We start from the raw sequence: 113,513 nt of genomic DNA, 5'->3' as shown, positions 1-113,513 counted from the left end.
CACCCGTCCGTCGGCGCACCGTCCCGGGCCGCCCGTCGCAGGTCCGGCCCCCGGCGGCCGGCCCCCGGCGGCGCCGATCCGGTGCGTCGGGGAACTCGTGCGTACTCGACGGACGGCGGCCCGCCCCGCCCGTCCGCCCGGCACTCCCGGCGCCCCGGGCCGGGCCCGCCGGTGCCGCGGCCGGTGGGGGAAACCCCGGCCGCCGGGGCCGGGAAATCGGGTGGCCGGGGATTTCCGGAATTGCGCTCGATCCATTCCTCTCACCCTGGGTCACCTTAAGTGAGCCTAAAGTCATGCACAGGGCACTTCCCCGCCGGTGGTTGACGTGGTCGGGCCAAGGAAGGCAACGGATTGACAACGAGCAGGGTGCGAAACCGCACCCGCATTGACGCCCCAAATTGGTCTAGGCCAAGATCCGGAAATCTGGTCTGTACCACCGCGCAGACCTCCCCGCCCCCATCCGGAGGATTGCGTGAAGCGTCAGGTACTGGCCACGCTCAGCACCGCCGCCCTGCTGGCCACCGCCGCGGGCTGCTCGTCCGGCAGCCCGTCGTCTTCGGCGTCGAACGCCGACACGAAAAACATGACCGGCACCGTGACCGTGTGGCTGATGAACGACGCCCAGAAGAGCTGGCCCGAGCTGGTCCAGCAGGTCAACGACGAGTTCGCCCAGAAGTACCCGAAGGTCCAGATCAAGCTCAGCTACCACGACTGGCAGACCAAGGTCTCCGAACTGGACGCCGCGATCGCCGCCGGCCAGGCCCCGGACGTGGTCGAGCTGGGCAACACCGAGACGCTGAAGTACATCGTCAACGGCTCGCTGCTGGCCGTGGACCGCGCCGGCTTCGACAACGCGGACAACTGGATCAAGGGCCTCTCCGACACCTGCACCTACAAGGACACGCTCTACTGCGTGCCCTACTACGCGGGCGCCCGGGTCGGCGTCTACAACTCGAAGATGTTCCTGGACGCCACCGGCTCCGCCGACCTGCCGCAGAACGAGGACGACCTGACCGCCGCCCTCGACAAGGTGCAGAGCAAGTTCAAGGGCACGACCGGCTACTCCTCGCTGTACCTGCCCGGCCCCTACTGGTACGCCGCGATGTCCTACGTCATGGCGTACGGCGGCTCGATCGCCAAGTTCGACCAGACCGGCAACTGGCACGGCACCCTGCACGACGCCAAGTCCCAGCAGGGCCTGCAGCACTTCGTCGACCTGGTGAAGAAGTACAACAAGAGCGGCGACTACAAGGTCAACGAGGCCGAGCAGGCCAACGTGCTCGGCCACGAGAAGGCCGGCCTGATCTACGCCAACGGCTGGGAGCTGAGCACCGCGATCGCGCCGATCACCGGCACCCCGGCGCTCAAGGACTCGCTGCGGCTCGCCGCGATGCCCGGCCCGGGCGGGAAGCCGCTGCCGTCCTTCATCGGCGGCTCCGACCTAGCGGTCACCGCCAAGTCGCAGAGCGCGAAGATCGCCACCGACTGGGTGCGGATGTTCACCAGCACCAAGTCCGAGCAGGTGCTGGCCGACAAGGACACCCTGCCGAACAACCTGGTCCAGCTGGCCCCGCTGAAGAACAAGCCGGCCACCGCCGCGGCCGCCAACGCCGTCCAGGACGCCTGGTTCACCCCGCTCGCCCCCGGCTGGGGCGCGGTCGAGAAGCAGAACATCCTGGTCAACATGCTGAACGCGGTCTTCGCGGGCAAGAGCGTCGACGAGGCCACCAAGGAGGCCGACGCGCAGATCGACCAGCTGATCAACAACCCGGGCTGACCGGCGCGCGACCGGGACGCCGGCCCGCCGGCCGGCGTCCCGGTCCTTGAGACCGGGCCCCGACGCACCGTCACGGAGTGTGCTGCGGGGCCCGGTCGCACGTAGGATCGGCACAGAACAGTTCCATGCAGCGAGGGTGCGGACTCGCCGCCGTTCAGAGGTCCCCGTCGGGCGTCCCGCCCCACGGGGTAGAACCATCTCTCCACGGAGGCACACCCCGATGTCCGACCCGCAGACTGTTTCCGTACCCGGCAGGATCATGTCGGCGGAGATGGCCGAGCAGCCGGCCGTCCTGCAGCGCATCCTCGACGAGGGTGCGCCCGCGATCCGTGAGATCGCCGCGCAGATCGCCGCCCGCAACCCGCGCTTCGTCCTGCTCACCGCCCGCGGCACCTCCGACAACGCCGCGCTGTACGCCAAGTACCTGATCGAGGTGCTGCTCGGCAAGCCGGCCGGCCTCACCTCGATGTCCACCACCACCGCGTACGGCGCCAAGCCGGACCTCGCCGACTGCCTGGTCATCACCGTCAGCCAGTCCGGCGGCTCGCCCGACCTGGTGGCCTCCACCAAGGCGGCCCGCGAGGCCGGCGCGATCACCCTGGCGGTCACCAACAACGCCGCCTCGCCGCTCGCCGAGGTCTCCGAGTTCCACATCGACGTGCTGGCCGGGCCGGAGAAGGCGCTGCCCGCCACCAAGACCTACACCGCCGAGCTGCTGGCGCTGTACCTGTTCGTCGAGGGCCTGCGGGGCGGCGACGGCTCCGCCGCGAAGGTGCTGCCCGAGCTGGCGGCGGGCATCCTGGCCCGGCAGGGCGAGGTCAAGGACCTGGCCGAGCGCTACCGCTTCGCCCAGCGCCTGGTCATCACCTCGCGCGGCTACGGCTACCCGACCGCCCGCGAGGCGGCGCTGAAGCTGATGGAGACCACCTACATCCCGGCCTCCCCGTTCTCCGGCGCCGACCTGCTGCACGGCCCGCTGGCCATGGTCGACAACGTCTCGCCGGTCATCGCGATCGTCCCGGACGGCAAGGGCGGCGAGGCCCTGCAGCCCGTCCTGGACCGCCTGCGCGGCCGCGGCGCCGACCTGGTCGTGATCGGCCAGCAGGCGCAGGTGGAGGCCGCCAGCGCGGGCTTCGCGCTGCCGGCCGGCGTGCCCGAGGAGGTCCAGCCGATCCTGGAGATCCTGCCGCTGCAGCTGCTGGCCTACGAGGTCACCATCGCCCGCGGCCAGGACCCGGACGCCCCGCGCGCCCTCGCCAAGGTCACCGAGACGCACTGACGGCGCAACGCCGACGGCCGCCCCGCGAGATCCTCGCGGGGCGGCCGTCGTGCTGTTGCGGGGCGTCCGGCCCGGGGCCGGAAAACACTACGGGCCACGGCGCCGACACAGGACCCTCAACCCGTGCGGCACCGTAGCCCGGAGCTGTATGCCGGAGGCGGGGACCGTCCGAGAGTTGTGCGGGACCCTCGAACGACGCCTCCGACCGAGGAGGGGCCTCGCGCGGTCAGGGCAGTTGCGCGGAGGGCCTCTCCTTGGTGCATGTTCATTGTGGACTAGACCAATTGTGGTTGTCCAGAGGCGGCCCGCAATTGGTCTGGACAACGTGGGCCGAGGCGGACGGCGATACCCTCACCGTGTGCCCTCGCTGAACGAACTCGTCCGCCGCCACACCACCCTCACCGGTGCCGACGTGGAGTGGCTGCACCTCCTGGTCTCGGAGTGGCAGCTGCTCTCCGACCTGTCCTTCGCCGACCTGGTGCTGTGGATCCCCACCTGGGACGGCATCCGCTACGTCTCGGTGGCCCAGATGCGGCCCAACACCGGCCCCACCTCGTACCAGGACGACATGGTCGGCCACCTGGTGCCGCGCGGCCGCCGCCCGCTGCTGGACGCCGCCTACGACGAGGGGCGGATCGTCCGCGAGGGCGACCCGGAGTGGCGGGAGGAGGTGCCGGTGCGGGTGGAGTCCATCCCGGTGCGACGGGACGGCAAGGTGCTCGGCGTGATCGCCCGCAACACCAACCTGCTGACCGTCCGCACCCCCAGCCGGCTGGAGCTCACCTACCTGCAGAGCGCCTCCGACCTGGCCCAGATGATCGCGGCCGGCAGCTTCCCCTTCCCGGGCGCCGAACAGGCCGACATGGACGCCGCGCCCCGGGTCGGCGACGGCCTGATCCGGCTCGACGTGGAGGGCGTGGTGACGTACGCCAGCCCCAACGCGCTCTCCGCCTACCACCGGCTCGGGCTGACCACCGACCTGGTGGGCAGTCACCTCGGCCAGAGCACCGCCGAACTGGTGCCGCCTAGCCGCGGCGCGGTGCACGAGGCGCTGGTGAAGATGGCCAGCGGCTGGGCGCCCCGGCAGACCGAGATCGAGGCCCAGGGCGGCGTGGTGACCCTGCGGACCATCCCGCTCAAGCCCAAGGGCACCCCCACCGGCTCCCTGGTGCTCTGCCGGGACGTCACCGAACTGCGGCGCCGCGACCGCGAGTTGATGACCAAGGACGCCACCATCCGGGAGATCCACCACCGGGTGAAGAACAACCTGCAGACCGTCGCCGCGCTGCTGCGGCTGCAGTCCCGCCGGATGGACTCGCCGGCCGGCCGGGCCGCCCTGGACGAGGCCGTCCGCCGGGTCGGCTCGATCGCCATCGTGCACGAGACGCTCTCCCAGGCCCTGGACGAGTCGGTGGCGTTCGACGAGATCGCCGACCGGGTGCTGGCCATGGTGATGGAACTCTCCCAGGACGGCCGGGTGGTGGCCCGCCGCAGCGGCTCCTTCGGCATCCTGTCCGCCGAGGTCGCCACCCCGCTGGCGATGATCCTCACCGAACTCACCCAGAACGCCCTGGAGCACGCCTTCGGGCCCAGCGCCTCCGGCAGCATGGAGGTCAGCGCGCTGCGCGGCCGCGCCCCGGCCGGCGGCAAGGGCTGGTCGGACACCTGGAACAACGGCGTGAAGGCCGAGGAGTACCTGCTGATCACCGTGCAGGACGACGGCCGCGGCATGCCCGAGGGCTTCGACCCGCAGCAGGCCGGAAACCTCGGCCTGCAGATCGTCCGCACCCTGGCCACCGGCGAACTCGGCGGCAGCTTCGACATGGTGGCCGCGCCCGAGGGCGGCACCAAGGTGGTGCTGGAGATCCCCGTCCGCTGACGGGGCCGCCCCGGCAGGGCCGCGGAGACAGAAACGAGGCCCTGCCGACCGGGGGGGTGGGTCGGCAGGGCCTCTCGACCCGGTCCGGCCGTCGGGGGGAGTCGGCCGGAACGGGGGCTTCTGGTGTGGCGCGACGCCCGCCTCCGTGCATTGCACACGGTGAGCGCCACAGGCCAACGATATTGCTCTGCGTGAACAGTATCAAGTGCCCGGACGGCTCGCGTCGTCGGCCCCGCGGATCGAGCGGGGCCCGTTCGGGAAGGCTCGGCCGGCCAGTCGCGGCCGAACCCTTGATCGTGGGTTGATCCGTACTACTGCTGACGGTGCGTCAGCGGGTGTGTCAGGCGGTGCGGGCGCGGTTGCGGGCAGCGCGGCGCTTCATCGCGCGACGCTCGTCCTCGCTCATGCCGCCCCAGACGCCGGCGTCCTGGCCGGTCTCCAGCGCCCACTGCAGGCACTGCTCCATCACGGGACAACGGCGGCACACGGCCTTGGCTTCCTCGATCTGCAGCAGAGCAGGGCCGGTGTTCCCGATCGGGAAGAACAGCTCCGGGTCCTCTTCGCGGCAGACAGCGCGGTGGCGCCAGTCCATGGTCGTCCAACTCCTCCGGTCGACGGGCTGCGGCCCGCGACTCACTCGAATGGCTTGTGAATGTGAACGCTTTCACGAATCCCGCAACAGCAAAAGGGACCTAAGGCCCATCGGGCCCGGGCGGTCTGTGCTGAGGGGGGTTCGGCGATTCGAGGGGCTCTCCCGCGGTGTCCCGCTGCGGTGTGTCCCGATCGCCATGTAGAGGTTCGCAAACCTCGAAGCCGGATACAACCCCCTTCGGCAAGAAATTTTTGATTCTTCGGTGTCGCCTACCTCACAGGCGGTACTTCTATGGGGTGAAGGGGTTCGAACGTTCGAGTGCAAGGCAAGCCCCCCCTTCTGGTCACACAATCACACGCAGTGCCCGCCGTACGCCTGTGAAACTGACGCGACTCCTGTCTCCAAGGTGGTCCCCGTCGACCTGAAACGGGGCCGGTTCCTCTGAAACCAAGGTGAAGTGCCGAACGTCGTGATAGGAGACGAGGTGCTTGCCGGACGGGCCGGGCGGGCGTTCGCCCCCCTCCGCGGCGGGCAGCGGACGGAGGATCTGACGGACCGTTCGAGCGGTCCGGAACGCGGTCATTCGAGTGATGCCGAAGATGTCCAGATCGGTTTCGAAGGACGCCGACGGCGAGGGGAAGACCGGACGGGAACCCAGGAACGTCCACGGTGAAGTGTTCGACACTATGGCCATCACCATGCCCGGCACCGGGTCCTCGCCATTGATCTCCAGGGAGATCGGCCCCGAACGGCGGTGTTCACGCTCGGTGATGTAGTGCCGGAGCGCCTCCACCAGGTAGAGCGCGTGGGTGGATTTGCGCCCCGCCCGGCGCTGGTGCTCCACCCGGCCCACCACGCCCGCGTCGAAACCCAGGCCCGCGGTGAAGGTGAACCAGCGGTCCGGCAGCCCGTCGGTCAGCGCCTTGCCCAGGCCGATCGCCCGCTCCCGACGGCCCGCCAGCGCGTCCAGCAGCGCGCCGGTCGCCTCCACCGGGTCGTTCGGCAGGCCCAGCGCGCGGGCGAACACGTTGGTCGAACCGCCCGGCACCACCGCCAGCCGCGGCACCCGCTCGCCCGGCCCGTGCGTCAGCAGGCCGTTCACCACCTCGTTGACCGTGCCGTCGCCCCCCAGCGCCACCACCAGGTCCACCGAGCCGTCCTCGGCCGCCTGCCGGGCCAGGTCCCGGGCGTGGCCGCGGTACTGGGTCTGCGCGACGTCCAGTTTCAGGTCGCTGCGCAGGGCGTGGATCAGCACGTCCCGGGTCCGGCCACTGGTGGTGGTCGCCTTCGGGTTCACGACCAGGAGAGCGCGCATGGTGATCAGCCTACGACCCGCCCGACATAAGCCCACCGCTACCCTGGCCCGGTGACCGCTGAATCCGCCCCCGCCCCCGCCCCCGCCGCCCGGCCCGTTCCGCTGCTCGTCGGTGCGGCGACCACCGCGCTGGAGGGCGCGGCCATGGCCGGCTGGGGCGTCTACAACCTGCTGTCCGGCTTCACCGGCGCGGACGCCGACTTCGGCCGCGCCGAGCTGGGCGGCGCCGTCCTGCTGCTGATGGGCCTGCTGCCGCTGCTGGCCGCCCGCGCGCTGCTGCGCGGGCAGCGCTGGGGCCGCAGCCCCGCAGTGCTCACCAACTCCATCTGCCTGCCCGTCGCCTACTACATGTGGCAGCCCGGCGGCGCGGCGATGACCGCGGCCGGCGTCGCCGTCGCGGTGATCGGCCTGGCCGGCATCGTCACGCTGCTCAACCCGAAGGTCACCACCGTGCTCTACGGCGCCCCCGACGAGCAGTAGCCGCCCGCCGGCACGCCGCAGGGCCCGTCCCCGGGCGGGGGCGGGCCCTGCGGCGTCGTGCGGTGCCCTACGGCGTCGTGCGCGGGGGCTACTCCTCGACCAGCAGCTTCTCGCGCAGCTGCGCCAGGGTGCGGGCCAGCAGCCGGGAGACGTGCATCTGGGAGATGCCCACCTCGGCCGCGATCTGCGACTGGGTCATGTTCCGGAAGAACCGCAGCACCAGGATCTTCTGCTCCCGGGGCGGGAGTTGGGCCAGCAGCGGCTTCAGCGACTCCCGGTACTCGACGCCCTCCAGCGCCTCGTCGGTGGCGCCCAGGGTGTCCGCCACGGCCGGCGACTCGTCGTCGCTGTCCGGCACGTCCAGCGAGAGCGTGGAGTACGCGTTGGCGGACTCCAGGCCCTCCAGCACGTCCTCCTCCGAGATGCCCAGGTGCTCGGCCAGCTCGTGCACCGTCGGCGACCGGCCGTGCCGCTGGGAGAGTTCGCTGGTCGCCGTGGTCAGCGACAGCCGCAGCTCCTGCAGCCGGCGCGGCACCCGCACCGCCCAGCCCTTGTCCCGGAAGTGCCGCTTGATCTCGCCGACGATGGTCGGCGTCGCGTACGTGGAGAACTCCACCCCGCGCTCGTGGTCGAACCGGTCCACCGACTTGATCAGGCCGATGGTGGCGACCTGGGTCAGGTCGTCCAGCGGCTCGCCGCGGTTGCGGAAGCGGCGGGCCAGGTGCTCCACCAGCGGGATGTGCATCCGGACCAGCTGGTTGCGGATCTCCACCCGCTCCGGCGACCCCTCCGGCAGCTGGGACAGCCGCACGAACAGCGCCCGGGCCGCCTCGCGGTCCGGGGCGCCGCTGCGGTGCCCCTGCGCCGGGACGGTCGAGCGCACGGCCTCGGCGGCGGCCGCCGGGCCGCCGCCCTCCGCGGGCTCGGCCGCGGGCGCCGTCTCGGGCCGCTCGGGCTTCGGGTCGGTCGGCTGGCTCATCCGGTGGGAGTCCTTCGGGAAGGCTTCGTCAGGGGCGGCGGTGCGGGCGGCGCTCGCCTGGGGCGGTACGACGGCAACTGTGCGGTCCAGATCACTCACGGCGATCACCCGTTCCGTTCCGAGAACACGTCACTGGCTACGGCTGGCCCGGCGACCCGCCGCGCTTCTTGTTCAGGCTGATCGAGACCGTGTTGTCCGACCCGACCGCGGAGTCCACCTCGCCGGCCAGCGCGGAGAGCACCGTCCAGGCGAAGGTGTCCCGCTCCGGGGCCCGGCCGTCGGTGGTCGGGGCGGAGACGGTCACCCGCAGCGCGTCGTCCACCAGCCGGAACTCGCAGCTCAGGATCGAGCCGGGAACGGCCTGTTGGAGCAGGATCGCGCAGGCCTCGTCCACCGCGATGCGGAGGTCCTCGATCTCGTCCAGGGTGAAGTCGAGTCGTGCCGCGAGACCGGCCGTCGCCGTTCGCAGCACCGAGAGATAGGCGCCCGCCGCGGGCAGCCGGACCTCAACGAAGTCCTTCACTCCGGGCTCGCCGTCGATCTGGGACACCCTCACCTCCTGGGTGACGCACGGTGCTTGCGGCCGGGGGAAGCTGCCAACACCACTGGCTCGGTTCAACTGCCTTGTGCCCCGAGACGTTACCGCGCCCGGGGGTGGTCTGTCGTGATCTCGCCGCACCGTCACGGGAACGAGGGATCACCGTTCGAAGGGGGACGCGCTCAGCGCGGCCGGGAGCCGAGCTCGGCGAGCGCGCCGTCGGTCAGCCGGAAGACCGTCCACTCGTCCATCGGCACCGCGCCGAGCGACTTGTAGAAGCCGATCGAGGGCTCGTTCCAGTCCAGCACCGACCACTCCAGGCGCTGGTAGCCGCGCTCCACGCAGATCCGGGCCAGCTCGGTCAGCAGCGCCCTGCCGTGGCCGCCGCCGCGCTTCTCCGGGCGGACGTACAGGTCTTCCAGGTAGATGCCGTGGGTGCCGCGCCAGGTCGAGAAGTTGCGGAACCAGAGCGCGAAGCCGACCGGCTCGCCCGAGCCCTCCTCCTCGGCGATCAGGCCGAACACCGCCGGGTGCTCACCGAACAGCGCGTCGTGCAGCTGCTCCCGGGTGGCCTTCGCCTCGGGCAGTGCCCGCTCGTACTCGGCGAGTTCGCGGATCATGGTGTGGACGAAGGGGACGTCGGCGGGAGTCGCGGTGCGGATCATACGGTCGAGCGTACTCATCTCACCCCTTCATCCGGAATGGGCTTTATGCCCGGGGCAGCACCGCCGGAAACGGTCTCCGGGCGGTGCTGCCGGTGGGGGTGGGGGAGGGGCGGGCGCTCAGGCGGACTGCCGGGCGCGCAGCGCGTTCAGCAGGGCGGCGCCGCGCTCGGCGTCGTCGACGCTGACCGCGAAGTCGTGGCCGGTGGCGCCGATCCGGACCACCAGGCACGGGCCGGAGCGCAGCATCACGGTGGTGCCCAGGCCGTTCAGCCGGTAGCCCCAGCCGCCGGCCCGGGCCGCGCTCCGCTGCTCGACCCGGGCCGGGCCCAGCTCGTCCGGCGTCCAGCGGCGGGTCGGCAGGCCGAGCGGGCCCAGCGCCACTTCGAGGCCGGCCGCGGAGACCCGCACCCGCACCGAGGAGCAGGCCCCCACGGCCAGGCCGGCCAGCGCGAGCACCGCGCCCAGCGTCCAGCCCGGCTGCGGCGCGACCAGGCCGGTCGCGGCGCCCGGCAGCACCACCGCGGCGAGCAGGCCGCAGAGCACCGCCAGCGCCCGCATCCAGGGGTTGACCGCCCGGGAGAACCACACCAGGCGCTCGCCGTCGGGCAGTTCCAGCACCGGGCCGGCCGGCGCCTCGGGCACCGCCCGGCGGGCCAGGCCGCGGCGGCCCAGCAGCCCCGCGGCCAGGCCGGTCAGCAGGGCGGCCGCCAGAGTGCCGAGGAACCAGCCGAGCGGGAGCCGGGCCCCGTGCCAGTCGGCGCGGTCGAGGTTGGCCCGCACCGCGGCGGCCTGCAGGCCGAGGAACAGCACGCCGCCCGCCAGCAGGCCGGCCGTGGTCCAGGCCCGCAGCAGCGGGTCGGTGCGGCGCAGCGCCAGCAGGCCCGTGGCGCCCAGCACCGCCCAGATCAGCGCCGGGACCAGGCAGGCCGCCCAGAACGGCATCGAGCCGTTCGCGGTGCTGCCGCTCCAGTGGGTGGCCACCGGGTCCGGCAGCCGGTCGCCGGCGCCCAGCGGGAGGACGGCGGTCAGCACCGCGCTGCCCGCCACCCAGGCGGTCGGCCACCACGGGCCGCTCCGCCGCTCGCGCTCCTGCTCGTTCACGGTATCCCCCTGATGATCTCGATGAGTTCGGCCCTGCTGTACCCGCTCCGGGCGGCCTCCGCGACCAGCGCGCGGGCCTGCTCCAGCAGCCCGGAGCGCTGCTCGGCGCCGCCGGCGACCGTCACGCCCCGGCCCCGCCGGAACTCCAGCAGGCCGTCGTCGCGCAGGTCGCGCAGGCCGCGCAGCACGGTGTTGACGTTGACGTCGAGCGCCTGCGCGAGGTCGCGCGCGGAGGGCAGCCGGTCGCCCGGGCGGCACTCGCCCTCGGCGACGGCGCGGCGGACGGCGGCGGCGACCTGCTCGTGCAGCGGCCGGGTGTCCTTGGTGTCCAGTCTCAGCAACATGGTGCTAATGAAACTAGCACCATTGTGTTCTCGGGTGAAGGGCGGGGGAGCGGGCCCGGGGGCGGGTCGAGAACGGGTCGAGAACGGGTCGGGCGCGGGCCGGGGAGGGGGCGGACGGGGCCGGAAACGCCGAACACCCGGCTGCCGGGCCCCGGGAGGGGCGGTGGCAGCCGGGTGTCCGGCGAGGGCTGACGCGGGGTCAGGCCTTCTTGGTCTCCCAGAAGATCGCGTCGATCTCGGCGATCAGGTCCAGCAGGGCCTGGCCGGTGGCCGGGTCGGTCGACGCCTTGGCGGCCGAGGCGGCCTTGCCGGCCCGGTTGAACAGGTCGTGCAGGCCCGGGTAGGCCTCGAAGTGCGGGGCCTTGAAGTAGTCGGTGTGCAGCACCGAGAGGTGGTGCTTGACCAGCTCGGCGCGCTCCTCCTTGATGACGATGGCGCGAGCCCGGAACTCGGCGTCCTCGTTGGCCTGGTACTTCTCCTGAGTGGCCTTCACCGACTCGGCCTCGATGCGGGCCTGGGCCGGGTCGTACACGCCGCAGGGCAGGTCGCAGTGGGCGTGGGCGGTGACTCGCGGAGCAAACAGACGAGAGAACATGGGGGTCCTTCCTTAGATCGTCTTCCCGCGCCCGACATTACCCTCACGGCAGGCCGAAATCGCGGCCGCCCCGGGGGCCTAGGGCAAAAGAAGGAGTCCGAATCGTGCGATATGGGGCACCGCTCGGCGTCGTCGACATCGCCGGCCCGTCGATGCGCCGACTGCTCTCCGACGGCGACCGGGTGCTGGTGCGCTACGGCGCGCCGCTGCGGCCCGGGGCGATCGCGCTGTTCCGGCACCCGCTGCAGCAGGACCTGCTGGTGGTCAAGCGGGCGGCGGAGCGGCGGCCGGGCGGCTGGTGGATGCTCTCGGACAACCCGCTGGTGCGCACCGACAGCCGCGAGTACGGGCCGGTGCCGGACGGATTGGTGCTCGGCCGAGTGCTGCTGCGGCTGGCCCCGCGGCCGGCCTGGCTGGCGCCGGGGCGGCGGCTGGAACGGGCGCTGCGCGGGCGTCCGCCGCGCGGGCGGGTGCCGTGGCTGGCGGAGCGGCTGGGCGTCAGCACCGCGTTCGAGGACCGGTTGTGACGGGGGCTCAGCCGGGCACGGACAGCGCGCGCTGGGCCTCCTGGCGCTTGCGGGCCCGGTAGGCGGCCACGTTGGCGCGGGTGGCGCAGCGGTCGGAGCAGTAGCGGCGGGAGCGGTTGGTGGAGGTGTCCAGGTAGGCGTTGCGGCAGGGGGCGGCCTGGCAGATGCCGAGCCGGTCGACGCCGAGGCCGGTGAGGTGGATGGCCAGGCCCATGCAGGAGACGGCGGCGTAGTTGGCGGCCGCGGTGGGCGCGTTGTCGGCCAGGTGCAGGTGCCAGTTGGGGCGGCCGGTGTCGTCCAGGTCGTCGTGGCCGGAGACCAGCGGGCTGACCGGGTACTCCACCATCAGGCTGTTGAGCAGGTCGACGGCCCGGACGTCCTCGCCCGCGGCGGCGGCCTCGAACACCCCGCGGAGCCTGGTCCGGACGGCGCGCAGCCGGGGCAGGTCGGTCTCGTCGGCCAGCGCGGAGGCCCGGGACGGCTCGCCGAACAGGTCCCGGACGGCGTCCACCGTGGTGAGGGTGTCGGTGCCGCGGTCGGGTTCCTCGCTGTTGACCAGCCGGACGGCGAAGTCGGCGTACGAGGCGAGCTCCACGGGAGGTCCTTCCGGGGCAGGTGTAATGGGTCGAGCCACTCCAGGGTATTACGTCCGGGTGGGGCCCGGCTCGTGCGATCGACCGGGGACGCGGCGAGGTCCCGCTCCGGGACCTCGGAGCGGGACCTCGCCGCGCGTCTCAGAGCACCCTGGACAGGAACGCCTTCGTGCGGTCGTGCTGCGGGTTCGTGAGCACGTCGCGGGGGTGGCCGGACTCCACGACCACGCCGCCGTCCATGAAGACCAGGGCGTCACCGACCTCGCGGGCGAACGCCATCTCGTGCGTGACCACGATCATGGTCATCCCGTCCCGGGCGAGCTGCCGCATGACGTCCAGCACGTCGCCCACCAGCTCCGGGTCGAGCGCGGAGGTCGGCTCGTCGAAGAGCATGAGCTTGGGCTCCATCGCGAGGGCGCGGGCGATGGCGACGCGCTGCTGCTGGCCGCCCGAGAGCTGCGCGGGGTAGTTGTCGGCCTTGTCGGCCAGTCCGACCCGGGCCAGCAGTTCGCGGGCCTTCTCCTTCGCCGCCGCCTTCCCCGTCCCCTTGACCTGGACGGGGGCCTCGATGATGTTCTCCACCACCGTCATGTGCGGGAAGAGGTTGAAGCGCTGGAAGACCATGCCGATGTCGCGGCGCTGGAGCGCGACCTCGCTGTCCTTCAGCTCGTGGAGCCGGCCGCCCTTCTCGCGGTACCCGACCAGGTTGCCGTCGACCGACAGCCGGCCGGCGTTGATCTTCTCCAGGTGGTTGATGCACCGGAGGAACGTCGACTTGCCGGAGCCGGACGGCCCGACGAGGCAGAACACCTCACCGGCGCGGACCTCCAGGTCGATGCCCTTGAGGACCTCGAGCGGGCCGTAGGACTTGCGGACCCCTTCGGCCTTGACCAGGACCTGGCCGGAGGCGGGCTTCTGGAAATCGGTCATCGCGCACGCCCCAGGGAGAGCAGGTTCGCCTTGATCTTCTGCAGGGGGGTGGGTGGCAACGTACGGGTGGCGCCCTTCGCGTAGTAGCGCTCCAGGTAGTACTGGCCGACGCTGAAGATCGTGGTGAGCACCAGGTACCAGAAGCAGGTGACGAAGAGCAGTTCCATGACCGCGAGGTTGTTGGTGTAGACGTCCTTGGCCTTGGTCATGAGCTCGCCGTAGGTCACCACGTACGCGAGCGACGAGGTCTTCAGCATGTTGATGAACTCGTTGCCCGTGGGGGGGACGATGACGCGCATGGCCTGGGGGAGGACGATGCGCCGCATGGTCTTGGCCCTGGAGAGGCCGAGCGCGTGCGCGGCTTCGGCCTGGCCCTCGTCCACGGACTGGATTCCCGCCCGGACGATCTCGGCCATGTACGCGCCCTCGTTGATGCCGAGGCCGAGGAGCGCGGCGACGAAGGGCGTGACGAGGGTGTTCGTCGAGACGCCGAGCACGGTGGGGAAGACCAGCGCGAGGTTCCACCAGATCAACAGCTGGACCAGGACCGGGGTGCCGCGGAAGAGCCAGATGTACCCCCAGGCCACCGACGAGGTGACGGGGTTCTGTGACAGCCGCATCACTGCGGCGATCACGCCGAGGAGCAGGCCCAGGGCCATCGCGCAGACACTGATCAGCAGGGTGTGCCAGGCCCCCGAGACCGATGCCGAGGTGAAGAGGTTGTCGCCGGTGATGGACCACTGGATGTCGGCCCCGGCGAACGCCGCGATCAGCGCGGCCAGGAGGAGGAGCACGGCGACGGCCGATACCCACCGGCCGTAGTGGCGCACCGGGATCGCCTTGATCGTGTGCTCGGCGGGGACCTCGCCGGCACCGGTGTGGACGGATGTCATGGGAAAGAGCCTCTCGGGCGGACGGCGGTTTGCGGGGGCCCGCCGGGTGGACACCGTCGTGTGCCCACCCGGGTGCGGGTCAGGAACCGCCGTTGACGGTCACGGAACTGACCGCACCGAGCTTCACGTTGTACTTGTCGAGGATCTTGGCGTACTCGCCGTTGGCGATGAGGGCTTCCACGCCGGCCTTGACGGCGTCGCGGAGCTGGGTGTTGTCCTTGGCCACGCCGATTCCGTAGAGGCCCGGGTCGATCTGCTCGCCGACGACCTCGAAGTCCTTGCCGCCGCCGGACGTCTGCGCGTTGTAGGCGGCCACCGGGTAGTCGTTGAGGTCGGCGACGGCGGCACCGGACTTCAGCTTGAGCAGGGCCTCGCCGTCGTGCTCGTACCCCTGGATGGTGATCGCGCCCTTGCCCGCCGCGGTGCACTTGTCGGACTGGGTCTTCGCGGCCTCCTCGTTGACGGTCGCCTTCTGCAGGGCGACCGTCTGACCGCACAGGTCGTCGAGCGAGTGGATGCCCTTCGGGTTGCCCTTCTGGGTCAGGATCGAGGTGCCGGCCCGGAAGTAGTCGACGAACTCGACGCCCTTGCCCTGGCGGTCCTTGTTGTCCGTCATCGCGGACATGATCAGGTCGATCCGCTTGGTGCCGAGGGAGGTGATCAGGGTGTCGAACCCGGCGTCCTGGATCTGGAACTTGACCCCCAGCTGCTTGCCGAGCGCGTCCGCCAGGTCGGGGTCGATGCCGACGGTCTTCTCGCCCTGCTTGTACTCCACGGGGGCGTAGGCGACCTCGGAGCCGACCTTGATGACGCCGGCCTTCTGGATCTCGGCGGGGAGCTTGCCGTAGAGCGGTGCCGAGGTGTCGGCGCCGCCGGCGGAGCCGCCTCCGCCGCTTCCGCACGCGGTGAGGAGCAGGGAGCCGGCCGCGAGGACGGCGGCTGCGGTGATCGGCCGGAGACGCGGGTTACGGGCAGCGGGCATGGGGGATCTCCTCCTGGGGGAATCGGACGGGGCGCCGCGCCGCCGGGGGGTGCCGAGCGGTACAGCAGTTCGGTGCTCGCCACCCTCCGCCGAGGTGACAGGTGGATCCGATGTGGGGGGAATCCTGCCACTGTGGGTGGGAAATCGGACCCCCTCCCAGATCAAAATCGGATAACAGGACAGATGACCGTCCGGTATGCGGAGCTTTTCCCCGGCCATGCCACCCGGTGCATGCCCATGCACCGGGTGACACTCCGCCCCCGTTCCGGCCGGCCCCGGCCCGTCCGTCCGGCTAGAAGCTGCCGTTCACCACGGCGCTCTGCACCGCCCCGTCGGCCAGGCCCCACTTGGCCAGCACCTTGTCGTACACCCCGTCCCGGATCAGCCGGTTCAGCGCCTTCGCCACGGCGTCCCGCAGCGCGGTGTCCTCCTTGGCGAACGCGATCCCGTACGGCGCCACCTGCAACTGCTCGCCGGCCAGCTGGAACTGCGCCCCGGCCCGGCCGTTCTTGACCGCGTGCGCCGCGACCGGGGAGTCGTTCAGGTCGGCCGCCGCCCGGCCCTGGGCCACCAGCGCCAGCGCCTGGTCGTCGGTGTCGGTCTCGGTCACCGTCAGCTTCTTGCCGGCCTTCTGGCAGGCCCCGACCTGGCGCTCCATCAGCACCGACTGGACGGTGCCGCGCTGCAGCGCGACCGTCCGCCCGCACAGGTCGTCCAGGGTGGAGACCTTCTGCGGGTTGCCCTTGGCCACCACGATCGAGGTGCCGGTGACGAAGTAGTCCACGAAGTCCAGGCCCTCGTTGATCTTGCGGGCCTGGTCGTCGGTGCCGTCCCGGCGCTGCGGGTTGTCGGTCATCCCGGACATCAGCAGGTCGTACTCGTGCGCCTGCAGCCCCAGCCGCAGCCGGTCGAACGGCGCGTCGACGAACTGCACCTGCACGCCCAGCGCGTCGCCCAGCGCGTGGGCCAGGTCGACGTCCAGCCCGTCCGGCTTGCCGCCCTCGCCCTTGAATCCGATCGGAGCGTAGGTCAGGTCCGAGCCGATCCGCAGCACCCCCGCGGACCGTACCTGCGCGGGCAGTTGGGCGTGCAGGTCGGTGTCCGGGGCGCTGCCGCCGGACGGGGTGCCGGAGCCGCAGCCCGCCAGCAGCAGGGAGCCGGCCACCGCGGCGGCGGCGAGGACGGCGGGGCGGGGAACGGCGCCGGATCTGGCGGGGGGAGTGTCCGTCGACATCTGGGTCCTCCTGTGGGAGAGGTGGGGCGGGCCCCCGCCGCTGCGCGCCGGTGGGCGCGGCCGGGTGCGACGGGGCAGGACGCGGCCCGACAGGCGCGGGAACGTCCGGACAACGGTGGTCGAACACCGGATACTGCCATCCCGACCTGATGGACCGGGTAGCGGGTGTGTCAGAATCTGGTATCGGGTGACCCCCGACGCAGAACTCAGACCGCCGGTTCGCCACAGGGCCGGGGTGCCCAGGAACGGAAGCCGTCACCGGCTCCGTATCCGAAGGCGCCAGCTCCCCTCCGTGTCTGCGTTCGCTCCTGCGAGTGCCCTGCGGACCCCTCGCTTCGGGGGCCACGCGGACAAGAAGGACCCGGCACAGGTGCGGTGCCGGATCCGGACGAAACAGCGCAGAACACCTATACCCTCACCCGAGGGCGCCGCTGACGGCAGCGCCCGACCCGGACCCGAGTTCGCCTCAAGCGGCGGACTCGGACTCACGCGTTCCCGCGTGGCCGGGCCGATAGTCCGTCGGACGCGCGCCTTCGCTGATATGACGAAGAGGTCATTGTGGCAGCGGAGATCATCACCGACACCCAGAGCACCGACGACCCGGTGGACGCCGTCTTCGCGCTCCACCGCGGCGGCAAGATGGAGATCCGGGCGACCGTCCCGGTGCGCGACGCCGAGGACCTGTCGCTCGCCTACACCCCGGGCGTGGCCCGGGTCTGCACCGCCATCGCCGAACAGCCCGAACTGGTCGACGACTACACCTGGAAGTCCAACACCGTCGCCGTCGTCACCGACGGCACCGCGGTGCTCGGCCTCGGCGACATCGGCCCGCGGGCCTCGCTGCCCGTGATGGAGGGCAAGGCCATCCTGTTCAAGCAGTTCGGCGGCGTCGACGCGGTGCCGATCGCGCTGGACTGCACCGGCGTCGACGAGATCGTCGAGACCGTCGTCCGGCTCGCCCCGTCCTTCGGCGGCGTCAACCTGGAGGACATCTCCGCCCCGCGCTGCTTCGAGATCGAGAAGCAGCTCCAGGAGCGGCTCGACATCCCGGTCTTCCACGACGACCAGCACGGCACCGCGATCGTCACCACCGCCGCCCTGTGGAACGCGGCCGAGGTGACCGGCCGCCGGATCGGCGACCTGCGCGCGGTCATCTCCGGCGCGGGCGCGGCCGGCATCGCCATCGCCAAGATGCTGCTGGCCGCGGGCATCGGCGACGTCGCGGTCTGCGACCGCCGGGGCGTGGTCCACCAGGGCCGCGAGGACCTCACCGACGCCAAGGCCGAGATCGCGGCGCTCACCAACCGGACCGGCCGCAAGGGCACCCTGGCCGACGCGCTGGCGGGCGCGGACGTGTTCATCGGGGTCTCCGGCGGCACCGTCCCGGAGGAGGTCGTCGCCACCATGGCGCCGGGCTGCTTCATCTTCGCCATGGCCAACCCCACCCCGGAGATCCACCCCGAGGTGGCCCACCGGTACGCGGCGGTCGTCGCCACCGGGCGCTCCGACTTCCCGAACCAGATCAACAACGTGCTGGCCTTCCCGGGCATCTTCGCCGGGGCGCTCTCGGTCCGGGCCGGCCGGATCTCCGAGGGCATGAAGCTCGCCGCGGCGAAGGCCCTGGCGGGCGTCGTCGCCGACGAGCTGACGCCGCAGAAGGTCATCCCGTCGCCCTTCGACGAGCGGGTCGCCCCGGCGGTCACCCGCGCGGTCGCGGAGGCGGCGAAGGCGGAGGGCATCGCGCGGGTCTGACGCGCAGCCGCGGTGCCGCGGGGTCCGCCCGGGGACGGGACACCGTCCGGGGCGGACCCCGCCGTCCGTCCTCCCCCGGCGCGGGGCGCGGTGCCCGCGCACGGAACACCGGTGCGGGAAAAGCAATATGGGGACGTTCACAGTGCGTCGCGGTTAACGGGCCGGGCCCCGCGGGGCTATGGTCCGGGCATGTTCGCTGCCTACGCCGCCCGTATCAGTCCCGACGACCCGTTGAGCGCACTGGAGCTGGGCGAGCTGCCCGAACCGGAGGCGCGGCCGGGCTGGAGCGTGGTGACGGTGAAGGCCGCCACGCTCAACCACCACGACCTGTGGTCGCTGCGCGGGGTGGGCCTGCCCGCCGAGCGGCTGCCGATGGTGCTCGGCTGCGACGCGGCGGGCGTGGACCAGGACGGCAACGAGGTGGTGATCCACTCGGTGATCGGCCAGAGCGGCCACGGCGTCGGCTCGCACGAGCCGCGCTCGATCCTGACCGAGCGCTACCAGGGCACCTTCGCCCAGCGCGTCGCGGTGCCGACCTGGAACCTGCTGCCCAAGCCGAAGGAGCTGAGCTTCGAGCAGGCCGCCTGCCTGCCCACCGCCTGGCTGACCGCGTACCGGATGCTGTTCACCAACGCCGGGGTGAAGCCCGGCGACACCGTGCTGGTGCAGGGCGCCGGCGGCGGGGTGTCGACCGCGCTGGTGGTGCTGGCCAAGGCGGCCGGGCTGCGGGTGTGGGTCACCGGGCGGGACGAGGCGAAGCGGGCCCGGGCGGTGGAGCTCGGCGCGGACGCCGCGTTCGAGAGCGGGGCCCGGCTGCCCGAGCGGGTGGACGCGGTGCTGGAGACGGTCGGCGCGGCGACCTGGTCGCACTCGGTGAAGTCGCTGCGCCCGGGCGGCACGATCGTGATCTCGGGGGCCACCAGCGGGCCGAACCCGAAGGCCGCCGAGCTGAACCGGATCTTCTTCCTGGAGCTGAAGGTGGTCGGCTCGACGATGGGCTCCAAGGAGGAGCTGGCCGGCCTGCTGGCGCTGTGCGCCAACGCCGGGGTGCGGCCGGTGATCGACTCGGTGCTGCCGCTGGCGGAGGCCCGGGAGGCGTTCGCCCGGCTGGAGCGCGGGGACGTGTTCGGCAAGCTGGTGCTCACCCCCTGACGGCCCCCGCCGCCCCCGGCGGGCCCGCGCAGCGGGCGGAGCGCCCCCGACCCGTCCTCGGGGGCGCTCCGGGTCTCTGACGCGCCGTCAGCGCCCGTACAGGGCGCGGGCGGCGGCGGCCAGCGCCTGCTGGGCGCGGGCCAGCCGGGCGGCGTCGACGCCGCGGTCGCGGGCGGTGTCCCGGACGTGGTCGCGGAACCGGTCGAGCAGCCGCTCGAGCTCGCGGGCCGGGTCGCCGTCCGGGTCGGTGCGGGCCCAGTCCGGCAGGTCGGCGGCCTCGGGCGCCGGGGCGTCCTTGTCGAGGTCGATCCGGACGGCCGGCTCCTCGGGCCCGCCCCAGCGCGCGGCGTCCGCCAACGAGCCCAGGCCGCGGGTGAGTTCGGCCAGGCCCTCGGCCAGGCCGGCCGACCAGTCGCCGCCCGCGGCGTGCGCCCTGACCTGCTCCTCGACCCGGCGCTTGAGCCGCAGCGCCTCCTGCTGGGCGGCGGTGCGGGCGGCCTTGGACTGCTCGCGCAGCTTCCTGGCCTCCGCCTCGGCGGCCTTGGTCTGCTGCCGGGCGGCCTTCTCCTGCTCCTTGGCGCGCCGGGCCTGCTCCTTGGTCTCGGCCTTGAGCCGGGCGAACTCCTCCTTGGCCCGCTGCCAGGACTCCTGGTCGCGCCAGGGCGTCCCGGCCGAGGACGCGGCGGGGTCGGCGGCGGCCTGGTTCCACAGCTCGGCGCGCAGGTCCTTGGCGTTGTCCCGGACGTCCTGCCGGATGGCCCCGGCGAGCTGGCCGACCGAGTCGTGGATCTCGGCCTCCAGGTCGGTCAACTCGGCGGCCCGGGAGGCGAGTTCGCTCCGCCCGGCGTCGGTCAGCCGGTAGACCTTGCGGCCGCCCTCGGTGGTGTGGCTGACCAGGCCCTCGGCCTCCAGCTTGGCCAGCCGGGGGTAGACGGTGCCCGCGGAGGGCGCGTACAGGCCGTGGAAGCGCTCCTCCAGCAGCCGGATCACCTCGTAGCCGTGCCGGGGGCTCTCGTCGAGCAGCTTCAGCAGGTAGAGGCGCAGCCGCCCGTGGCCGAACACCGGTGTCATCAGGACTCCTTGGTCAGGTCGAGCGGGGAGGTCGACAGCTCCTTGGGCGGGCGGTCCTCCTCGGCCTCGGGGCGGCGCTGGACGGTGACCGCGCCGGTCACGGTGGTCACCGCGAGGCGGCCGCGGCCGGTGCCGAGCTGGCCGGAGAGCTTCTTGGAGCCCCAGCCGCCGCCGACGCTGAGCTCGGCGAAGGCGCTGGAGAGCGTCCCGCTGGTGGTGCCGGCCTCGACCTTGGCGTCGGCGAGGGCGGGCAGCCGGACGCCGACCGGGCCGGAGACGGTGTTGACGCCGATGTCGGTGGGGGTGGCGGCGTCCAGGTCCAGGGTGACGGCGCCGGACACCGAGTGGGCGCGGATCCTGGTCGCCGAACCGGCCACCAGGGTGACGGCGCCGGACACCGTGTTGACCTTCAGCTCGCCGGACAGGCCCTCGGCGTCCACGTCCCCCGAGACGGTGTTGGCGCTGACCAGGCCGGTCAGCCCGGCCAGCGTGGTGGCGCCGCTGGCCCCGTGCACGCCGACCTCGCCGGCGATGCCGGAGACGGTGGCGTCGGCGGAGACGGTGCCGACCCGGACCACGGCGGCGGCCGGCACCGCGACCGTCAGGTCGGCGCTGCGCTTGCGGCGCAGCCCGGAGAAGAAGGACTTCACCGTCTGCACGGACTTCACGGCCTCGCCGAACTCGCCCCAGCTGAGGTCCTTGTAGGTGACCGTGAGCACGCCGTCCTCCAGGGTGACCTGGAGCGGCTCGCCCTCCAGCCTGGCCACCTCCAGTCGGGCGGGCCCCTCGGTGGGGACCACGTTCACGGCGCCGTCGACGACCCGGACGTGCAGGGTGTGCACGCTCTCGTCGAAGGCGATCTGCTCGGTGCTGTCTACCGTCCACTGGGTCATTTCCGGCTCCCCGTCCGCCCATACGCGATGTATCGCGTTCTTCTGCTATTCACGATATATCGCGTGGCCGGGAAGTCAAGGAGACCCGACCCCGATCCCGACCCGGAGCGCACCCCGACCCGGCCCCGACCCGCCCTCCGGGGCGACCCCGGGAACGCGGACGGCCCGGGAGGCGGAACCGCCTCCCGGGCCGTGCTGCTGACGGTGCGTCAGCCGGTCACTCGTCGTCCTCGTCGTCCAGCCGGGCCAGCCAGGTGGCCAGCCGCTCCACCGGCACCTCGAAGTCCGGGTTCAGGTCCACGAACTCCCGCAGGCGCTCGGCCAGCCACTCGAAAGTGACCTCCTCCTCGCCACGCCGGCTCTCCAACTCCTCGATGCCGCGGTCGGTGAAGTACACGGTGGTTCGCTCCGGGGGTGGGTGGTTCCAGGTCCGTCGCACCCCAGGATAGTGGCGCCGCGATCAGCCGTTGTACCGGTAGTAGCTGAGCGAGAGCGACACCGCGCCGTCGTTGCCGACGTTGGTGATCTTCATGATCGCCACGCCCCAGCTCTGCCGGTTGCGCACGCAGATCAGCCGGCCCGGCGGCAGGTCGCCGTACGGGAACGAGGCGCTCGGGTTCTTGTCGATGGCGTCCGAGCACTCCTGCGGGCTGAGCGAGTCCGACTTGCTGAGGTAGCGGTCGAAGTCGTCCGGCACGTACAGCTTGTCGTAGCTGGGCCGCACCAGGGTGTCGCTGACCGAGGTCGGCACCACCTTGCCGTTGAGCAGGTCGAAGCCGTAGTCGTTGCTGGGCGCGGACAGCGCGCGGTCGGTGTAGACCGCGGTGAACCCGGCCGGCGCCCCGCTCTGGTGGGCCGACGCGGAGGCCGAGGTCTTCGCGCCGGCGGACGCGGACGCCGACGCCGACGGCGGGGCCGACACCCGGTCCTGGCTGCCGCCGTCGCCGCCCACCCCGCCGCCCGCCGGACTCGGGCCCACCGTGACGGTCCGGGTGGCGACCGGACGGTCGTCCTTCTTGTCGTTCTTGCCGAGCTGCTTCATCAGCACCAGCCCGCCCGTGGTGCCCGCCAGCAGCGTCACCAGCGCGACCACCAGCAGGGTCTTCCAGGACACCCCGCGGCGGCGCTCCTCCCGCCCGGCGGCCGGAGCGGGGGCGGGCGCCGGGACGGGCCCGGTGGCGAACGGACCGGGTCCGGTGGCGAACGGGACGGCCGGGCCGGGCGGCGGGGTGTGCTGCTCGGTCAGCCGCACCGTCGGATCGGCCGGCGCCACCGGGCCGGTGGCCGCCTCCGAGACGGGCACGGGCGGCCCGAACACCCCGGCCGGCGGCAGCGGGACGTGCGCCTGCGCGGGCGGCCGGGCCGGCGGGGCGAACGGCAGGGGGGAGTGGCCGGCAGGGTCGGCGGCGCGGCCGGCAGCGGCGTCGGCGGGGTCCTCGGCAGGTCGGAGCGCCGGGTGATCTCGGTGTTCACCTGCCCCGGCAGCCAGTCCTCGCCGAACCGCAGCTGCCCGCCCACCACCGGGTGCTCCCGGGCCGCCTCGATGATCTCGGCGGGCGTCGGCCGGTCCTCCGGGTCCTTGGCCAGGCAGCGCCCGATCAGCTCGCGCAGCGGCGCCGGCACCGTGCCCAGCTCCGGCTCCTCGTGCACCACCCGGTACAGCACCGCGGTGTCCGGCCCGTCGCCGAACGGCGGCGCGCCGCCCGCCACGTACGCGGCCAGCGCGCCCAGCGCGAACACGTCGGTGGCCGCGGTGACCGGCCGGCCCTGGGCCTGCTCCGGCGACATGAAGGCGGGCGAGCCGATCCGGTAGCCGGTGCCGGTCAGCGCCGTCGCGTCGGCGGCCCGCGCGATGCCGAAGTCGATCACCCGCGGCCCGTCCGCGGCCACCAGCACGTTGGCCGGCTTGAGGTCCCGGTGCACCACCCGCACGCTGTGGATCGCCTGCAGCGCCTCCGCGATCCCGCCCACCAGCAGCAGCACCGTGCGCACCGGCAGCGCCCCGTGCTCGCGCACCACCTGCTGCAGTGACGGCCCGGGCACGTACGAGGTGACCAGCCACGGCGCGCCCGACTCCAGGCCGCCGGAGTCGATCACCTGCGCCGTGTACAGCCCGTGGATGCGCTGGGCGCTGCTCACCTCCTGCGCGAAGCGGCGGCGGAACTCCCCGTCCTCGGCGAACTCCGGCCGCACCACCTTGAGCGCCACCGGCCGGCCGCCCGGCGTGTACGACAGGTAGACCCGGCCCATGCCGCCGGCGCCGAGGCGGGCGAACAGCCGGTACCCGCCGACCTCCCGCGGGTCGTCCGGCAGCAGCGGCTGGAAGACCGGTGGGAGTGGGACGGCGTTCTGCGGAGTGTCGGCTGCCATGCGGCGGTTCCCCCTTGGACGACGGTGCCGGAAGACGGCCGTCCGGGCGGCTCCACCGGACGGCGCCCCATAACCTACCGATCCGTCAGAACCCGTGCAGCCCGCGGCGGTCCGCAGCGCATCACGGTCCGGAAACGGAACCGCCCCCGCCCCCGGAGAACCGGGGACGGGGGCGGTCGGTGCGGTGCCGCGCCTCAGCGGGTCAGAGCGAGAACACCTCTTCGACCAGCGCCTGCTGCTCGGCCGCGTGCCGCTTGGCGGAGCCGACCGCGGGGGCCGAGGAGGCCGTGCGGGCGACCCGGCGCAGCCGGGCGTTGCCACCGGAGCGGCCGATCACGACCTGCAGGTGGTCGACCAGGTTCATGGCGATGAACGGCCAGGCACCCTGGTTGGCCGGCTCCTCCTGCGCCCAGACGAACTGCACGTCGTCGCCGTAGCGGCTGAGCTCCTCCTGGAGCTCGGCCACCGGCAGCGGGTACAGGCGCTCGACGCGGACGATCGCGGTGTCGGTGGTGCCGCGCGCGGTCCGGGCCGCCTCCAGGTCGTAGTAGAACTTGCCGGAGGTGATCACCACCTTGCGGACCTGCGCCGGGTCGACCGTGCTGTCCCCGATCACCGGGCGGAAGCCGCCGCTGAGGAACTCGGAGGCGGCGGACGCCGCGGCCTTCAGGCGCAGCATCGACTTCGGGGTGAAGACGATGAGCGGCTTGTGGTGCGGGTTGTGCGCCTGCCAGCGCAGCAGGTGGAAGTAGTTCGACGGCAGGGTCGGCATGGCGACCGTCATGTTGTCCTGCGCGCACAGCGCCAGGAAGCGCTCCGGGCGGGCGGACGAGTGGTCCGGGCCCTGGCCCTCCATGCCGTGCGGCAGCAGCAGGGTGACGCCGGAGTGCTGGCCCCACTTCTGCTCGGCGGACGCGATGTACTCGTCGACCATGGTCTGCGCGCCGTTGACGAAGTCGCCGAACTGGGCCTCCCACATGACCAGCGCGTTCGGGCGGGTCAGCGAGTAGCCGTACTCGAAGCCCATCGCCGCATACTCGCTGAGCAGCGAGTCGTAGACGGTGAACCGGGCCTGGTCCTCGGTCAGGTACATCAGCGGGGTGTAGTCCTCGCCGGTGTTCCGGTCGATCAGCACCGCGTGGCGCTGGCCGAAGGTGCCGCGGCGGGAGTCCTGGCCGGCCAGCCGGACCGGGTGGCCCTCCATCAGCAGCGAGCCGATGGCGAGCGCCTCGCCGGTGGCCCAGTCGATGGTGTTGTCCTCGACCGAGGCGGCGCGGCGCTGCAGCTGCGGCAGCAGGCGCGGGTGCACGGTCAGCCAGTCCGGCAGGTTGACCTGCGAGGCGGCGATCCGCTTGACCATCTCGGCGGAGATGCCGGTCTGGATCGACACCGGGAAGTCCGCGACCGGGCGGCCGGTCTCGGCCGGAGCCGGGGCGGCGGTGGCCTCGCGGACCTCGGAGAACACCTTCTCCAGCTGGCCCTGGAAGTCCTGCAGCGCCTGCTCGGCCTCTTCCATGGTGATGTCGCCGCGACCGATCAGCGCCTCGGTGTAGAGCTTGCGCACCGAGCGCTTCTTGTCGATCAGGTCGTACATCAGCGGCTGGGTGAACGACGGGTTGTCGGCCTCGTTGTGACCGCGGCGGCGGTAGCAGATGAGGTCGATCACGACGTCCTTGTGGAACTGCTGGCGGAACTCGAAGGCCAGTCGCGCGACGCGGACCACGGCCTCCGGGTCGTCGCCGTTCACGTGGAAGATCGGCGCCTCGATCATCCGGGCCACGTCGGTGCAGTACATCGAGGAGCGCGAGGAGGCCGGGGCGGCGGTGAAGCCGACCTGGTTGTTGACCACGATGTGCACGGTGCCGCCGGTGCGGTAGCCGCGCAGCTGCGACATGTTCAGGGTCTCCGCGACCACGCCCTGGCCCGCGAAGGCCGCGTCGCCGTGGATCTGGATCGGGAGCACCGGGAAGGTGGTGCCGCCGAAGTCCAGGATGTCCTGCTTGGCGCGGGCGATGCCCTCGACGACCGGGTCGACGGTCTCCAGGTGCGAGGGGTTGGCGGCCAGCGACACCTTGATGGTCTCGCCGTCCAGGCCGGTGAAGGTGCCCTCGGAGCCCAGGTGGTACTTCACGTCGCCGGAGCCGTGCATCGACTTCGGGTCGAGGTTGCCCTCGAACTCGCCGAAGATCTTGCCGAACGGCTTGCCGACGATGTTCGCCAGCACGTTCAGCCGGCCGCGGTGCGCCATGCCGATGACGGCCTCGTCGAGGCGGTGCTCGGCGGCGGCGTCGATGGTGGCGTCCAGCAGCGGGATGAGCGACTCGCCGCCCTCCAGCGAGAACCGCTTCTGCCCGACGTACTTGGTCTGCAGGAAGGTCTCGAACGCCTCGGCCGAGTTCAGCCGGCGCAGGATGCGCAGCTGCTCCTCGCGCTCCGGCTTGGTGTACGGCTTCTCCAGGCGCTCCTGCAGCCACTTGCGCTGCGCCGGGTCCTGGATGTGCATGTACTCGATGCCGACGGTGCGGCAGTAGGTGTTGCGCAGCAGGCCGAGGATGTCGCGGAGCTTCATCATCTTCTGGCCGCCGAAGCCGCCGACCGCGAACTCGCGCTCCAGGTCCCACAGGGTGAGGCCGTGCGAGACGACGTCCAGGTCGGGGTGCTTGCGCTGCATGTACTCCAGCGGGTCGGTGTCGGCCATCAGGTGGCCGCGGACCCGGTAGGAGTGGATCAGCTCGATGACCCGGGCGGTCTTGTTGACCTCGTCGTCGTGGGTGGTCGCCACGTCGGTCGCCCAGCGCACCGGCTCGTACGGGATCCGCAGGGACTCGAACACCTCGTCGTAGAAGTTGTTCGCGCCCAGCAGCAGCTGGTGGATCGAGCGGAGGAACTCGCCCGAGGCCGCGCCCTGGATGACCCGGTGGTCGTAGGTCGAGGTCAGGGTCATGATCTTGGAGATGCCCAGGCGGGCCAGCGTCTCCTGGGAGGAGCCCTGGAACTCGGCCGGGTACTCCATCGCGCCGACGCCGACGATGGTGCCCTGGTTCTGCATCAGGCGCGGCACGGAGTGCACGGTGCCGATGCCGCCGGGGTTGGTCAGCGAGACCGTGACGCCGGTGAAGTCGTCCATGGTCAGCTTGTTGGCGCGGGCCCGGCGGACGATGTCCTCGTAGGCCTGCCAGAAGCCGAAGAAGTCGAGCGTCTCGGCCTTCTTGATGGCCGCGACGACCAGCTGGCGGTCGCCGTTCGGCTTGACCAGGTCGATGGCGAGGCCCAGGTTCACGTGCTCGGGCTTCACCAGGTAGGACTTGCCGTCCTCCACCTTGTAGCTGTAGTTCATCGCGGGGTTGGCCTTCACGGCCTGGACCAGCGCGTAGCCGATCAGGTGGGTGAAGGACACCTTGCCGCCGCGGGCGCGCTGCAGGTGGTTGTTGATGACGATGCGGTTGTCGATCAGCAGCTTCGCCGGGACGGCGCGCACCGAGGTGGCGGTCGGAACCTCCAGCGAGGCGTCCATGTTGGACGCCACGGCCTTGGCCGGGCCGCGCAGCTGGACCAGCTCGGGGCCCTCGGCGGCGGCCTTCGCGGGCGCGGCGGCGGCCGGGGCCGCCGCCTTCGGCGCGGGCGGCGCGGCGGGGGCGGCCGGGAGCGGCGCGGGAGCGGCCACCGGCTGCGCGGGCGCCGGCGCGACGGGCGCGGGGGCGGCGGGCGCGGCCGGAGCTGCGGCAACGGGAGCGGCAACGGGGGTCGGCTGGGCGCCGACCGGAGTTGCGGCCTGGGTCACTGGAGTCACCTCGGTACCGGGCTTGTAGTCGGCGAAAAAGTCCCACCAGGCACGGTCGACCGAGGCCGGGTCCTGGAGGTACTGCTGGTAGATCTCGTCGACGAGCCACTCATTGGGGCCGAAGCCAGTGGAGCTTGCCGAGCTGGGGGTTTTTTGGTGTGGCGACACGGGGCAACCGCCCTCTTCCGCTTCCTTTTGGGATGGTGGACAGCGGGGATTAAGGCTACGCCTCCGACGAGTGATCGCGCAGTCCCCGGTGGTCAGGCGTCACCCAGATCACACCGCCGAGCGGGTTTTTGGCCGGATCCCGGCGTTAGGGATGCCGGAAATCAGGGAAAAGGGCCCCTGATCGGTCGTGGTCATACTGGCAGAAAATCGGACGAAGCAGTGGTCTGGACCAGTTGGCGGCCCGGGGCGGGGACCGGCACCGAGCAGCCCGTCCCCGGTTTGTACCGATTCCGCCACAGTCTCAGACCGGCACCGGCGTCTCACCCGGCAGGGTGACCTCGATCCGGCAGCCCGCGGCCGCCTCCGCCACCCGGATCCGGCCGCCGTGCAGGTCCACCGCCCAGCGCGCGATCGCCAGCCCGAGACCCGTCCCGCCGTCGCTGCCCGGCCCCAGCGCGGTCGGCGAACCGCTCCGGCCGAACCGCTCGAAGACCCGCTCGCGGTCCGCCGCCGGGATGCCCGGACCCTGGTCCTCCACCTCCAGCAGCAGCCCGCCGCCCTCGGCCGCCCGGGCCCGCACCGTCACGGTGCCGCCGACCGGCGAGTGCTTGCAGGCGTTGTCCACCAGGTTGGCCACCACCTGGTGCAGCCGCTCCTCGTCCGCCACCGCGGACAGCCCGGCCGGCTCCACCTCCACCTCCAGTCGGACGTCCCCGCGCCGGGCGTACGCGCCGCCCGCCGTCGCCCCGTCCACCGTCACCCCGCGCAGCACCCCGTCCAGGAACGGGCGGACCGGGAACGGGCGGGAGTCCAGCGGGACCACGCCGTCGTCCAGCTTCGACAGGTCCAGCAGGTGGGTCACCAGCCGGCCCAGCCGCTCGGTCTGCTCCAGCGCGGTGCCCAGGTTCTTCGGGTCCGGCTTCACCACGCCGTCCACCACGTTCTCCAGCAGGCCGCGCAGCGCCGCGATCGGCGTGCGCAGCTCGTGCGAGACGTTGGCGATCAGCTCGCGGCGGTGCCGGTCGGCGGCCTCCAGGTCGCCCGCCATCCGGTTGAAGGTGTCGGCCAGCTCGCCGATCTCGTCCCGCGAGGACACCTCGACCCGGGCGCTGTAGTCGCCCTCCGCCATCGACCGCGCCGCCGCCGTCATGTCGCGCAGCGGCGCCGTCAGCCCGTTCGCCAGGAACTGCATGAACAGCAGCGAGGCGATCAGCGAGAAGATCATGATGATCCGGATCTGGGTCTCCGACCGGATCGCCACCACCACCATCCCGGTGGCCAGCACCACCGAGACGACCACCAGCACCGCCAGCTTGCCCTTGATCGAGCGGACCGGGTCGAACGGGCGGATGTCCGCCCACACCCGGTGCGCGGCGCGCGCCGCGAGCGAGGGCCGGGGCCGGGGGGAGCCGGCTCGGCTTCCCCGTTGCGTTGCTGCGGAAAGGTCATGGTGTCCCTGCGACTTGTCCTCGGTGAGGGGGCCGGACGCGCCGCGGACGGGCCCGCGGGCCCGGACCGGCGGCGTCCGGTCAGGACAGCGGGGCCTCCAGCGCGTACCCCACGCCGTGCACCGTGCGGATCCAGCTCGCGCCGATCTTCCGGCGCAGCGCCTTCACGTGGCTGTCCACCGTGCGGGTGCCGGACGCGTCGGTCCAGTCCCACACCTCGGCCAGCAGCTGCTCGCGGGTCAGCACCGCGCGCGGCTGCGCCGCCAGGCAGGCCAGCAGGTCGAACTCGGTCGGCGTCAGGTGCACGTCGCCGCTGCCCAGCCGGACCCGGCGCTGCACGTGGTCGATCTCCAGCTCGCCGAACCGCAGGGACCCCAGCGCGGGCGTCCGGGCCGCCTGCTGGGCCCGCTCCACCCGGCGCAGCAGCACGTTCACCCGGGCCGCCAGCTCGCGCATCGAGAACGGCTTGGTCATGTAGTCGTCCGCACCGACGCCCAGGCCCACCAGCAGGTCCGTCTCGTCGTCCCGCGCGGTCAGCATCAGCACCGGCACCGGGCGCTGCGCCTGGATCCGGCGGCACACCTCCAGGCCGTCGAAGCCCGGCAGCATGATGTCCAGCACCACCAGGTCCGGCTGCCAGGTGTGGAACCCGTCCACCGCGCCCGGCCCGTCGTGGGCCACCGCCACCTTGAAGCCCTCGGCCCCCAGCCGCGCCGCGATCGACTCCGCGATGGTGGGCTCGTCCTCCACGACGAGCACCCGTCGCTGGGTGCCCACCGGTCCACTGCTGATCGGCTCTTGCTGAATCTCTGTCACGGTCACGCCACCGCCCCCAGGGCTCGCGGGCCGGCCGTCCGGGGGGACGGCGGGCTTCCGCTCGTAGTCGTCTTGTTTCCGTCGCGCCGTTCCGGCGCTGAGTGCCCCCGCCCGCGGTCGGGGCAGGTTTGGCAGGTCCCCGCTCGGACGGGCACGGGCCGATACCTTACCCGCAGCACTTGCGAGCTGTAACGGTACGTGTGCGAGCGGCACGTGCCCGGGCAGAGGTCTTCACAGAAGTTCCTCAGACACCTCTCACCCGTCACCCGTATCGTGGGCACGACGAAGCGTCCGGGAGGCACCATGACCAGCGCGGAACTGCGCCGACGACTGATCCGGCCCGGACTCCGGGCCGTGCCCACGCCGCGGGCCAACCCGTTCGCCCTCGGTTACCTCGCCCTGCTGCTCGGCACCACCCTCTACGCGCGCTTCGGCGACCAGGACACCGTGCACCGGCTCCAGTCGCTCTCCTCCACCGACGCGCACAACCTGCTCGTCCACCCCGCGCTCTCCCTGGTCGGCAGCGGCCTGTGGGTCGCCGGACCGGTCTGGATGCCCTACTTCTGGGCCTTCGCCCTCACCGTCGCACCCTTGGAACGACGGATCGGCGGCCTTCGTGCCCTCGGCGTCTTCGGCGCCGGCCACATCGCCGCGACCCTGCTCTCGCAGGCCGTCGTGGTGGCCGCGGTGGCGGCCGGCGGAGCCGAGACCGGCCTGCTCGACGCGATGGACATCGGCGTCTCCTACGGCGTCCTCACCTCGCTCGGCGCACTCGCCGGACTGCTCGGCCCGACCGGACGGAAGGTCGCGCTCGGCGCCGGGCTCGCGCTGATCGGACACCAACTGCTGACTGACCCCGACCTGATCACCTCGGTCGGCCACCCCGCCGCGCTGGGGGTGGGCGTCGCGCTCTGGCCGCTCCTGCGCGGGCGCGGGCCCCGCGGCCCGCGGCGGACGCGACGGGCGCGGACGGTGCGACCGGTGCCGGTGTGGGGCGCGCAGGGCCGGCCGAAGGCGGCCCCGGCGGAGGGGTGACCGCGCACGTCGCACCGGCGCGCGCCTGCCGCCCCGCGCGGAGACCCCGCGCCCCCGACGGGGCGCGGGGTTCCTGCTGTGCCGGGGTGTGTTCACTGGGGGTGAACGCGGGGCGGGGAACAATCGGGGGGCGTCAGACCTTAGTCAGGTCAGCTCAACTTCACTGACTGGGGAGAGATCATGGCATCGATGTCCGCTCCGCTCACTCTGCCGGTGCTGCCGCTCGACGACGAGGTGGTGCTCCCTGGCATGGTGGTTCCGCTGGAGCTTTCGAATCCCGAGGTGCGGGCCGCCGTGGAGGCGGCGCGGGCCGGGAGCGGCGGGGGGAAGCCGCAGGTGCTGCTGGTGCCGCGGCTGGACGGGTCGTACGCGGCGGTGGGGGCGCTGGCGACGGTCGAGCAGGTGGGGCGGCTGGCGGACGGGGACCCGGCGGCGCTGGTGCGGGCGGTGCGACGGGTGCGGATCGGGGCCGGGACGACCGGGCCGGGGGCCGCGCTGTGGGTGGAGACCACGCCGTTCAAGGAGTCGGACCAGGGGCTGCCGGTGGCGGGGCGGGCGGCCGAGCTGGTCAAGGAGTACAAGGCGCTGTCCACGCAGTGGCTGCGCCGTCGCGGGGCCTGGCAGATCGTCGACCGGGTGGCCGCGATCGAGGACGTCGGCGAGCTGGCCGACAACATCGGGTACGCGCCGTTCGCGACCGCCGAGCAGAAGCTGAAGGTGCTGCTGGAGGCGGACCGCCCGGCCCGGCTGGAGTACGCGCTGAGCCTGCTGCGCGAGCACCTCGCGGAGGAGGAGGTCAACGACTCGATCCGCAAGGACGTCGAGGAGGGCGTGGCCAAGCAGCAGAAGGAGTTCCTGCTGCGGCGCCAGCTGGAGGCGGTGCGCAAGGAGCTGGCCGAGCTGAACGGCGAGGCCGACACCGAGGAGGAGGACTACCGGGCCCGGGTCGAGGCCGCCGCGCTGCCCGAGAAGGTGCGCGAGGCCGCCCTCAAGGAGGTCGACAAGCTGGAGCGGGCCAGCGACCAGTCGCCCGAGGGCTCGTGGATCCGCACCTGGCTGGACACCGTCCTCGAACTGCCGTGGAACGAGCGCTCCGAGGACGCGTACGACATCGCCGGGGCCCGCGCCGTGCTGGACGCGGACCACACCGGGCTGGCGGACGTGAAGGACCGGATCGTCGAGTACCTGGCGGTGCGCAAGCGCCGGGCCGACCAGGGCCTGGGCCAGATCGGCGGGCGCCGGGGAGGCGCGGTGCTGGCGCTGGTCGGGCCGCCCGGGGTGGGCAAGACCTCGCTGGGGGAGTCCGTCGCGAAGGCGATGGGCCGGTCGTTCGTCCGGGTCGCGCTCGGCGGCGTGCGGGACGAGGCGGAGATCCGCGGCCACCGGCGGACGTACGTGGGCTCGATCCCCGGCCGGATCGTCCGGGCGGTCAAGGAGGCCGGGACGATGAACCCGGTGGTGCTGCTGGACGAGATCGACAAGGTCGGCTCGGACTACCGGGGCGACCCGGCGGCGGCCCTGCTGGAGGTCCTCGACCCGGCGCAGAACCACACCTTCCGGGACCACTACCTGGAGGTCGAACTCGACCTCTCCGACGTGGTGTTCCTGGCCACGGCGAACGTGCTGGAGGCCATCCCGGAGCCGCTGCTGGACCGGATGGACCTGGTCCGGCTCGACGGCTACACCGAGGACGAGAAGGTCGCCATCGCCCGCGACCACCTGCTGCCGCGCCAGCTCGCCAAGGCGGGCCTGGGCGGGGACGAGCTGACGGTGGACGAGGCGGCGCTGCGCAAGCTGGCCGCCGAGTACACCCGGGAGGCGGGCGTCCGGAACCTGGAGCGGTCGATCGCGCGGATCCTGCGCAAGGTCGCCGCGCAGACCGAGCTGGGCGAGCGCGAGCTGCCCGCCGCGGTCGGCGCGGACGACCTGCGGGCCCTGCTGGGCCGGCCGCACCACGTGCCGGAGTCGGCGCAGGAGCCGGCCGAGCGGCGCACCGCGGTGCCGGGCGTGGCCACCGGGCTGGCGGTCACCGGGGCCGGCGGCGACGTCCTCTACATCGAGGCCTCGCTGGCGGACGCCGAGACCGGCTCGACCGGGCTGACCCTGACCGGCCAGCTGGGCGACGTGATGAAGGAGTCGGCGCACATCGCGCTCTCCTACCTGCGCTCGCGCGGCGCCGAGCTGGAGCTGCCGGTGACCGGGCTGCGCAAGCGGGGCATCCACCTGCACGTGCCGGCCGGCGCGGTGCCGAAGGACGGCCCGAGCGCGGGCATCACCATGACCGCGGCGCTGGCCTCGCTGCTGTCCGGCCGCAAGGTGCGCACCGACGTGGCGATGACCGGCGAGGTGTCGCTGACCGGGCGGGTGCTGCCGATCGGCGGCGTCAAGCAGAAGCTGCTGGCCGCGGACCGCTCCGGGGTCACCACGGTGATCATCCCCAAGCGCAACGAGGCGGACCTGGACGACGTCCCCGCCGAGGTGCTGGAGCGCCTGACGGTCCACCCGGTGTCGGACGTCCGCGAGGTGCTGCGGCTGGCCCTGGAGCCGGCCGAGGTGCTGGTGGCGGCGGCCTGACACCCGGAGCAGGGGCCCCGTGGACACGTTCCACGGGGCCCCTGCTGGTCTCCGTTCCGCGCCGATGGGACACTTCCCGCATGCCGTCCCCTACGCAGCGCGTGCTGGCCCTCGTGCCCGAGCGCATCCGCCCGGTCCTGGTGAAGCACCGCAAGCTGGTGAAGTTCCTCGTGGTCGGAGGAACCTGTTTCGTCCTGACCATGCTGATCAACTTCGGGCTGAAGACCACCGTGCTGGACAGCAAGCCGGTGCTGGCGCTCACCATCGCCACCGTGGTGACCACGGTGATCTCGTACGTGCTGAACCGGCAGTGGTCGTTCCGCGCGGCCGGGCGCAAGCGGGAGGCGGCCGGGTTCTTCGTGGTCAGCGCGCTGGCGGTGGGGGTGAACGACCTCCCGCTGGTGGCGTCCCGGTACCTGTTCGACTTCCGGACGCCGGACGTGAGCCACTTCACCCAGGAGCTCGCCGACTTCTTCAGCGGGATGATCATCGGCACCCTGCTGGCGATGGCGTTCCGGTTCTGGGCGATGAACCGCTTCGTGTTCACCGAGCTGTCCGAGCGGGCGGCCGGCGACCAGCAGCCGGGGCGGGCGCCCGAGCGGGTCTGACCCCGCCCGGGCCGGGTCGGTCCTCGGGCGGGCGGGGTCGGACCTCGGGCGGGCCGGGTCAGTCCTCGGGCGGGATGGGGCGGCCGAACTGCGGGCGGCGGACCACCGCGAGGAAGGTCACCGCGACGCCGAGCACCGCCCAGAGCGCCAGCACCAGGAACGGCACGGTGAGGTTGGTGGAGTCCAGGTAGGCGATCGAGCGGGCCGCGGAGGTGCCGGCCCCGTTCGGGATCCACTCGCCGATCGCCCGCCAGAAGGCGGGCAGCATCGGGGCCGGGTAGACCCCGCCCGCGCTGGGGTTGCCCAGCACGACGAAGAGCAGCACCGCGAGGCCGATGCCGACCACGTCGAACAGGCACTCCAGGGCCATCGTGACGGCGCCGACCGAGAAGACCACCAGCGCGCCCAGGCCGGTGAGTCCGGCGATCGAGCCGGGCAGCGCGTCCAGGACCGGGCCGATGATCAGCGCGCCGCCCAGGCCGGCCGCGACCGAGTAGAGCGCGAGCGTGCCGAGCCGCAGCACCGCCCGGCCGGTGTTGGCGGGGCGGGAGCCGGCGCTGATCCCGAGGATCGAGGCGACCAGGTAGCCGCCCACGCACCAGCCGATCACCAGGTAGAAGGCGGACAGGCCCTTGGCGTCGCCGGCGGCCAGCGGGACGGTGTCGTCCACCGCGACAGTGCGGCCCTGGGAGGCGGCCAGCTTGGTGACGACGGCCTCGGCGGCGGTGGAGGCGGCCGGGCCGCGGGCCTCGGCGACCAGCAGCCGGTCCTCGGTGCCGGCCGGGTCGACCACCCAGGCCGCGTAGATCTTCTGGTCCTTGATCCGGGCCTCGGCGGTGGCCGCGTCGGGTGCGGTGGAGGCGCGCACGGCGTCGTCCGGGACGGACTCCAGCGCGCCGACCAGCTTGGGCGCGACCTCGGGCGGGGCGACCACCGCGATGGACAGCTCGTGCGGCGTCGGGTGGTGCAGGGCGCCCACGTAGGAGGTGATGAAGCCGAGCTGCAGCAGCAGGACGGCGACGACCAGGAAGAACGCGCGCGGGGTGACCGCGTCCCGGAGTTCGCCGAGGAATCCCTTGGCCGGCTCTGCCGTGTGGGCCATGGTGGGGCGTCTCCTTGGGGTAGAGGGGGCGAGTGGTTCAAAAGAGGCAAAACGGATACTTCATATCATGAAACAGTTGCGTGTCGGGGGAGGCGCGAGCTGCGCGATACTGAGCGCCATGAGTGACCCCTCGGACCGGCGGAGCCCCGCCGAACTGGCGTTCCTCGCGGTCGAGCGCGAGGTGGCGACCCTGTTCCGGCGCAGCCGGGCGCGGGCCGCCGAGATCTCCCGGCTGGTGCACCCCGAGCTGGAGGCCGGGGCGTACGTGCTGCTCGGGTTCATCCGGGAGTCCGGGCGGGCCCGGGTGACCGACGTCGGGCTGCACTTCGGGGTGGGCAAGGCCACGGTGAGCCGGCAGATCCGGGCGATCGAGGAGCTGGGGCTGCTGCGGCGGGAGACCGACCCGCTGGACCGGCGGGCCTCGCTGGTGTCGCTGACCGAGGAGGGCGAGCGGCGGTTCGCGGCGGCCCGGGAGCGGCGGATGGACCGGTTCCGGGCCTCGCTGGCCGGGTGGGAGCCGACCGAGCTGGAGCAGTTCGCCCGGCTGCTGGAGCGGTTCAACGAGCTGACCGAGGGGGTCTGACCAGGGCTTCCGCCTCGACGGCAGCGGATCCCGAGCGCTCCTCGACCGGGCGTACCTTTACTTGGACTTGAAGAAAGTTGCCTCAGTCAACTATCCGCGTATAGTTGCTTGAGGCAACGAATTTTTAGTCGAAGGAAGCGCATGTCGACGACCCTCAAGGCACCACCGCAGGTCCAGATGTCCCACCGCCAAGTCCTCGAAGCCCTCTCGGGCCTGCTGCTCGGCCTGTTCGTGGCCGTGCTCTCCTCCACGGTCGTCTCCAACGCGCTCCCGCGGATCCTCACCGACCTGCACGGCGGCGAGTCCGCGTACACCTGGGTGGTCACCGCCGCCCTGCTGTCGATCACCGCCGCCACCCCGCTCTGGGGCAAGCTCTCCGACCTGGTCAGCAAGAAGCTGCTGGTCCAGATCGCCATGGTGATCTACGTGCTCTCCTCGGCGCTGGCCGGCCTGTCGCAGAGCATCGGCATGCTGATCTTCTGCCGGGTGCTCCAGGGCATCGGCGCCGGCGGCGTGATCGCGCTCGGCCAGATCTGCCTGGCCGCGATGGTCCCGCCGCGCGAACGCGGCCGCTACAGCGGCTACTTCGGCGCGGTCTTCGCGCTCGCCACCATCGGCGGCCCGCTGATCGGCGGCGTCATCGTGGACACCTCCTGGCTCGGCTGGCGCTGGTGCTTCTACGTCGGCGTCCCGTTCGCGCTCGTCGCCATCCTGGTCCTGCAGCGCACCCTCAAGCTCCCCGAGGCCGCCGCCCGCAAGCCGAAGATCGACTACCTGGGCGCGACGCTGATCACCGCCGCCGTCAGCCTGCTGATGATCTGGATCTCGCTGGCCGGCAAGAACTACGACTGGGTCTCCTGGCAGACCGCCGTCATGGTGCTCGGCGGCCTGGCGCTGGCCGGCCTGTTCGTCGCGGTCGAGAAGCGCGCCGCCGAACCGCTGATCCCGCTCGACCTGTTCCGCCACCGCACCGTCGCGCTCGCCGCGCTGGCCAGCGCCTTCGTCGGCGTCGGGATGTACGGCACCACCACCTTCCTGGGCCAGTACTTCCAGCTCGCCAAGGAGAAGTCGCCCACCCAGGCCGGCCTACTCACCCTGCCGATGATCCTCGGCCTGGCGGTCTCCTCCACCGTGGCCGGCAGGCTGATCACCAAGTACGGCAAGTGGAAGGGCTTCCTGGTCGCCGGCACCGTGCTGCTCGCCGCCGGCCTCGGCCTGATGGGCACCGCCCGGGCCGACACCGCGTACACCCTGCTCGCCCTCTACATGCTGCTGGCCGGCATCGGCCTCGGCCTGACCAGCCAGAACCTGGTGCTCGCGGTGCAGAACACGGTGCCGCGCAACGAGCTCGGCGCGGCCAGCTCGGTGGTCACCTTCTTCCGCACCATGGGCGGCGCGATGGGCGTCTCCGCGCTCGGCGCGCTGCTCGGCCACAAGGTGGCCAGCTACGCGGCGGAGAACTTCGCCAAGGCCGGGATCCCCGCCGCCGGGGCGGGCGGCGACGGCATCCCGGACCTCAAGAGGCTGCCCGCGCAGATCGTCCCGCTGATCACCGACGCGTACGGGCACGGCGTCGGCACGGTGTTCCTGATCGCCGCGCCGTTCGCGGTGGTCGGCTTCCTGCTGGTGCTGTTCATCCGCGAGGTGCCGCTGCGGACCTCCAACGAGGAGCGGCCAGCCGCCCCCGCCGGGGCCAAGCAGACGGAGCTGGTCGCCGACTGACCCCGACCGGTCCGCGGACCGCGACGACATGCGAGAAGGGCCCCCGCCGCACGGCGGGGCCCTTCGTCGTGCGCGGCGCGCTACTTGGCGGCGATCAGCGAGATGCCGTACAGCACCACGGCCGTGCAGGCCGCGAAGCAGACGCCCGCGGCGACCAGGGCCGGGACGCCCCTGCCGGTACCCGCCGCGACGGCGGCCTCCCGGCGGGACAGCGCGAGGTTGCCGAGCGCGAAGACGGCGACCACGGCGACGGTGACGAGCAGGCTGACGCCCGCGGTCTCGGCCAGTGCGGCCCACTTGATGTTCATGACGGGGGTTCCTCTCAGGCCGCGAGGGTGGCCGGGGCGGCGGCGGTGGGCAGTTCGAGGGTCGCGGGGGCCGCGTCCACCTCGTTGACGTTGTCCGCGTGCACCGGCTGGCGGCGCGAGACCAGCCACATCGAACCGGCACCCGCCACCAGCGCCAGGCCCACCAGCGCCACGCCCCAGTTGCCGCGGTCGGCGACCAGCGCGGCCACGCCGGAGACCACGGCGGCGGCCGGCAGGGTCAGGCCCCAGGTGTAGGCCATCCGGCGGACCATGCCCCAGCGCAGCTTGCCGGACGGGCCGCCCAGGCCCGCGCCCATGATGCCGCCGGAGCAGACCTGGGTGGTGGACAGGCCGTAGCCCATGTGCGAGGAGGTCAGGATCACCGTCGCGGCCGCGGTCTCCGAGGCGAAGCCCTGCGGCGGCCGGATGTCGGCCAGGCCGGAGCCCATCGAGCGGATGATCCGCCAGCCGCCCATGTAGGTGCCGAGCGCGATGGCCAGACCGGCGCTGACGATCACCCAGACCGGCGGGTTGTCGCCCTTGTGCAGGGCGCCGGTCGAGATCAGGGTCAGCGTGATGATGCCCATGGTCTTCTGCGCGTCGTTGGTGCCGTGCGCGAGCGAGATCAGCGAGGAGGAGAGGACCTGCCCCCGGCGGAAGCCCTTCTCGGTGCCCTCCTTCGGCGCGCCCCGGGTGATCAGGTAGGCCAGCTTGGTGGCGCCCCAGGAGGCCAGGCCCGCGATGATCGGGGAGGCGACCGCCGGGATCAGGATCTTGGAGAGCACGGTGGAGAAGTTCACGCCGTGCAGGCCGACCCCGACCACGGTGGCGCCGATCAGGCCGCCGTACAGGGCGTGCGAGGAGGACGAGGGCAGGCCCTTGAGCCAGGTCAGCAGGTTCCACAGGATCGCGCCGACCAGGGCGGCGAAGATGATCGAGGGCTGCAGTCCGGCCTTCTCGTTGACGAGGCCGCCCGAGATGGTGGTGGCGACCTTCACGGAGAGGAAGGCACCGGCGAAGTTCAGCACCGCCGCGATGGCGACGGCGACCTTGGGCTTGAGCGCGCCGGTGGCGATGGAGGTGGCCATCGCGTTGGCGGTGTCGTGGAAGCCGTTGGTGAAGTCGAAGGCGAGCGCCGTGATGATCACAACGGCCACCAGGAACGTGATGTGTTCCATACCCAAACAATCGTCGTAGTGGTCGGACTGACGTTGCTGTCCTCGGTGAAGGTAGGAAGCCTCGGTGAACGGGAGGTTAACTGGATGCGGAGTCGGGGTTCCGTCAGTGGCCCGGGAGTTGCCGGACTGTCGGATTCCCATGGAGGTCAGGGCCCTGCGGTGAGACCGTTCTCACATCCCGGACCGGATGAGAATTCACCCGGCGGTCCGGAAAGGGCCTGCCCCGAACCGCCCTCCACGTGGCAGGATCGGTCCGATCGCCGACGGACAACCAGGGGAGGGCCGGCCGATGGGGGCTGGGCAGCGGACCGAATCGACGGGACTGCGGCCTTGGGTGCGCGCCGCGCTGCGCTGCGGGGCGGTCCTCGCCGCCGCCGCGCTCACCCTGCCGTTCTTCAGTTCCGCGGCGTACGCGATACCCGAACCGGGCGGTGCGCCGAAGGTCTCCGCCGGGTCCGACCCGCTGGCCGACGCCAAGCGCACCCTCGGACCGCTGCTCGACCAGCTGCACGCCCTGTACCAGCAGGCCGAGACCGCCACCGAGCAGTACAACGGCACCGTCGCCAAGCTCGCCGAGCAGCAGACCACCGTCGAGGACCTGAAGAACCGGGCCACCCGGCAGCAGGAGGCCGTCGACGCCGGCAGCGACCTGGCCTCGCAGCTCGCCGCCGCGCAGTACCGCAACAACCAGGTCTCCGGGTACGCCGAGCTGCTGATGGCCGAGAACCCGTACGAGGCCGTGGTCATCGCCGAGCTGCTGAACTCCGCCGGGCGCTCGCAGAAGGACTTCCTGGACCGGCTCAAGTCGGACCGGGACACCCTGGCCGCGCTGCGGACCGCCGCCGAGCAGGCCGTCGCCCAGTCGCAGGCGCTGGCCGCCGAGCAGGAGAAGGCGAAGAACGACGTCGCGCAGAAGCTGGCCGAGGTCGAGCAGCTGGTCGGCTCGCTCACCGGCGCCCAGCGCGACGAGCTGGCCGAGCTGGAGAAGCAGGAGGCGAACGAGGCCCAGCTGGCCTTCCTGGCCTCCGGGGCGATCGGCAAGGGCGAGCGGACGCCGTCGGCGATGGGCCGCAAGGCGGTCGCCTGGGCGCTGCAGCAGCTCGGCAAGGACTACGTGTGGGGCGGTGCCGGGCCGGACGTGTTCGACTGCTCCGGCCTCACCTCGCAGGCCTGGCTGCACGCCGGGCAGGCCATCCCGCGCACCAGCCAGGAGCAGTGGGCGCAGCTCAAGCACGTCCCGCTGAACCAGGTCCGGCCCGGTGACCTGATCGTCTACTTCGGCGGCGCCACCCACATCGGGATGTACATCGGCGGCGGCCTGATCGTGCAGGCCCCGCACACCGGCGACGTGGTGAAGGTCTCGCAGATGGGCGCGATGCCGATCCTGGGCGCGGTCCGGCCGGACGGGGACGACGCGCCGGACGTCGCGGGCGGCGAGTGGAAGGTGCCGGACGTGCCGCTGGGCGCGGTGAAGATCCAGCCCGCCAAGCCCTCGACGCTGCCGACCCCGCCCGCGACGCCGACGCCGACCCCGACCGCGCCCGGGACGCCGACCGGGACGCCGACCGGGACGCCGGCGGACCCCTCCGGGTCGGCCTCGCCCAGCGGATCGCCGAGCGGGTCGGGATCGCCGAGCGGGTCGGGCGCGCCCAGCGGTTCGGGCTCCGCCTCCGCCCCGCCGAGCGGTACCGGGACGGGCACGCCCAGCGGTACGGGGACGCCCGGTGCCGGCACGGCGCCGAGCAGCGTCACGGCGTCCGGCACCGGGGGCTCGCCGAGCGCGGCCGATTCGGTGACGCCCTCGGGGAGCCGGTCGGCGGGCTGAGGACGAACGCGAGGGGCCGGCGGCGCAGCAGCGCCGCCGGCCCCTCGCCGTCTCCGCGGTCCGCCCGCCGGGCCCGCGGTCAGCCGGCCGGTTCCAGCCGGACCAGGACCGACTTGGAGGTCGGGGTGTTGCTGATGTCGGCCGTGGAGTCCAGCGGGACCAGGACGTTGGTCTCGGGGTAGTAGGCGGCGGCGCCGCCGCGGGCGACGGGGTAGTGGACGACCCGGAAGCGCGGGGCGCGGCGTTCGGCGCCGTCGCTCCACTCGCCGACCAGGTCGACGAACTGCCCGTCGGCGAGGCCGAGTTCGGCGGCGTCGGCGGGGTTGACCAGGACCACCCGGCGGCCGCCGGTGATGCCGCGGTAGCGGTCGTCCAGGCCGTAGACGGTGGTGTTGTACTGGTCGTGCGAGCGGAGCGTCTGGAGCAGCAGGCGGCCCGCGGGGACCTCGGGGGCGGTCAGCGGGTTGACGGTGAAGTTGGCCTTCCCGGTGGCGGTGGGGAAGGTGCGGCTGTCGCGCGGGGCGTGCGGGAGGGCGAAGCCGCCGGGGCGGCGGACCCTGGCGTTGTAGTCGTCGAAGCCGGGCACGACCCGGGCGATCCGCTCGCGGATCCGGTCGTAGTCGAGGGCGAACTCCTCCCAGGGGGTGGGGTCCTGGGGGCCGAGGACGGCGCGGGCGAGGCGGGTGACGATGGCGACCTCGGAGAGCAGGCCGGGCGCGGGCGGGCGCAGGCCGCCGCGGGAGGAGTGCACCATGCCCATGGAGTCCTCGACGCTGACGAACTGCTGTCCGGCGGCGGTCAGGTCGCGGTCGGTGCGGCCGAGGGTGGGCAGGATCAGCGCGCGGGCGCCGGTGACCAGGTGCGAGCGGTTCAGCTTGGTGGAGACGTGCACGGTGAGCCGGCAGCGGCGCATCGCGGCCTCGGTGGCGTCGGTGTCGGGGCTCGCGGAGACGAAGTTGCCGCCCAGCGCGAAGAACACCTTCACCCGGCCGTCGCGCATCGCCCGAATGGTGTCCACGGTGTCGTGGCCGTGCGCGCGCGGCGGCTCGAAGGCGAACTCCTTGCCCAGGGCGTCCAGGAAGGCCGCGGAGGGGCGTTCGAAGATGCCCATGGTGCGGTCGCCCTGCACGTTGCTGTGCCCGCGGACGGGGCAGACCCCGGCGCCCGGGCGGCCCACGTTGCCGCGCAGCAGCAGGAAGTTGACCACCTCGCGGATGGTGGGGACGGAGTGCTTGTGCTGGGTGAGGCCCATCGCCCAGCAGACGATGACCTTCTGCGAGCCGAGCACCAGGCGGTGCAGCTCCTCGATCTGCGCCCAGGGCAGGCCGGTGGCGCGCAGCACGGCGTCCCGGTCCAGCTCGGCGGCCTCGGCGGCGAACTCCCGGTAGCCGGCGCAGTGTTCGGCGACGAACGCCTCGTCGACGGCGCCCGGGGTGCCGAGCAGCAGGTGGTTGAGGGCGCGGAACAGGGCCAGGTCGCCGCCGAGCCGGATCTGCAGGAACAGGTCGGTGAGCTTGGTGCCGCCGCCGACCAGGCCGCGCGGGGTCTGCGGGTTCTTGAACCGCTCCAGGCCGGCCTCGGGCAGCGGGTTGACGCTGACGATCTTCGCGCCGGCCCGCTTGGCGCGCTCCAGGGCGGAGAGCATCCGGGGGTGGTTGGTGCCCGGGTTCTGGCCCGCCACGATGATCAGGTCGGCCTGGTACAGGTCCTTGAGCGAGACGCTGCCCTTGCCGACGCCGAGCGTCTCGGTGAGCGCCGAACCCGAGGACTCGTGGCACATGTTGGAGCAGTCCGGCAGGTTGTTGGTGCCGAACCGGCGGGCGAACAGCTGGTACGCGAAGGCGGCCTCGTTGGAGGTCCGGCCGGAGGTGTAGAACGCGGCCCCGTCCGGGGAGCCGAGCGCGGTCAACTCCTCGGCGACCAGCGCGAAGGCGTCGTCCCAGCCGATCGGCACGTAGTGGGTGGCGCCCTCGTCCAGCAGCATCGGGGTGGTGAGCCGGCCCTGCTGGCCGAGCCAGTAGCCGGAGCGCTCGGCGAGGTCGGCGACCGGGTGCTCGGCGAAGAAGGCCGGGGTGATCCGGCGCTCGGTGGCCTCCTCGGCGACGGCCTTGGCGCCGTTCTCGCAGAACTCGGCCAGGTGCGGCTTGTCCGGCTCGGGCCAGGCGCAGCCCGGGCAGTCGAAGCCGCCGGGCTGGTTGATCCGGCGCAGGGTGGCCAGCGTCCGGCCCGGGGACATCTGCTCGGCGGCCATCCGCAGGGTGTGCCCGATCGCGGGCAGCCCGGCGGCGGCGTGGGCCGGCGGGGAGATCTGCGGCGCGTCCTGGTCGGGGTCGCGGTGCGGGGGCTGCTTGGCCATGGCGGGTTCTCCGGAGGGCTCGGGGTGCTTGGAGCGTATCCGGTGCGGGTGGGGGTGTCGTGCGGCGGCGGTCGGCTCTCCCGGGGGTTCACTCCTCCTTCTGGAGTTCGGTGAGCAGGCGGCGGGCGACGGCGTCGTTCTGCCGGAAGGACGGGGCGTCGGTGCGCGGGCGGGCGAAGGCGGCCGGGGCGCGGGTGGTGGTGGGGGCGCCGAGGGCGGTGCGGCGCGGGTGCGGGCGGCCGCCGAGGGCGGGGTCGAGCAGGCGGGCGTCGGGGTCGGTGCGGACCAGGCCGGAGCGGTAGCGGTGGCCGTCCGGGTCGGTCAGCTCCTCCTCGTCGATCCGGCCCTCGCGCAGCAGGTGGCGCAGCAGCGGGTCGCCGGTGCGGCCGAGGTCGTGCCGGGGCAGGAAGGCGTCGACCAGGGCGGTGCCGTGGACGTGGTGGCCGGGCAGGGCGGGGGAGGAGGCGCGGAAGGTGCCGTGCTGCTCGTCGAGGTCGACCCGCAGGTCGGGGCCGAGGAAGTGCAGCAGGCCGGCGTCGGAGAGGGCGAGCAGCTGCTCCAGCCGGAAGCCGGGCGGGCCGGAGGCGTAGAAGGAGAAGAAGCCCTGCCACCAGCCGTCGAGTTCGGCGGCGGTGGAGCGGGCGGTGAGCGGGTGGACGGGCAGCAGGCGGACGAGTTGGCCGTAGAGCGAGAGCAGGGCGTGGAAGGCGCCGAGGTCGGCGCTGTGCCGCAGGTCGGAGCGGCGGGCCAGGTCGGCGCGCAGGTGGGCGCGCAGGTGCTGCTGGAGCTCGGCGGGGCTGCCGGCCCGCAGGCCGGCCAGCGGGCGGTCCAGGCGCTCCAGGTCGAGCCGGTCCTCGGGGTCGGGGACGGCGGCGGCGACCAGGGCGGCGCGCTCGGGGCCGTACCAGGGGAGGCGGTCGTGGGCGGCGAGGAACTCGGCCCAGGGCAGGGCGGTGCGTTCGGGGTGGCCGTGGAACAGCTCGTGGTAGTAGCCGAAGCCGATCTCCTTGGCCATGGCGGGCCACAGGTCGCGCTTGAACTCGATGGTCCCGTCCGGGAGTTCGAGGTCGGGGCCGAAGTGGCGGGGCAGCGGCGGGGGCGGGCCCTGGAGCCGGTAGCCGGTCTTGGCGTGGTACGGGACGCCGCGCCGGGAGCCCGCGTGCAGCACCGGTTCGCGGCCGGACGGGTGGTAGCGCAGGCCGCCGCCGGGGCGCGGGGTGAAGCGGCCGCCGCGGCCCTCGGTGAGCAGCGCGACCAGGTCGACGAAGGCCAGGCCGAGGCCGCGGACGAGCACGTGCTCGCCGGGGGCCAGGCCGGACAGGTCGGCGTCGGCGGTGAACGCGGGCGGCAGGTAGCTGCGGCCGTGCCGGGCGGCGAAGGCGCGGGCGGCGGCGGTGTCGGGGCCGGGCGCGGAGTCCAGGTGGCCGAGGGCGAGCACCACCCGGTCGGCGAGCAGCACGGTGCCGGAGAGGTGGACGCGCTGCGGGCCGGCCGGGTCGCCGGTGATCCGCAGGGCGGTGTCCCGGTGGACGAACAGCCGTACGTTGTCCGGGAGTTCGGCGGCGGCCCGGCGCAGCGTCCAGTCCAGGTAGGCGGACTGGACCCGCCGGGTCGGGAAGTCGGTGGGGGCCAGGGTGCGCAGCTCCGCGGCCACCTCCGGGTCCTCGACCGGCAGGTGCGGGGGGTGGGCGGCCGGGTCGGCGGCCCACTCGGCGAGCGAGGGGCCGGGGCGGACCGGGCCGTCCATGGTGGTGCGCTCGTCGGTGAACATGGTGACGTCCTCGGCCATCGAGTTCATCCGCAGCAGCGGGGACTGCGCGCGCCGCCAGATCCGGCCCCCGCCGGGCGGGTGCGGGTCGACCAGGTGGACGTCCAGCTCCACGCCGGGGCCGAGCAGTTCGGGGGCGTTGGCGGCGATCCGCTCAAGCAGGCCGGTGCCCCGCGGACCGGCCCCGACCACGACCAGGACGGGCACCGCGCTCACCGCCCGACCGCGCGCCGGACGACCGCCCGGGCCCGCTGCCACGGGGTCGGCGGCAGCCCGGCGCGGGTGGCGCCGCGGGCGAAGTGCCGCTCCAGGTAGTACTGGCCGACCGACAGCACGCTGGTCACCGCCACGTACCAGAGGGTCGCCACCAGCAGCAGCGGGATCACCTGGTACGTCTGGTTGTAGACCAACTGGGCGGAGAACAGCAGGTCGTGGACGGCCAGCACGCTGATCACCGAGGTGCCCTTGAGGGTGCCGATCAGCATGTTCCCGGCCGGCGGCAGGATCGCCCGCATCGCCTGCGGCAGCACGATCCGGCGCAGCACCCGGCCGCGGCCCAGGCCCAGCGAGGCGGCCGCCTCCAACTGGCCCTGGTCGACCGACTGGACGCCGGAGCGCACCACCTCGGCGGCGAACGCGGCCTCGTGCAGGGTCAGCCCGATCACCGCGGTGAGCGCCGGGCCGAGCAGGTCGACGGTCCGCACCGCGAACAGCTCGCCGCCGAACGGCAGGCGCAGCGACAGCTCCGGGTACAGCGCGCCGATGTTGAACCAGAACAGCAGCTGGACCAGCAGCGGAGTGGCCCGGAAGACCCACACGAAGCCCCAACTCAGGCTCTGCAGCACCGGGTTGCCGGAGAGCCTGGCCACCGCCAGCACCGTGCCCAGGGCGAAGCCGAGGGCCGTCACCGCGCCGGTCAGCCACAGCGTCAGCAGCAGGCCGCGCAGGATCGACACCGAGGTCAGGTAGGCGCCGACCACCGGCCACTCGAAGGCCGGGTTGCCGGCCAGCGAGCGCACCAGCAGGGCGGTGGCGAGCAGCGCCAGGCCGCCGCTGACGTAGCGCCCGGGACGGCGGCGGGGCACGATCGGCAGCCCGGCCGGAACGGCTTCGGGCGCGGGTGCGGCGGGTGCGGTGGGCGGGGCGGCGGACCGGAGTCCGGCGGACGGGACGGCGGGCGAGGCCATGGTGGCTCCAACGGGCGGCGGGGCGGGTGGTGGCCGCATGCCGTCACTCACGCGCGCCGCGTCCCTCAACGCGGCTGGGCCTGGCGGCAGTTCGGCCGGGCCCGGGCAGTTCTCGCTCCGTTTCGATCGTACGCGCGAGCGAGCGGCGGCTGTCAAGGAGGCTGGTGTGACGCCGGTGTTTCGTCCCCGGCGGAAAGGTTGACGGGCCGTCGGCGGCACTGCTCAACTGTTCGACATGACAGCCGAGCAGCCCGCCCTCGTGACGCGGGGCCACATCGACTTCGGTCGGGTGTGGTCCGCCGCGTGTCGCGGCTGACCCGGCAGCGGGCCGCCTGACCGGCCCTTCTCCCCACCGGGAGTCCTCCCTCGGTCGCCCCTGCGCGGGCCGGGAAGCCGTCCGTCCGGACGGATCGACAGGCGCACGCTGCCGCCCCCTGGCACTCCCCGCTCGCTCCTGAGCCGGCGCACCGTCACGCGCCCGCGCCCGTCCTCCCCACCCGCCACCTCCGTCCGCACCCGCCCGCCGGGGCGTCCCCCGGCCTGCCCGGACGCGGCCCCACCCGACCGGAAGAGGTCAGCCATGCCCGTCGAGTTCCTCGGAATCGCCGCCACCGGCGACGGTTCGGAGACCACCGCCCGCACCACCCACGCCTTCGACCGCGACTACACGCTGCGACTGGCCCGCGCCCACGAGGACCACGGCTGGGACCGGGTGCTGTTCGCCTACGGCGCCGGCTCGCCCGAGCCCGCGGCCGCCGCCGCGTACCTCGCCGCCAAGCTCGACAAACTGCAGATCCTGCTCGCGCACCGCCCGAACGTCTCGTACCCGACCTTCGCCGCCAAGACCTTCGCCACCCTGGACCGGATCAGCGACGGCCGGCTCACCGTGCACTTCATCACCGGCGGCAACGACCACGAGCAGCAGCGCGAGGGCGACTTCCTGCCCAAGGACCGCCGCTACGACCGCACCCGCGAGTACATCGGCATCGTCAAGCGGGCCTGGACCAGCCGCGAACCCTTCGACCACGAGGGCGAGTTCTACCGCTTCAACGACTTCGTCTCGGACGTCTTCCCGGTCCAGCAGCCCCGGCCGGACGTCTCCTTCGGCGGCTCCTCGCCCGCCGCGTTCGCGGCCGGCGGCGCCGAGGCCGACATCTACGCGCTGTGGGGCGAACCGCTGGCCCGCACCGCCGAGCAGATCGAGCTGGTGAAGGCCGCCGCCAGGGCCGCCGGGCGCACCGGCACCCCGCGGATCCAGGTCGCCTTCCGGCCGATCATCGCGCCCACCGAGGAACTCGCCTGGGAGAAGGCGCACCGCACGGTCGCCGCGATCAAGGACCGCCGGGAGGCGAACGACCTGGTCCGCCGCCGACCCACCGGCGGCGCCGGGCCGGAGAACGCCGGCTCGCGGCGGCTGGTGGAGATCGCCGAGGCCGGCGAGCGCTACGACCGCGCGCTGTGGACCCCGACCGCCGCCGCCACCGGCGGCGCGGGCAACTCCAACGCCCTGGTCGGCACGCCCGAGACGGTCGCCCAGGCGCTGCTCGACTACTACGACCTCGGCGTGGACATCCTCTCCGCCCGCGGCTACGACCACGTCGGCGACGCGATCGACTTCGGCCGCCACGTCATCCCGATCGTCCGCGAGGAGGTCGCCAAGCGGGACGCCGCCAAGGCCGCCGACGCCGACGCCGGTGCGGCCCGGGGCCGGGCCGGGGCCGCTGCCGCATGAGCGCCCTGACCGTCGAGCGGGCCGTCCTCGGCGACCCTCTCACCGAGCCGCTGATCCGCGAGCTCACCCACGAGTACGTCACCCGCTACGGGCCCGGCGGCCACGAGGAGATGGCCCGCCACGGCGCCGAGGAGTTCACCCCGCCCGACGGGCTGCTGCTCCTGCTGCTGCGCGACGGCGTGCCGGTGGCGGGCGGCGCCTACCGCCGCCACCGCGACCCGCGCACCGCCGAGGTGAAGCGGATGTGGACCGCCGCCGCGCACCGCCGCCAGGGCCTGGGCCGCCGGGTGCTGGCCGAACTGGAGTCCGCCGCCCGGGAGGCCGGCTACCGCCGGGTCCTCCTGACCACCGGCCCGCGCCAGCCCGAGGCCAAGGGCCTCTACCTGGCGGCCGGCTACACCCCCCTGTTCGACCCCGGCGCGGCCCCGGAGGAGTTCCGGCCGCTCCCGTTCGAGAAGCACCTGCCCACCACTGGCACGGCCGCCGCGGCGGCCGGAAAGGCACCGACCCGATGAAGCGCCACCTCCCCGCCCTCGCGCTGGCCACCGTCGCCGCCCTGGCACTGGCGGGCTGCGGCTCCGACCCGGCGGCCGCCCCGAAGGCCGCGCCGGTCGGCGTCCAGCCCGGCCAGGACGTGCTGTCGGACGTGCGCAGGAGCGAGGCGGCCGCCGCGCTGCTGCCCGCCGAGGTGCGGGCCGCCGGCACCATCAAGCTCGGCGGCGCGGTCGGCACCCCGCCCGGGGCGTACTACCCGGAGGGCAGGAAGGAGCTCACCGGGCTGGACGTCGACCTGGTCAACGCCGTCGCCGCGGTGCTCGGGGTGAAGGTGCAGCGCGAGGACGCCGCGTTCGAGACCATCCTGCCCGCGCTCGGCAGCGGCAAGTACGACGTCGGCACCGGCAACTTCGGCGTCACCGCGGCCCGGTTGAAGACCGTCGACTTCGTCACCTACATCGACGACGGCCAGGGCTTCGCGGTGCGCGCCGACAACACCGCGCTGACCACCGTCACCGACCTGGCCCAGCTGTGCGGCCTGACCATCGGCACCGGCGCCGGCACCACCTTCGAGGCCACCCTGAACGCCAAGAAGGACGTCTGCGCGCAGGCCGGCAGGAAGCCGTACGAGGTCAAGGTGTTCTCCGAGAACGGCGCCGTGGTCACCGGCCTCCAGCAGGGCCGGCTGGACGCGGTGATGTCCACCATCAACGGCCTGCGCTACCAGGCGAACCAGCCCGGCGCGAAGACCCGCTTCCTGGGCGAGTACCACCGCCTCGACGTCGGCTTCGCGTTCAAGAAGGGCTCGCCGCTCACCCCCGCCTTCCAGGCCGCCGTCAACGAGCTGATCAAGGACGGCAGTTACCGGAAGATCCTGGCCAAGTGGGGCACCGCCGACTCGGCGATCACCGAATCCCTGATCAACCCGCCCGAGCACCCCTGACCACGGAGCCCCCGATGACCGCCGTGACCCCCGAGAAGACCCTTCCGCTACGACAACCCGCCGACGACGGGCCGGAGCTGACGATCGTCCCGCACCGCCGCCCGTGGCGGCTGGCGGCCGGCCTGGCCGCCCTGGTGCCGGCCGCCCAGTTCGCCCACGGGCTGGCGGTCAACCCCGGCTGGGACTGGCCGACCTTCCGCGCCTTCGTGTTCTCCGACAGCATCCTGCGCGCGGTCGGCACCACCCTCCAACTCACCGCCTACGGCACCGTCCTGGGCTTCGCACTGGGCGCGGTGATCGCCGCGCTGCGGCTGTCCGGCAGCCCGATCCTGCGCACCATCGCCTGGACGTACGTGTGGGCGTTCCGCTCGATCCCGCTGATCGTACAGCTGGTGTTCTGGTTCAACCTGGCCTACCTGTACAAGCGGATCGGGATCGGCGTCCCGTTCGGCCCGACCTTCGCCTCCTTCGGCACCACGGACCTGCTCGGCGCGCTCGGCGCGGCCGTCCTCGGCCTGGCCCTGCACCAGGCCGCGTACGCCGCCGAGATCATCCGCGGCGGGGTGCTCGCGGTGGACGCCGGACAGCTCGAAGCGGCCGCCGCGCTCGGCATCCCGCGGCTGAGGCAGGCCCGGCGGATCGTGCTGCCGCAGGCCATGCGCGGCATCCTGCCGAACGCCGCCAACGAGGTGATCTCGCTGTTCAAGGGCACCTCGATCGTCTACGTGATGGCGATCGGCGAGCTCTTCTACCAGGTGCAGGTGATCTACGGCCGCACCGGCCGGGTGGTGCCGCTGCTGATGGTCGCCACCGTCTGGTACGTGCTGCTGACCACCGCGCTCTCGCTGGTCCAGTACCGGGTCGAGCGCCACTTCGCCCGCGGCAGCGGGCGCGGCGCGCCGCCCACCCCCTGGCAGCGGCTGCGGGCCGCCGCCACCGAGAACGAGGAGGATCGGGCATGAGCGGCGAAGGCGCGACGGCCATGGTCGAAGTGCGCGGCGTGCACAAGCGGTTCGGGCGGCTGGAGGTGCTGCGGGGCATCGACCTGGACGTGCGGCCAGGCACCGTCACGGTGGTGCTCGGCCCGTCCGGCTCCGGCAAGTCCACCCTGCTGCGGGCGGTCAACCACCTGGAGAAGCTCGACCGGGGCCACGTCCGGGTGGACGGCGAGCTGATCGGCTACCGGCGGGTCGGCGACAAGCTGCGCGAACTGCCCGAGCGGGAGGTGCTCAGGCAGCGCACCCGGCTCGGCTTCGTGTTCCAGAACTTCAACCTGTTCCCGCACCTGACCGTGCTGGAGAACCTGGTCGAGGCCCCGGTCGGCGCGCTCGGCGTCCCCAAGGCCGAGGCCCGGGCCAGGGCCCGCGACCTGCTGGAGCGGGTCGGCCTCGCCGACAAGGCCGACGAGTACCCGCGCCGGCTCTCCGGCGGCCAGCAGCAGCGGGTCGCCATCGCCCGGGCGCTCGCCCTGGAGCCCAAGGTGCTGCTGTTCGACGAGCCGACCTCCGCGCTCGACCCCGAACTGGTCGGCGAGGTGCTCGACGTGATCAAGGACCTGGCCCGCACCGGCACCACCATGATCGTGGTCACCCACGAGATCGGCTTCGCCCGCGAGGTCGCCGACACCGTGGTGTTCATGGACGGCGGCGTGGTGGTCGAACAGGGCCCGCCCGCCCAGGTGCTGGACGACCCGCAGCACGAACGCACCCGCGCCTTCCTCGCCAAGGTGCTCTGAACCCCCTTCCGGCTCTAAGGAGTTGCCCGCATGTCCGTGTACCGCCGCACTTTCGTCCCGGCCGTCGCCGCCCTCGTCGCCGCCCTGCTGCTCTCCTCCTGCGGCTCCGCGGACAACGCCTCCGCCGACCTCGGCGCCAAGAAGGAGGGCACCGCGCCCAACGGCGTGAAGATCAACCTGACGCCGGACCAGAACCGGATCAGCACCCCGAAGGTCGACGCGATCGCCGCCCTCGTCCCCGACGAGGTCCGCCGAAGAGGCACCCTCCGGGTCGCCGCCGACGTCGGCACCGTCCCGCCGCTCGGCTTCTACGCCACCGACGACAAGACCGTCATCGGCACCGAACCCGACCTGGCCCACCTGATCGGCGACGTGCTCGGCCTGAAGGTCGAGATCGATCCGGTCTCCTGGGAGAACGTCTTCGTCGGCCTGGACAGCGGTAAGTACGACGCGGGCATCACCAACGTCACCGTCACCGAGGCCCGCAAGGAGAAGTACGACTTCGCCACCTACCGGCTCGACATCCTCGGCTTCGAGGCCGAGAAGGGCGGCAACTGGAAGGTCAAGGGCCCGGCCGACGTCGCCGGGCGCACCATCGGCGTCTCCTCCGGCACCAACCAGGAGAAGCTGCTGCTGGCCTGGAGCGAGCAGGACGTCGAGAACGGCCTCAAGCCGGTCGACGTGAAGTACTACCAGAACTCCTCCGACTACTACCTGGCCCTCGGCTCCGGCCGGATCGACGCCTGGCTCGGCCCCAACCCGGCCACCGCCTTCCACTCCGCGCAGACCGGCGAGACCGAGGTGATCGGCACCTACTCCGGCGCCGGGGACACCGTCCTCGGCAAGATCGCCGCCACCACCAAGAAGGACAACGGCCTGGTCAAGGCACTCAACGGGGCGATCAACGAGGCCATCAGGAACGGCAGTTACGCCCAGGTGTTGAAGCGCTGGGGCCTGGACGACGAGGCCGTGCCGACCTCCGAGATCAACCCGCCCGGCCTGCCCAAGACCGACTGACAGTGATGATTGTGGTGACGGGGTTGCTGATGGGTCTGACCCGCCGACTGACTGACGTTCAGACTGTCCTGTTTGGGATTTGTCGGCCCATCAGCTCCTCGTCACGCACGCGGCCGGACGGGCGCTTGTGACTTCATAGGAGCCTGGCCAGAGGCCCCGTCACTGTCTTGTCCACCCGCCCGACCGGCGCGTGCCGCCCTCGGCTCGGACAAGCGACAAGGACGGACATGACCAGCATGACGCACGGCGGCTCACAGATCACCGGCGGAGTCGACACCCACGGCCTGACCCACCACGCGGCGGTGGTCGACCCGCTGGGCCGGCACCTGGCCGACCGGGAGTTCCCCGCCACCGTCGCCGGCTACCGCGACCTGCTGGAATGGATGCGCTCGCACGGCACCCTCGCCGCGGTCGGCGTGGAAGGCACCGGCGCCTACGGAGCCGAACTCGCCCGGGTACTGACCGCCGCCGGGACCACGGTCGTCGACGTCGACCGCCCCGACCGCAAAACGCGCCGCATGCGGGGAAAGTCCGACCCGATCGACGCCTACGCCGCCGCCACCGCCGTGCTCTCCGGGCGGGCCACCGGCGTCCCCAAGAGCCGCGACGGCGTGGTCGAGGCCGTCCGGGTGCTGCGGGTCGCCCGCCGCAGCGCGGTCAAGGCCCGCACCCAGGCCATGAATCAGATCCGAGGCCTGCTCGTCTCCGCGCCGGCCCTGCTGCGCGAGCCGCTGGCCGGCCTGTCACGCACAGAGTTGATACGCACGCTCGCCCGGCTGCGACCCGGCGACGACCTCTCGGGCCCGGTGGCGGCGACCCGGGCGGCACTGCGACGACTGGCCCGACGCCACCAGGCCATGGACGAGGAGATCACCCAGTTCGACACCGAGATCGGCCCGCTCGTCAAGAAGGCCGCCCCCGCACTGCTGGAGCTGTTCGGCGTCGGACCCGAGAGCGCAGGCCAGCTGCTGGCCTCCGCCGGAGACAACCCCGAACGCATGCGCTCCGAAGCCGCGTTCGCGCACCTGGCCGGCGTCGCACCGATCCCCGCCTCCTCCGGCCGCACCCACCGCCACCGCCTCAACCGCGGCGGCGACCGGGCCGCCAACAACGCCCTGCACACCATCGTGCTGGTCCGCATGCGCTTCGACCCGCGCACCCGCGCCTACGTCGAACGCCGCACCAAGGAAGGCATGTCCAAGAAGGACATCATGCGCTGCCTCAAACGATTCGTCGCCCGCGAGGTCTACCGCGCCCTGGCCAGCGCACCAACCACACAAATCACTCAACCCGATCTCGCTCCCGCAGCTTGACGTCTATAGGAGCATCCCCGTCGCGACCGCCGGGGCGCATCCCTCACCACCCGTGCGGGATGCGCTCCAGCACGCCGCCCGCGAACACGTCGTACAGCGGCAGCGGCTCCAGGTGCACGTACCCGATGTGGCAGTCGCAGCTCCCCAACGGGCAGGCCCGCGGCCGCAGTTGATCCCGGTACGAGTCGTCGTACAGGTTGCCCAGCGGCGGCCGGACGAAGTGGCAGCGGCGCACCGTGCCCTCCCCGTCCACCGACACCACGCTCTCGCCCGTCCGGCACGGCAGCCCGGCGCTGCGGTGCGGGTGGCGGCTGTAGCCGAACAGCGGGTCCAGCTCCGTCCACCGCGCCGCCTCGGCGTCGGTGTAGGTGAGCCCGTCGGCCGCGTTCACCCACAGGTACACCCCCGCCGGCAGCGCCGCCCGCAGCCGCCGGGCCGCCGCCAGGTGCTCCGGCTGCCCGACCACGCCGACGCTGAACCGCACGCCCAGCGCGGTCAGTTCGGCGCACTTGGCGAGGAAGCGCTGCTCGCCCACCTGCCCCGGGTGGTACGTCACCCAGAGCGCCAGCTTCGAGCGGTCCGCCTCCGCCAGCCAGGCCGTCCGGCAGCTCGCGTTGGTCTGGATCGCCACCCGTTCCAGGTGCGGCAGCCGGCTCAGCTCCACCATCGCCCGCCGGTACCAGCTGCGCACCAGCCCCTCGCCCCACGGCGTGAACAGCACCGACAGCCGCCCGTGCCGGTACGCCGCCGCCCAGGCGGTGAACCGCTCCAGCGCCGCCCGGTCGGCCCGCAGCAGCTCCGGGGAGTCGCGCCGCTTGGCGAACGGGCAGTACGGGCAGTCGTAGTCGCAGGAGGACAGCGGGCCCCGGTAGAGCAGGGTCAGGTGCTCGCTCACTTGGCCTCGTACTCCGCCATGTTGGCGCGCACCGCGGCCGAGAACAGCCGCGGCCCCACCGCGTCCGACCAGGCCAGGCCCTCCGCGCTCAGCAGCAGCCGGGCCGGGTCCTGCGCCGACAGCCAGCCGCGGGCGGCGAACTCGGCCAGCTCCGCCGGGAAGTCCAGCTCCGGGGCGCTGCCGAAGCGCTCCCGGTAGGCCGCCAGGTCGACGCCCTCGCCCTGCAGCAGCGATTGCACCAGGTGGCGGCGGCGGGTCTCCTCCTCGGTCATCGCCCAGCCCAGCTCGGCCCGGGAGAAGTCCGGCGCGGCCACGTAGTCGTCGATGATCCGGCGCACCTCGCGGGCGTCCACCGCGTAGTCGAAGGAGTAGTGCAGCCGCGAGGTGTACGAGCGGGCCCCGCAGCCCAGGCCCACCATGCCGTCGGTCTGGCAGGCGTACTCGCCGGCGCTCGCGCGCGCCGCGCCGACCCGGCGGAACATCCGCATCGACACCTGCTCGTACCCCTCGGCCAGCAGGTGGTCGCGGCCCGCCCGGTACAGCGCCAGCCGCTGGGCGTCCCACTCCGGGGAGGGGCCGGTCCCGTGCCGCCCGAGGCCGGTCAGCGGGCGGACGTACAGCGGGTACAGGTACAGCTCCTCCGGCCGCCACGCCAGCGCCGCGTCGAGGGACTCGACCCAGCTGGCGGGCGTCTGGCCGTCGATGCCGTAGATCAGGTCGATGTTCAGCACCGGGAACCCGGCCTCCCGCACCCGGCCCAGCGCGGCCTCCACCGCGGCCCGCTTCTGCGGGCGCACCGCGGCCCTCGCCTCCCCGTCCAGGAAGGACTGCACGCCCAGGCTCAGCCGGGTCGTGCCGCGCTCGGCCAGCACCCGCAGCCGGTCTGCGGTCGCGGTGTCCGGCGAGGCCTCCACCGAGAGCGGCACCGCCCGCAGGTCCGCCCCCATCCGCAACTCGGCGATGTCGCACAGCCGTTCCAGCTCGGCCGCGCTCAGGTAGGTGGGCGTCCCGCCGCCGAACGCCGCCAGCGCGAACCGCGCCCCCGGCGCCAGCGCCTCCCGCACCTGCCGGGCCTGCCGCTCCAGCGCGTCCAGGTAGGCGGTGGTCAGCCCCTCCGGGCTGCCGATCCGGGTGAACAGGTTGCAGAACCCGCACCGCACCTCGCAGAACGGCACGTGCAGGTACAGCGAGAGCGCGTCCTGCTTCTCGCCCTCCCACAGCTCCGCCAGCCGCGGCCGCTCCGGCAGCGGGCGGTAGGCGGTCTTGTGCGGGTACGCGTAGACGTAGCTCCGGTACGGGGACTCGGCGGTGGCGGTGGTGCTCATCGGGACTCCTGCGGCGTGGCGGGAAGGGTGAAGTGCGCGTAGGGGACGGTCCAGACCACCTCGTGGCCGATCCGGTGCCCGGTGTACCCGTCCTCGCCGTACGCGGTGCCGTGGTCCGAGCAGACGACCGCGAAGCACGGGCGCCGGGCGCTCATCGCCGCGAACAGCCGGCCCACGTGCGCGTCCACGTACTCCAGCGCGGCGGCGTGGGTGGCCCGGCTGTCCCCGTCCGCGCGGGTCGCGCCCGGCAGGTGGAACCAGTTCGGCTGGTGCAGCGCCGAGACGTTGACGAACAGGAACAGCGGCTGCCCGGGCGGCTGCCCGGCCGCCACCCGCTCGGCGACGGCCACCTGCGACTCGAAGGAGGTCGGCGACGGGACGCCCAGCTCCGGCGCCCAGTGGCTCTCCTGGAACAGGCCCGGCAGCACCGAGCCGAGCGGGCCCTGCTTGTTGAAGAACCCCACCCCGCCGATGCACACCGTCCGGTACCCGGCCGCGGCCAGCGCCGTCGGCAGGTCCGGCGCGTCGAACACCCAGGTCCGCGGCTCGGTGGTCTCCGAACCCGCGAACCGGGCCGCGAACAGCCGTGGGTGCGGCCCGTCCGGGGTGGCGGGGGTCGGCAGGAACCCGGCCAGGATCGCCTGGTGCGCGGCGTACGTGAAGCTGCCCGGCGAGTGCCGCCGCTCCCAGCCGTCGGGCGGCAGCACCTTCGCCAGGTTCGGCAGCCGGCCGGCCGCGAGCAGCTCCGCGGCGACGTCGAAGCGCAGCGTGTCGAGGGTGACCAGCAGCAGGTCGTGCGAACCGACGACCCGGTTCATGTCAGGCATCACAGCGGGCGGTCCTCCAGGCGTCCGGCACGGCGTCCGCCGTGCGGGCGTCCAACGCGTAGGCGGGCGAAGCCAGTTGGGCGGCGTAGGTGTCGAGGCCCGGGGCCGGCCCGTCGGGCAGTCCGGGCAGGTTCGGGAGCAGGTCGCCGAAGGCGTTGACCTCGCCGACCAGGGCGCGCCGCCAGCGGGCGTGCGGGAGCAGGTCGACGCCGACCATCGGGGAGCGCGGGAAGCAGCGGGCGGCGGCCTCCGCGGTGGCCAGCAGCTCCGGCCAGTGCGGGCCGGCCGCCGCCCGGACCAGGTCGGTCCGGCCGCGGCCGCCGCCGAGGTGCAGGTTGGTCATCGGGTGCCGGCTGGTGCGGACCACCAGGTGGGTGGCCCGGCCGCCGACCACCACCACCCGCAGGTCCGCCGCCCGGCCGCCCTGGCCGGACTTGGGGACCCAGCGCTCGACGTGCAGCCCCTCCGGGGCGAGCCGGTCGACCAGCTCGGCGACCTCCGCCGCGGAGCGGTAGCGGCGCACCGCGAGCGAGTTGTGCAGCCCGTCCGGGGCGAGCTCCACCGAGGTGGTGGCCTGCACCCGCCCGCCCGGCCCGAACTCCAGCGCCACCACGCCGGACGCGGACGAGCCGTGCACCGGCTTGAGGAACACCCGGCGCATCCCGGCCCCGGCCAGCCGCTCCTTCAACTCCTCGAACCCGGACGGCGGTCCACCGGGCAGCGCGGGCGGCACCGGCACCCCGGCGGCGGCCAGCCGGGCGTGCGCGGCCCGCTTGTCGAACATGGCGGCGATCTCGTCCGGGTCGCCGAGCAGCCGCACCCCGGGCCGGGCGGCCAGCGCGCGCAGCGCCGCCACGACGCCCGCGTACCAGGCCGGGCCGCCCTCGACCCGGGTCGGCGCGTAGCCCGCGCCGAGGACGGGCCCGCGCAGCAGCCGGTCCGCCTCCGGGTCCTCGCCGGGCGAGTCGACCCGGACCACCGCGCCGGGCGGCAGTCCGTACCGCCCGCGCAGCACCGCGGACCAGGGCAGCACGGCCGGCTCCGGCCGGCCGGCGGCCCGGGCCGCGGCGGCGAACAGGGCGGCCCGGCGGTGCCCCGGGCAGCCCAGGACGACCAGCTGGTGCGGCGTCACGTCGGCCCCGCCTACTCGGAGATGGCGACGTAGCGCCAGTTGTCGCCCGGGTCCTCGGCGCCGGAGAGGTCGACCGCGACGCCCGGCAGGGCGTCCCGCAGGCGCTGCTGCATGCCCTCGGTGAGGTAGTGGTGGTGCAGGTCCAGGGTCTTCAGGTGGGTCAGCGGCTGGCCCTCGAGCAGTGCCGCCGCGCCCTCGTCGGTGAACGCGCCCATGGACAGCGACAGCCCGGTCAGCCGGGGCACCACCGGTGCCCGGGCGACCAGCGCGGCGATCTGGTCCTGGAACACCGAGTCCTGCAGGCCCAGGTGGGTCAGCGCGGGCAGCTTGGCGCCGGACAGGAACGGGGCCAGGTCGTCCATCGTCCAGTTGCCGCCGTAGTTGTCGACGCCCAGCCACAGCTCCAGCTTCTCCAGCGCCGGGAAGTCGCAGGCGCCGACCGCGCGGACGATCTCGGCGGGCAGGCCGCCGGACTCGAACCGCAGCGCCTTCAGCTTCTCGTGCCGCACCGGCTTGAGGCCCAGCCGCTCCTTGTCGTCGTAGTCCTCGCTGGCGCCGCGCACCACCAGCTCCTCCAGCTGCGGGAACGCGGCGAACACCGGCGTGATGTCGCACATCTGGATCCAGGAGATCTCGCACTCCTCGAAGGTGATGTCGCCGAGGAACAGCGCGCGCAGCGCGGGCAGCCGGTCGGCGGCGGCGAGGATCAGCGGCAGCGCCTCGGACAGCGACTCCGGCTCCTCCGGGAACCAGCGGCCCAGCACCAGCGCGGTGACCCGCTCCGGCTCCACGGTGTCCAGGAACTTCTGCCAGAGCTCGGCGAACCCCTGCTCGTCGTCCCAGTCCAGGCCGATCCGCCAGGCGGTGGCGTCCGCCGCCGGGAGCTTCCCCTCCTCCTCGGCCTCCCGGAAGTCGGTCACCGGGAGGCCGTGGAACTCCTCGACGTGGTCGTTGATGGTCATGCGCTGCTCCTCGTTGCTCCGGATCGTGGTGCCGTGCTCATGCCGCGGTGGTTCGGTGTCGCTGCTGCCCGCAGTGGGCCGAGACCTGTCTACCAGCCGCCCGTGACGTTCACCCGCACGAAGGACCCCGGGGGCGCGGAGTTGTCGGTGGGGCGGCCTAGTTTTCGGGGCGTGGCGTCCGGCAGCGGGCCGGACCCGACGCCGGGAGGCCCCGTGTACCGCCAGGGTGACGTACTGATCGTTCCGGTCGCGCAGAGCGCCGTCCCGGCCGCCCTCGAACAGGCCGCCCGGCAGCCCCGGGACGCCCGCGGGCGGCTGGTGCTGGCCCTCGGCGAGGTCACCGGCCACGCCCACGCGGTGGTCGGGCCGGGCGAACTCGTCCGCGAGGGCGGCCCGTTCGGCGCCGCCTGGTTGCACCTGCCGGAGGGCGGCCGGGTCGTCCACGAGGAGCACGCCGCGATCGCCCTGCCCGGCGGCTGGTACCGGGTGGTCCGCCAGCGCGAGTACACGCCGGGCGCGGTCCGCGTCGTCGCCGACTGACCCCCCGCCGCCACCCGTCCGAGACCCAGCACTACGGAGAACTGATGAGCAGCCAGCTGACGGGCCGTCCGGCCGACCTCTCGGTGGCCCACTGGCGGGCCGTCGCCGCCGCCACCGGCCCCGCCGACCGGGCCACCGCCGAACAGGCCGTCCGGGACGCCTACCGGGCCGCCGGGCTCGCCGAGCCCGCCGAGTTCCGCTGGTGCCCCTCGCCGCGCGCCGCCGTCGACGAACTCCTCGCGCACCGCGACGAGTTCGGGGCGAGCGTGCGCGAGCAGGTGCGCACCGCCGCCTGGGAGCGGGCCCGCACCGCCGCCCTCGCCGCGCTCGGCCCGGCCGGCTGGTCCGCCCTGTGGGCCGTCACCGGCGCCGAACTCGCCACCACCACCGCGCTGCCCGCCGAGCGGGTCCGCGCCGCGCTGCTCGACCACTTCGCCCCCGAGCCCGAGCCGATCGACGACTGGCAGGAGGCCCGCAAGCCCGAGAACCGGGCGGTCCGGCAGGCCGCCGCCGAACGGCGCGGCCGGATCCGCCTGCTCCTGCTGGACGCGGTGGCCGGGCAGCACGACGCCGCCTGGCTGGCCGCCTTCGACACCGCCGGCACCGGCGACGCGGCCCTCGCCGCCCTGGCCGGCGCCGCCCGGCAGACCGGCTGGTGGTGGCCCTACGAGCGCACCGTGCTGCTCAGCGAGCGCCCCACCGCCCTGCATCGCGACGAGGCCGGCCGGCTCGACCGCGCCGACGGACCGGCCCTCGCCTACGCCGACGGCTTCGCGCTGCACGCCTGGCGCGGCATGCCCGTCCCCGCCGACTTCCTCGACCGGCTCACCGGCCTCACCCCCGAGCGGATCCGCGGCGAGGAGAACGCCGAACTGCGCCGCGTCATGCTGGAGCACTTCGGCTACGACCGCTACCTCGCCGAGTCCGGCGCCGAACCGCTGCACCGCGACGCGACCGGCACGCTGTGGCGGATCCAGCTCCCGAACGACGAGCCGGTGGTGATGGTCGAGGTGCTCAACTCCACCCCCGAACCGGACGGCACCCACCGCACCTACTACCTGCGGGTCCCGCCCGGCACCCGCACCGCGCGGGCCGGCGTCGCCTGGACGTTCGGGGTCGAGGAGGCCGAGTACCACCCGCAGCAGGAGACCTGACCGCAGGCCGGCCGGCGGCTGTCAAGGGTGCGGGGCACCGATTCGCCCCGCGCCCGGATTCCTCCGATTGGGAGGAATTCGCCGAACCGGCACCACTGTTCCGCAGGCGATCACCCCTGGTATACCTCGATGTCCCGGGGCAGGGGACGACCCGCCCCCGAGACGAAACAGGTGGTGACAGGCAGTGAAGCTCCTCCGCGTGGGCCCTGCGGGCGCAGAACGACCGGTCGTACTCGCCCCCGACGGCACCGCCCGCGACCTCCGCCCGCTCACCCCCGACCTGGACGGCGGGTTCCTCGCCGGACTCGACCCGGCGGCGCTCGACCTCGCCGCGCTCCCGGTCACCGACCTCACCGGCGAGCGGATCGGCCCGCCGGTCGCCCGCCCCGGCAAGATCGTCGGCATCGGCCTCAACTACCGCGACCACGCGGCCGAGGCGGGCGCCGCGATCCCGGCCGAGCCGGTGGTCTTCCTCAAGCCCGTCAACACCCTGGTCGGCCCGAACGACCAGGTGCTCGTCCCGCGCGGCAGCGAGAAGACCGACTACGAGGTCGAACTCGCCGTCGTCATCGGCCGCACCGGCCGCTACCTGGACACCCCGGCCGACGCCGCCGCGATCATCGCCGGCTACGCCGCCGTCAACGACGTCACCGAGCGGGCCTTCCAGTTCGACCGCGGCGGCCAGTGGGACAAGGGCAAGTCCGCCGAGACCTTCACCCCGCTCGGCCCCTGGCTGGTCACCCCCGACGAACTCGGCGACCCGCAGGCCCTCGACCTGCGGCTGTGGGTCAACGGCGAGCTCCGCCAGGACGGCACCACCGCGGAGATGATCTTCCCGGTGCACGAGACCGTCCGCTACCTCACCCACTTCATGCGCCTCGACCCCGGCGACATCGTCATCACCGGCACCCCCGCCGGCGTCACCCTCGGCCGCCCCGGCACCCCGTTCCTCCGGGCCGGCGACAAGGTCGCCCTCGAAGTCACCCGCCTCGGCCGCCAGGAGACCACCCTCGGCCAGGCTTAGCGAGTCCCGACAGGGGCCCGGGGCTCGGGGAACGGCGAGCCCGGGCCTGCTGACGGTTCACCGCCGCCCAGCGCGCCTGCTTCCGGTCCTGTTGAGGACCCGCAGCAGCACGGACCCCCGACGGGCTCCGGCCGTCAGCAGCACGGACCCGCCGTTCCCCGAGCCTCCCGGTTCTGCCTAGAGCCCCAGGTCGCGCAGACGCGAGATGAGCACCCCCGCCGGGCTGTCGGCCGTCTCCAGCTGGAGCCAGCCGTGCAGCGCCTGCGCGGTCTGCGCGTCGCGGACGGCGGTGGCCGCCGCCATCACCACGAACTGGTCGACCAGCCAGGCGCAGAGCGAGTCGGCCGGGATCTGCCGCCCCTCGTCCAGCCAGCTGATCGCGGACGCCTCGACCACCGAGATCCAGGAGCGCACCAGCAGGGTCAGCCGCGGCCCGGCCTCCCGGACGCCGAGGTGGCGCAGGGTGCGCCGGAGCGCCGCCCGGCGGACGTCGTCGACGATCGCCGAGGTGCGCGCCGTCTCGACCACCGAGCCGCCGCGCAGCAGCGCGCCGTACCCGGCGGCGTGCTCGCCGACGAAGTCGAAGTAGCCGTGCAGGACGGCGCCGAGCTGCTGGGTCGGGGTGCCGTCGGTGGTCCGGACGGTGAACCGGGTGGTGAGCTCGGAGGCGGCGCTGCGCAGCGCCGCCTCGTACAACTGCTGCTTGCCGCCCGCGAAGTAGCGGTAGACCAGCGGCCGCGAGGCCCCCGCGGCCTCGGCGACGTCGTCGAGCGAGACCTCCTCGGGCGGCCGGGCGGCGAAGAGTTCGAGGGCGACGGCGATGAGCTGTTCGCGCCGTTGCTGGACGGGCAGTCGCCGGTAGGCGGCGCGGCGGGGGCGCTCCGCGGCGGGGGAGTCGTCGACGGGCTCCTCGACGGGGGAGGGGGTCGCTGCCATGCGTGCCAGGGTAGACCTCGGACGGCCCCGCGCACCCCCTCCGCACGCCCGCGACCGGCGGGTTCCCGCCGGGCGGGGCCCCGGACGGGGTGCAGACTGGGAACAGGTCTCGGGTCACGTCGCGGCGAGGAGCGGCCGGTGCGGTGGGTGCGGGCGGTGGGGCGGTGGATCGGGAAGTCCCCGGGGACGTACGTGTGGCTGCTGCTGCTGGCGCTGACCAGCTTCGTGGTGGCCCGGATGGACCCGGCGGCGCTGGACTACTTCCTGGAGAAGCGCTCCACCAACATCCACCAGCTCTCCTCGCACCCGGTGCACGCCCTGCTGGCCAGCCTGATCTGGACCGAGCAGGCGAACTTCCTGTTCTACTTCGCGGTGTTCCACGTCTTCCACGTGCCGGCCGAGCGCTGGCTGGGCACCCGCCGCTGGCTGACGGTCGCGCTGACCGCGCACGTGCTGGCCACGTTCGTCAGCGAGGGCGTGGTCGCCTGGGGCGTCAACCACCACGTGCTGCCGCTGAACATGTCGACCACGGTGGACGTCGGGGTGTCGTACGCGCTGGCCGGGGTCGAGGGCGTGCTGACGTACGCGCTGGCCGGGGCGTGGCGCTGGGTGTACGGCTGCGGGCTGGTCGTCTTCTACCTGGTGCCGCTGCTGACCTCGCACACGTTCACCGACCTGGGGCACTTCTGCTCGGTGCTGATCGGCCTGGCGTTCTACCCGATCACCCGGGGCCGGCCGACCTGGGACCCGTGGCGCAGCGTCCGGCGGCTCGCCCCGGCGCGGGGGTGACGGACCGGCCCGGGGGTGACGACGCCGATACCTGACAGGGGTTGAATTCGCCTGCGGCTACGACAGGATGGCCGGATGGCTCATGAACTGAACGACCCTCACCCGAGCGGCCCCACCCCGCGCCGACTCGCCGACTCCTACGTCCACGCGCTCGCCGACGCCGACCCGCTGACCGCGGTGTACCTCGGCCTCAACCCGGAGGACGACCGGCTGCCCGACCTCTCCTCCGAAGGCATCGAGGCCACCGCCGACCTGGCCCGCCGCACCCTCGCCGCGCTCGACGAGCTGGAGGCCGCCGGCCCGGTCGAGGACGAGGCCGAACGCCGCTGCGCCCGGCTGCTGCGCGAGCGGCTGACCGCCGAACTGGCCGTGCACGACGCGGGCGAGGGCTACCGCAGCGTCCGCAACCTGGGCTCGCCGGTGCACAACACCCGCGAGATGTTCACCCTGCTGCCCACCGACACCGACGAGGACTGGCAGCGGCTGGGCCGCCGGCTGGCCCGCTTCCCGCTGGTGACGGCCCAGTACCGGCAGAGCCTGGAGGAGGGCGTCCGGCGCGGCCTGCTGTCGGCGCCGCGCCAGGTGGAGACGGTGGTCGGCCAGTTCGGCGAGTGGATCGACGGCGAGACCCCCGGCGGCTGGTTCGGCGAACTGGTCGCCGCCGCCCCCGCGCACCTGCGCGAGCAGCTGACCGCCACCGCGGTCGAGGCCACCGCCGCCCTCGCCGACCTGCGCGACTGGATGCGCGACACGTACGCCCCCGCCGCGAAGGGCACCCCGGACGCGGTCGGCCGCGAGCGCTACACCCGCTGGGTGCGGTACTGGACGGGCGCCGAACTCGACCTGGACGAGGCGTACCGCTGGGCCTGGGAGCAGTTCCACGAACTGGACGCCCAGATGCGGGCCGAGGCGGAGAAGGTCCGCCCGGGCGCGACCCCGATGCAGGCCATGAAGTGGCTGGAGACCGACGGCCCGGCGATCCGCGGCGAGCAGCAGGTGCAGGAGTACCTGCAGGGCCTGATGGACCGGGCGATCGACGACCTCCAGGGCGTGCACTTCGACCTGGCCGAGCCGCTGCTGAAGGTGGAGTCCCGGATCGCCCCGCCCGGCAGCGCCGCCGCCCCCTACTACACCCAGCCCTCGCTGGACTTCTCCCGCCCCGGCCGGACCTGGCTGCCCACCCTGGGCCGCGAGGCGTTCCCGGAGTGGGACCTGGTCTCCACCTGGTACCACGAGGGCGTCCCGGGCCACCACCTGCAGCTCGCGCAGTGGACGTACGTCGCCGACCGGCTCTCCACCTACCAGGTCACCCTGGGCGGGGTGAGCGCCAACATGGAGGGCTGGGCGCTGTACGCCGAGCGCCTGATGGACGAGCTGGGCTACCTGACCGACCCGGGCCACCGCCTCGGCTACCTGAACGCCCAGATGATGCGGGCGCTGCGGGTGATCGTCGACATCGGCATGCACGCCGAGCTGGACTTCCCGGCCGACTCGCCGTTCGCCCCCGGCGAGCCGATGCGGCCCGAGCGGGCCCGGGAGTTCTTCGGCGCCTACTGCGGCCTGTCCGCGGACTTCCTGGACAGCGAGCTGGTGCGCTACCTGGGCCTGCCCGGCCAGGCGATCGGCTACAAGCTGGGCGAGCGGGCCTGGCTGCGCGGCCGGGCCGAGGCCCGGGCGGCGGCCGAGGCGCGCGGCGCGGAGTTCGACCTCAAGGCGTGGCACATGGCGGCGCTCTCCCAGGGCTCGCTCGGCCTGGACGACCTGGTCACCGAACTGGGCGCGCTGTAACGACGACGGGCACCGCGTTCCGGGTGGCCGATGCGGCCGGGCACCCGGGACCCCGTCCCACATGTTGACAAACTGGACAATTCGCCTTGCCGCTGCCCCGTTCGGGGGTTTCCCTGGGAAGAGCGCCGTACGCGCCCAGCCCCACTCCCGATCGGCGGAAGGCGGCCTCACGGTGACCCCCCAGCAAGCCCCCGACACCCCCGCGGCGGATCCGCGCCGCTGGTGGGCCCTGGCGGTCATCGCCATCGCCCAGCTGATGATCGTCCTCGACGCGACGATCGTGAACATCGCCCTCCCGTCCGCGCAGAAGGCGCTCGACATCTCCGACGCCAACCGGCAGTGGGTGATCACCGCCTACACGCTGGCCTTCGGCGGACTGCTGCTGCTCGGCGGCCGGATCGGCGACCTCTTCGGCCGCAAACGGACCTTCATGGTCGGCCTGCTCGGCTTCGCCCTCGCCTCCGGCATCGGCGGCTTCGCCACCACCGGCGGCGTGCTGTTCGCCGCCCGCGCCCTGCAGGGCGCCTTCGGCGCGCTGCTCGCCCCGTCCGCGCTCTCGCTGCTCTCCGTCACCTTCCGCGACCCGCGCGAACGCGCCACCGCCTTCGGCATCTTCGGCGCCCTGGCCGGCGGCGGCGCCGCGATCGGCCTGATCACCGGCGGACTGCTCACCGAGTACCTGTCCTGGCGCTGGTGCCTGTACGTCAACATCCCGATCGCGATCGTCACCGGCATCGGCGCCTACTACCTGCTGGTGCGCGACCACGTCGACCGCTCCCGCCGGGTCCGGCTCGACCTGCCCGGCGCGGTGCTCGGCTGCGGCGGCCTGCTGGCCATCGTGTACGGCACCTCCGAGGCGGTCTCCCGCGGCTGGGACGACTGGGTGGTGCTCACCGCGCTGTGCGCCGGCGTCGCCCTGCTCGCGGTCTTCGCGGCGGTCGAACGGCGCACCGAACACGCCCTGCTGCCGATGCACCTGATCGGCAACCGCAACCGGGCCGGCGGCGCGCTCTCGGTCGGACTCGCCGTGATCGGCATGTTCGGCCTGTTCCTCTTCCTCACCTACTACCTCCAGGTGATCAAGGGCTACTCGCCGATCAAGGCCGGCGTCTCCTTCCTGCCGATGACCGCCGCCATCGTGGTCAGCGCGGCCGGCATCGCCTCCCGGCTGATGACCCGCGTCCCCACCCGCAACCTGGTCGTCCCCGGCCTGCTGCTCGGCGCCGCCGGAATGGCGTGGCTCACCCAGATCAAGGTCGACAGCCCCTACGCCACGATGGTGCTGCCCGCCGAACTGCTGCTCGGCTTCGGCATGGGCCTGGTCTTCATGCCCACCATGAGCCTGGCCACCCTGAACGTCGCCCCGCAGGAGACCGGCGCCGCCGCCGCCATCATCAACAGCGCTCAGCAGGTCGGCGGTTCGATCGGCACCGCGCTGCTCAACACCATCGCCGCCAGCGTGACCGCCACCTACCTGGCCGCCCGCAACCCCACCGACCCGCTGGTCCAGGCCCAGGGCGCGGTGCACGGCTACGCGGTCGCCACCACCGTCGCGATGGCCATCCTGATCGGCGCCGCGGTGGTCGCCTTCCTGATGATCAACCACCGCCCGGCCCCCGGGGAGGCCCGGGGCGAGGACGCCGCCGCCGAGGCCCGCGCCGCGGTCTGACGGCCCGGCCCCGCACCGGGGTCCGGCACCCGCCCCGCGGGTGTCGGACCCGGCCGCCCGCCCCCCGGCCGTGGGACGCTGCTCCACGCCGTCGGAAATCTCACGAGCCTCCCAGGCAGTCATGACGGCTTTCCCAGCTCCACGACGGATATTGGGGAGCCGATCGGGCAACCGATCGACACGTGCCCGCGTCGGATCCGCGCCGTGGGCACCGCCACGACCAGGACCGGCCGGAACGGGGCAGCGGATGGGACGCAACACCAGCCAGGACGGACACCGCCCGCTGCGGTCGGCCGCCCTCACCTCGGTCCTCGCCGTCGGCGTGGTCGGCGCGATAGCGACCGCCGGAGTGCTCACCGTCCAACTCCGCGACCCCGGACGGCCCCGCACCCGCCCGGTGGCCCTGGCCGCCCCCGCGACGCCCACCCCCACGCCCTCGCCGTCGCCCACTCCGAGCCCGACGGCGGTCCCCACGCCGACCGCGGCGCCGGCGTCCGCCCCCGCCGCGGTGCGGCAGGACGCCCCCGTCACCGCCCCCACCCTGCAGGCCCCGCCCAGCGCGCCGCCCGAGGCCGTCCCCGGCACCACCGCCACCGCCCCCGACAACGCCGAGTCCCGCCGGGTCGGCGCCCTCTTCGCCGGCCCGACCGGCCCCGGCAACCACTTCTGCACCGCCAGCGTCATCGACAGCCCCGGCCGCAACCTGATCCTCACCGCCGCGCACTGCCTGTCCGACGCGGCCGGCACCACCTTCGTCCCCGGCTACCGCGACGGCCGGGCCCCGTACGGCAGTTGGCGGGTCACCAAGGTCTACACCGCGGACGGCTGGCGCAACGGCGGCGACCCCGACGAGGACTTCGCCGTCCTCGCCGTCGCCCCGAACGACGGGCAGCAGATCGAGGACGTCCTCGGCGGCAACCCGCTCGGCACCACCGCCTCCTGGACCGCCGAGGCCCGGCTCTACGGCTACCCCGCCGGGAGCGAACTGCCGATCCTCTGCACCAACACCACCAGCCGCCAGGACACCTACCAGCGCCGGATCGACTGCCCGTCCTTCCCCGGCGGCACCAGCGGCGGCCCCTTCGTCGACACCGCCACCGGCCAGGTCATCGGCGTCATCGGCGGCTACCAGCAGGGCGGGGACACCGACGACACCTCCTACAGCGCCGCCTTCGACCACACCGTCGCCGAACTCCTCGCCGCGGCGGGCTGAACCGGCCCGCCCCCCTGCCCGCCGCCCCGTCCGGAGGTCCACAATGGGGACCCGACGCACAGGCACGGGGGAGGCGCGGTGTTCCGGCGCTGGTGGTTTCTCAAGGTCGCGGTACCGGTCCCGGTGGATCCCGCCGCGCCGCCCACCCGGCGCGAGGCACGGGCGCGCCAGGCGCTGGTGCTGGGGGAGTGGGAGGCGCTGCGGGAGCACCTGCGCGGGGTCGCCGCCGAGCGGGTCACCGCGGCCGGGGCGGTCTTCCGGGCCGCCGAACTGCACCTGCAGAGCGAGGAGTCGGCCGCCCGGGTGGCCTACCAGTGGGCCCTGGAGGCGTACGAGGCGGCCGGCCGGCTGCTCGACCACGCCGGGGACGAGGACACCGACCTGCCGGACCTGGCGGCGGCCGTCGTCATGGCCGAGCAGGCCGTCGAACGGCTCGCCGCCGCCCACCTGCTGCACGCCGGCAAGCGCCCCGGGCCGCTGCAGGTCCGCTGCTACTGGAACCCGCTGCACGGGCCCGCCGACATCGTTCTCGCCCCCGGCCGGGGCCGCAAGGCCCGGCAGCGCCGGCACCTGACGCCCCGGGAGGCCGCCGCCGAGCGCCGCCCCACCTGCCGCTCCTGCCGGACCGCGATCCTGGCCGGCCAGACGCCGGACGTGCTGCCCGCCCTGCTGCCCGCGAAGGCCGCGCCGGGCCGCAAGGGGCCGGTGCTGGTGCCGTACTTCGCGGTGCCCCGCCAGTGGTCGCCCTGGTCGACGACCGCCTGCGGCGCCTACGACCAGGGCACTCCGGCCCTGGTGCTGAGCGGCGAGCACCGCCGCAACGCCAAGCGCTGACGGCCCGTCAGGCGGCGGTGGCCGGGGCGAACCCGCCGTGCGAGCCCCCGTCGAGCAGCGCGGTCCAGTCGAGCGGCCCGGCCAGCGCGGCCGGATCGGGCAGCGAGACCACCAGCGCGCCGCCGGCCCGCTCGACCTCGGCGCACCAGCCGGCCACGCCGTCGGCGGCGAACGAGCCGCCCAGGGTGGGGAAGAGGCAGCCGGCGTCGCCGGGGCCGTCCAGCACGCACATGGTGAGGCTGGCGAACACCGACCAGCCGTCCAGCCCGGGCACCGCCCCGTCCGCGACCCGCAGCACCGGCAGCGCCCCGTGCACCGGGGCGCCGCCCAGCAACAGGATCGGCGCGGACGCCCCGGACACGAATCGGACCTGCTCAGCAGAGATCATCACCCCGGTACCCTGCCACACCCCGGCCGCCCGCCCCGCCGGAACCCTTGCCCGGCCCGGGAGTTCAGCGCTTCGCGCGCCGCTCGGCGACCAGCCGCTCGACCTCGGCCAGGAACCGCTCCGGCACCTCGCCGGTGGCCCGCAGGTGCGCCCGCTCCTCGGCGGTGAGCGTCTCGGCCGCACCGTCCACGGCGAAGGCGTACTCGTGCAGCCGCCCCGACGTCCGGTCCCGCCGCAGGTCGCCCGCCAGCCCGGCCGCCTGCCGCCCGGACCGACCGGCCCGGAACGCGAACAGCGCCGTCAGCCAGCCGAACGCCCCCGGCCGGGCCGCCCGCCGCCCCACCTGGTCCCGGACCGCCAGCCAGCACAGCCGGTCGTCCGGCAGGTTCGGGACGGGTTCCGTCCTGGTCATCGCACCACCCCTCCAAGGTCGTGGGGCGAACAGTAGCGACCGGTCCGCGGCCGGAGGAAGCGGTTTCGACCCGGCCGCCACCGGCCCGGGGAACGACGAAGGCCCAGATCCGTGGACCAACTCCACTGATCTGGGCCTCTGTTGCACTTCGAAGCGAAGTGCCCCCGGTAGGATTCGAACCTACGCACCCGCCTCCGGAGGGCGGTGCTCTATCCCCTGAGCTACGGGGGCCTGGGCTGACCTCGCGGTGCTGCCCGGCCTGACGGGGAAAACACTACCAGGGAAACTCCGTGCTCCGTGCACGGGTTTCCGCGGCCCGGCGCGCGGCCGTTCCGACGCCCCGTCAGCAGGTGACCGGCAAGTAGCCGAAAGGCCGGACAGCGGGACGGGGCGCGGCTACCCTCGGTGAGGTGGCGGCGACGTCGGGGCGGGTCCTCGTGGTGGACGACAGCGAGGTGATCCGCCAACTGATCAGGGTCAACCTGGAGCTGGAGGGCTTCGAGGTGGTGACCGCCGCCGACGGTGCCGAGTGCCTGGAGGTGGTCGGCCGGGTCGCCCCGGACGTGGTCACGCTGGACGTGGTGATGCCCCGGCTGGACGGCCTGCGGACGGCGGCCCGGCTGCGCGCGTCGCGGGAGACCGCGCACCTGCCGATAGCGATCGTGAGCGCCTGCACGCCGGCCGACCTGGAGCGCGGCGAGTCGGTGGGCGTGGACGGCTACCTGGCGAAGCCCTTCGACCCGGCGGAACTGGTCGCGCTGGTGCGGCGGCTGCGGGTGTCGGCGGCGGGCGGGCGCCGGTTCGCCTACGACTTCGGGGGCCAGCCGCCGGCGGCCGGGCAAACCTCCCGGGATTCAGCCCTGAGCGAACAGCCGCAGGAACTCGTCCGGCCGGACGAGCCCCGCCCGTGAGATGTGCCCGCCAGCGGGGACGTCCGACGACACGAAGCACGCCGGACGCCGCGACGCGGCCCGCGGCGGACAAACCGAGTGGCGGCCCGGTACCCCGTCTCGCCTAGGCTTGGCACCGTGACACCCGCAGAACTCTCCCAGGCAGTCCAGGCCGCCGTCAGCGCCGCCATCGAGGCGGACGAGCTGACCGTCGACGTGCCCGCGCACGTGACGGTCGAGCGGCCCAAGAACAGGGACCACGGCGACTACGCCACCAACGTGGCCCTCCAGCTCGCGAAGCCGGCCGGCAAGCCGCCGCGAGCCGTCGCGGAGATCCTGGCCGGGCGCCTGCGCGAGATCACCGGCGTGGCGAAGGTCGACATCGCCGGCCCCGGCTTCCTCAACATCACGCTGGACGCCGCCACCCAGGGCGGGCTGGCGCGCACCATCGTCGAGGCGGGCGAGGCGTACGGCCGCAACGAGGCGCTCAAGGGCCTGAAGATCAACCTGGAGTTCGTCTCGGCGAACCCGACCGGCCCGATCCACATCGGCGGCGTCCGCTGGGCCGCCGTCGGCGACTCGCTGGCCCGGGTGCTCAAGGCCACCGGCGCCGAGGTGTCGACCGAGTACTACCTGAACGATGCCGGCGTGCAGATCACCAAGTTCGCCAAGTCGCTCAAGGCCGCCGCCAACGGGCAGCCCGTCCCCGAGGACGGCTACGTCGGCGAGTACATCACCGACATCGCCAAGGCCGTCACCGACGGCGTCCCCGGCATCCTCGACCTGCCCGAGGACGAGCAGCTGCAGACCTTCCGCACCGAGGGCCTCAAGCTGATGGTCGCCGAGATCCAGCGCTCGATGGCCGAGTTCGGCGTGCACTTCGACACCTGGTTCTCCGAGCAGACGCTGCACGACTCCGGCGCCGTCGAGAAGGCCATCGAGCGGCTGCGCGAGCAGGGCCACGTCTTCGACCGGGAGGGCGCGATCTGGCTGCGCACCACCGACTTCGGCGACGACAAGGACCGCGTCCTGATCAAGGCCGACGGCGAGACCACCTACTTCGCCGCCGACGCCGCCTACTACCTGAGCAAGCGGGACCGCGGCGCGGAGGTCTCGGTCTACATGCTCGGCGCCGACCACCACGGCTACGTCAACCGCCTCAAGGCCATCGCGGCCTGCGCCGGCGACGACATGGACCGCAACATCGAGGTGATGATCGGCCAGTTCGTGAAGATGCTGCGCGACGGCAAGGAGGTCCGGCTCTCCAAGCGCGCGGGCAACATCATCACGATCGACGACGTGATCGACTGGATCGGCGTGGACGCCGCCCGCTACATGCTGGTGCGGCAGTCCACCGACTCCACCATCACCATCGACATCGACCTGGTGACCAGCACCTCCCGGGAGAACCCGGTCTACTACGTGCAGTACGCGCACGCCCGGATGTGCTCCGTGCAGCGCAACGCGGTGGAGAAGGGCATCACCCGCAGCGCGGACTTCAAACCGGAGCTGCTGAGCAGCGAGTGGGAGAACGACCTGCTCGGCCAGCTCGGCGAGTTCCCGCGGGCGCTGGCCAAGGCCGGCGAGCTGCGCGAGCCGCACCACGTGGCCACGTACCTGGAGGAACTGGCCCGCGCCTTCCACCGGTTCTACGACAACTGCCCGATCCTGCCGAAGGGCGACGAGGAGGTCACCGACCTCACGCACGCCCGCCTCTGGCTGGCCGACGCGACGCGGACGACGCTGGCCAACGGCCTCGGCCTGCTCGGCGTCTCGGCGCCCGAGCGGATGTAAGCACCACACCCCCGAAGCGCAGCACAGCAGGGGGCGGCGACCGGTCGACGGAGACCGGTGGCCGCCCCTCGCCATAGGTCGAGGAAGTTTCATCAGATGAGCCGCTCCGCCCACCCCGCAGGCCCCCGCCACGGCGACGTGCTGCCCGAGGGCCACTACCAGGCCCCGCCGGCCGACCTCAACGCGCTCGACCCCAAGGTCTGGTCGCGCACCGTGGCCCGGAACGCCGAGGGCGTCGCCACCGTCGGCGGCGTCGACGTGCGCACCCTGGCCGCCGAGTTCGGCACCCCCGCGTACGTGCTGGACGAGGCCGACTTCCGGGCCCGGGCCCGGGCCTGGCGGGACGCCTTCGGCGAGAGCGCCGACGTGTACTACGCGGGCAAGGCGTTCCTGTCCAAGGCCGTGGTGCGCTGGCTGCACGAGGAGGGCCTGAACGTCGACGTCTGCTCCTCGGGCGAGCTGCACGTGGCGCTGGCGGCCGGCATGCCGGGGGAGCGGATCGCGCTGCACGGCAACAACAAGTCGGTGCCGGAGCTGGAGCAGGCGGTGAAGGCCGGGGTCGGGCACATCGTGGTCGACTCCTTCCAGGAGATCGAGCGGCTGGCCGCCATCGCCGACGCCCAGGGCGTCCGGCAGCCGGTGCTGATCCGGATCACCGTCGGCGTCGAGGCGCACACCCACGAGTTCATCGCCACCGCGCACGAGGACCAGAAGTTCGGCCTCTCGCTCTCCGGCGGCCTGGCCGCCGAGGCGGTCCGCCGGGTGCTGGCCGAGCCGGCCCTGGAGCTGCGCGGCATCCACTCGCACATCGGCTCGCAGATCTTCGACTTCGCCGGGTTCGAGGTCGCCGCCCGCCGGGTGGTCGGCCTGCTCGCCGAGGTCCGCGACGAGCACGGCGTCGAGCTGCCGGAGATCGACCTGGGCGGCGGCCTGGGCATCGCCTACACCGCCGACGACGACCCCCGCGAGCCCGCCGAGATCGCCGCCTCGCTCCGCGAGATCGTCCGGCGCGAGTGCGCCGCCGCCGAGTTGACGGCCCCTCGGATCTCGGTCGAACCGGGCCGGGCGATCGTCGGCCCGACCGCGTTCACCCTCTACGAGGTCGGCACCGTCAAGCCGCTGGAGGGCCTGCGCACCTACGTCAGCGTGGACGGCGGCATGTCCGACAACATCCGCACCGCGCTGTACGACGCCGAGTACTCGGTGGCGCTGGTCTCCCGCACCAGCGAGGCCGAGCCGATGCTGGCCCGGGTGGTCGGCAAGCACTGCGAGTCCGGCGACATCGTGGTCAAGGACGCCTTCCTGCCCGCCGACCTGGCCCCCGGCGACCTGATCGCGGTGCCCGCGACCGGCGCCTACTGCCGCTCGATGGCGAGCAACTACAACCACGCCCTCAAGCCCCCCGTGCTGGCCGTCGCGGACGGCGCGGCCCGGGTGATCGTCCGCCGCGAGACGGAGGAGGATCTCCTGCGGCTCGATATCGGCTGACGAAATTTTCGTCTCAGAACGTGGACCAGCCGTAGATCCGTGCGGAAAGTCCCGGAGACTGGTGGGAAACAGGCAAGCCCCCGGGGACGACGGAACACCCCGACGGGGACCGAAGAATGCAGAGCGGAGTCGGATGATGCGTACGCGCCCGCTGAAGGTGGCGTTGCTGGGCTGTGGTGTGGTGGGCTCCGAGGTGGCGCGCATCATGACGACGACGGCCGACGACCTCGCCGCGCGCATCGGCGCCCCGGTCGAGCTCGCCGGCATCGCGGTCCGCCGGGCCGGGCGCCCCCGCCCCGGGGTGCCCGAGCACCTGCTCACCACCGACGCCGAGGCCCTGGTCGGCCGCGGCGACATCGACGTGGTGGTCGAGGTGGTGGGCGGCATCGAGCCGTCCAAATCGCTGATCCTGAAAGCCTTCGAGGGCGGCGCCTCGGTGGTCTCCGCGAACAAGGCGCTGCTCGCCAAGGACGGCGCCGAACTGCACGAGAAGGCCGCCGCGGCCGGCGTCGACCTCTACTACGAGGCCGCCGTCGCCGGGGCGATCCCGCTGCTGCGCCCGCTGCGCGAGTCGCTGGCCGGCGACAAGGTGAACCGGGTGCTGGGCATCGTCAACGGCACCACCAACTTCATCCTCGACAAGATGGACTCCACCGGCGCCGGGTACTCCGAGGCGCTGGAGGAGGCCACCGCGCTCGGCTACGCCGAGGCCGACCCGACCGCCGACGTGGAAGGCTTCGACGCCGCCGCCAAGGCCGCCATCCTGGCCGGGATCGCCTTCCACACCAAGGTCACCGCCGCGGACGTCTACCGCGAGGGCATCACCGAGGTCACCGCCGCCGACATCGCCTCCGCCAAGCAGATGGGCTGCGTGGTCAAGCTGCTGGCGATCTGCGAGCGCGCCGCCGACGGCGCCTCGGTCACCGCCCGGGTGCACCCGGCGATGATCCCGCTCAGCCACCCGCTGGCCTCCGTCCGCGAGGCGTACAACGCGGTCTTCGTGGAGGCCGAGGCGGCCGGCCGGCTGATGTTCTACGGCCCCGGCGCGGGCGGCTCGCCGACCGCCTCCGCGGTCCTCGGCGACCTGGTCGCGGTCTGCCGCAACAAGCTGAACGGCTCCACCGGCCCCGGCGACTCGGTGTACGCCGCGCTGCCCGCCAAGCCGATGGACGAGGTGGTCACCCGCTACCACGTGAGCCTGGACGTGGACGACCGCGCGGGCGTGCTCGCCCAGGTCGCCTCGGTCTTCGCCGAGCACGGCGTCTCCATCGACACCGTGCGCCAGCAGGGCCGCGACGGCGACGCCGCGCTCGTCGTGGTCACCCACCGCGCCACCGACGCCGCCCTGTCGGCGACGGTCGACAAGCTCCGCGCACTGGACAGCGTGCGCGACGTGGCCAGCATCATGCGGGTCGAAGGGGAATAGGAAAACCGGTATGAACGCCATTGCCGAAAGCACCGCCCGAGGCAGCCACACCCACCAGTGGCGCGGCCTCATCGAGGAGTACCGCGACCGCCTCCCGGTCTCCGCCTCCACCCCCGTGGTGACCCTGCTGGAGGGCGGCACGCCGCTCGTCCCCGCCCAGGTGCTCTCCGAGCGCACCGGCTGCGACGTCTACCTCAAGGTCGAGGGCGCCAACCCGACCGGTTCCTTCAAGGACCGCGGGATGACCATGGCCATCTCCAAGGCCAAGGAGGACGGCGCCCAGGCCGTCATCTGCGCGTCCACCGGCAACACCTCCGCCTCCGCCGCCGCCTACGCGGTGCGGGCCGGCATGGTCTCCGCCGTGCTCGTCCCGCAGGGCAAGATCGCCCTCGGCAAGATGGGCCAGGCGCTGGTGCACGGCGCCAAGATCCTCCAGGTCGACGGCAACTTCGACGACTGCCTGACGCTCGCCCGCGAGCTCTCCGAGAAGTACCCGGTCGCCCTGGTCAACTCGGTCAACCCGGTGCGCATCGAGGGCCAGAAGACCGCCGCCTTCGAGATCGTCGACATGCTCGGCGACGCCCCCGACATCCACGTCCTGCCGGTCGGCAACGCGGGCAACATCACCGCCTACTGGAAGGGCTACCGCGAGTACGCGGCGGACGGCCTCGCCACCCGCACCCCGCGGATGTGGGGCTTCCAGGCGTCCGGCTCGGCCCCCATCGTGGACGGCGCCCCGGTGCTCAAGCCGCAGACCATCGCCACCGCGATCCGGATCGGCAACCCCGCCTCCTGGGACTACGCGCTCGCCGCCCGGGACGACTCCGGCGGCCTCATCGACAAGGTGACGGACCGCCAGATCCTGTCCGCCTACCGGCTGTTGGCCTCCCAGGAGGGCGTCTTCGTCGAGCCCGCCTCGGCCGCCTCGGTGGCCGGCCTGCTCGCCAAGGCCGAGGCCGGCCTGGTCGACCCCGGCCAGCGGATCGTCTGCACCGTCACCGGCAACGGCCTCAAGGACCCGGACTGGGCGGTGGCCGGCGCCCCGCAGCCGCAGATCGTCCCGATCGACCCGGAGACGGCCGCCCGCCGCCTCGGCCTGCTCGACTGACCCGCCCGACCGAGCGTCGACCCGGCGAGCGGCCCGCCCCCAGGGAGCGGACCGCTCGCCGCCGCTTTCCGGTCAACCCACCGGTGCTTTTCCGCTGGTTGCGGCAACACGGAAGATCCGAGCCGGGCGGGGTGTACCGCTCCGGAACCTCTCTTCGATACGCTTGACCCCGCGGGCCGCGCCATGCTGCGCGCCCCCTTCGGCACCCCGCCGCCACGTACCGCCGCAGGCCCCGTCGTCCGGATCGCCCGGGCCTGGATCCCCCCACCTTTCAGGAGTGTGTCCACCGCATGGCCGGTTCCGCGTTCCGCGCCGCCGCCGTCCGGGTCCGCGTCCCCGCGACCAGCGCCAACCTCGGCCCCGGCTTCGACGCCTTCGGCCTCGCCCTGGGGCTCTACGACGACGTGGTGGTCCGGGTCTCCGACTCCGGCCTGGCCGTGGACATCGCCGGCGAGGGCGCCGAGAACCTGGCCCGCGACGAGCGCCACCTGGTGGTCCGCTCGATGCGCGCCGCCTTCGACCGGCTCGGCGGCCAGCCCCGCGGCCTCGAAGTGGTCTGCGCCAACCGGATACCGCACGGCCGCGGCCTGGGCTCCTCGTCCGCCGCGATCTGCGCCGGCATCGTCGCCGCCCGCGCCGTCACCATCGGCGGCGCCTCCGCGCTCGGCGACGACGCGCTGCTCGCCCTCGCCTCCGAGCTGGAGGGCCACCCGGACAACGTCGCGGCCTGCCTGCGCGGCAACTTCACCGTCGCCTGGACCGAGGACGACGGCGCCCGCACCATCACCCTGGACCCCTCCGACCGGGTCGTGCCGGTCGTGTTCATCCCGTCCACCGAGGTGCTCACCGAGACCGCGCGCGGCCTGCTCCCCAAGACCGTGCCGCTCTCCGACGCCGCGCTCAACGCGGGCCGCGCCGCCCTGCTGGTCGAGGCGCTCACCCGCCGCCCGGAGCTGCTGCTCACCGCCACCGAGGACCGCCTGCACCAGGACTACCGGGCCTCCGCGATGCCGGACAGCGCGGCCCTGATCACCGCCCTGCGCGCCGAGGGCGTCCCCGCCGTCATCTCGGGTGCCGGACCGACCGTGCTCGCCCTCACCGACGAGGCCAACGCCGGCAAGGTGCTGGAGTTCGCCTCCGGCGACCGCGGGAACAGCGCGGGGGCGCAGTTCGCGGCGCACCGGCTGGAGCTGGACCGCACCGGCGCCACCGTCCTGCCGCTCGACATGTGAGACGGACACGATTGACAACCAAAGGGCTGGGGAATGTGTCAGGGGGTAGGTAGTGTTAACCTCATTGCTGCACCAGATGCCCTCCGGGCGCCGGTGCGACGCATCCCGATCCCGTTCCCCCGTCCGCACGGGGGCCGGAAGCTCGGGAGCACGATTCTCCGGGAGTTCGCCACACCGCGTACGCAGCCTGCCTGCGCAAGTGGGGCCCATCCCGAAGCCGTGACGGCACCGGACTCCCACCCCCAGCCTCCTGACTGAGGCTCGGCCGGGCGGGGCCCGCACTGCCGCCGCGCGGCGGGGGCCCGGGCATCGACAGGCGCAGCGAGGTCGGCACCAGAACCGGCCGTCCGCGCCGCTTCGCACCACAGTGCACCGCACTTCGCAGCTCCCCGGAAGGACCAGCCTTCCGCGGGAATCCAGCCCCTGACCAGCGCAAAGAGACGCTGGGCAGGACAGCACAACCGGTCGCCGTGCCAGACAGGCCGACGTCCGCTCCAGGGAAGGACCCTTAGTGAGCGACACCACCGATCTGATGGGCGCGCGCCCGGACGCCGAGGCGTCGGACGCAGCCGCCCCTGCGGCTCCGGCGCGGCGCCGCCGTACCGCTGCCGCCGGCCTGGACGGCCTGGTGCTGGCCGAGCTCCAGAAGCTCGCCTCGTCCCTCGGGATCAGCGGTACCGGACGGCTGCGCAAGAGCCAGCTGATCGAGGCCATCAAGGAGAAGAGCGGCGGGGACCCGCTGCTCGCCGGCGCCTCCGGCGCCACCGCTCCGGCCGCCAAGAAGGCCGCCAAGGCCGCCGCGCCCGCCGCCGCCGAGGCCGCTCCGGCCGCCCCGGCCGAGGAGCAGGCCGAAGCGGCGGCTCCGGCCCGGGCGGCCCGCCGCACCCGTGCCGCCGCTGCCGCCACCGAGCCGCAGCCGCAGGCGCAGATCGAGATCCCGGTGCAGGCCGCCGCCGAGACCGCGGCCGCCACCGCCCGGGCCGAGCGCCCGCGCCGCCGGGCCACCGCCGCGGCCGGCGCCCCGACCGCCGAGGCCGGCACCGCCACCGCCACCGCCACCGCCGAGCAGGCCCCCGCCGAGGCCAAGACCGAGGCGCAGCGCCCGGCCGCCGCCGAGGGCGAGGGCCGTCCCGAGCGCCGCGAGCGCCGGGACCGTCGCGAGCGCGGCGAGCGCACCGAGCGCACCGAGGCCCCCGCGGCCGAGAGCGACAACGAGGTCCGGGAGTCCCGCCGGGACCGCCGCAACCGCCGCGAGCGCGACCGCACCGACCGCCAGCAGGACGGCGGCCAGGGCCGCCAGCAGCAGAACCAGCAGCAGAACCAGCAGCAGGGCGGCGCCCAGCAGCAGGGCGGCGGCAACGCCCACCAGCAGCAGGGCGGCTACGACGACGACGAGTTCGGCGACGGCCGGCGCGGCCGCCGCGGCCGCTACCGCGACCGCCGGGGCCGTCGCCGCGAGGGCTTCGAGGGCACCACCGGCCCCGAGGTCCCGCTGAGCGACGACGACGTCCTGATCCCCGTCGCGGGCATCCTGGACATCCTCGACAACTACGCCTTCGTCCGGACCTCGGGCTACCTGCCCGGCCAGAACGACGTCTACGTCTCGCTGGCCCAGGTCCGCAAGCACGGCCTGCGCAAGGGCGACGCCATCACCGGCGCGGTCCGCCAGCCCAAGGACGGCGAGCGCCGCGAGAAGTTCAACGCCATGGTGCGGCTGGACTCCGTCAACGGCATGGACCCGGACAGCGGCCGCGGCCGCCCCGAGTTCGGCAAGCTGACCCCGCTGTACCCGCAGGAGCGGCTGCGCCTGGAGACCGACCCGGGCGTGCTGACCACCCGGATCATCGACCTGGTGTCGCCGATCGGCAAGGGCCAGCGCGGTCTGATCGTGGCCCCGCCGAAGACCGGCAAGACCATGATCATGCAGGCGATCGCCAACGCGATCACCCACAACAACCCCGAGTGCCACCTGATGGTCGTCCTGGTGGACGAGCGTCCGGAAGAGGTCACCGACATGCAGCGGTCGGTGAAGGGCGAGGTCATCTCCTCGACCTTCGACCGCCCGGCCGAGGACCACACCACCGTCGCCGAGCTCGCCATCGAGCGCGCCAAGCGCCTGGTGGAGCTGGGCCACGACGTGGTGATCCTGCTGGACTCCATCACCCGCCTGGGCCGCGCCTACAACCTGGCCGCGCCCGCCTCCGGCCGCATCCTGTCCGGTGGTGTCGACTCGACCGCGCTGTACCCGCCGAAGAAGTTCTTCGGCGCCGCGCGCAACATCGAGAACGGCGGCTCGCTGACCATCCTCGCCACCGCGCTGGTCGACACCGGCTCGCGGATGGACGAGGTGATCTTCGAGGAGTTCAAGGGCACCGGCAACATGGAGCTCAAGCTCGACCGGAAGCTCTCCGACAAGCGCATCTTCCCCTCCGTCGACGTGGACGCCTCCGGCACCCGCAAGGAGGAGATCCTGCTCGGCCACGAGGAGCTGGCCATCACCTGGAAGCTCCGCCGGGTCCTGCACGCGCTCGACTCGCAGCAGGCGATCGAGCTGCTGCTGGACAAGATGAAGCAGACCAAGTCGAACGCCGAGTTCCTGATGCAGATCGCCAAGAACACCCCCGGCTCGGGCGACTGACGCCGGTAGCACCGCCCTCCCCGGGACCCCGCACCGCCGCTCGGCGGTGCGGGGTCCCGGGCTTTTCCCGTGCGGGGACCGGAAACCGCTCGCCGTACCGGCGCGTCACTTATGCTCGAAAGGTCGCACTGAGGGCGAAATGAGGCGATATGGCCGAGAACACCGAGCACCGCCCCCCGCGTCGCCGCGGGCTCCGGATCGCGCTGTTCACGCTGGCCGGCCTCGTCCTGGTCGGTGCCGGACTGGGCGGGATCGCCTACTGGAAGCTCAACGGGAACATCCACGGCGTCGACATCTCCGGCCAGCTGGGCACCGCCCGGCCGCCCGCCTCCACCGGCGGGGCGTTCAACGTGCTGGTGCTGGGCTCCGACTCGCGCTCCGGCGCCAACGGCAGCCTGGCGGGCGGCGAGACCGGGGACACCGCCCGCTCGGACACCGCGATGGTCGTGCACGTCAACCAGGCGCACACCGCCGCCTCGGTGGTCTCCATACCGCGCGACACCCTGGTGTCCCGCCCGGCCTGCACCGCCTCCGACGGCAAACAGGTCGCCGCGGCCCGCAGCGCGATGTTCAACTCCGCGTACGAGGTCGGCGGCCCGGCCTGCGCGGTGAAGACCGCCGAGCAGCTCACCGGGATGCGGATGGACCACTTCGTCGAGGTCGACTTCACCGGCTTCGCCGCGCTGATCGACGCGATCGGCGGGGTGGACGTCACCACCACGGTGGCGATCGACGACAAGGACAGCGGGCTGCACCTCGACCCCGGCACCCACCACCTGGGCGGTGCGCAGGCGCTGGCCTTCGTCCGGACCAGGCACGGCGTCGGCGACGGCAGCGACCTGGGCCGGATCGAGCTGCAGAAGGAGATGGTCAAGGCGATGCTCGGGCAGATCGGCTCGCTCGGCCTGACCTCCAACCCGGTGGCGATGTGGAAGCTCGGCGACAAACTGACCAGCTCGCTGACCACAGACTCCGACCTGGCCTCGGTGAACTCGCTGGTCGGCATGGCGCAGACGATCAAGAAGATCGGGCCGGACCAGCTCACCATGGTCACCCTGCCGGTGGCGTACGCGGTCAGCGACCCCAACCGGGTGGTCCCGAAGACCCCGGACGCCCAGCAGCTGTGGACGGCGCTGCGGACCGACCAGGCGGTGCCGCCGCAGGTGCTCCAGCAGCAGCCGGCCAACCCGGCGATGGCCTCGCCGTCCGCCCCCGGATCGGCCTCCGGATCGGCCCCCGCGTCGGCCTCGGCCTCGGTCTCCGTCCCCGCGACGGCCCGGGCGTCCCGGCCGGCGGTGGCGGGCGGGGGAGCGGAATAGCCGGATCCGCCTCCCGGTTTGGGAAGATGCGGGCAGTGCTGGCACACTGGTCCGTCGGTCCCGGTTCACGAGCGGCAGTCGATGTCCGCCGACCCGGTGCCCTCCCGATCAGCTAGGAGAATCCCTTGAAGTCCAACGTTCACCCGGACTACGTCCTCACCAAGGTGACCTGCACCTGCGGCAACGAGTTCACCACTCGTTCGACCGAGACCAGCGGCGAGATCCGCGCCGAGGTCTGCTCGAACTGCCACCCGTTCTACACCGGCAAGCAGAAGATTCTGGACACCGGTGGCCGCGTGGCCCGCTTCGAGGCGCGCTTCGGCAAGAAGCTCTCCGGCGGCAAGGCCTAGCGCTTCCACGGCGCCGGTCTCGGACGTCCCCGTGCTCGTGCACGGGGGCGTCCGGGCCGGCGCCGTTCGCGTCCCTCCCCCCAAGCTCCCCCCGCGGCACACTCACGGAAGTAGGACAGACCGATGTTCGAGGCAGTCGAGGAGCTCCTCGTCGAGCACGCCGACCTCGAGAAGAGGCTGGCCGACCCGTCGGTGCACGCCGACCAGGCGAACGCCCGCAAGCTGGCCAAGCGGTACGCCGAGCTGACCCCGATCACCCGGACGTACCTGGCCTGGCGGCAGGCCGGCGAGGACATCGTCGCCGCGCGCGAACTCGCCACCGAGGACCCGGACTTCATCGCCGAGGCGAAGGCGTCCGAGGCCCGGCAGGAGGAGCTGACCGAGGAGCTGCGGCTGCTGCTGGTGCCGCGCGACCCCAACGACGACAAGGACGTCATCCTGGAGGTCAAGGCGGGCGAGGGCGGCGAGGAGTCCGCGCTGTTCGCCGGCGACCTGCTGCGGATGTACCTGCGCTACGCGGAGCGGCTCGGCTGGAAGACCGAGATCATCGACGCCAACGAGTCCGACCTCGGCGGGTACAAGGACGTCTCGGTGGCGGTCAAGACCAAGGGCAACCCCGAGCCGGGCCACGGCGTCTGGGCGCAGCTGAAGTACGAGGGCGGCGTGCACCGGGTGCAGCGGGTGCCCGCGACCGAGTCGCAGGGCCGGATCCACACCTCCGCCGCGGGCGTGCTGGTCACCCCGGAGGCCGAGGAGGTCGAGGTGGAGATCCACGCCAACGACCTGCGGATCGACGTCTACCGCTCCTCCGGCCCCGGCGGGCAGTCGGTGAACACCACCGACTCCGCGGTCCGGATCACCCACCTGCCGACCGGTATCGTGGCGTCCTGCCAGAACGAGAAGAGCCAGCTGCAGAACAAGGAGCAGGCGATGCGCATCCTGCGTTCGCGGCTGCTGGCCGCCGCGCAGGAGGAGGCCGAGCGGGAGGCGTCCGACGCCCGCCGCAGCCAGGTGCGCACCGTGGACCGCTCCGAGCGGATCCGGACGTACAACTTCCCGGAGAACCGCATCTCCGACCACCGCACCGGGTTCAAGTCGTACAACCTGGACCAGGTGCTGGACGGCGACCTCAACGCGGTCATCCAGTCCTGCGTGGACGCCGACGCCGCGGCCAAGCTGGCCGCCGCGCAGGAGAACTGAGCCTAGGAGCTAAGGGGCCCGAGGGTATGAACCTGCTGCTCGCCGAGGTGGCCCAGGCCACCCAGCGCCTGGCCGCGGCCGGCGTGCCCTCGCCGCGCTTCGACGCCGAGGAGCTGGCGGCGCACACCCACGGGGTGAAGCGCAGCCAGCTGCACACCGTGCCGGACGGGGACTTCGACGCCCGGTACTGGGAGGCGGTCTCCCGCCGCGAGCAGCGCGAGCCGCTGCAGCACATCACCGGTCGGGCGTTCTTCCGCTACCTCGAACTGGAGGTCGGGCCGGGGGTGTTCGTTCCCCGGCCGGAGACCGAGTCGGTGGTCGAGTGGGCGATAGACGCGGTCCGCGCGATGGACGTGGCCGAACCGCTGGTGGTCGACCTGTGCACCGGCTCCGGGGCGATCGCGCTGGCCCTCGCCCAGGAACTGCCCCGCTCGACCGTGCACGCCTTCGAACTCGACGAGGGCGCCCTCGCCTACACCCGCCGCAACGTCGAGGCCAGCCCCGACCGCGCCCGGGTGCACCTGCACCAGGGCGACGCCACCCAGGCCTTCGTCGACGACCGCGGCTGGGACGGCCGGTTCGACCTGGTGATCAGCAACCCGCCGTACATCCCGCTCACCGAGTGGGAGTACGTCGCCCCCGAGGCCCGCGACCACGACCCGCAGATGTCGCTGTTCTCCGGCGAGGACGGCCTGGACACCATCCGCGGCATCGAACGCGTCGCGGCCCGGCTGCTGCGGCCCGGCGGCGCGGTGGTGATCGAGCACGCGGACACCCAGGGCGGGCAGGTCCCGTGGATCTTCCGCGAGGAGGGCGGCTGGACGGACGCCGCCGACCACCGGGACCTCAACAACCGGCCCCGCTTCACCACCGCCCGAAGGGCGTCGTTGTGAACACCGGGCACAGCACCACAGCTCGGCGCGCCTCGCTCTGAGCACCGCCGCGCCGTACGTACCACTGACTTTCACCGGAAGGGGATTGCTCCGATGAGCCGCCGATACGACTGCTCCGACGCCCAGGACCGCGCGAGCGGGCTGCGTGAGGCCGCCACGGCGATCCGCCGCGGAGAGCTGGTGGTGGTGCCGACCGACACGGTGTACGGGATCGCCGCGGACGCCTTCTCGCCGGAGGCGGTCGGTGCGCTGCTGGAGGCCAAGGGCCGGGGCCGGAACATGCCCTCGCCGGTGCTGGTCGGCTCGCCGACCACGCTGCACGGGCTGGTCACCGACTTCTCCGAGCAGGCCTGGGAGCTGGTGGACGCGTTCTGGCCGGGCGGCCTGACCCTGGTGGCCCGGCACCAGCCCTCGCTGCGCTGGGACCTGGGCGAGACCCGGGGCACCGTCGCGGTCCGGATGCCGCTGCACCCGGTCGTGCTGGAACTGCTGAACGCCACCGGCCCGCTCGCGGTCTCCTCCGGCAACAAGACCGGCGGCCCGTCCCCGTCCACCTGCGACGAGGCCGAGGCCCAGCTCGGCGACGCGGTCTCGATCTACCTGGACGGCGGGACGGCGGACTACGGCACGCCCTCGACCATCGTCGACGTCACCGGCAAGGTGCCGGTGGTGCTGCGGTCGGGCGCGATCAGCGTCGAGCAGCTGAGGGAGGTCGTTCCGGACGTGGAGGCCGGCAGTTGACCGCCGCTGCCCCCCTGTACGGAGCGGGCGGCGCCCTGGCACCCTTCGCGGAGCCGGGGCCGCCCGCGCTGGACACCTTCCGCATCCTGTTCGTCTGCACCGGGAACATCTGCCGCTCCCCGATCGCCGAGCGCCTGGCCCGGCTGGAGCTGGACTCCCGGCTCGGCGTCCGGACCGGCCGCCGGATCGTGGTGGAGAGCGCCGGCACCTGGGGCCACGAGGGCGCCCCGATGGAGGCGCACGCGGCGACGGTGCTCGGCGAGTACGGCGCGGACAGCGCCGGCTTCGCGGGCCGGGAGCTGCTGGACGAGCACGTGATCGACGCCGACCTGGTGCTGACCGCGACCCTGGACCACCGGGCGCAGGTCATCTCGATGGGGCACGCGGCGGGTCTGCGCACCTTCACCATCAAGGAGTTCACCCGTCTGGTGCAAAGGGTCGACCCACGCACCCTGCCGGACCCCAGGGACGGCGCGCGGCTGACCGAGCGCGCCCGCGCACTGGTCCGCTCGGCCGCCGCCTTGCGCGGCTGGCTGCTGGCCTCCGCGCCCGAGTTCGACGAGCTGAGGGACCCGTACGGGGCCCCGATCGGGATGTTCCGCAACTGCGGCGAGGAGATATTCGACGCGCTGGACCCGGTGGTGACCGCACTGACCGGTGTGGCCCGCTGAGTTGAGCGCCCTCCACTAAAGTTTCCGTGGGGGATTCGTGAAGACTGCGTGCGCAGGCAGTGGCGGCAACCGGAAAGGCGCAAGCCCGCGCGCGCGGGCGGGCCGGGCGGCGGAGGCCGACCTACGCTGGAAAAATCTGCCCGCACCGCAGCCTGGAGCCGCACCATGACGGTCGCCGATGCCCGCCCCGCCCACTGGGAGGCCACCGAGGCCCTGCGCACGGCCGACCCGCTGATCGCCGACCTGCTGGCCGCCGAGGACGAACGCCGGGCCGGGAGCCTGCAACTGCTCGCCGGGGAGAGCCTGGCCACCCCCGCCGTGCTGGCCGCGCTGACCGGCCCGCTGGTCGACAAGTACGCCGACGGCTACCCGGGCCGCCGCCACCACACCGGCTGCGCGCCCGCCGACACCGTGGAGCTGCTGGCGATCGACCGGGCCCGCGAACTGTTCGCCGCCCCGCACGCCAACGTCCAGCCCCGGTCCGGAACTTCGGCCATGCTGGCGGCCTACGCGGCGCTGCTGCGGCCGGACGACGCGGTGCTCGCCATGTCGCTGGAGCACGGCGGCCACCTGAGCGCCGGCTCGCGGGCCAACTTCTCCGGCCGCTGGTTCCGCTTCCACGGCTACGGGGTGCGCGCCGACGACGGCCTGATCGACCTCGACCAGGTCCGCGAACTGGCCCGTGAGCACCGCCCGAAGGCGATCGTGGCGGGCGGCATCTCCTACCCGCGGCACGTCGACTGGGCCGCCTTCCGGGAGATCGCCGACGAGGTGGACGCCTACCTGATCGCCGCCGCCGGGCAGACCGCCGGACTGGTCGCGGCCGGCGCCGCCCCCTCCCCGGTGCCGCACGCCGACGTCACCGTCGCCACCACCCACAAGCTGCTGCGCGGCCCGCGCGGCGGGCTGCTGCTGTGCACCGCCGAACTGGCCGACCGGATCGACCGGGCGGTGTTCCCGTTCAGCCAGGGCGGGGCGGCCGTGCACGAGGTGGCCGCCAAGGCGGTGGCGCTGGCCCAGGCCGCCACCCCGGAGTACACCGGCTACGTCCGCCGGGCGGTCTCCGGGGCCCGGGCGGTGGCCGCCGCGCTGGGCGCCGCCGGGGCGCCGCCGCTCACCGGCGGCACCGACACCCACCTGGTGTCGGCCTCGGTCCGGGCCCTCGGCATGACCGGCGTGGAGGCCGAACGCCGGTGCGCCGCGGCCGGGTTGATGCTCGGCCGGTGCGCCGTCCCGTACGACCCGGCGCCGCCCGCCGAGACCTCCGGGATCCGGCTGGGCACCGGGACGTGCGCGGCCCAGGGGATGGGCGAGGCGGAGCTCGGCGAGGTCGGCGAGCTGCTCGGCCGGGTGCTCCGCGGCGAGGCGGTCGAGCCGGTGCGCGGGCGGGTGCGGGAGCTGGCCCGGGCCTTCGCCGGGCGGCGCTGAGCGGTCCGGCACGGGGTCGGCGCGAGGTCCGGGCCGCTCGAGGAGAACCGCGATGCGGGAGCCGGGCGTCGGAGTCAATAAGGTGTGGTCCGTGGCGACGCACCCCGAACCCCGAACCAGCGCGGGAGTACCCTGCGTACTCGTCCGTCCGAGCGTGACCCTGGAGGCCAGTGGTGCGTGAGTATCTGCTGGTGATGTTCGTCTCGGCGGCGGTCACCTACCTGCTGGTCAGCCCGGTGCGGAAGTTCGCCATCGCGGCCGGCGCGATGCCCGCCGTCCGGGCCCGCGACGTGCACCGCGAACCGACCCCGCGGCTGGGCGGCATCGCCATGTTCGGCGGCCTGCTGGCCGGCCTGCTGGCGGCGTCCCAACTGACCAACCTCGGGCGGCTGTTCGTGCAGAGCGCGGACATCAAGGCGCTGCTCTCCGGGGCCGGGATCATGTTCGTGCTGGGCGTCCTGGACGACAAGTGGGGCGTGGACGCGCTGGTGAAGCTCGGCGGGCAGATGATCGCCGCCGGCGTGATGGTCTGGCAGGGCATCACGGTGATCGCCATCCCGGTGCCCGGCTACGGCTCCGTCCCGGTCACCCCGACCCAGGGCATGCTGATCTCGGTCGTGCTGGTGGTCGTCATGGTCAACGCGGTGAACTTCATCGACGGCCTGGACGGCCTGGCGGCCGGCATGGTCTGCATCGCCGCGATGGCCTTCTTCCTGTACTCGTACCGGCTCTGGCTCGGCTACGGGATCAACGACGCCGCGCCCGCCGCGCTGTTCACCGCGGTGCTGATCGGCATGTGCCTGGGCTTCCTGCCGCACAACCTGCACCCGGCGCGGATCTTCATGGGCGACTCCGGCTCGATGATGCTCGGCCTGATGCTGGCCGTCGCGGCGATCTCCATCACCGGCCGGGTCGACCCCGACCTGATCACCGAGCAGGTCGGCTCGCAGACCACCGCCGTGCACGCCCTGGTGCCGATCTACATCCCGCTGGTCCTGCCGCTGACGGTGATCGCGCTGCCGCTGGCCGACCTGCTGCTGGCCGTGGTGCGCCGCACCTGGGCGGGCAAGTCGCCGTTCGCGGCGGACAAGCAGCACCTGCACCACCGGCTGCTGGAGGTCGGGCACTCGCACAGCCGGGCCGTGCTGATCATGTACTTCTGGGCCGCGCTGATCGCCTTCGGCACCGTCGCGGTGTCGATCACCCACACCGGCCGCACGGTGGTCCTCACCATGGCGGGCCTGTGCCTGGCCGGCCTCGCGGTGCTGCTGATGCCGCGGTTCCGGCCGCGCGCGCCGAAGGCCGTCCAGTCCTTCGTGCCGCCCCGCTACCGGGACGGCGAACCGGGTGCCGCCGCGGGCGCTCCGGCGACCGCCGGGGAGGACGCCCCGACCGCCGCGGACGCGGGCGGGGACGCGCCCGCGATGGCCGAGCTGTCGGCCGAGGACAAGGCCCTGCTGGGACGGCTCGGGACGGGCGCGACGGCGGCCGGCCAGCACGGCGAGCGGCGTTCCTGACCGGACGTCAACTCCCGCTGGGCCGTTCGGCGGCACCCGTTCGGCGGCACTTGTGGGCCTACGGTGTGACAGGTACCACACGTTCATGGTAAAGCTCTCATCAAATAGTTTGTGATACCGTTCACGAGTACCGAGAACACGCCGAAAGACCTGACAGGTGGAGGACTTCCGTCCCCGGTCGGTCTCCCTCGTCGGGCGCGCCGTCAGGCGGCTGTCCGCGGCGGCGTCCTCGCACCCCGTGTATCTGCCCCCCGTTTCCGACATGCCGCCGGAGTTGCCGACATGCCGTCCCACGACGCCCGGATCCTCCGAGGCGCCGCAATTCCCACTGCGGTCGCCGGAGTGGTCGCCATGGCGATCGCCTTCGTCGTCGCGCAGGGGAAGGGTCTGCTCGGCGCGCTGCTCGCCACGGTGGTCGTGATCGCCTTCTTCGGCGCCGGCCAGCTCGCGCTCACCCGGTTCGGCCGGAACAACCCGCAGATGCTGATGCCGATCGCCATGCTGGTCTATACCACGCAGATCCTGGTGGTCGGCGTCCTGCTCGCGGTGGCCAAGCACCTCACCTTCTTCGACCACAAGGTCTTCGGGTTCTCGCTGCTCGGCCTGGTGATCATCTGGATGTGCTTCCAGGTGCGGGGCTGGCTCAAGGCCAAGACCTTCTACGTGGAACCCGACGGCAAGCCGAAATCAGGGCGTCAATCGTGAGCGGGGCACACCGTCCCCCTCACGAGGGGGGCGGTGTTTATGCCCTCCTGACGGGCTGCTATCGTCCGTCCCAACGGCGGAGTACGGGAAGCGGCCAGGTCCCTCCGAGAATCGGACGGATCGCCCCCCGGCTCCACGAAGCTTTCGAAGATCCCGCGGTGGGGATATGCGCCGCGCCGGGTCAGCGAGAAATCCAACTAGTTCCAGTGCCGCACCGTGGCCGACGGCCACGCCGACACACCGAGGTTGCCGTAACCATGCGTCAGAACGAAGGAGTCTGTGGTGGGTGCTGACGTCCAGCTCGCCTCCGAGGCCGGTTGCCACCTGAACTCCGGCTGCGGCTTCCCGGCCCCCGGTCTCGGCGAGTTCGACTTCAAGCCGATCTTCTCGGTCGGCGGGGTCGACTTCACCAAGCCGATGCTGCTGTCGATCATCTGCGCGCTGCTGGTGGTCGGGTTCTTCTGGGCCGCGTTCGCCAAGCCGAAGCTGCTCCCGGGCAAGCTCCAGCTGGTGGGTGAGATCGGGTACGACTTCGTCAAGCGGAGCATCGTGCTGGAGACCATCGGCAAAAAGGGCGAGAAGTACGTCCCGATGCTGGTCTCGATGTTCTTCTTCGTGTGGATCATGAACATCATGTCCATCGTCCCGTTCGCCCAGTTCCCGGTGATGTCGCGCATCGCGTTCCCGGTCGGGCTCGCGGCGATCGTGTGGGTCACCTACATGGGGCTGACCTTCAAGAAGCACGGCTTCGTCGGCGGCCTGAAGAACCTCTGCTGGCCGTCGGGCATTCCGGGCTGGGTCATGTTCATCCTGGTGCCGATCGAGTTCTTCTCGAACATCTTCGTGCGTCCCTTCACCCTCGCGGTCCGAGCCTTCGCCAACATGTTCGCCGGTCACCTGCTGATCGTCGTCTTCTCGGTGGCCTCGTGGTACCTGCTCAGCCCCAGCATCGGCGCCCTGTACGGCTCGGTGTCCTTCGTGGTGGCTGTCGGTCTGACCGCCTTCGAGCTGCTGGTGCAGTTCCTGCAGGCGTACATCTTCGTGATGCTCGCCAGCAGCTACATCGCCGGTGCCCTGGAAGAGGCGCACTGATTCCCGCGGCCCCGGCCGCGCCCACGAACTCCCGGTGGCCAACACCCACCGGTATCCCATCCCCGCAAAGGATTAGCTGAGATGTCCGCTCTCGCTGAGGTTTCCGGTTCCGTCGCTTCCATCGGCTACGGCCTCGCCGCCATCGGCCCCGGCATCGGCGTCGGTCTGATCTTCGGTAACGGCGTGCAGGCGATGGCCCGTCAGCCCGAGGCCGCCGGCCTGATCCGCTCCAACATGTTCATCGGTTTCGCCCTGACCGAGGCCCTCGCCCTGATCGGCATCGTCATGCCGTTCGTCTACGGCAAGTGAGCCAGGCGCAGCAGTAGTCAATTCCGACGAAAGGTTCTGATATGGCCCCCGAGGTCTTCCTCGCGTCGGAGGAGCAGATGAACCCGCTCCTCCCCGCGTGGCCCGAGGTCATCATCGGCCTGCTCTGCTTCTTCATCGTCTTCGGCATCCTCGGCAAGAAGCTCCTCCCCAGCATCGAGAAGGTGCTGGGGGAGCGCCGTGACGCCATCGAAGGCGGCATGAAGCGCGCGGAGACCGCTCAGGCCGAGGCCCAGGCCCTGCTGGAGCAGTACCGTGCCGAGCTCGCCGAGGCGCGCCACGAGGCCGCTCGGATCACCGAGCACGCCCGTGAGCAGGGCGCTGTCCTGATCAACGAGATGCGCGAGGAGGGCCAGCGCCAGCGCGAGGCCATCGTCGCCGCCGGCCACGCCCAGATCGAGGCCGACAAGAAGCAGGCGACCGCCGTCCTGCGCCAGGACGTCGGTTCGCTGGCCTCCCAGCTGGCCTCCCGCATCGTCGGTGAGTCGCTGGAGGACCACGCCCGCCAGAGCGGTGTCATCGACCGCTTCCTGGACGAGCTGGAGTCCAAGGCCGCCGCCGCCCAGGGTGCGTCCAAGTGATCGGCGCGAGCCGTGAGGCACTCGCCGCCGGCCGCGAGAACCTCGAGAGCCTGACCGACAACACCTCGGTGGACGCGGCCAAGCTCGCCGAGGAACTCGCCGCCGTCACCGCGCTGCTGGACCGCGAGGTCTCGCTGCGCCGCGTCCTGACCGACCCCGCGCGGTCCGGCCAGGACAAGGCCCAGCTGGTCGCCTCGCTGCTGAACGGCCAGGTCTCCGGCGAGAGCGTCGACCTGGTCTCCGGCCTGGTCCGCTCGCGCTGGTCCGGCGCGCGCGACCTGGTGGACGCGGTCGAGGAGCTCGCCGCGTACGCCGAGGTCGTCGCCGCCGACAAGACGGGCGCCCTGGACGACGTCGAGGACGAGCTGTTCCGGTTCGGCCGGGTGGTGGCGGGCTCGCACGAGCTGCGCTCCGCGCTGACCGAGCCGAAGGCCGACGCCGCCGCCAAGGCCGCGCTGGTCCGCAAGCTCCTCGGCGGCCGCGCCAACGCGGGCACCGTCCGCCTGGTCGCCAACCTGGTCACCAACCCGCGTGGTCGTAGCCTGGAGGGTGGCCTGGAGTCCTACTCCAAGCTCGCCGCCTCCCGGCGTGGCCGCGTGGTGGCCCTGGTCACCAGCGCGATCCCGCTGTCGGACGTCCAGAAGCAGCGCCTCGCCGCCGCGCTGGCCGGTCTGCACGGCCGGCAGGTGCACCTGAACATCGACGTGGATCCCGCGGTCCAGGGCGGTGTCCGGGTGCAGATCGGCGACGAGATCATCGACGGCACCGTCGCGAGCCGCCTCGAGGGCGCGCGCCAGGGCCTCGAAGGCTGAGCACCAGCACTATCCGACCCTCGGTCGGGCGTCGGTCCACACCGGGTGGGCCGGCAAAACGTACGGCCGGTTCACCCGACCCGGCCGAGAGTCGAGCACTTGCGGCCCTCAATGGCGGGCCGAGGATCGCAAACTAGGAGAGCAGGGAAGCCTGATGGCGGAGCTTACGATCCGTCCGGAGGAGATCCGGGACGCGCTGGCCGACTTTGTCCAGTCGTACCAGCCGGACGCGGCCTCGCGTGAAGAGGTCGGCACGGTCACCGAGGCCATGGACGGTATCGCCAAGGTCGAGGGTCTGCCCTCGGTCATGGCCAACGAGCTGCTGAAGTTCGAGGACGGTACCCTCGGCCTCGCGCTGAACCTCGACACCCGCGAGATCGGTGTCGTCGTCCTCGGTGAGTTCTCGGGCATCGAAGAGGGCCAGACCGTGCGCCGCACCGGCGAGGTCCTCTCGGTCCCGGTCGGCGACGGCTACCTGGGCCGCGTCGTGGACCCGCTGGGCAACCCGATCGACGGCCTGGGCGACATCGCCGCCACCGGCCGCCGCGCCCTGGAGCTGCAGGCCCCCGGCGTCATGGCCCGCAAGTCGGTCAAGCAGCCGCTGCAGACCGGCATCAAGGCGATCGACGCGATGACCCCGATCGGCCGCGGCCAGCGCCAGCTGATCATCGGTGACCGCCAGACCGGCAAGACCGCCGTCGCCGTCGACACGATCATCAACCAGCGCGACAACTGGCGTTCGGGCGACCCGGAGAAGCAGGTCCGCTGCATCTACGTCGCCGTGGGCCAGAAGGGCTCCACCATCGCGTCCGTCCGCGGCGCCCTGGAGGAGGCCGGCGCGCTGGAGTACACCACCATCGTGGCCGCTCCCGCCTCCGACCCGGCCGGCTTCAAGTACCTCGCCCCGTACACCGGTTCGGCCATCGGCCAGGAGTGGATGTACGACGGCAAGCACGTCCTCATCGTCTTCGACGACCTGTCGAAGCAGGCCGAGGCGTACCGTTCCGTCTCCCTGCTGCTGCGCCGCCCGCCGGGCCGCGAGGCCTACCCGGGCGACGTCTTCTACCTGCACTCCCGTCTGCTGGAGCGCTGCGCCAAGCTGAACGACGCCCTCGGCGGCGGCTCGATGACCGGTCTGCCGATCATCGAGACCAAGGCCAACGACGTCTCGGCGTACATCCCGACCAACGTCATCTCGATCACCGACGGCCAGTGCTTCCTGGAGTCCGACCTGTTCAACGCCGGCATCCGCCCGGCCGTGAACGTCGGCATCTCGGTCTCCCGCGTCGGTGGCTCCGCCCAGATCAAGGCCATGCGCTCGGTCGCCGGCCGTCTGCGCCTCGACCTCGCCCAGTACCGCGAGCTGGAGGCGTTCGCCGCCTTCGGTTCCGACCTGGACGCGGCCTCGAAGGCCCAGCTGGAGCGCGGTGCGCGCATGGTCGAGCTGCTGAAGCAGGGCCAGTACCAGCCGTTCCCGGTCGAGGAGCAGGTCGTCTCGATCTGGGCCGGCACCACCGGCCAGCTGGACGAGGTCCCGGTGGCGGACATCCGCCGCTTCGAGCGCGAGTTCCTGGACAACGTCCGCCTGGAGCACAAGGGCATCCTGGCCGGCATCGTCGAGACCGGTCTGCTGGAGCAGGGCACGATCGACGCGCTGACCGCCGCGATCACGTCCTTCAAGCAGGGCTTCACCACGGCTGACGGCAAGCTGCTCTCCGAGCAGGCCTGAGTCCGGTAGCGAGGGAAAGGACGTAACGACCCAATGGGAGCACAGCTTCGGGTCTACAAGCGCCGCATCCGCTCCGTCACCGCGACGAAGAAGATCACCAAGGCGATGGAGATGATCTCCGCGTCGCGCATCGTCAAGGCGCAGCGCGCGGTGGCCGCCTCCACTCCGTACGCCGACGAGCTCACCCGCGCGGTGACCGCGGTGGCCACCCGGTCCACCGCGAAGCACCCGCTGACCACCGAGAACCCGAACGCCTCGCGCGCCGCCGTCCTGCTGATCACGGCGGACCGCGGCCTGGCGGGCGGTTACTCGACCAACGCCATCAAGCAGTCGCTGGCGCTCGCCGCCCGCCTCCGCGAAGAGGGCAAGGAAGTGGTCACGTACATCGTCGGCCGCAAGGGCGTGGGCTACTACGGCTTCCGCAACCTGGCGGTGGCGAACTCCTGGACCGGCTTCTCCGACAAGCCGACCTACGGGGACGCCAAGACGGTGTCGGCGGATCTCATCGCGGCCTTCACCGCGGAGACCGGCGGCGTGGACGAGCTGCACCTGGTGTCGACCGAGTTCGTGTCGATGCTGACGCAGAACGCCGTGGACGCCCGGCTGCTGCCGCTGAAGCTCGACGAGGTCGAGCTGAGCGACGGCGCGCCGGCCAAGAACCAGATCTTCCCGCTGTACGACTTCGAGCCGTCGGCGGAGGGCGTCCTCGACGCGCTGCTGCCGCGGTACGTCGAGAGCCGGATCTACAACGCGCTGCTGCAGTCGGCCGCCTCCGAGCACGCCGCCCGCCGCCGCGCGATGAAGAGCGCGACGGACAACGCCGGCGAGCTCATCAAGTCGCTCACGCGGCTTGCCAACTCGGCCCGACAGGCCGAGATCACCCAGGAAATCAGCGAGATCGTCGGCGGTGCCAACGCCCTCGCCGACGCTAGCCGCGGGAGCGAATGAGTATGACCACCACTGTTGAGCCGACCACGGCGACGGGCCGCGTCGCGCGGGTCATCGGCCCGGTCGTCGACGTGGAGTTCCCCGTCGACGCCATTCCGGACATGTTCAACGCCCTGCACGTCGAGGTGGACAACCCCGACGGCTCGGGCAAGAAGACCCTGACCCTCGAGGTCGCCCAGCACCTCGGCGACGGCCTGGTCCGCGGCATCTCGATGCAGCCGACCGACGGCCTGGTCCGCGGCGCGCAGGTCACCGACACCGGTTCGGCGATCTCCGTCCCGGTCGGCCAGATCACCAAGGGCAAGGTGTTCAACGCCCTCGGTGAGGTGCTGAACGTCGACAAGGCCGAGTTCGAGTCCCAGGTGGAGGTCCGCTGGCCGATCCACCGCAAGGCCCCGAACTTCTCCGAGCTCGAGTCGAAGACCGAGATGTTCGAGACCGGCATCAAGGTCATCGACCTCCTCACCCCGTACGTCACCGGTGGCAAGATCGGCCTGTTCGGTGGTGCCGGTGTCGGCAAGACCGTGCTCATCCAGGAGATGATCTACCGCGTCGCCGAGAACTTCGGTGGTGTGTCGGTGTTCGCCGGTGTCGGCGAGCGCACCCGTGAGGGCAACGACCTCATCGACGAGATGGTCGACTCGGGCGTCCTGGACAAGACCGCGCTGGTCTTCGGCCAGATGGACGAGCCGCCGGGCACCCGCCTCCGGGTCGCGCTCTCCGCGCTGACCATGGCGGAGTACTTCCGCGACGTCGAGAAGCAGGACGTGCTCCTCTTCATCGACAACATCTTCCGGTTCACCCAGGCCGGTTCCGAGGTGTCGACCCTGCTCGGCCGCATGCCCTCCGCGGTGGGCTACCAGCCGAACCTGGCCGACGAGATGGGCCTCCTGCAGGAGCGCATCACCTCGACCCGCGGTCACTCGATCACCTCGATGCAGGCGATCTACGTCCCCGCGGACGACCTGACCGACCCGGCGCCGGCCACCACCTTCGCCCACCTGGACGCGACCACCGTTCTGTCGCGCCCGATCTCGGAGAAGGGCATCTACCCGGCCGTCGACCCGCTGGACTCCACGTCCCGCATCCTCGACCCGCGGTACATCACGCAGCTCCACTACGACACGGCCGTCCGTATCAAGGGGATCCTGCAGAAGTACAAGGACCTCCAGGACATCATCGCGATCCTCGGCATCGACGAGCTGTCCGAGGAGGACAAGGTCACGGTGCAGCGGGCCCGCCGCATCGAGCGCTTCCTCTCGCAGAACACCTACGTGGCGAAGCAGTTCACCGGTGTCGACGGTTCGACCGTGCCGCTGTCGGAGACCATCGAGGCCTTCAACGCGATCGCGGACGGCAAGTACGACCACGTCCCGGAGCAGGCCTTCTTCATGTGCGGTGGCATCGAGGACCTCGAGCGCAACGCCGCCGAGCTGCTCAAGAAGTAACCGCAGGCCGGTTGCAGGCAGACCGAACCGTTGAGGGGTGGTCCCCGGCTCTCGTCGGGGGCCACCCCTCACCGCTGGATCTGCTGTGATCCCGGTCATTTACGAGGTCTTGGTTTCGTTCCGGGGCCACGCGACCGTTATTCTTACCGAAACTGCCGAGATCGCCGCCCGTTCGCCCGGGTGCCCGAGGACCGGCAAGAGCCAAGGAGCCCACGTTGGCTGAGCTGCACGTCGAGCTGGTCGCAGCCGACCGCAAGGTGTGGTCCGGTGCGGCCACCATCGTTGTCGCCCGCACGGCCTCCGGTGACACCGGCATCATGCCCGGCCACACCCCGGTGCTGAGCGTGCTGGAGACCGGACCGGTCACCATCCGCACCACCGACCAGGGCACGATCGTCGCCGCGGTGCACGGCGGCTTCATCTCGTTCGCCGACAACAAGCTGTCGATCCTCGCCGAGATCGCCGAGCTGGCCGACGAGATCGACGTCGCCCGGGCCGAGCGGGCGCTGGAGAACGCCAAGACCGACCTCGACTCGCACGCCGAGCGTCGTGCCGAGGTCCGCCTGCTCGCCGTCGGCGGGTTGAAGGCGCATCACTGAGCCTGGCCTCAGCGACGGTCCCGGGGACGCCTGGAGCGTGACCCCGGGACTGTCGTATCAGTTGGTAGGAATGAGCGGTCGCAGGCCGACCGCCACGGGGAAGCAGCGAGGAGGTAGGTGAGCATGGTCCTCGCCCTTGTGGTGTGCGCGACGGTGGTGGTCCTGGCCATTGCCGGGCTGGTCGGCTTCGCGGTACGCCGCCGCCTCATCCAGCGGGTGGGCGGCACCTTCGACTGCTCCTACCGGTTGAAAATGCCGGCCGACGCCTCCGTCCAGCCGGATCTCGACGAGAACGGCCGACCCACCTCAGCCCCGGTCCCGCAGACCGACGGCAAGGGGTGGGTTTTTGGTATCGGCCGCTACAGCGGTGACTCGATCGAGTGGTTCCGGGTCTTCTCCTACGCGCCCCGGCCGCGGCGGGTGCTGCCGCGCACCGAGATCGAGGTGCTGGGCCGCCGCTACCCGCAGGGGCAGGAGGAGCTCGCCCTGCTCTCCGGCTCCGTAGTGCTGCGCTGCCTGCACAAGGGCGCCCCGCTGGAGCTGGCGATGAGCGACGACGCGCTGACCGGCTTCCTGGCCTGGCTGGAGGCGGCGCCGCCCGGACAGCGGGTCAACGTCGCGTAGCGACGGGACCCGCTGGTGGGGGTCCCCCCGGCCGGAGGCTGGGGGATGGGTCAACGTCGCGTGATGTTCGGCTCAGTGAGCCGCCGTTAACACGGTTCGGCGTGCCCGCTAGGCTGCGGGCATGGTGAACCTCACGCGCATCTACACCCGGACCGGGGACGACGGCACGACCGCGCTCGGCGACATGAGCCGGACGACGAAGACCGACCCCCGGCTGATCGCGTACGCGGACACCAACGAGGCCAACGCGGCGCTCGGCGTGGCGCTGGCCGCCGGGCAGCTGGACGAGGAGCTCGTCGCGGTGCTGACCCGGGTCCAGAACGACCTGTTCGACGTCGGCGCGGACCTGGCCACCCCGATCGTCGAGGACCCGAAGTACCCGCCGCTGCGGGTCGAGCAGTCGTACGTCGACCGGCTGGAGGGCGACTGCGACCGGTTCCTGGCCGACCTGGAGAAGCTGCGCAGCTTCATCCTTCCCGGCGGGACGCCCGGCGCCGCGTACCTGCACCTGGCGTGCACGGTGGTGCGGCGGGCCGAGCGGGCGACCTGGGCGGCGATCGAGGTGCACGGCGAGGGCATCAACCCGCTGACCGCGAAGTACCTGAACCGGCTGTCCGACCTGCTGTTCATCCTGGCCCGCACCGCCAACAAGGAGCGCGGCGACGTGCTCTGGGTGCCCGGCGAGAACCGCTGACGCGCGGTCACTTCTCCCGTTTGGGGAAGACCGTGTAGCTGGCGGCGACCAGCAGGTTGATGCCGACCACCAGGCCCATCCGCGGGTACCAGGAGTCCAGCGCCGCCGTCCGGGCGCTGTCGCCGACCAGCCACTGCGCGGCCGCCACCAGCGCCACCGTGACCGCCGAGGCGAGCAGCGTCAGCGCGAACACGCCCCACTCGTAACGGGCCCGCGGCGCACCGTACTTGGGCATCCCGGCGGGCTTCGGGCCGCCGGCCAGGCGGTGCGCGGCGTGGCCGTCCGCCCAGCGGACCAGGCGGCGGCCGTAGGCGAGCGAGAAGCCGACGTACGCGGCCGCCAGACCGTGCGTCCAGTCGGCGGTGGCACCGCCGCGCAGGTCGGCGACGGTCGCACCGAGGATCACCAGGTCGACCACCGGGAGCAGCGCCAACAGCACCGCGCCCGTGCGGCGCAGGCGAAGCCCGTACCGGGCCAGCAGCCCGGCGGTCAGCACCACCCAGAAACCGATCTCACCGGCGACGATCAGGGAAACCATGCTTCGAGCATGCCGCGCGGGCGGGGCCGGGTCATCGTCCGGCGAGTCGAGCGGGGCGTGCGACTTTCGTCGGACGGCGGGTCGTCCGGCCGGTCGTTCCCGCAGGTCGGAAGGAGTGCTGGGATGGGGCCCGTGAGGCTCACCGCCCGCCAGGAGGACCTGGCCGTCGCCGCCGCCGGGCTGCTCGGCGGCCTGCTGCTGCTCGCGTTCCGCGCCTACGACGCCCGGCCCGGGCTGCCGGTGTGGGCGGTGGCGCTGCCGCTGGTGGCGATGGCCGCGCTGGAGACGGTGCGCCGCCGGTGGACGGTGTGGACGGTCTGCCTGGGCGGCGCGCTGTTCGGCGCCGCCGTGTACCTGGGCTCGCTGACGGCCACCCTGCTGATGTACACCGACCTGCTGTACGCGGCCACCCTGTACGGGCCGGCCCGGATGAGCAAGGTGCTGCAACTGACCGGTACCGCCGCCACCCTGGTGCTCTCCGCGCTGACCTGGCGGTACGGGTCGGTGTCCGGGGCGCTGCTGGTCGCGGTGTTCTGCGGGCTGATCTTCCTCGCCCCGGTCTGGACGGCCGACCTGCTGCGCCGGCACCGGGACCTGGCCGAGACCGAGCGGCTGCGGGCCGAACAGACCGCGCTGCTCGCCGAACTGGACCGGCGAGGGGCGGTGGTCGCGGAGCGCGCCCGGATGGCCCGGGAACTGCACGACGTGATCGCCAACCACCTGTCGGCGATCGCCATCCACGCCACCGGCGCCCAGGCGGTGGCCCGCCGCCAGCACCGGGCGCCGGACGAGCCGCTGGTGGAGGCGCTCGCGGTGATCCGGGAGAACAGCGTGCAGGGCCTGGCCGAGATGCGCCGGATGATCGGCCTGCTGCGCGAGACCGTCCCCGAAGAACCGTACGCCGCACCGCGGTTGGCCGCCGTGGACGTGCTGCTCGACCAGGCCAGGGCGGCCGGGCGGGACGCCGGACTGAGGTTCGAGGCCGAGGAGAGCGGCGAGCGCGGCGAGCTGTCCGCGCCGCTGGAGCTCGCCGCGTACCGGATCGTCCAGGAGTCGCTGACCAACGCCGTCAAGCACGCCGCGCCCGGCCCGGTGCGGCTGCGGATCCATTACGGGGAGGGCGAGTTGGCGATCTCGGTGGAGTCCGCGTACCGGGCCGGCGAGGGCCGGCCGGTGCCCGGGGCGAAGGCCGGGCTGGTCGGCATGGGCGAGCGGGCCCAACTGCTCGGCGGGGAGTTCACCGCCGGGCCGCAGGGGGAGACGTGGACGGTGCGGGCGGTACTGCCGCGGACGGCGGGCGGGGAGCGGGCATGATCCGGGTACTGGTGGCCGAGGACCAGGCGGCGGTGCGGGCCGCGCTGGTGATGATCCTGCGGGCGGAGGACGACCTGGAGGTGGTCGGCGAGGCCGCCGACGGCGAGCAGGCCGTCCGGCTGGCGCTGGAACTGCGGCCCGACGTGGTGCTGATGGACGTCCAGATGCCCCGGCTGGACGGCGTCGCCGCGACCCGGCAGGTGGTCGCCGCCGGGGCCGGGCAGGTGCTGGTGCTCACCACCTTCGACCTCGACGAGTACGTGTGGGGCGCGCTGCGGGCCGGCGCCGCCGGGTTCCTGCTCAAGGACCTGGAGGCCGAGACCCTGGTCGACGGGATCCGGACGGTCGCCCGCGGCGACGGGATGCTCGCGCCGTCCGTCACCCGCCGGCTGATCTCCTCCTTCGCCCGCACCGGCGCCCCCGCCCCCGCGGGCGCCGACGCGCTCGCCGAACTCACCCCCAAGGAGCGCGAGGTGCTGGGCTGCCTCGGCGCGGGCCTGTCCAACGCGGAGATCGCCGCCCGGCTGCGCACCGCCGAGGCCACCACCAAGACGCACGTCAGCCGGATCCTGGCCAAGCTCGGCCTGCGCAGCCGGGTCCAGGCGGCGATCCTCGCCCAGGAGCTGGGAGTGCCCGTCCCCGAGGGGGAGTAGCGGCGGGGGAGGGGGCGCAGATCACACCCGTTCCGGCGCAGATCACACCGCCGGAACGCACCACGGCGGGCGCGCTCCCACTAGAGTCCGGCGAGAGCGATGCCGCTCCCGCAGGTGGTCCGTGCTGCCCGGGTGCGGGACGTTCCGGGCGGTTGGGTGAGTTTGCTCACCGTCCGCCCCGCAGACGGGTGATTTGGGCGGTAATCGAGCGTAGGTGTGAGGTGATCCTGCGTATATTCCCTCGGACGGGTGAAGTTGAGGGACAGTCCGGCGGGTGACAGCAACCTGCGGAACTGGTTCACCGTCAGATTCAGGAAGGGCCGGTGCGCGGACCCGGCCCAGCGGAGCACGGACGTTCCCCGAGGTGCGAGCGGCACCGTGGAACGGACGTACGGCGGACGGCCGAGGAGGAGGACAGCGTGCGCATCACCGGCGACCACACCGGACTGGCCATCGAAGGGCGACTCGACGTGCGCAGCGCCGCCGACGCCCGGGCGCTGCTGCACGCCGCCGTCGACGGCGGCGAGGGAGACCTCGTCCTCGACCTCGGCCACCTGGAGTTCTGGGACGCCACCGGGCTCGGCGTCATCATGGGCACCCACCGCCGGGCCGGCCGGGCCGGCCGGCGCCTGGTGCTCCGGGAAGTGCCCGTCCAGCTGCAGCGCCTGCTGGTGGCCACCCGGCTGCACCGGATCCTGGCGGTCGAGGGAGCGGTCCAGGACCCCTGCGGGACGACCCTCCCCGCACTCGGCTAGGTCCGGTCCGGTCGATCTTGTCGGATCGGCGCCCGGCGTCGGGCGCCCGGCAAGATCGCCCGGACAGGGCCTGGATCCTGTCCCCGCCCGCGGGGCGCGCGCGGAGGTTCGTGCGCCGACCGGCCCGGTGCCGGAACCACCCCTGTGTGGTGACCCGCCGTGCCCGTGTGGGAAAGTCTCCGCTCAGGTGTCCGAGTGGCGGGGAGCAGCGACGTGGGTCAGCCGAGCGGGGAGTTCCGGGGGGACGGGGTGCGCCCGCGGAGCGGGGAACTGGTCAGCGGCGAGCGGCTGGTGGTGGTCGGCGGGCCGGAGGGCTCCGAGGCCCGGCACTGCCCGGACGAGTGGATGCCGCAGCCCCGCCGGATCCGCGGCCTGGTGCAGGCCCGGCCGGAACTCGGCCCCAGCCCCGCCGTCGGACCGCTCGCCCTGGGCACCGGCCCCGCCGACCTGCGGCTGCTGGACCGCGAGGGCGACATCGCCGCCCTGCTCGAACAGCTCCGGGCCGGGCGCTCGGTCCGGCTGCTCGGCCAGGCCGGGTCGGGCCGCTCCGCCCTGCTCACGGCCGTCGCCGAAGCCGCCGCGGAACTCGCCCCCGACGGCGTGGTGCGGCTCAGCGGCTACCGGCGGACCGCCGCCGACCTGCTCCAGGACCTGTTCGCCGTCACCCACCAGGCCCCCGACTTCCGCCCCGACCGCGAACAACTGGCCGAACTGCTGGCCGGCGTCGCCGCGGTGGTGGTGATCGACGACGTCGAACCGTTCGGCGAGGAACTGGAGGACCTGCTCGCGCTCGCCCCCGAGTGCGCGTTCCTGCTGGCCACCGTCCCCGACAGCCCGCCCTCGGCCCCCGGCTCGCGGTTGCGCGACCACCTGGTCGCCGGCCTGTCCCGCCCCGCCTGCCTGACCCTCGCCGCCCGGCTGGCGGGCCGCCAGCTGGACGACACCGAACGGGCCTGGGCGGTCGACCTCTGGTTCGAGTCCGAGGGCCTGCCGCTGCGCTTCGTCCGGGCCGCCGCCCTGCTGCGCCAGCGGGACGTCACGGTCGACGCGCTGGTCGCCGCCCAGGAGGACCGGCGGAGCATGTTCGGCTCCGTCCAGGAGTACGAACTGCCCCGCGACCCGGCCGAGTTGGAACGGGAACTGCGCCGCCAGGTGCCGCTGCCCTCGGTCGGCGAGAGCGCCGCGCCCGCCCGCCGCCTGGTCCAGGGCCTCAGCGAGTCGGCCCGGCTGGTGCTGCGCCTGGCCCTCGCCCTCGGCGGCGAGTGCCCGACCGCCCCGCACCTGCCCGCGCTGGTCGACGTCGGCCTCGGCGAGAGCGCCCTGCAGGAACTCGTCGACACCGGACTGGCGGTCTCCGTCGGCGGCCACCACCGCCTCACCGAGGGCGTGCTCGACGCGCTGCTCCCCGAGGTCGAGGACGACAGCAACGGCCTGCCCGCGCCGTTCGCCCCCGGCGGGATCGCGTACGGCGCCGCCGAACACCTCGCCTGGTGGGTCGGCCACGCCTCGGTCACCACCCGGCAGGTCGCCGCCGAAGCCGAGGTCATCCTCGCCGTGCTGCTCGCCGAACGGGAGGCCGACCGCCCCGCCGAGGTCCTCCGCCTGGCCCGGGCCGCCGCCCCCGCCCTCGCGCTGTCGCTGCGCTGGGGCGCCTGGGAACGCGCCCTGCAACTCGGCCTGGAAGCCGCCAGGATGCTCGGCGCCACCGCCGAACAGGGCTGGTTCCACCACGAGTCGGGCGTGCACGCGCTCTGCTCCGGCAGCCCGCAGCGGGCCGTCGCCGAACTCGAGGCCGCGGTCGCGCTGCGCGCCGCCGCCGGAGAGCAGCGCGGTGCCGCGGGAGCCCGCCGGATGCTCGACGTGATCCGGCTGGAGGAGACCGCCGCGCTCACCGCCGGCTCCGGCACCGAACCCGCCCGCCGCCGCCGCTCCATCCGGGCGATCGCCCAGGTCGTCCCCGGCCGGCTGCGCAAGCGCGCCCCGCGCGGGGCCCGCAAGACCGTCCTGCTCGCGGGCGCGGCCGTGATGGCGCTCGGCGTGTTCGGCACCGCGATAGGCGTCGCCGCCGGCGGCGACGACCACCCCGGCGGCGACCGCACCGGCACCTCCGCGGACGACCTCCCCCCGCTCGACCCCACCACCACCCCCCGCCCCAGCACCTCGCCCACCTCCACGCCCTCCGACAGCGGCAGCCCCACCGCGACGGACAGCCCCGGCAGCAGCGACAGCCCGACGGCCTCCGCCACCGGCCCGGCGAGCACCAGCCCCACGGCCACCCACAAGGCCACCACCACCCCGACCACCACGGCCACCACCACGAAGCCGGGCACGGGCGGCACCACCGGGGGCACCACCGGCGGCGGCACGGGCGGCGGCGGCACCGGAGGGACCACCGGGGGCAGCACGGGCGGCACGACGACCGGTGGCACCACCGGCGGCAGCACCGGCGGGACGAGCACCGGCGGCAGCACGGGCGGCACCACCACCGGGGGCAGCACCGGCGGGACGACCACGGGCGGCACGACGACCGGTGGCACCACCGGCACGGGAGGCACGACCACCGGCGGCACCGGCACGACGGGCGGCACGGGCGGCACCACCGGCGGCACGACGACCGGCGGCACGGGCACGACGGGCGGGACGACCACCGGCGGCACCACGACCGGGGGCAGCACCGGCGGGACGACCACGGGCGGCACGGCCACCGGCGGGGCCACGCCCTGACGGTGGCGGGGCGTCAGTTCAGCAGTTGCTCCAGGCTGATGTTCCCGCGGGCGAGGACGCCGGCGTACCAGGCCCAGGCGGGGCGGGAGAGCAGGGTGTCCAGGGGGTCGGGGGCGTCCGGGCCGAGGGCGCGTTGCAGGAGGCGGCGGGCGGCGCCCAGGGAGGCGTTCCGGGCGCGGAGCCAGGTCTCGGCGGCGTCCAGGCCCCCGGCGGCGTGTTCCGCGCGCAGCGAGGCCGCCCAGCCCTCGGCCCACCAGTCGGCGCGTTCGGCGTCCGGGACTTCGGCGAAGGCGGGGGCCAGCGAGGCGGCCAGGCGGCGGGACAGCTCCTCGCCGGAGGTGGTCAGCTCCGGGTACTCCTCGCGGAAGTGCGCCCAGTCGTCGGCGGCGGTGTCCGGTTCGGCGCCGGGCACGGCGTCCGGCCCGGGCGGGGCCTCGGCCAGCCATGCCTCGCCGCCGGTGAACACTTCGCGCAGCACCCCGTACCGCAGCGGGGCGGACTCGGCGAGCAGCACCGCGTCGTACAGGTCCTTGGGCTGCGGGTAGCGGTCGGTGGCCAGCCAGAGCAGCTTCCAGGCCAGCGAGAGCTCCCGCCCGGCGACGCGCAGCACCGCGCCCGGGGCGGCCTCCAGCGGTTCCGGCGGCAGCGGCAGGTGTTCGGTGAAGACGAAGTCCAGCTGGATGCCGCCGCCGGGCAGCCCGTCGGCGGTCCAGGGCAGCAGCAGGCGGCGGCCCGGGACGCGCTCGTACGTCCAGATCTCCTCGTGGACGGCCTCCCCGGGCAGGAAGCGGACCGGCCCGGCGGTGGGGACGGCGGCGGTCAGGTCGTGCAGCAGCTCGGCGGTGCGCGGGTCGTCGGGCGTCCAGTCGGCGGGGGTGAGGACGAAGTCCAGGTCGCCGGGTTCGCGGGCGGCGGCGCCGAACCAGGCGCGCAGCACGACCGAGCCGCGCAGCACCAGGTGGTCGGCCCAGCGGGAGGCGGCGACGGCGGACAGCACGGCGTCCATCGCGGTGCGGCGGGCGGCCCGCCAGGCGGCGGCCAGTGCCGGGTCGGCGTAGCGCGGGTCGGAGGTCCGGTAGGCGCTGGAGTACTGCTTGAGCGACGGGTCGAAGACCGCGATCTGCCGGGCCCGCCCGTCCCCGACCGGACGGAACGTCAGCGGCAGTTCCTCGGGGAAGCGGCGGGCCAGGTCGTCGGCGTCGCGGGCGGTGTTCACGGCAGCTCCTCGGTCGGGGTGTCGTCGAGCCAGCCGTCGTCCAGGGCGAGCGCCGAGTCGTGCACCACGTACTCGCGCTCGGTCTTCAGCGGCGGGAAGCCGGCGGTGCTGAGGGCGGCGGTCAGGCGGTCCAGGCGGGCGGCGGCGGTGGTCAGGCCGACCCGGTGGCAGCGCTGGGTGACGAAGTACTGGCGGTGGCCGTCGGGTTCGGTGCGGCGGGCGTTCCAGGAGACGTGCGCGCCGTGGCCGGACGCGGCGCGGGCCAGGGCCGCGCGGGGGGTGCCGGGGGCCAGCCGGATCTTCACGTGGTGTTCGAAGTAGTGGGCGGGGTCGGCGCGTTCGGCCTCGGCGTCGGTGCCCGGGACGCCCGGCACCCAGGGCGCGGCCTCGATCTTGACCCGGACCGGGGTGAACCCGGCCGCCCGCAGCCGGGCCGTCTCGGCGGCGGCCCGGCGGTGCTGCGCGGCCAGCGTGCCCTCGGCGCGCCAGGACAGCATCGGCTGCGAGGGGTGCCGGCCGCGGGCCAGCAGGATGTGGGTGAACTCCAGGCCGTGCGCGGCGGCCCAGCCCGCCAGCGCGCCGGCCTCGGCCGGTGCCAGCGTCAGGTGCGTCTCGTACGGGCCGGCCCCGGCGGTGCTGCGAACGGGCATGCCGGGATTGTGGCAGCCGGGTCGGACGGCGCCCCCGGCGGGAGACGGGACCGGCCCGGACCGGCCCGGGGAGGGGCTAGGTCCTGTCCGGCCGATCTTGCCGGGCGCCCGACGCCGGGCATCCCGCCTGGCAGCACCGGCCCAACACCCAAGTACATCCAGTACGAGGGCGTCGGGCCGGCACTCCCAGCCGGGCGCCCACCGCCGCGCGCTGATCCGACAAGATCGACCGGACAGGACCTAGAAGAGCTTGAGCTTGTCGTCGTCGATGCCGCGCAGCTCGTCGTAGTCGAGGACGACGCAGCCGATGCCGCGGTCGGTGGCCAGCACCCGGGCCTGCGGCTTGATCTCCTGGGCGGCGAAGACGCCCTTGACGGGGGCCAGCAGCGGGTCCCGGTTGAGGAGTTCGAGGTAGCGGGTGAGCTGCTCGACGCCGTCGATCTCGCCGCGGCGCTTGATCTCGATGGCGACGGTGGCGCCGTCGGAGTCGCGGCAGAGGAGGTCGACCGGGCCGATCGGGGTGGGGTACTCGCGGCGGATCAGCTGCCAGCCGGAGCCGAGCACCTCCATCCGGTCGGCGAGCAGCTCCTGGAGGTGGGCCTCCACGCCGTCCTTGATCAGGCCGGGGTCGACGCCGAGTTCGTGCGAGGAGTCGTGGTGGACGTCCTCCAGGGTGATGATCAGCTTCTCGCCGGCCTTGTTGGTGACCGTCCACACGCCGTCGGCCTCCTTGAGGGAGCACGGCGGCGACATCCAGTTCAGCGGCTTGTAGGCCCGGTCGTCGGCGTGGATGCTGACGCTCCCGTCGGCCTTCACGATCACCAGGCGCACGGCGGAGGGCAGATGTGCAGCGAGGCGGCCCGCGTAGTCCACGGTGCACTTGGCGATGACAAGACGCATGGGGACAAGCCTAAGGCCCGCCGGGAGTGCCCCGGTCCGTGTTCGATTCCGGAGGGGCGGAACGGCCGGGGGAGGGGCCGGCCGGCGGCGGGCGGGCCGGTGGGGCCGAGGCGGCGGAATCCCGAGACAGCCGGTCCGGGCGGAGCGGGCCCGGGAGCCGTTTGAAGCGAGTGTGCGCGCGGCGGGTGTCGGTCGGGCGGGAGCGGCGAAACATGGTGACCGCACGAGCACGTGCGGTGAGGGGCCGCAGCTCGGCGCACTGGGTTGGGACACGGCGGATTCCGGCCAATCTCCCCTCGGGAGGGGTGTTTCGGGCGGCAATCCGCCGATTCACCAGCCCGGGTGAGAGGGGGCCTGCCACGCTGGTCTGACCCCCGGCCCGGACCCCCCGACGCGCGGCGTCCACCGGGTCGTCGCGCCGTCACCGCTCGAACGACGCGCGGGGTTCACCGCACGTCGGTCCCGACGTCCCGGCGCCCCACCCCGGCGCCGACCGCACCACCGCACCTGCACCGGCACCACCGCCCCGGCGACCACGTCGGAGCGGACCACGAGAGGAGAACCCATGTCGCTCGACGTCTCACCGGCCCTGCTGGAGAAGGCCGAACGAGGCGAGGTCGACGAGCGGGAGTTCGTCGACTGTGTCCGCACCTCGCTGCCTTACGCCTGGGACATGATCAGCTCGCTGGTCGCCCAACTGGAGGTCGACGGAACCGACTTCGCCGACAACGAAGTCCCCCCGCCGAGCGAGCAGGAGCGCGGGCAACTGCTCCGCGCGCTGGCCAGCGACGCGATCCGGGGCGCCCTGCAGCGGCACTTCGGCGTCCAGCTGGCGTTCCAGAACTGCCACCGGGTCGCGGTCTTCGCCCCCGGCCCCGACACCGAGGCGCGGCTCGCCCGCTTCACCTCGATCCGGGGCCAGCTGCTCAACCAGTCGCCGGAACTGCGCGACTGCTGACCCGACGTCACGGCCCGGCGCCGTCCGCCCGCTGACGCACGCCCGGCGGCCGCACGGCAGCCGAACGCGGGCCCCCCGGTCCCTCCCGGACCCGGGGCGGCCCGCGGCCGCGCCACGGGCCCGCACAGCGCCTGCGCGGCACCCCGGGACGGGCGGCGGCCCTCAGGACAGCTGCGGCAGCACCTCCGCGCCCAGCCGGTCCAGGTTGTGCAGCGTCGCCGCGGTGTCGCCCGAGCCCTCCGCCAGCAGCGCGAAGCGCCGGATGCCGGTGCGCTCCGCGGTCGCCAGCAGCCGGTCCGCGCACTGCCGGGGCGTGCCCACCGCGTGCAGGTCGCACAGCAGCTCGGTGTACGCCCGCGGGTCGCGCATCGAGCGCTCCCGGCCGTCCACCGTGCGGTGCGCGCCCAGCCCGTGCGCGAAGAAGTCCGGCATCGCCCGCAGCAGGCTGGCCCGGGCCGCCCCCGCCCGGTCGTCGACCTGCGCCACGCCCGCCGCCACGTGCTCCCGCTCCACCCGGGCCAGCTGCTCCTCGCCGCGTCCCGCCGCCCGCCAGGCCGCCCGGTACGCCGCCAGCATCCCCCGCTTGTCCTCGTCGCCCGAGTGCATGCCCAGCAGCATCGGCAGGCCCCGCTCGGCGGCCGTCCGCACCCCGCCCGGCGAGGTGCAGGCCACCACCACCGGCGGGCCCGACCGGGCCGGCGCCGCCTCGTCCTGGCGCTGGCGCGGGATCACCGCGCCCTCCAGGCCCAGCCAGCCCGCCAGGTCCGCCCGCCGGCCCGGCTCGGCGGCCCGCGGCACCACCGCCACCTCCGGGAACGCGAACTGCGGCCCCGCCGCGCCCACCCGGGCCCCGCGCAGCCAGCGCAGCAGCAGGTCCAGCCGCTCCGGGAAGCCCTGCTCGTACGCCTCCAGGCCGCTGCCGAACACCGCCAGGTCGATCCACGGCCCGCCGCGCCCCACGCCCAGGGTGAACCGGCCGCCCGAGGTCAGGTGCAGCAGCGCCGCCTGCTCGCCCAGCGCCACCGGGTGACGGGTGCTCAGCACGCTCACCGCGGTGCCCACCCCGATCCGCCGGGTGCGGCCCAGCAGCATCGCGGCCAGCGTCGCCGCGTCCGGGCAGACCCCGTACGGCACGAAGTGGTGCTCGGCCAGCCACACCGCGTCCAGGCCCGCCCGCTCGGCGGCCGTCGCGGCCGAGAGCGTCCGCTCCAGCGCCTCGCCGTGGTCCTGGCCCGGGAACTGCGCGGACAGCAGGAAGGCGCCGACCCGGATCGCGTCCGTGCCGGCGCCCGGCGACTGCTCGGGCCGCTCCGCGGGCACCACCCCGGCGCCAACCGTCCGCGGGGCGGCGGAACGGGCCTCGGGCCGGGCGGTGGTCTTCGTCATCGGGTGCCTCCATCGGTACCGCGCAGGGTCGCGGCCCCGCCGTGTCACCACGTGAGTAACCCATGTCATGTGCCAATGGCACGCCGAACCCGCGATTTCCCCGAGGAAAGGGTGGATTACCGCCGAAACGCCGGCGACCGCCCACCGCCCGTGCTAATGGGGCGGACGGGGCCCGCGGGACGGCCGGCGGCCCCCGGGGTACAACGCGGCGCAGGGCCCGGTGGTCACCGCCGGACGGCGGGGCGCTCCCGCCCCGCGGGCCCGGTGCGGCCCGTACCCTGGAGGGACACCGTGCCGAGAGAGGGAGTCCCGTGTCACCCCGCCGCAACCGGATCGACAAGCCCGAGGACCGCGGCAGCGGTGCGCCGATGGGGAGTTCGCTGCGCCGGGTGGAGGAGTACCGGGGCGAGGACTGGGTGGTGCAGACCGTGGCCGGCACCGCCGGGCGGCACTACCGGTGCCCCGGCTGCGACCAGGAGATCCCGCCCGGCGTCGGCCACGTGGTGGCCTGGCCCGACCACGGCGGCGTCGACGACCGGCGGCACTGGCACCGGGCCTGCTGGGGAGCGCGGGAGCGCCGCGGCTCCAACGTGCTGCGGGGCCGCGGCGCTCCGAAGTACTGACGGCTGACGGGGCCTCAGGCGTCGCGCTTCCTCAGCACCAGGTAGCCGCCGAGCAGCGCGGCCGCCGTCCAGGCCGCGCAGATCAGCAGGCCGGCCCACGGCCCGTACGGCAGGTCGTCGGTCGGGAAGACCTGGGTGACGGCCGAGCCCGCCTGGTCCGGGAAGTAGTGGACGGCGTTCTTCACCACGGGGACGATCGACAGGATCGGCGAGACCAGCAGGATGAACGGCACCAGGATCGCCAGCGCCAGGATCTGGTGGCGCACCATCACCGTGACGCCGGCCGAGAGCAGGCACAGCAGGGTCAGGTAGAGCGCGGTGCCGAACACCGCCCGCAGCACGTTGTCCGAGCCCAGCGAGGTGGACAGCCCGCTGCCGAGCGCGGCCTGGCCGAGGAAGAAGGTGATGAACACCGTCACCAGCGAGGCGGCCAGCGCCAGGGCGCCCAGCACGGCGGTCTTGGCGGCCAGCAGGGTGCCGCGCTGCGGGACGGCGGCCAGCGAGACCCGGATCATGCCGCTGCTGTACTCGTTGCCGACGGCCAGCACGCCGAACACCACGATGGCGAGCCGGCCGAAGCCGACGCCGATGAACGAGACGGCGGTGGCGTCGAAGGGCACGCCGTCCTGGGTGAAGTCCGACGCGTTGTTCCGGGCGACCAGGCTGATCGCCAGGCCCAGCGCGGCGGTGATCAGGAAGACTGAGACCAGCGACCAGACGGTGGAGCGGACGCTGCGGATCTTGGTCCACTCGGACTGGGCGACGGCGGGGAACGCGGCCATCTCAGCTCTCCTTTCCGGGCTTGCGCTCGTTCCAGCCCTCGCCCCAGGCGGCGGGCGGCTGCCCGGGGGTCGCCCCGGCTCCCATGTGGTACTCCACCGAACCCGCGGTCATCTGCATGAACGCCTCCTCCAGCGACGCCTGCTGCGGGCTCAGCTCGTGCAGGGTGACGCCGTGCGCGGCGGCCAGGTCGCCGAGGAAGGCCGGGTCGCCGTCGACCACCTCCCAGGAGCCGTCGGGGCCGCTCTCGGCCCGCAGGCCGGCGCCGTGCAGGGCGTTCAGCAGCTGTTCCTGGTGGGGGGTGCGCAGGCGGACCGCGGAGCGGGAGTTGCGCTTGATGAACTCGGCCATCGGGAGGTCGGCGAGCAGCCGGCCGCGGCCGATCACCACCAGGTGGTCGGCGGTCAGTGCCATCTCGCTCATCAGGTGGGAGGAGACGAAGACGGTGCGGCCCTCGGAGGCCAGGCGCTTCATCAGGTTGCGGATCCACAGGATGCCCTCGGGGTCGAGGCCGTTCACCGGCTCGTCGAACATCAGGGTCTGCGGGTCGGCCAGCAGCGCGGAGGCGATGCCCAGGCGCTGGCCCATGCCGAGCGAGAAGCCGCGGGCGCGCTTCCTGGCCACCGCGGTCAGGCCGACCAGGTCGAGCACCTCGTCGACCCGGCCGCGCGGCACCCGGTTGGACTGGGCCAGCCAGAGCAGGTGGTCGTACGCGGTGCGGCCGGGGTGCACGGCCTTGGCCTCCAGCAGGGCGCCGATCTGCCGCAGCGGGTCCTGGATCCCGGAGTAGTGCCTGCCGTTGATGGTGACCTCGCCGCCGGTCGGGTGGTCGAGGTCGAGGATCATGCGCATGGTGGTGGACTTGCCGGCGCCGTTCGGTCCGAGGAAGCCGGTCACCACGCCCTCCGGGATCCGGAAGCTCAGATCGTCGACGGCCAACTTGTCGCCATAACGCTTCGTCAGGTGGTGCAACTCGATCATCTGCCGCTCCTTGGTCTGGAGCCAGGTTATGGCAAAAAGCGGATGAATCGGACAACCTGCGTCCGGGGCGTGCCCGGCGGGCCCTACGGTGGAACCATGACCTCGTCCAGCGCGCCGGCCGTCCGCGAGAACGGCACCGGCACCCCGCTCGTCCTGCTGCACGCCTTCCCGCTCCCCGCGCGGATGTGGGAGGTCCAACTGGAGCGCGTCCCCGGCCCGGCCGGGGACGACGCCCGGGTGATCGCGCCGGACCAGCGCGGCTTCGGCACCGCCCCGCTCGGCGACCTGCCCCCGTCGCTGGACACCGCCGCCGACGACCTGGCCGACCTGCTGGACGCGCTCGGCGTCGAACGGGCCGTCCTGGCCGGCCTGTCGATGGGCGGTTACGTGGCGATGGCCTTCGCCCGCCGCCACCCCGGCCGGCTGGCCGGACTCGTCCTCGCCGACACCAAGGCCACCACCGACACCGACGCCGCCCGCGCCAACCGGGAGCGGATCGCCGCCGCCGTCCTGGAGCGCGGTAGCGTCGAACTGCTCATCGAGGAGCAGACGGCGGAGAAGCTGCTCGCCCCCGGCACCGACCCCGAACTCACCGACGCGGTACGGCGGATGATCGCCGAGGCCGACCCGGCCGCGGTCGCCTGGGCGCAGCGCGCGATGGCCGCCCGCCCCGACTCGCTGGACGAACTGGCCGCCCTGGACGTCCCCGCCGCGGTCATCGTCGGCGAACTCGACACCGTCACCCCGCTCAGCGAGGCCCGGATGATGGCCGAGGCGCTCTCCGACGCCGAACTGACCGTCATCCCGGCGGTCGGCCACCTCTCCTCGCTGGAGGCCCCCGAGACCTTCAACACCGCCGTCCGGGCCCTGCTCAAGCGGGTCAAGTAGCCGCACGGCCGCCGGAACGCGCCGAGGGGGCCCGGAGCACGAGCTCCGGGCCCCCTCGGGCCGTTCTGGACTTCAGCGGTGTCCGGACAGGGTGTCAGCGCGACTGCTGCGCCGGCACGCCCAGCGAGTCGTCGGTCGGCTGGGAGGCCGCCGCGACCGCCGCACCGGTCAGCGTGGCCAGCATCTCGCGCACGTTGGTCAGCTGGGCGTTGATCGAGTCGCGGCGGTTGGTGAGCGCCGCCAGCTCGCGCTCCGACTCGCTGCGGACCCGGTCGGCCTTCGCGTTGGCGTCGGCCACGATGTCCTCGGCCTGGCGCTGCGCCGTCTCGATGGTCTGCCGGGAGCGGCGCTCCGCGTCGGTGCGCAGCTTCTCGGCCTCCAGGCGCAGCTGCTCCGCCCGGTGCTCGATCTCGGCGAGGCGCTTCTCCGCCTTGGCCTGACGGGCCGCCAGGTCGCGCTCGGACTGCTCCCGGCGCTTGGCCAGGTTGGTCTCGAACTCCAGGGCGGCCTGGGCGGCCTTGGTGCGGGTCTCCTCGAAGAGGGCGTCCGCCTCCTCGCGCTTGTTCTGCGCGTCCTTGTTGGCCTCGGCCCGCAGCTGCGCCGCGTCCGACTTGGCCTTGTCGACGATCCGCAGGCCCTCGTCCTCCGCCTTGGCCTTGCGGTCCTTGGCGTAGTTCTCGGCCTCGGTGCGGACCTGCTGCGCGGCGGCCTCGGCCAGCTCGCGGTGCTGCTCGGCGGCGCGGTGCGCCTCGTCGCGCAGGTCCTTGGCCTCCTCCTCGGCGAGGCGGAGGATCTTCTCGACGCGGGCACCGAGGCCGGCGTACGAGGGCTCCGCGTCGGTGACCGCGGCCTGGGCCGTCTGGGTCTCCAGGTGGAGTTCCTCGATGCGCTTCTCCAGTGCGCTGATCCGGGAGAGCGCGCTGTCCCGGTCGGCCACCAGCTTGGCGATCCGCTCGTCGACCTGGGCGCGCTCGTACCCACGGCGTACCAGGTCGAAGCCGTGCGGGGAGTGACTGTCGCTCATGGGATTTCTGGGCTTCCTGTCGTCAAACCGCTGAGATGGTTGAGGGAATCCTGACACGGTACCGGAGTGTCAACGGCGAAACGCCGTCGGTTCGCGGACAATGTCCGCTCAATCGGGTGGCGCGCCCCCGGAGCGATTGCCTCCCGACCGCGGAGAGCCCACTCCGGCACCTGCCTTGGGCCCTCCGTCCTTCTTGCTTCCCCCGTTGCTGTGGGCCGACGCGGCGGGCGCCTCGAACGCCTCCAACGCCGACAGCACGTCCTGGACCCGAGAGATCTCGGTGTTGATGTCCTTGCGCCGACGGACCAGCTCGTCCAACTCCCGCTGGCCCTCGTCGGTCACGCGC

General features: G+C 73.1%; 104 protein-coding genes, 1 tRNA gene and 1 pseudogene (1 of these 106 running past the window's edge). 61 read left to right on the top strand and 45 right to left on the bottom strand.

The annotated features are described in order from the left end of the window. Positions 1-472 precede the first annotated feature (472 nt). The 3 genes from EDD39_RS01495 (at position 473) to EDD39_RS01485 (ending at position 4,935) form a co-directional block, all read left to right on the top strand. Positions 473-1,777 carry an extracellular solute-binding protein gene (locus EDD39_RS01495; protein ID WP_123553006.1) on the top strand — a complete coding sequence of 435 codons (1,305 nt, stop codon included), beginning with the start codon at positions 473-475 and terminating at the stop codon, positions 1,775-1,777. A gap of 220 nt (positions 1,778-1,997) precedes the next feature. After that, positions 1,998-3,056, top strand: coding sequence for an SIS domain-containing protein (locus tag EDD39_RS01490; protein WP_030457799.1), 1,059 nt, complete (start codon positions 1,998-2,000; stop codon positions 3,054-3,056). Between the two features lie 358 nt (positions 3,057-3,414). Then, the gene (locus EDD39_RS01485) at positions 3,415-4,935 is read left to right on the top strand and encodes a sensor histidine kinase (RefSeq protein WP_123553004.1); all 1,521 of its coding nucleotides are present in this window, start codon (positions 3,415-3,417) and stop codon (positions 4,933-4,935) included. Between the two features lie 340 nt (positions 4,936-5,275). Here EDD39_RS01485 and EDD39_RS01480 read toward each other — a convergent pair whose 3' ends face one another. Both EDD39_RS01480 and EDD39_RS01475 read right to left on the bottom strand, forming a co-directional pair. Next, the gene (locus EDD39_RS01480; RefSeq protein WP_014138019.1) at positions 5,276-5,527 is read right to left on the bottom strand and encodes a WhiB family transcriptional regulator; all 252 of its coding nucleotides are present in this window, start codon (positions 5,525-5,527) and stop codon (positions 5,276-5,278) included. A gap of 343 nt (positions 5,528-5,870) precedes the next feature. Continuing rightward, a complete protein-coding gene (locus tag EDD39_RS01475) occupies positions 5,871-6,842 on the bottom strand; it encodes a diacylglycerol/lipid kinase family protein (RefSeq protein WP_123553002.1) in 972 nt (323 codons plus the stop codon). 51 nt (positions 6,843-6,893) lie between these two features. Here EDD39_RS01475 and EDD39_RS01470 point away from each other — a divergent pair, with 51 nt between their 5' ends. Beyond that, positions 6,894-7,322, top strand: a complete 429-nt coding sequence (locus tag EDD39_RS01470) for a hypothetical protein (protein WP_123553000.1) — start codon at positions 6,894-6,896, stop codon at positions 7,320-7,322. Between the two features lie 88 nt (positions 7,323-7,410). On the opposite strand, the gene EDD39_RS01465 is transcribed toward EDD39_RS01470, so the two are convergent. From EDD39_RS01465 to sodN, 6 genes are all read right to left on the bottom strand, one after another. Next, positions 7,411-8,301 (bottom strand): RNA polymerase sigma factor SigF, encoded by an 891-nt coding sequence (locus EDD39_RS01465; RefSeq protein ID WP_425269628.1) that lies wholly within the window; start codon positions 8,299-8,301, stop codon positions 7,411-7,413. A 136-nt stretch (positions 8,302-8,437) separates the two neighbouring features. Then, a complete protein-coding gene (locus EDD39_RS01460) occupies positions 8,438-8,851 on the bottom strand; it encodes an ATP-binding protein (RefSeq protein WP_030457794.1) in 414 nt (137 codons plus the stop codon). A 170-nt stretch (positions 8,852-9,021) separates the two neighbouring features. Further along, on the bottom strand, positions 9,022-9,504 hold the full coding sequence (locus tag EDD39_RS01455; protein WP_123552998.1) for a GNAT family N-acetyltransferase: 483 nt from the start codon (positions 9,502-9,504) through the stop codon (positions 9,022-9,024). A 117-nt stretch (positions 9,505-9,621) separates the two neighbouring features. After that, positions 9,622-10,605 (bottom strand): DUF1648 domain-containing protein, encoded by a 984-nt coding sequence (locus tag EDD39_RS01450; protein ID WP_244256559.1) that lies wholly within the window; start codon positions 10,603-10,605, stop codon positions 9,622-9,624. Then, on the bottom strand, positions 10,602-10,949 hold the full coding sequence (locus tag EDD39_RS01445; RefSeq protein WP_123552996.1) for a GntR family transcriptional regulator: 348 nt from the start codon (positions 10,947-10,949) through the stop codon (positions 10,602-10,604). The genes EDD39_RS01450 and EDD39_RS01445 overlap by 4 nt, the downstream gene beginning before the upstream one ends. A gap of 199 nt (positions 10,950-11,148) precedes the next feature. Next, positions 11,149-11,544: a superoxide dismutase, Ni gene (gene sodN, locus EDD39_RS01440; protein WP_030457790.1), complete on the bottom strand. Its 396-nt coding sequence runs from the start codon at positions 11,542-11,544 to the stop codon at positions 11,149-11,151. Positions 11,545-11,648: 104 nt separating this feature from the next. Between sodN and sodX the strand changes: the two genes are divergently transcribed. Further along, entirely contained in the window at positions 11,649-12,071 is a 423-nt protein-coding gene (sodX, locus tag EDD39_RS01435; RefSeq protein ID WP_244256558.1) for a nickel-type superoxide dismutase maturation protease, read from the top strand. Between the two features lie 7 nt (positions 12,072-12,078). Here sodX and EDD39_RS01430 read toward each other — a convergent pair whose 3' ends face one another. The 5 genes from EDD39_RS01430 to EDD39_RS01410 all read right to left on the bottom strand — a co-directional run bounded on the left by EDD39_RS01430 (position 12,079) and on the right by EDD39_RS01410 (position 16,703). Beyond that, the gene (locus EDD39_RS01430; RefSeq protein WP_030909334.1) at positions 12,079-12,666 is read right to left on the bottom strand and encodes a CGNR zinc finger domain-containing protein; all 588 of its coding nucleotides are present in this window, start codon (positions 12,664-12,666) and stop codon (positions 12,079-12,081) included. A 139-nt stretch (positions 12,667-12,805) separates the two neighbouring features. Then, positions 12,806-13,594, bottom strand: a complete 789-nt coding sequence (locus EDD39_RS01425) for an amino acid ABC transporter ATP-binding protein (RefSeq protein ID WP_123552994.1) — start codon at positions 13,592-13,594, stop codon at positions 12,806-12,808. Further along, the gene (locus EDD39_RS01420; RefSeq protein ID WP_123552991.1) at positions 13,591-14,487 is read right to left on the bottom strand and encodes an amino acid ABC transporter permease; all 897 of its coding nucleotides are present in this window, start codon (positions 14,485-14,487) and stop codon (positions 13,591-13,593) included. The genes EDD39_RS01425 and EDD39_RS01420 overlap by 4 nt, the downstream gene beginning before the upstream one ends. A 79-nt stretch (positions 14,488-14,566) precedes the next feature. After that, positions 14,567-15,469 carry an ABC transporter substrate-binding protein gene (locus EDD39_RS01415; RefSeq protein ID WP_123552990.1) on the bottom strand — a complete coding sequence of 301 codons (903 nt, stop codon included), beginning with the start codon at positions 15,467-15,469 and terminating at the stop codon, positions 14,567-14,569. A 292-nt stretch (positions 15,470-15,761) separates the two neighbouring features. Then, positions 15,762-16,703: an ABC transporter substrate-binding protein gene (locus tag EDD39_RS01410; protein ID WP_123552988.1), complete on the bottom strand. Its 942-nt coding sequence runs from the start codon at positions 16,701-16,703 to the stop codon at positions 15,762-15,764. A 558-nt stretch (positions 16,704-17,261) separates the two neighbouring features. Between EDD39_RS01410 and EDD39_RS01405 the strand changes: the two genes are divergently transcribed. Beyond that, entirely contained in the window at positions 17,262-18,455 is a 1,194-nt protein-coding gene (locus EDD39_RS01405) for an NAD(P)-dependent malic enzyme (protein WP_123552986.1), read from the top strand. A gap of 189 nt (positions 18,456-18,644) precedes the next feature. Further along, positions 18,645-19,607, top strand: coding sequence for a zinc-binding dehydrogenase (locus EDD39_RS01400; RefSeq protein WP_123552984.1), 963 nt, complete (start codon positions 18,645-18,647; stop codon positions 19,605-19,607). An 87-nt stretch (positions 19,608-19,694) separates the two neighbouring features. On the opposite strand, the gene EDD39_RS01395 is transcribed toward EDD39_RS01400, so the two are convergent. The 8 genes from EDD39_RS01395 to EDD39_RS01365 all read right to left on the bottom strand — a co-directional run bounded on the left by EDD39_RS01395 (position 19,695) and on the right by EDD39_RS01365 (position 30,154). Beyond that, a complete protein-coding gene (locus EDD39_RS01395) occupies positions 19,695-20,678 on the bottom strand; it encodes a PadR family transcriptional regulator (RefSeq protein ID WP_123552983.1) in 984 nt (327 codons plus the stop codon). Then, positions 20,678-21,571: a DUF4097 family beta strand repeat-containing protein gene (locus tag EDD39_RS01390; RefSeq protein ID WP_123552981.1), complete on the bottom strand. Its 894-nt coding sequence runs from the start codon at positions 21,569-21,571 to the stop codon at positions 20,678-20,680. Before EDD39_RS01390 ends, EDD39_RS01395 begins: the two co-directional genes overlap by 1 nt. Positions 21,572-21,788: 217 nt before the next feature. Beyond that, on the bottom strand, positions 21,789-21,968 hold the full coding sequence (locus tag EDD39_RS01385) for a DUF6104 family protein (protein WP_030457779.1): 180 nt from the start codon (positions 21,966-21,968) through the stop codon (positions 21,789-21,791). A gap of 63 nt (positions 21,969-22,031) precedes the next feature. Beyond that, positions 22,032-22,874 carry a hypothetical protein gene (locus EDD39_RS40530; RefSeq protein ID WP_244257294.1) on the bottom strand — a complete coding sequence of 281 codons (843 nt, stop codon included), beginning with the start codon at positions 22,872-22,874 and terminating at the stop codon, positions 22,032-22,034. Next, positions 22,814-23,941 (bottom strand): serine/threonine-protein kinase, encoded by a 1,128-nt coding sequence (locus tag EDD39_RS40525; protein ID WP_341869275.1) that lies wholly within the window; start codon positions 23,939-23,941, stop codon positions 22,814-22,816. The genes EDD39_RS40530 and EDD39_RS40525 overlap by 61 nt, the downstream gene beginning before the upstream one ends. Before the next feature lie 202 nt (positions 23,942-24,143). Further along, a complete protein-coding gene (locus tag EDD39_RS01375) occupies positions 24,144-27,890 on the bottom strand; it encodes a multifunctional oxoglutarate decarboxylase/oxoglutarate dehydrogenase thiamine pyrophosphate-binding subunit/dihydrolipoyllysine-residue succinyltransferase subunit (protein ID WP_123552979.1) in 3,747 nt (1,248 codons plus the stop codon). A gap of 301 nt (positions 27,891-28,191) precedes the next feature. Further along, on the bottom strand, positions 28,192-29,253 hold the full coding sequence (locus EDD39_RS01370) for a HAMP domain-containing sensor histidine kinase (protein ID WP_123820010.1): 1,062 nt from the start codon (positions 29,251-29,253) through the stop codon (positions 28,192-28,194). Positions 29,254-29,419: 166 nt separating this feature from the next. After that, on the bottom strand, positions 29,420-30,154 hold the full coding sequence (locus tag EDD39_RS01365; RefSeq protein ID WP_193588041.1) for a response regulator transcription factor: 735 nt from the start codon (positions 30,152-30,154) through the stop codon (positions 29,420-29,422). A gap of 303 nt (positions 30,155-30,457) precedes the next feature. On the opposite strand from EDD39_RS01365, the gene EDD39_RS01360 reads away from it, so the two are divergent. From EDD39_RS01360 to EDD39_RS01350, 3 genes are all read left to right on the top strand, one after another. Next, positions 30,458-31,189: a rhomboid-like protein gene (locus EDD39_RS01360; RefSeq protein WP_123552977.1), complete on the top strand. Its 732-nt coding sequence runs from the start codon at positions 30,458-30,460 to the stop codon at positions 31,187-31,189. A 180-nt stretch (positions 31,190-31,369) separates the two neighbouring features. After that, the gene (lon, locus tag EDD39_RS01355) at positions 31,370-33,763 is read left to right on the top strand and encodes an endopeptidase La (protein ID WP_123552974.1); all 2,394 of its coding nucleotides are present in this window, start codon (positions 31,370-31,372) and stop codon (positions 33,761-33,763) included. Positions 33,764-33,843: 80 nt separating this feature from the next. After that, entirely contained in the window at positions 33,844-34,371 is a 528-nt protein-coding gene (locus EDD39_RS01350; RefSeq protein ID WP_123552973.1) for a GtrA family protein, read from the top strand. A gap of 58 nt (positions 34,372-34,429) precedes the next feature. Here the strand turns inward: EDD39_RS01350 and EDD39_RS01345 are convergent, their stop codons facing one another. Continuing rightward, on the bottom strand, positions 34,430-35,473 hold the full coding sequence (locus EDD39_RS01345) for an ABC transporter permease (protein WP_123552971.1): 1,044 nt from the start codon (positions 35,471-35,473) through the stop codon (positions 34,430-34,432). 118 nt (positions 35,474-35,591) lie between these two features. Between EDD39_RS01345 and EDD39_RS01340 the strand changes: the two genes are divergently transcribed. Together EDD39_RS01340 and EDD39_RS01335 are read left to right on the top strand one after the other, a co-directional pair. Next, on the top strand, positions 35,592-36,056 hold the full coding sequence (locus tag EDD39_RS01340; RefSeq protein WP_244256557.1) for a MarR family winged helix-turn-helix transcriptional regulator: 465 nt from the start codon (positions 35,592-35,594) through the stop codon (positions 36,054-36,056). A gap of 177 nt (positions 36,057-36,233) precedes the next feature. Then, a pseudogene (locus EDD39_RS01335) lies at positions 36,234-37,751 on the top strand (MDR family MFS transporter); the annotation flags it as partial. A gap of 107 nt (positions 37,752-37,858) precedes the next feature. Here EDD39_RS01335 and EDD39_RS01330 read toward each other — a convergent pair. Both EDD39_RS01330 and EDD39_RS01325 read right to left on the bottom strand, forming a co-directional pair. Further along, complete coding sequence (locus EDD39_RS01330) at positions 37,859-38,086, bottom strand: hypothetical protein (protein WP_030457768.1); 228 nt, start codon at positions 38,084-38,086, stop codon at positions 37,859-37,861. Positions 38,087-38,100: 14 nt separating this feature from the next. Next, positions 38,101-39,264: an inorganic phosphate transporter gene (locus tag EDD39_RS01325; protein ID WP_123552964.1), complete on the bottom strand. Its 1,164-nt coding sequence runs from the start codon at positions 39,262-39,264 to the stop codon at positions 38,101-38,103. 334 nt (positions 39,265-39,598) lie between these two features. Here EDD39_RS01325 and EDD39_RS01320 point away from each other — a divergent pair, with 334 nt between their 5' ends. Then, positions 39,599-41,089, top strand: coding sequence for a C40 family peptidase (locus EDD39_RS01320; RefSeq protein WP_123552962.1), 1,491 nt, complete (start codon positions 39,599-39,601; stop codon positions 41,087-41,089). A 79-nt stretch (positions 41,090-41,168) separates the two neighbouring features. Here the strand turns inward: EDD39_RS01320 and EDD39_RS01315 are convergent, their stop codons facing one another. The 3 genes from EDD39_RS01315 to EDD39_RS01305 all read right to left on the bottom strand — a co-directional run bounded on the left by EDD39_RS01315 (position 41,169) and on the right by EDD39_RS01305 (position 46,400). Continuing rightward, entirely contained in the window at positions 41,169-43,445 is a 2,277-nt protein-coding gene (locus EDD39_RS01315) for an FdhF/YdeP family oxidoreductase (protein ID WP_123552960.1), read from the bottom strand. 88 nt (positions 43,446-43,533) lie between these two features. Beyond that, positions 43,534-45,420, bottom strand: a complete 1,887-nt coding sequence (locus EDD39_RS01310) for an FAD/NAD(P)-binding protein (protein WP_208765592.1) — start codon at positions 45,418-45,420, stop codon at positions 43,534-43,536. Positions 45,421-45,425: 5 nt separating this feature from the next. Next, complete coding sequence (locus EDD39_RS01305) at positions 45,426-46,400, bottom strand: amino acid ABC transporter permease (RefSeq protein ID WP_123552956.1); 975 nt, start codon at positions 46,398-46,400, stop codon at positions 45,426-45,428. Between the two features lie 580 nt (positions 46,401-46,980). On the opposite strand from EDD39_RS01305, the gene EDD39_RS01300 reads away from it, so the two are divergent. The 7 genes from EDD39_RS01300 (at position 46,981) to EDD39_RS01270 (ending at position 53,635) form a co-directional block, all read left to right on the top strand. After that, positions 46,981-48,132 (top strand): LLM class flavin-dependent oxidoreductase, encoded by a 1,152-nt coding sequence (locus tag EDD39_RS01300; protein ID WP_123552954.1) that lies wholly within the window; start codon positions 46,981-46,983, stop codon positions 48,130-48,132. After that, positions 48,129-48,647: a GNAT family N-acetyltransferase gene (locus tag EDD39_RS01295; RefSeq protein WP_123552952.1), complete on the top strand. Its 519-nt coding sequence runs from the start codon at positions 48,129-48,131 to the stop codon at positions 48,645-48,647. The genes EDD39_RS01300 and EDD39_RS01295 overlap by 4 nt, the downstream gene beginning before the upstream one ends. Next, complete coding sequence (locus EDD39_RS01290; protein WP_123552950.1) at positions 48,644-49,570, top strand: ABC transporter substrate-binding protein; 927 nt, start codon at positions 48,644-48,646, stop codon at positions 49,568-49,570. Before EDD39_RS01295 ends, EDD39_RS01290 begins: the two co-directional genes overlap by 4 nt. A gap of 14 nt (positions 49,571-49,584) precedes the next feature. Continuing rightward, a complete protein-coding gene (locus EDD39_RS01285; protein ID WP_123552948.1) occupies positions 49,585-50,532 on the top strand; it encodes an amino acid ABC transporter permease in 948 nt (315 codons plus the stop codon). Continuing rightward, positions 50,529-51,305, top strand: coding sequence for an amino acid ABC transporter ATP-binding protein (locus EDD39_RS01280; RefSeq protein ID WP_030457758.1), 777 nt, complete (start codon positions 50,529-50,531; stop codon positions 51,303-51,305). The genes EDD39_RS01285 and EDD39_RS01280 overlap by 4 nt, the downstream gene beginning before the upstream one ends. Positions 51,306-51,335: 30 nt before the next feature. After that, a complete protein-coding gene (locus EDD39_RS01275; protein ID WP_123552946.1) occupies positions 51,336-52,322 on the top strand; it encodes an ABC transporter substrate-binding protein in 987 nt (328 codons plus the stop codon). Between the two features lie 227 nt (positions 52,323-52,549). Next, entirely contained in the window at positions 52,550-53,635 is a 1,086-nt protein-coding gene (locus EDD39_RS01270) for an IS110 family RNA-guided transposase (RefSeq protein ID WP_123552944.1), read from the top strand. 43 nt (positions 53,636-53,678) lie between these two features. Here the strand turns inward: EDD39_RS01270 and EDD39_RS01265 are convergent, their stop codons facing one another. The 5 genes from EDD39_RS01265 to EDD39_RS01245 are packed head-to-tail and all read right to left on the bottom strand — an operon-like array spanning position 53,679 to position 58,776. Next, positions 53,679-54,530, bottom strand: a complete 852-nt coding sequence (locus tag EDD39_RS01265) for an STM4011 family radical SAM protein (protein ID WP_123552942.1) — start codon at positions 54,528-54,530, stop codon at positions 53,679-53,681. Next, entirely contained in the window at positions 54,527-55,855 is a 1,329-nt protein-coding gene (locus tag EDD39_RS01260; RefSeq protein WP_123552940.1) for an STM4012 family radical SAM protein, read from the bottom strand. The genes EDD39_RS01265 and EDD39_RS01260 overlap by 4 nt, the downstream gene beginning before the upstream one ends. Beyond that, complete coding sequence (locus tag EDD39_RS01255; RefSeq protein ID WP_123552938.1) at positions 55,852-56,673, bottom strand: STM4013/SEN3800 family hydrolase; 822 nt, start codon at positions 56,671-56,673, stop codon at positions 55,852-55,854. The genes EDD39_RS01260 and EDD39_RS01255 overlap by 4 nt, the downstream gene beginning before the upstream one ends. A 1-nt stretch (position 56,674) precedes the next feature. Beyond that, positions 56,675-57,814, bottom strand: coding sequence for an STM4014 family protein (locus EDD39_RS01250; protein ID WP_208765441.1), 1,140 nt, complete (start codon positions 57,812-57,814; stop codon positions 56,675-56,677). An 11-nt stretch (positions 57,815-57,825) separates the two neighbouring features. Further along, the gene (locus tag EDD39_RS01245; RefSeq protein WP_123552936.1) at positions 57,826-58,776 is read right to left on the bottom strand and encodes an STM4015 family protein; all 951 of its coding nucleotides are present in this window, start codon (positions 58,774-58,776) and stop codon (positions 57,826-57,828) included. Between the two features lie 213 nt (positions 58,777-58,989). On the opposite strand from EDD39_RS01245, the gene EDD39_RS01240 reads away from it, so the two are divergent. The 3 genes from EDD39_RS01240 to EDD39_RS01230 all read left to right on the top strand — a co-directional run bounded on the left by EDD39_RS01240 (position 58,990) and on the right by EDD39_RS01230 (position 61,494). After that, positions 58,990-59,316 carry a hypothetical protein gene (locus EDD39_RS01240; protein ID WP_030457751.1) on the top strand — a complete coding sequence of 109 codons (327 nt, stop codon included), beginning with the start codon at positions 58,990-58,992 and terminating at the stop codon, positions 59,314-59,316. A 44-nt stretch (positions 59,317-59,360) separates the two neighbouring features. Further along, positions 59,361-60,470 (top strand): DUF6745 domain-containing protein, encoded by a 1,110-nt coding sequence (locus EDD39_RS01235; protein ID WP_123552934.1) that lies wholly within the window; start codon positions 59,361-59,363, stop codon positions 60,468-60,470. Positions 60,471-60,654: 184 nt separating this feature from the next. Then, positions 60,655-61,494, top strand: a complete 840-nt coding sequence (locus EDD39_RS01230) for a fumarylacetoacetate hydrolase family protein (protein WP_123552932.1) — start codon at positions 60,655-60,657, stop codon at positions 61,492-61,494. 177 nt (positions 61,495-61,671) lie between these two features. Here the strand turns inward: EDD39_RS01230 and EDD39_RS01225 are convergent, their stop codons facing one another. Beyond that, the gene (locus tag EDD39_RS01225; RefSeq protein ID WP_030457748.1) at positions 61,672-62,430 is read right to left on the bottom strand and encodes a TetR/AcrR family transcriptional regulator; all 759 of its coding nucleotides are present in this window, start codon (positions 62,428-62,430) and stop codon (positions 61,672-61,674) included. A gap of 138 nt (positions 62,431-62,568) precedes the next feature. On the opposite strand from EDD39_RS01225, the gene EDD39_RS01220 reads away from it, so the two are divergent. The 5 genes from EDD39_RS01220 (at position 62,569) to EDD39_RS01200 (ending at position 68,723) form a co-directional block, all read left to right on the top strand. Then, positions 62,569-63,219, top strand: a complete 651-nt coding sequence (locus EDD39_RS01220) for a rhomboid-like protein (protein ID WP_123552930.1) — start codon at positions 62,569-62,571, stop codon at positions 63,217-63,219. Between the two features lie 75 nt (positions 63,220-63,294). Then, positions 63,295-65,007, top strand: coding sequence for a DUF885 domain-containing protein (locus EDD39_RS01215; RefSeq protein WP_123552927.1), 1,713 nt, complete (start codon positions 63,295-63,297; stop codon positions 65,005-65,007). Between the two features lie 172 nt (positions 65,008-65,179). Continuing rightward, a complete protein-coding gene (locus EDD39_RS01210; RefSeq protein ID WP_244256555.1) occupies positions 65,180-66,676 on the top strand; it encodes an MFS transporter in 1,497 nt (498 codons plus the stop codon). Positions 66,677-66,923: 247 nt separating this feature from the next. Further along, positions 66,924-67,889, top strand: a complete 966-nt coding sequence (locus EDD39_RS01205; protein WP_123552923.1) for a trypsin-like serine peptidase — start codon at positions 66,924-66,926, stop codon at positions 67,887-67,889. Positions 67,890-67,967: 78 nt separating this feature from the next. Further along, on the top strand, positions 67,968-68,723 hold the full coding sequence (locus tag EDD39_RS01200) for a hypothetical protein (protein ID WP_123552921.1): 756 nt from the start codon (positions 67,968-67,970) through the stop codon (positions 68,721-68,723). A 7-nt stretch (positions 68,724-68,730) separates the two neighbouring features. Here the strand turns inward: EDD39_RS01200 and EDD39_RS01195 are convergent, their stop codons facing one another. The 3 genes from EDD39_RS01195 to EDD39_RS01185 all read right to left on the bottom strand — a co-directional run bounded on the left by EDD39_RS01195 (position 68,731) and on the right by EDD39_RS01185 (position 69,754). Next, positions 68,731-69,111, bottom strand: coding sequence for a hypothetical protein (locus EDD39_RS01195; protein WP_244256554.1), 381 nt, complete (start codon positions 69,109-69,111; stop codon positions 68,731-68,733). Positions 69,112-69,175: 64 nt separating this feature from the next. Then, a complete protein-coding gene (locus tag EDD39_RS01190) occupies positions 69,176-69,523 on the bottom strand; it encodes a hypothetical protein (protein WP_123552917.1) in 348 nt (115 codons plus the stop codon). A 159-nt stretch (positions 69,524-69,682) separates the two neighbouring features. Then, a tRNA-Arg gene (locus EDD39_RS01185) sits at positions 69,683-69,754 on the bottom strand. A gap of 179 nt (positions 69,755-69,933) precedes the next feature. Between EDD39_RS01185 and EDD39_RS01180 the strand changes: the two genes are divergently transcribed. The 26 genes from EDD39_RS01180 to EDD39_RS01055 all read left to right on the top strand — a co-directional run bounded on the left by EDD39_RS01180 (position 69,934) and on the right by EDD39_RS01055 (position 97,777). Beyond that, complete coding sequence (locus EDD39_RS01180) at positions 69,934-70,434, top strand: response regulator (protein WP_123552915.1); 501 nt, start codon at positions 69,934-69,936, stop codon at positions 70,432-70,434. A 117-nt stretch (positions 70,435-70,551) separates the two neighbouring features. Then, entirely contained in the window at positions 70,552-72,207 is a 1,656-nt protein-coding gene (argS, locus tag EDD39_RS01175) for an arginine--tRNA ligase (protein WP_123552914.1), read from the top strand. A 96-nt stretch (positions 72,208-72,303) separates the two neighbouring features. Then, a complete protein-coding gene (gene lysA, locus EDD39_RS01170; RefSeq protein WP_123552912.1) occupies positions 72,304-73,695 on the top strand; it encodes a diaminopimelate decarboxylase in 1,392 nt (463 codons plus the stop codon). Between the two features lie 133 nt (positions 73,696-73,828). Then, positions 73,829-75,121, top strand: a complete 1,293-nt coding sequence (locus EDD39_RS01165; RefSeq protein ID WP_030457737.1) for a homoserine dehydrogenase — start codon at positions 73,829-73,831, stop codon at positions 75,119-75,121. Between the two features lie 10 nt (positions 75,122-75,131). Then, positions 75,132-76,229 carry a threonine synthase gene (gene thrC, locus EDD39_RS01160; RefSeq protein WP_051816477.1) on the top strand — a complete coding sequence of 366 codons (1,098 nt, stop codon included), beginning with the start codon at positions 75,132-75,134 and terminating at the stop codon, positions 76,227-76,229. A 290-nt stretch (positions 76,230-76,519) separates the two neighbouring features. Beyond that, entirely contained in the window at positions 76,520-77,461 is a 942-nt protein-coding gene (gene thrB / locus EDD39_RS01155; RefSeq protein ID WP_123552910.1) for a homoserine kinase, read from the top strand. A gap of 511 nt (positions 77,462-77,972) precedes the next feature. Then, positions 77,973-80,099: a transcription termination factor Rho gene (gene rho / locus EDD39_RS01150; RefSeq protein WP_123552908.1), complete on the top strand. Its 2,127-nt coding sequence runs from the start codon at positions 77,973-77,975 to the stop codon at positions 80,097-80,099. A 149-nt stretch (positions 80,100-80,248) separates the two neighbouring features. Then, complete coding sequence (locus EDD39_RS01145; RefSeq protein ID WP_244256553.1) at positions 80,249-81,418, top strand: LCP family protein; 1,170 nt, start codon at positions 80,249-80,251, stop codon at positions 81,416-81,418. A 125-nt stretch (positions 81,419-81,543) separates the two neighbouring features. Next, the gene (gene rpmE / locus EDD39_RS01140) at positions 81,544-81,768 is read left to right on the top strand and encodes a 50S ribosomal protein L31 (protein WP_014138082.1); all 225 of its coding nucleotides are present in this window, start codon (positions 81,544-81,546) and stop codon (positions 81,766-81,768) included. Between the two features lie 123 nt (positions 81,769-81,891). Further along, positions 81,892-82,968 carry a peptide chain release factor 1 gene (gene prfA, locus EDD39_RS01135; RefSeq protein WP_123552905.1) on the top strand — a complete coding sequence of 359 codons (1,077 nt, stop codon included), beginning with the start codon at positions 81,892-81,894 and terminating at the stop codon, positions 82,966-82,968. Between the two features lie 26 nt (positions 82,969-82,994). Next, entirely contained in the window at positions 82,995-83,861 is an 867-nt protein-coding gene (prmC, locus tag EDD39_RS01130) for a peptide chain release factor N(5)-glutamine methyltransferase (RefSeq protein WP_123552903.1), read from the top strand. A gap of 93 nt (positions 83,862-83,954) precedes the next feature. Continuing rightward, on the top strand, positions 83,955-84,602 hold the full coding sequence (locus tag EDD39_RS01125) for an L-threonylcarbamoyladenylate synthase (protein WP_030457730.1): 648 nt from the start codon (positions 83,955-83,957) through the stop codon (positions 84,600-84,602). A 35-nt stretch (positions 84,603-84,637) separates the two neighbouring features. Next, positions 84,638-85,273, top strand: coding sequence for an arsenate reductase/protein-tyrosine-phosphatase family protein (locus EDD39_RS01120; protein WP_208765591.1), 636 nt, complete (start codon positions 84,638-84,640; stop codon positions 85,271-85,273). Between the two features lie 165 nt (positions 85,274-85,438). Continuing rightward, entirely contained in the window at positions 85,439-86,701 is a 1,263-nt protein-coding gene (locus EDD39_RS01115) for a serine hydroxymethyltransferase (protein WP_123552901.1), read from the top strand. 173 nt (positions 86,702-86,874) lie between these two features. After that, positions 86,875-88,218: an MraY family glycosyltransferase gene (locus tag EDD39_RS01110; RefSeq protein ID WP_123552899.1), complete on the top strand. Its 1,344-nt coding sequence runs from the start codon at positions 86,875-86,877 to the stop codon at positions 88,216-88,218. Positions 88,219-88,500: 282 nt separating this feature from the next. Beyond that, positions 88,501-88,923: a Cg1360 family ATP-synthase-associated protein gene (locus tag EDD39_RS01105; RefSeq protein WP_123552897.1), complete on the top strand. Its 423-nt coding sequence runs from the start codon at positions 88,501-88,503 to the stop codon at positions 88,921-88,923. Positions 88,924-89,202: 279 nt separating this feature from the next. Beyond that, a complete protein-coding gene (gene atpB / locus EDD39_RS01100; protein ID WP_425269627.1) occupies positions 89,203-90,015 on the top strand; it encodes a F0F1 ATP synthase subunit A in 813 nt (270 codons plus the stop codon). A gap of 81 nt (positions 90,016-90,096) precedes the next feature. Then, a complete protein-coding gene (gene atpE, locus EDD39_RS01095; protein WP_030909515.1) occupies positions 90,097-90,324 on the top strand; it encodes an ATP synthase F0 subunit C in 228 nt (75 codons plus the stop codon). Between the two features lie 41 nt (positions 90,325-90,365). Beyond that, complete coding sequence (locus EDD39_RS01090; protein ID WP_030909517.1) at positions 90,366-90,923, top strand: F0F1 ATP synthase subunit B; 558 nt, start codon at positions 90,366-90,368, stop codon at positions 90,921-90,923. Continuing rightward, positions 90,920-91,735 carry a F0F1 ATP synthase subunit delta gene (locus tag EDD39_RS01085; protein WP_123552893.1) on the top strand — a complete coding sequence of 272 codons (816 nt, stop codon included), beginning with the start codon at positions 90,920-90,922 and terminating at the stop codon, positions 91,733-91,735. Before EDD39_RS01090 ends, EDD39_RS01085 begins: the two co-directional genes overlap by 4 nt. A 154-nt stretch (positions 91,736-91,889) precedes the next feature. Beyond that, the gene (gene atpA, locus EDD39_RS01080) at positions 91,890-93,464 is read left to right on the top strand and encodes a F0F1 ATP synthase subunit alpha (RefSeq protein WP_123552891.1); all 1,575 of its coding nucleotides are present in this window, start codon (positions 91,890-91,892) and stop codon (positions 93,462-93,464) included. Between the two features lie 33 nt (positions 93,465-93,497). Beyond that, positions 93,498-94,412 (top strand): F0F1 ATP synthase subunit gamma, encoded by a 915-nt coding sequence (locus EDD39_RS01075; protein WP_123552889.1) that lies wholly within the window; start codon positions 93,498-93,500, stop codon positions 94,410-94,412. Positions 94,413-94,414: 2 nt separating this feature from the next. Continuing rightward, a complete protein-coding gene (atpD, locus tag EDD39_RS01070) occupies positions 94,415-95,860 on the top strand; it encodes a F0F1 ATP synthase subunit beta (protein ID WP_123552887.1) in 1,446 nt (481 codons plus the stop codon). A gap of 215 nt (positions 95,861-96,075) precedes the next feature. Further along, the gene (locus EDD39_RS01065) at positions 96,076-96,459 is read left to right on the top strand and encodes a F0F1 ATP synthase subunit epsilon (RefSeq protein WP_123552885.1); all 384 of its coding nucleotides are present in this window, start codon (positions 96,076-96,078) and stop codon (positions 96,457-96,459) included. A 123-nt stretch (positions 96,460-96,582) separates the two neighbouring features. Next, a complete protein-coding gene (locus EDD39_RS01060; protein ID WP_123552883.1) occupies positions 96,583-97,083 on the top strand; it encodes a DUF2550 domain-containing protein in 501 nt (166 codons plus the stop codon). A 121-nt stretch (positions 97,084-97,204) separates the two neighbouring features. Next, on the top strand, positions 97,205-97,777 hold the full coding sequence (locus tag EDD39_RS01055; protein ID WP_123552881.1) for a cob(I)yrinic acid a,c-diamide adenosyltransferase: 573 nt from the start codon (positions 97,205-97,207) through the stop codon (positions 97,775-97,777). 7 nt (positions 97,778-97,784) lie between these two features. Here the strand turns inward: EDD39_RS01055 and EDD39_RS01050 are convergent, their stop codons facing one another. Continuing rightward, entirely contained in the window at positions 97,785-98,315 is a 531-nt protein-coding gene (locus EDD39_RS01050) for a hypothetical protein (protein ID WP_123552879.1), read from the bottom strand. A gap of 123 nt (positions 98,316-98,438) precedes the next feature. On the opposite strand from EDD39_RS01050, the gene EDD39_RS01045 reads away from it, so the two are divergent. The 4 genes from EDD39_RS01045 (at position 98,439) to EDD39_RS01030 (ending at position 103,761) form a co-directional block, all read left to right on the top strand. Then, on the top strand, positions 98,439-99,629 hold the full coding sequence (locus EDD39_RS01045) for a sensor histidine kinase (protein WP_123552877.1): 1,191 nt from the start codon (positions 98,439-98,441) through the stop codon (positions 99,627-99,629). Beyond that, complete coding sequence (locus EDD39_RS01040; RefSeq protein WP_123552875.1) at positions 99,626-100,282, top strand: response regulator; 657 nt, start codon at positions 99,626-99,628, stop codon at positions 100,280-100,282. The genes EDD39_RS01045 and EDD39_RS01040 overlap by 4 nt, the downstream gene beginning before the upstream one ends. Positions 100,283-100,701: 419 nt before the next feature. Beyond that, positions 100,702-101,037, top strand: a complete 336-nt coding sequence (locus EDD39_RS01035; RefSeq protein WP_123552873.1) for an STAS domain-containing protein — start codon at positions 100,702-100,704, stop codon at positions 101,035-101,037. Between the two features lie 213 nt (positions 101,038-101,250). Further along, positions 101,251-103,761 carry an ATP-binding protein gene (locus EDD39_RS01030; protein WP_148089374.1) on the top strand — a complete coding sequence of 837 codons (2,511 nt, stop codon included), beginning with the start codon at positions 101,251-101,253 and terminating at the stop codon, positions 103,759-103,761. A gap of 13 nt (positions 103,762-103,774) precedes the next feature. Here EDD39_RS01030 and EDD39_RS40520 read toward each other — a convergent pair whose 3' ends face one another. From EDD39_RS40520 to nucS, 3 genes are all read right to left on the bottom strand, one after another. Next, complete coding sequence (locus EDD39_RS40520; protein ID WP_244256552.1) at positions 103,775-104,977, bottom strand: nucleotidyl transferase AbiEii/AbiGii toxin family protein; 1,203 nt, start codon at positions 104,975-104,977, stop codon at positions 103,775-103,777. Beyond that, complete coding sequence (locus EDD39_RS01020; protein ID WP_123552867.1) at positions 104,974-105,627, bottom strand: hypothetical protein; 654 nt, start codon at positions 105,625-105,627, stop codon at positions 104,974-104,976. Before EDD39_RS01020 ends, EDD39_RS40520 begins: the two co-directional genes overlap by 4 nt. Before the next feature lie 240 nt (positions 105,628-105,867). Further along, on the bottom strand, positions 105,868-106,527 hold the full coding sequence (nucS, locus tag EDD39_RS01015) for an endonuclease NucS (RefSeq protein ID WP_030457709.1): 660 nt from the start codon (positions 106,525-106,527) through the stop codon (positions 105,868-105,870). Positions 106,528-107,092: 565 nt separating this feature from the next. Between nucS and EDD39_RS01010 the strand changes: the two genes are divergently transcribed. Further along, on the top strand, positions 107,093-107,485 hold the full coding sequence (locus tag EDD39_RS01010; protein WP_030457708.1) for an SCO5389 family protein: 393 nt from the start codon (positions 107,093-107,095) through the stop codon (positions 107,483-107,485). A 162-nt stretch (positions 107,486-107,647) separates the two neighbouring features. Here the strand turns inward: EDD39_RS01010 and EDD39_RS01005 are convergent, their stop codons facing one another. Beyond that, positions 107,648-108,757, bottom strand: coding sequence for an LLM class flavin-dependent oxidoreductase (locus tag EDD39_RS01005; protein ID WP_123560018.1), 1,110 nt, complete (start codon positions 108,755-108,757; stop codon positions 107,648-107,650). 425 nt (positions 108,758-109,182) lie between these two features. Between EDD39_RS01005 and EDD39_RS01000 the strand changes: the two genes are divergently transcribed. Continuing rightward, positions 109,183-109,494: an ATP/GTP-binding protein gene (locus EDD39_RS01000; RefSeq protein WP_123552866.1), complete on the top strand. Its 312-nt coding sequence runs from the start codon at positions 109,183-109,185 to the stop codon at positions 109,492-109,494. Positions 109,495-109,508: 14 nt separating this feature from the next. Here EDD39_RS01000 and EDD39_RS00995 read toward each other — a convergent pair whose 3' ends face one another. After that, positions 109,509-110,276: an ABC transporter permease gene (locus tag EDD39_RS00995; protein WP_123552864.1), complete on the bottom strand. Its 768-nt coding sequence runs from the start codon at positions 110,274-110,276 to the stop codon at positions 109,509-109,511. Between the two features lies 1 nt (position 110,277). Continuing rightward, positions 110,278-111,255 carry an ABC transporter ATP-binding protein gene (locus EDD39_RS00990; protein ID WP_123552862.1) on the bottom strand — a complete coding sequence of 326 codons (978 nt, stop codon included), beginning with the start codon at positions 111,253-111,255 and terminating at the stop codon, positions 110,278-110,280. Between the two features lie 96 nt (positions 111,256-111,351). Between EDD39_RS00990 and EDD39_RS00985 the strand changes: the two genes are divergently transcribed. After that, positions 111,352-112,143 carry an alpha/beta fold hydrolase gene (locus EDD39_RS00985; protein ID WP_123552859.1) on the top strand — a complete coding sequence of 264 codons (792 nt, stop codon included), beginning with the start codon at positions 111,352-111,354 and terminating at the stop codon, positions 112,141-112,143. A 94-nt stretch (positions 112,144-112,237) separates the two neighbouring features. On the opposite strand, the gene EDD39_RS00980 is transcribed toward EDD39_RS00985, so the two are convergent. Together EDD39_RS00980 and EDD39_RS00975 are read right to left on the bottom strand one after the other, a co-directional pair. After that, a complete protein-coding gene (locus EDD39_RS00980) occupies positions 112,238-113,167 on the bottom strand; it encodes a coiled-coil domain-containing protein (RefSeq protein WP_030457702.1) in 930 nt (309 codons plus the stop codon). A 108-nt stretch (positions 113,168-113,275) separates the two neighbouring features. Continuing rightward, on the bottom strand, positions 113,276-113,513 hold the 3' end of the coding sequence (locus EDD39_RS00975) for a hypothetical protein (RefSeq protein ID WP_123552857.1). The gene runs 4,145 nt beyond the window's last position; 238 of the gene's 4,383 nt are visible here — the last part of the coding sequence; the start codon falls outside the window, past its right edge; its stop codon occupies positions 113,276-113,278.

Origin of the sequence: Kitasatospora cineracea, from assembly GCF_003751605.1 — a bacterium.
Lineage (GTDB): Bacteria > Actinomycetota > Actinomycetes > Streptomycetales > Streptomycetaceae > Kitasatospora > Kitasatospora cineracea.
Note: the sequence above shows the minus strand (reverse complement) of the source record. Positions and strands in the feature narration are given on the sequence as shown.

What these genes read in the sequence shown, in the direction of transcription:
- EDD39_RS01490 (WP_030457799.1), top strand. Translation starts at nt 1,998, where the DNA reads ATGTCCGACCCGCAGACTGTTTCCGTACCCGGCAGGATCATGTCGGCG.
- EDD39_RS01480 (WP_014138019.1), bottom strand. Translation starts at nt 5,527, where the DNA reads ATGGACTGGCGCCACCGCGCTGTCTGCCGCGAAGAGGACCCGGAGCTG.
- EDD39_RS01475 (WP_123553002.1), bottom strand. Translation starts at nt 6,842, where the DNA reads ATGCGCGCTCTCCTGGTCGTGAACCCGAAGGCGACCACCACCAGTGGC.
- EDD39_RS01465 (WP_425269628.1), bottom strand. Translation starts at nt 8,301, where the DNA reads ATGAGCCAGCCGACCGACCCGAAGCCCGAGCGGCCCGAGACGGCGCCC.
- EDD39_RS01455 (WP_123552998.1), bottom strand. Translation starts at nt 9,504, where the DNA reads ATGATCCGCACCGCGACTCCCGCCGACGTCCCCTTCGTCCACACCATG.
- EDD39_RS01445 (WP_123552996.1), bottom strand. Translation starts at nt 10,949, where the DNA reads ATGTTGCTGAGACTGGACACCAAGGACACCCGGCCGCTGCACGAGCAG.
- sodN (WP_030457790.1), bottom strand. Translation starts at nt 11,544, where the DNA reads ATGTTCTCTCGTCTGTTTGCTCCGCGAGTCACCGCCCACGCCCACTGC.
- EDD39_RS01425 (WP_123552994.1), bottom strand. Translation starts at nt 13,594, where the DNA reads ATGACCGATTTCCAGAAGCCCGCCTCCGGCCAGGTCCTGGTCAAGGCC.
- EDD39_RS01420 (WP_123552991.1), bottom strand. Translation starts at nt 14,487, where the DNA reads ATGACATCCGTCCACACCGGTGCCGGCGAGGTCCCCGCCGAGCACACG.
- EDD39_RS01415 (WP_123552990.1), bottom strand. Translation starts at nt 15,469, where the DNA reads ATGCCCGCTGCCCGTAACCCGCGTCTCCGGCCGATCACCGCAGCCGCC.
- EDD39_RS01410 (WP_123552988.1), bottom strand. Translation starts at nt 16,703, where the DNA reads ATGTCGACGGACACTCCCCCCGCCAGATCCGGCGCCGTTCCCCGCCCC.
- EDD39_RS01400 (WP_123552984.1), top strand. Translation starts at nt 18,645, where the DNA reads ATGTTCGCTGCCTACGCCGCCCGTATCAGTCCCGACGACCCGTTGAGC.
- EDD39_RS01395 (WP_123552983.1), bottom strand. Translation starts at nt 20,678, where the DNA reads ATGACACCGGTGTTCGGCCACGGGCGGCTGCGCCTCTACCTGCTGAAG.
- EDD39_RS01390 (WP_123552981.1), bottom strand. Translation starts at nt 21,571, where the DNA reads ATGACCCAGTGGACGGTAGACAGCACCGAGCAGATCGCCTTCGACGAG.
- EDD39_RS40525 (WP_341869275.1), bottom strand. Translation starts at nt 23,941, where the DNA reads ATGGCAGCCGACACTCCGCAGAACGCCGTCCCACTCCCACCGGTCTTC.
- EDD39_RS01360 (WP_123552977.1), top strand. Translation starts at nt 30,458, where the DNA reads ATGACCAGCGCGGAACTGCGCCGACGACTGATCCGGCCCGGACTCCGG.
- lon (WP_123552974.1), top strand. Translation starts at nt 31,370, where the DNA reads ATGGCATCGATGTCCGCTCCGCTCACTCTGCCGGTGCTGCCGCTCGAC.
- EDD39_RS01350 (WP_123552973.1), top strand. Translation starts at nt 33,844, where the DNA reads ATGCCGTCCCCTACGCAGCGCGTGCTGGCCCTCGTGCCCGAGCGCATC.
- EDD39_RS01345 (WP_123552971.1), bottom strand. Translation starts at nt 35,473, where the DNA reads ATGGCCCACACGGCAGAGCCGGCCAAGGGATTCCTCGGCGAACTCCGG.
- EDD39_RS01340 (WP_244256557.1), top strand. Translation starts at nt 35,592, where the DNA reads ATGAGTGACCCCTCGGACCGGCGGAGCCCCGCCGAACTGGCGTTCCTC.
- EDD39_RS01330 (WP_030457768.1), bottom strand. Translation starts at nt 38,086, where the DNA reads ATGAACATCAAGTGGGCCGCACTGGCCGAGACCGCGGGCGTCAGCCTG.
- EDD39_RS01325 (WP_123552964.1), bottom strand. Translation starts at nt 39,264, where the DNA reads ATGGAACACATCACGTTCCTGGTGGCCGTTGTGATCATCACGGCGCTC.
- EDD39_RS01315 (WP_123552960.1), bottom strand. Translation starts at nt 43,445, where the DNA reads ATGGCCAAGCAGCCCCCGCACCGCGACCCCGACCAGGACGCGCCGCAG.
- EDD39_RS01305 (WP_123552956.1), bottom strand. Translation starts at nt 46,400, where the DNA reads ATGGCCTCGCCCGCCGTCCCGTCCGCCGGACTCCGGTCCGCCGCCCCG.
- EDD39_RS01300 (WP_123552954.1), top strand. Translation starts at nt 46,981, where the DNA reads ATGCCCGTCGAGTTCCTCGGAATCGCCGCCACCGGCGACGGTTCGGAG.
- EDD39_RS01295 (WP_123552952.1), top strand. Translation starts at nt 48,129, where the DNA reads ATGAGCGCCCTGACCGTCGAGCGGGCCGTCCTCGGCGACCCTCTCACC.
- EDD39_RS01290 (WP_123552950.1), top strand. Translation starts at nt 48,644, where the DNA reads ATGAAGCGCCACCTCCCCGCCCTCGCGCTGGCCACCGTCGCCGCCCTG.
- EDD39_RS01285 (WP_123552948.1), top strand. Translation starts at nt 49,585, where the DNA reads ATGACCGCCGTGACCCCCGAGAAGACCCTTCCGCTACGACAACCCGCC.
- EDD39_RS01280 (WP_030457758.1), top strand. Translation starts at nt 50,529, where the DNA reads ATGAGCGGCGAAGGCGCGACGGCCATGGTCGAAGTGCGCGGCGTGCAC.
- EDD39_RS01275 (WP_123552946.1), top strand. Translation starts at nt 51,336, where the DNA reads ATGTCCGTGTACCGCCGCACTTTCGTCCCGGCCGTCGCCGCCCTCGTC.
- EDD39_RS01270 (WP_123552944.1), top strand. Translation starts at nt 52,550, where the DNA reads ATGACCAGCATGACGCACGGCGGCTCACAGATCACCGGCGGAGTCGAC.
- EDD39_RS01260 (WP_123552940.1), bottom strand. Translation starts at nt 55,855, where the DNA reads ATGAGCACCACCGCCACCGCCGAGTCCCCGTACCGGAGCTACGTCTAC.
- EDD39_RS01255 (WP_123552938.1), bottom strand. Translation starts at nt 56,673, where the DNA reads ATGAACCGGGTCGTCGGTTCGCACGACCTGCTGCTGGTCACCCTCGAC.
- EDD39_RS01245 (WP_123552936.1), bottom strand. Translation starts at nt 58,776, where the DNA reads ATGACCATCAACGACCACGTCGAGGAGTTCCACGGCCTCCCGGTGACC.
- EDD39_RS01235 (WP_123552934.1), top strand. Translation starts at nt 59,361, where the DNA reads ATGAGCAGCCAGCTGACGGGCCGTCCGGCCGACCTCTCGGTGGCCCAC.
- EDD39_RS01225 (WP_030457748.1), bottom strand. Translation starts at nt 62,430, where the DNA reads ATGGCAGCGACCCCCTCCCCCGTCGAGGAGCCCGTCGACGACTCCCCC.
- EDD39_RS01215 (WP_123552927.1), top strand. Translation starts at nt 63,295, where the DNA reads ATGGCTCATGAACTGAACGACCCTCACCCGAGCGGCCCCACCCCGCGC.
- EDD39_RS01205 (WP_123552923.1), top strand. Translation starts at nt 66,924, where the DNA reads ATGGGACGCAACACCAGCCAGGACGGACACCGCCCGCTGCGGTCGGCC.
- EDD39_RS01195 (WP_244256554.1), bottom strand. Translation starts at nt 69,111, where the DNA reads ATGATCTCTGCTGAGCAGGTCCGATTCGTGTCCGGGGCGTCCGCGCCG.
- EDD39_RS01190 (WP_123552917.1), bottom strand. Translation starts at nt 69,523, where the DNA reads ATGACCAGGACGGAACCCGTCCCGAACCTGCCGGACGACCGGCTGTGC.
- lysA (WP_123552912.1), top strand. Translation starts at nt 72,304, where the DNA reads ATGAGCCGCTCCGCCCACCCCGCAGGCCCCCGCCACGGCGACGTGCTG.
- EDD39_RS01165 (WP_030457737.1), top strand. Translation starts at nt 73,829, where the DNA reads ATGATGCGTACGCGCCCGCTGAAGGTGGCGTTGCTGGGCTGTGGTGTG.
- thrC (WP_051816477.1), top strand. Translation starts at nt 75,132, where the DNA reads ATGAACGCCATTGCCGAAAGCACCGCCCGAGGCAGCCACACCCACCAG.
- thrB (WP_123552910.1), top strand. Translation starts at nt 76,520, where the DNA reads ATGGCCGGTTCCGCGTTCCGCGCCGCCGCCGTCCGGGTCCGCGTCCCC.
- EDD39_RS01145 (WP_244256553.1), top strand. Translation starts at nt 80,249, where the DNA reads ATGGCCGAGAACACCGAGCACCGCCCCCCGCGTCGCCGCGGGCTCCGG.
- prfA (WP_123552905.1), top strand. Translation starts at nt 81,892, where the DNA reads ATGTTCGAGGCAGTCGAGGAGCTCCTCGTCGAGCACGCCGACCTCGAG.
- prmC (WP_123552903.1), top strand. Translation starts at nt 82,995, where the DNA reads ATGAACCTGCTGCTCGCCGAGGTGGCCCAGGCCACCCAGCGCCTGGCC.
- EDD39_RS01125 (WP_030457730.1), top strand. Translation starts at nt 83,955, where the DNA reads ATGAGCCGCCGATACGACTGCTCCGACGCCCAGGACCGCGCGAGCGGG.
- EDD39_RS01115 (WP_123552901.1), top strand. Translation starts at nt 85,439, where the DNA reads ATGACGGTCGCCGATGCCCGCCCCGCCCACTGGGAGGCCACCGAGGCC.
- EDD39_RS01105 (WP_123552897.1), top strand. Translation starts at nt 88,501, where the DNA reads ATGCCGTCCCACGACGCCCGGATCCTCCGAGGCGCCGCAATTCCCACT.
- atpE (WP_030909515.1), top strand. Translation starts at nt 90,097, where the DNA reads ATGTCCGCTCTCGCTGAGGTTTCCGGTTCCGTCGCTTCCATCGGCTAC.
- EDD39_RS01090 (WP_030909517.1), top strand. Translation starts at nt 90,366, where the DNA reads ATGGCCCCCGAGGTCTTCCTCGCGTCGGAGGAGCAGATGAACCCGCTC.
- atpA (WP_123552891.1), top strand. Translation starts at nt 91,890, where the DNA reads ATGGCGGAGCTTACGATCCGTCCGGAGGAGATCCGGGACGCGCTGGCC.
- EDD39_RS01075 (WP_123552889.1), top strand. Translation starts at nt 93,498, where the DNA reads ATGGGAGCACAGCTTCGGGTCTACAAGCGCCGCATCCGCTCCGTCACC.
- atpD (WP_123552887.1), top strand. Translation starts at nt 94,415, where the DNA reads ATGACCACCACTGTTGAGCCGACCACGGCGACGGGCCGCGTCGCGCGG.
- EDD39_RS01060 (WP_123552883.1), top strand. Translation starts at nt 96,583, where the DNA reads ATGGTCCTCGCCCTTGTGGTGTGCGCGACGGTGGTGGTCCTGGCCATT.
- EDD39_RS01055 (WP_123552881.1), top strand. Translation starts at nt 97,205, where the DNA reads ATGGTGAACCTCACGCGCATCTACACCCGGACCGGGGACGACGGCACG.
- EDD39_RS01050 (WP_123552879.1), bottom strand. Translation starts at nt 98,315, where the DNA reads ATGGTTTCCCTGATCGTCGCCGGTGAGATCGGTTTCTGGGTGGTGCTG.
- EDD39_RS01045 (WP_123552877.1), top strand. Translation starts at nt 98,439, where the DNA reads ATGGGGCCCGTGAGGCTCACCGCCCGCCAGGAGGACCTGGCCGTCGCC.
- EDD39_RS01040 (WP_123552875.1), top strand. Translation starts at nt 99,626, where the DNA reads ATGATCCGGGTACTGGTGGCCGAGGACCAGGCGGCGGTGCGGGCCGCG.
- EDD39_RS01020 (WP_123552867.1), bottom strand. Translation starts at nt 105,627, where the DNA reads ATGCCCGTTCGCAGCACCGCCGGGGCCGGCCCGTACGAGACGCACCTG.
- nucS (WP_030457709.1), bottom strand. Translation starts at nt 106,527, where the DNA reads ATGCGTCTTGTCATCGCCAAGTGCACCGTGGACTACGCGGGCCGCCTC.
- EDD39_RS01010 (WP_030457708.1), top strand. Translation starts at nt 107,093, where the DNA reads ATGTCGCTCGACGTCTCACCGGCCCTGCTGGAGAAGGCCGAACGAGGC.
- EDD39_RS00995 (WP_123552864.1), bottom strand. Translation starts at nt 110,276, where the DNA reads ATGGCCGCGTTCCCCGCCGTCGCCCAGTCCGAGTGGACCAAGATCCGC.
- EDD39_RS00990 (WP_123552862.1), bottom strand. Translation starts at nt 111,255, where the DNA reads ATGATCGAGTTGCACCACCTGACGAAGCGTTATGGCGACAAGTTGGCC.
- EDD39_RS00985 (WP_123552859.1), top strand. Translation starts at nt 111,352, where the DNA reads ATGACCTCGTCCAGCGCGCCGGCCGTCCGCGAGAACGGCACCGGCACC.
- EDD39_RS00980 (WP_030457702.1), bottom strand. Translation starts at nt 113,167, where the DNA reads ATGAGCGACAGTCACTCCCCGCACGGCTTCGACCTGGTACGCCGTGGG.